The organism is Pandoraea sp. E26, assembly GCF_000681415.1.
GTDB classification, from domain to species: Bacteria; Pseudomonadota; Gammaproteobacteria; order Burkholderiales; family Burkholderiaceae; genus Pandoraea; species Pandoraea pnomenusa.
Map to the genome: position 1 here is coordinate 57672 of NZ_AYXJ01000007.1, position 115343 is coordinate 173014.

The 115343-nt window shown below is 65.0% G+C and carries 92 protein-coding genes, 1 tRNA gene and 1 pseudogene (2 of these 94 cut by a window edge); 58 read left to right on the forward strand and 36 right to left on the reverse strand.

Translation table 11 applies throughout. The features are described 5' to 3' along the window. The 4 genes from W930_RS0104245 to dapA all read left to right on the forward strand — a co-directional run. Positions 1–354: the 3' end of an ABC transporter substrate-binding protein gene (locus W930_RS0104245; protein WP_048806858.1), read on the forward strand. The gene continues 690 nt to the left of window position 1, outside the view; only the last 354 of its 1044 coding nucleotides appear in the window; its start codon lies off the left edge, out of view; its stop codon occupies positions 352–354. A 45-nt stretch (positions 355–399) separates the two neighbouring features. Then, positions 400–1512 (forward strand): ABC transporter ATP-binding protein, encoded by a 1113-nt coding sequence (locus tag W930_RS0104250; protein ID WP_023597092.1) that lies wholly within the window; start codon positions 400–402, stop codon positions 1510–1512. Between the two features lie 84 nt (positions 1513–1596). After that, positions 1597–3318: an ABC transporter permease subunit gene (locus tag W930_RS0104255; RefSeq protein WP_051399243.1), complete on the forward strand. Its 1722-nt coding sequence runs from the start codon at positions 1597–1599 to the stop codon at positions 3316–3318. Between the two features lie 64 nt (positions 3319–3382). Further along, complete coding sequence (gene dapA, locus W930_RS0104260; RefSeq protein WP_023597090.1) at positions 3383–4294, forward strand: 4-hydroxy-tetrahydrodipicolinate synthase; 912 nt, start codon at positions 3383–3385, stop codon at positions 4292–4294. Positions 4295–4337: 43 nt separating this feature from the next. Here dapA and W930_RS0104265 read toward each other — a convergent pair whose 3' ends face one another. Further along, the gene (locus tag W930_RS0104265; protein WP_024788567.1) at positions 4338–5222 is read right to left on the reverse strand and encodes an IclR family transcriptional regulator; all 885 of its coding nucleotides are present in this window, start codon (positions 5220–5222) and stop codon (positions 4338–4340) included. Positions 5223–5372: 150 nt separating this feature from the next. Between W930_RS0104265 and W930_RS26005 the strand changes: the two genes are divergently transcribed. The 5 genes from W930_RS26005 to W930_RS0104290 all read left to right on the forward strand — a co-directional run bounded on the left by W930_RS26005 (position 5373) and on the right by W930_RS0104290 (position 11395). Beyond that, positions 5373–6557: an alpha-hydroxy acid oxidase gene (locus W930_RS26005; RefSeq protein ID WP_023597088.1), complete on the forward strand. Its 1185-nt coding sequence runs from the start codon at positions 5373–5375 to the stop codon at positions 6555–6557. A 103-nt stretch (positions 6558–6660) separates the two neighbouring features. Continuing rightward, a complete protein-coding gene (ppa, locus tag W930_RS0104275) occupies positions 6661–7188 on the forward strand; it encodes an inorganic diphosphatase (RefSeq protein WP_023597087.1) in 528 nt (175 codons plus the stop codon). A 208-nt stretch (positions 7189–7396) separates the two neighbouring features. Further along, positions 7397–8533, forward strand: a complete 1137-nt coding sequence (locus W930_RS0104280) for a GNAT family N-acetyltransferase (protein ID WP_023597086.1) — start codon at positions 7397–7399, stop codon at positions 8531–8533. A gap of 308 nt (positions 8534–8841) precedes the next feature. Further along, positions 8842–10938: an NAD(+) synthase gene (locus tag W930_RS0104285; RefSeq protein ID WP_023873487.1), complete on the forward strand. Its 2097-nt coding sequence runs from the start codon at positions 8842–8844 to the stop codon at positions 10936–10938. 118 nt (positions 10939–11056) lie between these two features. Next, positions 11057–11395: a P-II family nitrogen regulator gene (locus W930_RS0104290; protein WP_010805431.1), complete on the forward strand. Its 339-nt coding sequence runs from the start codon at positions 11057–11059 to the stop codon at positions 11393–11395. A gap of 197 nt (positions 11396–11592) precedes the next feature. Here the strand turns inward: W930_RS0104290 and W930_RS0104295 are convergent, their stop codons facing one another. The 3 genes from W930_RS0104295 to trxB form a co-directional block, all read right to left on the reverse strand. Further along, complete coding sequence (locus W930_RS0104295) at positions 11593–12213, reverse strand: trimeric intracellular cation channel family protein (protein WP_023873488.1); 621 nt, start codon at positions 12211–12213, stop codon at positions 11593–11595. A gap of 60 nt (positions 12214–12273) precedes the next feature. Continuing rightward, complete coding sequence (locus W930_RS0104300) at positions 12274–12951, reverse strand: Smr/MutS family protein (protein WP_023597083.1); 678 nt, start codon at positions 12949–12951, stop codon at positions 12274–12276. Between the two features lie 198 nt (positions 12952–13149). Then, positions 13150–14106: a thioredoxin-disulfide reductase gene (gene trxB / locus W930_RS0104305; RefSeq protein WP_023873490.1), complete on the reverse strand. Its 957-nt coding sequence runs from the start codon at positions 14104–14106 to the stop codon at positions 13150–13152. Between the two features lie 287 nt (positions 14107–14393). On the opposite strand from trxB, the gene W930_RS0104310 reads away from it, so the two are divergent. The 6 genes from W930_RS0104310 (at position 14394) to W930_RS29465 (ending at position 21393) form a co-directional block, all read left to right on the forward strand. After that, complete coding sequence (locus W930_RS0104310) at positions 14394–16715, forward strand: DNA translocase FtsK (protein ID WP_023873491.1); 2322 nt, start codon at positions 14394–14396, stop codon at positions 16713–16715. Between the two features lie 5 nt (positions 16716–16720). Further along, positions 16721–17371, forward strand: coding sequence for an outer membrane lipoprotein chaperone LolA (gene lolA, locus W930_RS0104315; RefSeq protein ID WP_023597080.1), 651 nt, complete (start codon positions 16721–16723; stop codon positions 17369–17371). A gap of 233 nt (positions 17372–17604) precedes the next feature. After that, a complete protein-coding gene (locus W930_RS26010; protein ID WP_023597079.1) occupies positions 17605–19011 on the forward strand; it encodes a replication-associated recombination protein A in 1407 nt (468 codons plus the stop codon). A 210-nt stretch (positions 19012–19221) separates the two neighbouring features. Beyond that, a complete protein-coding gene (serS, locus tag W930_RS0104325; protein ID WP_023597078.1) occupies positions 19222–20526 on the forward strand; it encodes a serine--tRNA ligase in 1305 nt (434 codons plus the stop codon). A gap of 103 nt (positions 20527–20629) precedes the next feature. Continuing rightward, a tRNA-Ser gene (locus tag W930_RS0104330) sits at positions 20630–20720 on the forward strand. 337 nt (positions 20721–21057) lie between these two features. Further along, entirely contained in the window at positions 21058–21393 is a 336-nt protein-coding gene (locus tag W930_RS29465; protein ID WP_255343974.1) for a lysozyme inhibitor LprI family protein, read from the forward strand. A 187-nt stretch (positions 21394–21580) separates the two neighbouring features. Here W930_RS29465 and W930_RS0104335 read toward each other — a convergent pair whose 3' ends face one another. Then, the gene (locus W930_RS0104335) at positions 21581–22231 is read right to left on the reverse strand and encodes a MarR family winged helix-turn-helix transcriptional regulator (RefSeq protein WP_235195497.1); all 651 of its coding nucleotides are present in this window, start codon (positions 22229–22231) and stop codon (positions 21581–21583) included. A gap of 9 nt (positions 22232–22240) precedes the next feature. On the opposite strand from W930_RS0104335, the gene W930_RS0104340 reads away from it, so the two are divergent. The 6 genes from W930_RS0104340 to W930_RS0104365 all read left to right on the forward strand — a co-directional run bounded on the left by W930_RS0104340 (position 22241) and on the right by W930_RS0104365 (position 28661). After that, complete coding sequence (locus W930_RS0104340; protein ID WP_023597076.1) at positions 22241–22795, forward strand: flavin reductase family protein; 555 nt, start codon at positions 22241–22243, stop codon at positions 22793–22795. Positions 22796–22888: 93 nt separating this feature from the next. Further along, positions 22889–24130, forward strand: coding sequence for an acyl-CoA dehydrogenase family protein (locus tag W930_RS26015; protein ID WP_023597075.1), 1242 nt, complete (start codon positions 22889–22891; stop codon positions 24128–24130). A gap of 18 nt (positions 24131–24148) precedes the next feature. Continuing rightward, on the forward strand, positions 24149–25141 hold the full coding sequence (locus W930_RS0104350) for an amidohydrolase family protein (protein ID WP_023597074.1): 993 nt from the start codon (positions 24149–24151) through the stop codon (positions 25139–25141). 114 nt (positions 25142–25255) lie between these two features. Next, the gene (locus W930_RS26020) at positions 25256–26641 is read left to right on the forward strand and encodes an MFS transporter (RefSeq protein ID WP_023597073.1); all 1386 of its coding nucleotides are present in this window, start codon (positions 25256–25258) and stop codon (positions 26639–26641) included. Positions 26642–26643: 2 nt separating this feature from the next. Further along, positions 26644–27759: a maleylacetate reductase gene (locus tag W930_RS0104360; RefSeq protein WP_051399244.1), complete on the forward strand. Its 1116-nt coding sequence runs from the start codon at positions 26644–26646 to the stop codon at positions 27757–27759. A gap of 11 nt (positions 27760–27770) precedes the next feature. Beyond that, on the forward strand, positions 27771–28661 hold the full coding sequence (locus W930_RS0104365) for an intradiol ring-cleavage dioxygenase (RefSeq protein ID WP_023873497.1): 891 nt from the start codon (positions 27771–27773) through the stop codon (positions 28659–28661). A gap of 82 nt (positions 28662–28743) precedes the next feature. Here the strand turns inward: W930_RS0104365 and W930_RS26025 are convergent, their stop codons facing one another. Then, positions 28744–30090, reverse strand: a complete 1347-nt coding sequence (locus W930_RS26025; protein ID WP_023873498.1) for a bifunctional diguanylate cyclase/phosphodiesterase — start codon at positions 30088–30090, stop codon at positions 28744–28746. A 514-nt stretch (positions 30091–30604) separates the two neighbouring features. On the opposite strand from W930_RS26025, the gene W930_RS0104375 reads away from it, so the two are divergent. Beyond that, a complete protein-coding gene (locus W930_RS0104375; protein ID WP_023873499.1) occupies positions 30605–32272 on the forward strand; it encodes an MFS transporter in 1668 nt (555 codons plus the stop codon). Positions 32273–32397: 125 nt separating this feature from the next. Next, positions 32398–33102: a haloacid dehalogenase type II gene (locus W930_RS0104380; protein WP_023873500.1), complete on the forward strand. Its 705-nt coding sequence runs from the start codon at positions 32398–32400 to the stop codon at positions 33100–33102. Between the two features lie 396 nt (positions 33103–33498). On the opposite strand, the gene W930_RS0104385 is transcribed toward W930_RS0104380, so the two are convergent. Both W930_RS0104385 and W930_RS0104390 read right to left on the reverse strand, forming a co-directional pair. Next, entirely contained in the window at positions 33499–33927 is a 429-nt protein-coding gene (locus W930_RS0104385; RefSeq protein ID WP_235195499.1) for a PaaI family thioesterase, read from the reverse strand. A 2-nt stretch (positions 33928–33929) separates the two neighbouring features. After that, complete coding sequence (locus W930_RS0104390) at positions 33930–35240, reverse strand: CaiB/BaiF CoA-transferase family protein (RefSeq protein ID WP_023873502.1); 1311 nt, start codon at positions 35238–35240, stop codon at positions 33930–33932. A gap of 129 nt (positions 35241–35369) precedes the next feature. Here W930_RS0104390 and W930_RS0104395 point away from each other — a divergent pair, with 129 nt between their 5' ends. Next, positions 35370–36272, forward strand: a complete 903-nt coding sequence (locus tag W930_RS0104395; protein WP_023597066.1) for a LysR family transcriptional regulator — start codon at positions 35370–35372, stop codon at positions 36270–36272. A gap of 127 nt (positions 36273–36399) precedes the next feature. On the opposite strand, the pseudogene W930_RS26030 reads toward W930_RS0104395, so the two are convergent. Further along, a pseudogene (locus tag W930_RS26030) lies at positions 36400–37553 on the reverse strand (enolase C-terminal domain-like protein). 178 nt (positions 37554–37731) lie between these two features. Beyond that, positions 37732–38607, reverse strand: coding sequence for a LysR substrate-binding domain-containing protein (locus W930_RS0104405; protein ID WP_023597064.1), 876 nt, complete (start codon positions 38605–38607; stop codon positions 37732–37734). A gap of 171 nt (positions 38608–38778) precedes the next feature. Here W930_RS0104405 and W930_RS0104410 point away from each other — a divergent pair, with 171 nt between their 5' ends. The 4 genes from W930_RS0104410 (at position 38779) to W930_RS26040 (ending at position 42569) form a co-directional block, all read left to right on the forward strand. Beyond that, on the forward strand, positions 38779–39294 hold the full coding sequence (locus W930_RS0104410; protein ID WP_023873503.1) for a lipocalin-like domain-containing protein: 516 nt from the start codon (positions 38779–38781) through the stop codon (positions 39292–39294). Positions 39295–39401: 107 nt separating this feature from the next. Continuing rightward, positions 39402–40355 (forward strand): transcriptional regulator GcvA, encoded by a 954-nt coding sequence (gene gcvA, locus W930_RS26035; protein WP_023873504.1) that lies wholly within the window; start codon positions 39402–39404, stop codon positions 40353–40355. Between the two features lie 256 nt (positions 40356–40611). Beyond that, a complete protein-coding gene (locus W930_RS0104420; RefSeq protein WP_023873505.1) occupies positions 40612–41808 on the forward strand; it encodes an MFS transporter in 1197 nt (398 codons plus the stop codon). A gap of 74 nt (positions 41809–41882) precedes the next feature. Continuing rightward, positions 41883–42569 carry a cupin domain-containing protein gene (locus W930_RS26040; RefSeq protein ID WP_023873506.1) on the forward strand — a complete coding sequence of 229 codons (687 nt, stop codon included), beginning with the start codon at positions 41883–41885 and terminating at the stop codon, positions 42567–42569. Between the two features lie 147 nt (positions 42570–42716). On the opposite strand, the gene W930_RS0104430 is transcribed toward W930_RS26040, so the two are convergent. From W930_RS0104430 to W930_RS30385, 3 genes are all read right to left on the reverse strand, one after another. After that, positions 42717–46373: an autotransporter outer membrane beta-barrel domain-containing protein gene (locus W930_RS0104430; protein ID WP_028730810.1), complete on the reverse strand. Its 3657-nt coding sequence runs from the start codon at positions 46371–46373 to the stop codon at positions 42717–42719. Between the two features lie 301 nt (positions 46374–46674). Beyond that, complete coding sequence (locus W930_RS0104435; RefSeq protein WP_024788564.1) at positions 46675–49380, reverse strand: autotransporter domain-containing protein; 2706 nt, start codon at positions 49378–49380, stop codon at positions 46675–46677. A gap of 218 nt (positions 49381–49598) precedes the next feature. Further along, the gene (locus W930_RS30385) at positions 49599–50084 is read right to left on the reverse strand and encodes a hypothetical protein (RefSeq protein WP_158516327.1); all 486 of its coding nucleotides are present in this window, start codon (positions 50082–50084) and stop codon (positions 49599–49601) included. A gap of 153 nt (positions 50085–50237) precedes the next feature. Here W930_RS30385 and W930_RS30390 point away from each other — a divergent pair, with 153 nt between their 5' ends. From W930_RS30390 to W930_RS0104460, 5 genes are all read left to right on the forward strand, one after another. Next, a complete protein-coding gene (locus tag W930_RS30390) occupies positions 50238–50984 on the forward strand; it encodes a glycosyltransferase (RefSeq protein ID WP_158516328.1) in 747 nt (248 codons plus the stop codon). A 145-nt stretch (positions 50985–51129) separates the two neighbouring features. Continuing rightward, on the forward strand, positions 51130–52071 hold the full coding sequence (locus W930_RS0104445; protein ID WP_023597056.1) for a LysR family transcriptional regulator: 942 nt from the start codon (positions 51130–51132) through the stop codon (positions 52069–52071). Positions 52072–52145: 74 nt separating this feature from the next. Next, entirely contained in the window at positions 52146–53555 is a 1410-nt protein-coding gene (gene tcuA, locus W930_RS0104450) for an FAD-dependent tricarballylate dehydrogenase TcuA (RefSeq protein WP_023873510.1), read from the forward strand. Beyond that, entirely contained in the window at positions 53542–54759 is a 1218-nt protein-coding gene (tcuB, locus tag W930_RS0104455) for a tricarballylate utilization 4Fe-4S protein TcuB (RefSeq protein ID WP_023873511.1), read from the forward strand. Before tcuA ends, tcuB begins: the two co-directional genes overlap by 14 nt. A gap of 55 nt (positions 54760–54814) precedes the next feature. Further along, a complete protein-coding gene (locus tag W930_RS0104460; RefSeq protein WP_023597053.1) occupies positions 54815–56146 on the forward strand; it encodes an MFS transporter in 1332 nt (443 codons plus the stop codon). A 142-nt stretch (positions 56147–56288) separates the two neighbouring features. On the opposite strand, the gene W930_RS0104465 is transcribed toward W930_RS0104460, so the two are convergent. Then, entirely contained in the window at positions 56289–57215 is a 927-nt protein-coding gene (locus W930_RS0104465; RefSeq protein WP_080685153.1) for a CHAD domain-containing protein, read from the reverse strand. Positions 57216–57676: 461 nt separating this feature from the next. Between W930_RS0104465 and W930_RS0104475 the strand changes: the two genes are divergently transcribed. After that, entirely contained in the window at positions 57677–57880 is a 204-nt protein-coding gene (locus W930_RS0104475; protein WP_023597050.1) for a dodecin family protein, read from the forward strand. A 148-nt stretch (positions 57881–58028) separates the two neighbouring features. Here W930_RS0104475 and W930_RS0104480 read toward each other — a convergent pair whose 3' ends face one another. Continuing rightward, the gene (locus tag W930_RS0104480; protein ID WP_023597049.1) at positions 58029–58277 is read right to left on the reverse strand and encodes a hypothetical protein; all 249 of its coding nucleotides are present in this window, start codon (positions 58275–58277) and stop codon (positions 58029–58031) included. A gap of 165 nt (positions 58278–58442) precedes the next feature. Next, the gene (locus W930_RS0104485) at positions 58443–59960 is read right to left on the reverse strand and encodes a sigma-54-dependent Fis family transcriptional regulator (protein WP_024788563.1); all 1518 of its coding nucleotides are present in this window, start codon (positions 59958–59960) and stop codon (positions 58443–58445) included. A 343-nt stretch (positions 59961–60303) separates the two neighbouring features. Between W930_RS0104485 and W930_RS0104490 the strand changes: the two genes are divergently transcribed. The 3 genes from W930_RS0104490 to W930_RS0104500 are packed head-to-tail and all read left to right on the forward strand — an operon-like array spanning position 60304 to position 62997. Beyond that, a complete protein-coding gene (locus W930_RS0104490; protein WP_023873516.1) occupies positions 60304–61704 on the forward strand; it encodes a GntP family permease in 1401 nt (466 codons plus the stop codon). 44 nt (positions 61705–61748) lie between these two features. Beyond that, the gene (locus W930_RS0104495; protein WP_028730811.1) at positions 61749–62534 is read left to right on the forward strand and encodes a 3-hydroxybutyrate dehydrogenase; all 786 of its coding nucleotides are present in this window, start codon (positions 61749–61751) and stop codon (positions 62532–62534) included. A 46-nt stretch (positions 62535–62580) separates the two neighbouring features. After that, entirely contained in the window at positions 62581–62997 is a 417-nt protein-coding gene (locus W930_RS0104500; RefSeq protein ID WP_174554929.1) for a cupin domain-containing protein, read from the forward strand. 34 nt (positions 62998–63031) lie between these two features. Here W930_RS0104500 and W930_RS0104505 read toward each other — a convergent pair whose 3' ends face one another. Then, positions 63032–63757: an ABC transporter substrate-binding protein gene (locus W930_RS0104505; protein ID WP_023597044.1), complete on the reverse strand. Its 726-nt coding sequence runs from the start codon at positions 63755–63757 to the stop codon at positions 63032–63034. An 82-nt stretch (positions 63758–63839) separates the two neighbouring features. Continuing rightward, positions 63840–64604 carry a DeoR/GlpR family DNA-binding transcription regulator gene (locus tag W930_RS0104510; RefSeq protein ID WP_023873518.1) on the reverse strand — a complete coding sequence of 255 codons (765 nt, stop codon included), beginning with the start codon at positions 64602–64604 and terminating at the stop codon, positions 63840–63842. 365 nt (positions 64605–64969) lie between these two features. Here W930_RS0104510 and W930_RS0104515 point away from each other — a divergent pair, with 365 nt between their 5' ends. The 4 genes from W930_RS0104515 (at position 64970) to W930_RS0104530 (ending at position 68935) form a co-directional block, all read left to right on the forward strand. Further along, positions 64970–65959, forward strand: coding sequence for a 2-keto-3-deoxygluconate permease (locus W930_RS0104515; RefSeq protein ID WP_023597042.1), 990 nt, complete (start codon positions 64970–64972; stop codon positions 65957–65959). Continuing rightward, positions 65956–67236 carry a four-carbon acid sugar kinase family protein gene (locus tag W930_RS0104520; protein WP_023873519.1) on the forward strand — a complete coding sequence of 427 codons (1281 nt, stop codon included), beginning with the start codon at positions 65956–65958 and terminating at the stop codon, positions 67234–67236. Before W930_RS0104515 ends, W930_RS0104520 begins: the two co-directional genes overlap by 4 nt. A gap of 132 nt (positions 67237–67368) precedes the next feature. After that, complete coding sequence (gene pdxA / locus W930_RS0104525; RefSeq protein WP_023597040.1) at positions 67369–68370, forward strand: 4-hydroxythreonine-4-phosphate dehydrogenase PdxA; 1002 nt, start codon at positions 67369–67371, stop codon at positions 68368–68370. Between the two features lie 124 nt (positions 68371–68494). Then, positions 68495–68935: a hypothetical protein gene (locus W930_RS0104530; RefSeq protein ID WP_063599076.1), complete on the forward strand. Its 441-nt coding sequence runs from the start codon at positions 68495–68497 to the stop codon at positions 68933–68935. A gap of 8 nt (positions 68936–68943) precedes the next feature. On the opposite strand, the gene W930_RS0104535 is transcribed toward W930_RS0104530, so the two are convergent. The 3 genes from W930_RS0104535 to W930_RS0104545 form a co-directional block, all read right to left on the reverse strand. After that, positions 68944–69651 carry a class II aldolase/adducin family protein gene (locus tag W930_RS0104535; RefSeq protein WP_062802177.1) on the reverse strand — a complete coding sequence of 236 codons (708 nt, stop codon included), beginning with the start codon at positions 69649–69651 and terminating at the stop codon, positions 68944–68946. A gap of 117 nt (positions 69652–69768) precedes the next feature. Next, complete coding sequence (locus W930_RS0104540; protein WP_023597037.1) at positions 69769–70758, reverse strand: 4,5-dihydroxyphthalate decarboxylase; 990 nt, start codon at positions 70756–70758, stop codon at positions 69769–69771. Between the two features lie 108 nt (positions 70759–70866). Then, positions 70867–72231, reverse strand: a complete 1365-nt coding sequence (locus W930_RS0104545) for an MFS transporter (RefSeq protein ID WP_024788562.1) — start codon at positions 72229–72231, stop codon at positions 70867–70869. Positions 72232–72481: 250 nt separating this feature from the next. Here W930_RS0104545 and W930_RS26045 point away from each other — a divergent pair, with 250 nt between their 5' ends. Then, complete coding sequence (locus W930_RS26045) at positions 72482–73798, forward strand: citrate synthase (RefSeq protein WP_023873522.1); 1317 nt, start codon at positions 72482–72484, stop codon at positions 73796–73798. A gap of 28 nt (positions 73799–73826) precedes the next feature. On the opposite strand, the gene W930_RS0104555 is transcribed toward W930_RS26045, so the two are convergent. After that, complete coding sequence (locus W930_RS0104555; RefSeq protein ID WP_023597034.1) at positions 73827–74462, reverse strand: trimeric intracellular cation channel family protein; 636 nt, start codon at positions 74460–74462, stop codon at positions 73827–73829. A gap of 120 nt (positions 74463–74582) precedes the next feature. On the opposite strand from W930_RS0104555, the gene W930_RS30725 reads away from it, so the two are divergent. The 4 genes from W930_RS30725 to W930_RS0104575 all read left to right on the forward strand — a co-directional run bounded on the left by W930_RS30725 (position 74583) and on the right by W930_RS0104575 (position 79803). Next, complete coding sequence (locus W930_RS30725) at positions 74583–74723, forward strand: hypothetical protein (RefSeq protein WP_023597033.1); 141 nt, start codon at positions 74583–74585, stop codon at positions 74721–74723. 251 nt (positions 74724–74974) lie between these two features. Beyond that, positions 74975–76168 carry a macrolide transporter subunit MacA gene (macA, locus tag W930_RS0104565; protein ID WP_023597032.1) on the forward strand — a complete coding sequence of 398 codons (1194 nt, stop codon included), beginning with the start codon at positions 74975–74977 and terminating at the stop codon, positions 76166–76168. A gap of 66 nt (positions 76169–76234) precedes the next feature. Further along, positions 76235–78262: a MacB family efflux pump subunit gene (locus W930_RS0104570; protein ID WP_023873523.1), complete on the forward strand. Its 2028-nt coding sequence runs from the start codon at positions 76235–76237 to the stop codon at positions 78260–78262. A gap of 11 nt (positions 78263–78273) precedes the next feature. Then, the gene (locus W930_RS0104575) at positions 78274–79803 is read left to right on the forward strand and encodes an efflux transporter outer membrane subunit (RefSeq protein WP_023873524.1); all 1530 of its coding nucleotides are present in this window, start codon (positions 78274–78276) and stop codon (positions 79801–79803) included. Positions 79804–79910: 107 nt separating this feature from the next. On the opposite strand, the gene W930_RS0104580 is transcribed toward W930_RS0104575, so the two are convergent. Together W930_RS0104580 and W930_RS0104585 are read right to left on the reverse strand one after the other, a co-directional pair. Beyond that, positions 79911–81512, reverse strand: a complete 1602-nt coding sequence (locus W930_RS0104580) for an ATP-binding protein (protein WP_080685152.1) — start codon at positions 81510–81512, stop codon at positions 79911–79913. Positions 81513–81542: 30 nt separating this feature from the next. After that, entirely contained in the window at positions 81543–82145 is a 603-nt protein-coding gene (locus tag W930_RS0104585) for a response regulator transcription factor (protein ID WP_023597028.1), read from the reverse strand. A 732-nt stretch (positions 82146–82877) separates the two neighbouring features. Here W930_RS0104585 and W930_RS0104595 point away from each other — a divergent pair. From W930_RS0104595 to W930_RS0104625, 7 genes are all read left to right on the forward strand, one after another. Continuing rightward, positions 82878–86264, forward strand: a complete 3387-nt coding sequence (locus W930_RS0104595; RefSeq protein WP_051443731.1) for an autotransporter domain-containing protein — start codon at positions 82878–82880, stop codon at positions 86262–86264. A gap of 251 nt (positions 86265–86515) precedes the next feature. After that, complete coding sequence (gene cyoA / locus W930_RS26050; RefSeq protein ID WP_023873526.1) at positions 86516–87568, forward strand: ubiquinol oxidase subunit II; 1053 nt, start codon at positions 86516–86518, stop codon at positions 87566–87568. Positions 87569–87571: 3 nt separating this feature from the next. Further along, on the forward strand, positions 87572–89578 hold the full coding sequence (gene cyoB / locus W930_RS26055; RefSeq protein WP_023873527.1) for a cytochrome o ubiquinol oxidase subunit I: 2007 nt from the start codon (positions 87572–87574) through the stop codon (positions 89576–89578). Further along, a complete protein-coding gene (gene cyoC / locus W930_RS0104610; protein ID WP_023597023.1) occupies positions 89578–90216 on the forward strand; it encodes a cytochrome o ubiquinol oxidase subunit III in 639 nt (212 codons plus the stop codon). Before cyoB ends, cyoC begins: the two co-directional genes overlap by 1 nt. Further along, entirely contained in the window at positions 90213–90584 is a 372-nt protein-coding gene (gene cyoD / locus W930_RS0104615; RefSeq protein ID WP_023597022.1) for a cytochrome o ubiquinol oxidase subunit IV, read from the forward strand. Before cyoC ends, cyoD begins: the two co-directional genes overlap by 4 nt. Positions 90585–90586: 2 nt before the next feature. After that, positions 90587–91564, forward strand: a complete 978-nt coding sequence (locus tag W930_RS26060; protein WP_023873528.1) for a LysR family transcriptional regulator — start codon at positions 90587–90589, stop codon at positions 91562–91564. Between the two features lie 139 nt (positions 91565–91703). After that, positions 91704–92387 (forward strand): hypothetical protein, encoded by a 684-nt coding sequence (locus tag W930_RS0104625; RefSeq protein ID WP_023873529.1) that lies wholly within the window; start codon positions 91704–91706, stop codon positions 92385–92387. A gap of 28 nt (positions 92388–92415) precedes the next feature. Here W930_RS0104625 and W930_RS0104630 read toward each other — a convergent pair whose 3' ends face one another. The 3 genes from W930_RS0104630 to hpnC all read right to left on the reverse strand — a co-directional run bounded on the left by W930_RS0104630 (position 92416) and on the right by hpnC (position 95664). Continuing rightward, positions 92416–93591, reverse strand: coding sequence for a nitronate monooxygenase family protein (locus tag W930_RS0104630; RefSeq protein ID WP_023873530.1), 1176 nt, complete (start codon positions 93589–93591; stop codon positions 92416–92418). Positions 93592–93705: 114 nt separating this feature from the next. After that, on the reverse strand, positions 93706–94668 hold the full coding sequence (locus W930_RS0104635; RefSeq protein ID WP_023873531.1) for a DMT family transporter: 963 nt from the start codon (positions 94666–94668) through the stop codon (positions 93706–93708). 132 nt (positions 94669–94800) lie between these two features. Then, positions 94801–95664, reverse strand: coding sequence for a squalene synthase HpnC (hpnC, locus tag W930_RS0104640; RefSeq protein WP_023597017.1), 864 nt, complete (start codon positions 95662–95664; stop codon positions 94801–94803). A gap of 234 nt (positions 95665–95898) precedes the next feature. On the opposite strand from hpnC, the gene hpnD reads away from it, so the two are divergent. From hpnD to W930_RS26070, 4 genes are all read left to right on the forward strand, one after another. Next, the gene (hpnD, locus tag W930_RS0104645) at positions 95899–96747 is read left to right on the forward strand and encodes a presqualene diphosphate synthase HpnD (protein WP_024788929.1); all 849 of its coding nucleotides are present in this window, start codon (positions 95899–95901) and stop codon (positions 96745–96747) included. Continuing rightward, positions 96747–98000 carry a hydroxysqualene dehydroxylase HpnE gene (gene hpnE, locus W930_RS0104650; protein ID WP_023597015.1) on the forward strand — a complete coding sequence of 418 codons (1254 nt, stop codon included), beginning with the start codon at positions 96747–96749 and terminating at the stop codon, positions 97998–98000. Before hpnD ends, hpnE begins: the two co-directional genes overlap by 1 nt. Before the next feature lie 280 nt (positions 98001–98280). Then, entirely contained in the window at positions 98281–100245 is a 1965-nt protein-coding gene (gene shc, locus W930_RS26065) for a squalene--hopene cyclase (protein WP_051399335.1), read from the forward strand. A 23-nt stretch (positions 100246–100268) separates the two neighbouring features. Then, positions 100269–100967, forward strand: coding sequence for a phosphorylase (locus tag W930_RS26070; protein WP_224785325.1), 699 nt, complete (start codon positions 100269–100271; stop codon positions 100965–100967). A gap of 155 nt (positions 100968–101122) precedes the next feature. Here W930_RS26070 and W930_RS0104665 read toward each other — a convergent pair whose 3' ends face one another. The 5 genes from W930_RS0104665 to W930_RS0104685 all read right to left on the reverse strand — a co-directional run bounded on the left by W930_RS0104665 (position 101123) and on the right by W930_RS0104685 (position 106458). Continuing rightward, on the reverse strand, positions 101123–102325 hold the full coding sequence (locus tag W930_RS0104665) for a glycosyltransferase (protein ID WP_023873535.1): 1203 nt from the start codon (positions 102323–102325) through the stop codon (positions 101123–101125). Next, entirely contained in the window at positions 102322–103317 is a 996-nt protein-coding gene (gene hpnA, locus W930_RS0104670) for a hopanoid-associated sugar epimerase (RefSeq protein WP_023597011.1), read from the reverse strand. The genes W930_RS0104665 and hpnA overlap by 4 nt, the downstream gene beginning before the upstream one ends. Then, entirely contained in the window at positions 103318–104439 is a 1122-nt protein-coding gene (gene hpnH, locus W930_RS0104675) for an adenosyl-hopene transferase HpnH (protein ID WP_023597010.1), read from the reverse strand. A gap of 23 nt (positions 104440–104462) precedes the next feature. After that, positions 104463–105422: a 4-hydroxy-3-methylbut-2-enyl diphosphate reductase gene (ispH, locus tag W930_RS0104680; RefSeq protein ID WP_023873536.1), complete on the reverse strand. Its 960-nt coding sequence runs from the start codon at positions 105420–105422 to the stop codon at positions 104463–104465. A 391-nt stretch (positions 105423–105813) separates the two neighbouring features. Next, the gene (locus W930_RS0104685) at positions 105814–106458 is read right to left on the reverse strand and encodes a phospholipid-binding protein MlaC (protein WP_023597008.1); all 645 of its coding nucleotides are present in this window, start codon (positions 106456–106458) and stop codon (positions 105814–105816) included. A gap of 223 nt (positions 106459–106681) precedes the next feature. Here W930_RS0104685 and W930_RS0104690 point away from each other — a divergent pair, with 223 nt between their 5' ends. Next, complete coding sequence (locus W930_RS0104690) at positions 106682–109345, forward strand: MMPL family transporter (RefSeq protein ID WP_023597007.1); 2664 nt, start codon at positions 106682–106684, stop codon at positions 109343–109345. A 126-nt stretch (positions 109346–109471) separates the two neighbouring features. Here W930_RS0104690 and dxs read toward each other — a convergent pair whose 3' ends face one another. The 4 genes in view from dxs to aepX are tightly spaced (at most 40 nt apart) and all read right to left on the reverse strand, a layout consistent with a single transcriptional unit that may run on beyond the window. Continuing rightward, the gene (dxs, locus tag W930_RS26075) at positions 109472–111418 is read right to left on the reverse strand and encodes a 1-deoxy-D-xylulose-5-phosphate synthase (protein WP_023873537.1); all 1947 of its coding nucleotides are present in this window, start codon (positions 111416–111418) and stop codon (positions 109472–109474) included. Between the two features lie 22 nt (positions 111419–111440). Continuing rightward, positions 111441–112514 carry a 2-aminoethylphosphonate aminotransferase gene (locus tag W930_RS0104700; RefSeq protein WP_023597005.1) on the reverse strand — a complete coding sequence of 358 codons (1074 nt, stop codon included), beginning with the start codon at positions 112512–112514 and terminating at the stop codon, positions 111441–111443. A 40-nt stretch (positions 112515–112554) separates the two neighbouring features. Beyond that, positions 112555–113742, reverse strand: coding sequence for a phosphonopyruvate decarboxylase (aepY, locus tag W930_RS0104705; RefSeq protein WP_023597004.1), 1188 nt, complete (start codon positions 113740–113742; stop codon positions 112555–112557). Next, a protein-coding gene (gene aepX, locus W930_RS0104710; RefSeq protein WP_023597003.1) for a phosphoenolpyruvate mutase crosses the window boundary here: on the reverse strand, positions 113735–115343 show its 3' portion. The gene runs 101 nt beyond the window's last position; the window shows 1609 of its 1710 coding nt (coding positions 102–1710); the start codon falls outside the window, past its right edge — the gene reads right to left on this strand; the stop codon is at positions 113735–113737. The genes aepY and aepX overlap by 8 nt, the downstream gene beginning before the upstream one ends.

A 115343-nucleotide genomic window follows, 5' to 3' on the forward strand; every position in this document is an offset into this window, starting at 1 on the left:
TGGGCCTCGCGTGCGCAATCGGCGCAGGCCAACGGCGCGCCGGTCGAGATCGTGTGGAACCAGAACATCTGGGGCTGCGACAACTGGTCGATCCTCAAGGGCACGCCGAACGCGCCCGCCTGCCGCGAGTTCATCAAATTCGCGAGCGACCCGAAACGTCAGGCCGAACTGGTGAAATTCTTCCCGGCCGGCCTCACGCAACCGGAAGCGTTCAACTACGTGAAGCCGGAAATCGCGAAAAACTGCCCCACGTTCCCCGAGAACATGAAGAGCGGCGTGCACATCAACGCGCAGTTCTGGCAGCAGAACCAGAGTGCCGCGCTCGAACGCTTCAACCGCTGGATCCTGACCTGATCCTCACCTGCCGTTTCGTTTCATGTTTTATGGGGTGCTGATCTCATGACCATTGCCAATCTCCAGGTGTCGGGCCTGTCCAAGCGCTACGGCGATTTCGTCGCGCTCGCACCGACCGACCTCGATGTCGCCCAGGGCGAATTCCTGACCTTGCTCGGGCCCAGCGGCTCGGGCAAGACCACCTTGCTCTCGCTCATCGCGGGTCTGTCGCAGCCCGACGCCGGGGCCATCCGCATCAACGGGACCGATGTCACGTATGGCGCGCCGTACGAACGCGACATCGGCATGGTGTTCCAGAACTACGCGCTGTTTCCGCACATGACCGTGGCGGAGAACATCGCCTTCCCGTTGCAGATGCGTCGCACCGACGCACAGGCCGCGCGCAAGAGGGTCATGGACGCGCTGGAAATGGTGCATCTGCCGCACGTGGCGGAGCGCTATCCGCGCGAGCTCTCGGGTGGGCAGCAACAACGTATCGCGCTCGCGCGATGCATGGTGTACCGGCCGTCCATCATCCTGATGGACGAGCCGCTCGGTGCGCTCGACAAGAAGCTGCGCGATCACATGCAGCTCGAGATCAAGCGCATTCACCGCGAGCTCGGCACCACCATCGTGTATGTCACGCACGATCAGGAAGAGGCGATGACGATGTCGGACCGCATTTGCCTGATGAACGCGGGCGAAATTGCCCAACTCGGCACGCCGGACGATCTGTACTTCCGTCCGAAGAGCGTGTTCGTGGCCGACTTCCTCGGCGAGTCCAACCTGCTCGACGCCACCGTGCTCGAGCGCGCGGGCGATCAGGTGCGCGTGGCCATGCCCGGCGTGCAGGGCTCGCTCGGCGCCGGCGCCATGGTCTACGACCCGCAGGTCGAGCGCGGCCGTCCGGTCAAGCTGATGCTGCGTCCGCAGAACCTGCACATCCACGACGGGCAGCCTGCGGCCGACGGCATGGCCACGATCTCGGCCAGGCTCACCGACATCATGGTCACTGGCGGCATGACCAAGCTCTACCTGCAATCGGCGCTCACCGACGGCGACGCCGGCAAGTCGCTGGTGGCGGCGTTTCCCACGCATCGTCAGGGCAACCGCTTCGAGATCGGCCAGACGCTCGGTCTCGCGTGGCGTGCCGACGACGCCGTGGCGATCGCGGGGTAAGCCATGAGTGCCTCCGCCGTGGTTCGTCCCTCGTCCTCCCAGCCCGTCCACCCCGCGCCGCGCCGCTCGCCGTGGCGAGCACGCATGCGCCCGCTGCTCATGGCCGCGCCGATCGTCATTCTGCTGGCGGTCATGCTGATTTACCCGGTCGGTCAGCTGTTGCTGCTCAGCATTCGTGGCGAAGGCGGCTTCACCCTGGTCGAGTACCAGCGCCTGTTCGCCTCGTCGGTGTACGTGGAAGTATTGCTCATCACGCTGAAGGTCTCGCTCTACACGACCTTCTTCTCGGTGCTCACGGGCTACCCGATCGCCTACCGTCTTTCCACGCTCAACGGTGCGCGCAAGCAGCGCCTGCTGTTCTGGCTGCTGCTGTCGTTCTGGACCAGCTTCCTCGTGCGCACCTTCGCATGGGTGGTGCTGCTCGGGCGCAATGGCGTGATCAACCGCACGTTGCTCGACCTGGGCGTGATCGACGCGCCGCTCTCGCTGCTCTACAGCTTTCCGGCCGTGGTGCTCGGCATGGTGCACGCGCTGATGCCGCTGGCCGTGCTCACGATGCTCTCGGTCATGGAGAACATCGACCGTCGTCTGCCGAGTGCGGCGTCGACGCTGGGCGCACGCCCGGGGACGGTGTTCTGGCGGGTTTACTTCCCGTTGTCGCTGCCGGGCGTGGCCGCCGGCGCGTTGATGGTGTTCGTGACCTCCATCGGCTTCTTCATCACGCCGACGCTGCTTGGCGGTCGTCATGAAACGATGATCACCCAGCTCATCATCGACCAGGTGATGCAGGCGTTGAACTGGGGCTTCGCCGGGGCGATCTCGGTGCTGCTGCTGGCCGTGGTGCTCGCGGTGTTCTTCATCTACGACCGCATGGTGGGCCTCTCGACGATGGCCGGCGGCGCGGGCGACGTGAAGGCCGGCAAGCGACGCGGCGGCTGGACCCGCGTGCTCGGCGAAACGGTGCTCACGGCGCTGGGTCACGCGACCGATCTGCTGCTGCGCGCGCTGCCCCGCAGCCAGCGGGAGCAGGGCGATGGATTCGTGTTGCGCGTCGTCGTGTTCCTGCTGGTGGTGTTTCTCGCCGCTCCCGCGCTGCTGATGATTCCGATGTCGTTCGACTCGGCCTCCGGGCTCGCCTGGCCGCCGAAGGGTTTCTCGCTCCAGTGGTACCAGCAGATATGGGATTCCCCGCTGTGGATGCAGGCGGTGACCCGTTCGATGCTGGTGGGCATCGGCGCCGGACTGCTGTCGATGCTGATCGGCACGCCCGCCGCCTTCCTGCTGGTGCGTGGCGGCATGCGCGGCAAGTCGGCCATGCTCGCCTTCGTGCTCGCGCCGATCGTGGTGCCCCGCATGATTCTTGCCGTGGGCGTGTTCTATTTCTTCGCCAAGGTCGGCCTGGTCGGCTCCAGCGTGGGGTTGACGCTAGCGCATACGGTCGTGGCGGTGCCTTACGTCGTCATCACGATGATGGCCGTGCTGCGCAACTACGACACGCGTCTCGATCTGGCGGCCTACAGCCTGGGCGCGCGCCCATGGGCCACGCTGCGTCGCGTGACGTTCCCGATTCTCGGCGCGGGGCTGCTGTCGTCGTTCCTGTTCGCGTTCGCCACGTCGTTCGACGAGCTCACGATCGCGCTGTTCACGTCCGGCGGGCTGTCGACCACGCTACCCAAGCAGTTCTGGGACGAGATCACGATGCAGATCTCGCCGGTCATCGCGGCCGTCTCCACGTGTCTGTTCCTTTTCATTGCCGCACTCATCTGGGTGGCCGAGCGTCTGCGCCGGCGCAGTCTCGCGACCTGATCGCGGGGCGCCGCGCGCGCCGCCCGGACTTTTCCCGTACTCACGAACCACGGACGTTTAACTCATGCTTCGCTCCGAACAACTCAAGGGCATTCTGCCGGCCATTCCCACGCCGGTGAACGCCGACGACACGATTCATTCCGACGCCGCGCGCGCATTGCTGCGCTATCTGCTCAAGCAAGGCATCGACGGCGTGGTGCCGCTCGGCGGCACCGGCGAATACGGGGCGCTCTCGCGCGCAGAGCGCGTGCGCATGGCGGAAATCACCGTGCAGGAAGTCAAGGCCCACGGCCGCGACGTGCCGGTGATCGCCGGCGTGCTCGACCCGGGCTATCACGACGCCATCGGCGCCGGACGCGATTTCGCGGCCGCGGGCGCCGACGGATTGCTCGTGCTCACGCCTTACTACACGAATCCCACGCAAGCCGGCATTCGCGACTACTTCCTGCGATACGCCGACGAATCGCCGCTGCCGATCCTCATCTATGAGATTCCTTATCGCACGCGCATCGCGATTGCGCCGGAAGTGCTGCACGAGCTCTCGCGCCACGAAAACATCGTGGGCATGAAGGCCTGCAACACCGACATGTGGCATTTCCTGCGCACGGTGGCGGGCGTGGACGAGTCGTTTGCGGTGCTCAGCGGCGAAGACACGCTGTTCCCGCTGCACGTGGCGGCGGGGGCGCGTGGCGGTATTGTGGTCACCGCGTCGCTGCTGCCCACGGCATGGCAGCGGATCTTCGCACTCGCGGCCGAGGGCAAGACGGCCGAGGCCCTGGCGGTGCATCGCTCGCTCATTCCGCTCATGAACCTGGCGTTCGCCGAAACGAACCCGGGGCCGATGAAGTCGGTGATGGATCTGATCGGGGTGAATGCGCCGGCGATGCTTGCGCCGCTCGTGCCCCCCGCCGCGGCGCTCTCGAGCGAGCTGCGTGCCGAACTCACGCGTCAATTGGCGATTTTCGAAGGCCGGTGAGGCTTGGCCGGTGTCCGGGTACGCCCGGACGCCGGACGGCGGCTTACCGGCGGAATGTCGACAGGCGCGATTTGGAGATGGACGTCGCCGCCACCTGAACGTGGGGCGCGAGTTCGGCTTCCACCCGTTCGCGGGTCCAGCGCGAGGTGGGCACCGAGATGTTGATGGCCGCAACGGCCTGTCCGTCGTGATCGGTAATCGGCGCGGCGACCGAAATGTCGCCCATCACGGTTTCGCTCTCGACGATGGCATAGCCCCGGCGAGCGGCAGTCTGGATTCGCTCGAGAAGTTTCTTCTCGTCGATGACCGTGTACGGCGTCATCGGTTCGAGCGGCGTGTTCGCCAGGATTTCCCGCACGCGCGCCTCGGGCAGTCGCGAGAGCATCGCAATGCCCGACGCCGTGAACATGGCCGGCAGCCGTGCGCCGACCACGATACCGATGTTCACGAGGTGCTGGCCCGGAAAACGTGCGATGTACACGATCTCGTGGCCGTCGAGCTCCTGGAGGTTGGTGGTCTCGCCGACGCGCCGGAAGATGTCGAGCAGATACGGCGCGGCCTTCTCCACCAGATCGTTCGCGCGGATGTAGTTGAACGAGAACTGGAGCACTTTCGTGGTCAGCCCGTAAGTGCGGGTCTCCGGCACGCGAAAGAGATAGCCGAGCACTTCGAGCGTATGCACGAGCCGCTGCGTGGCGCTGCGATCGAGCCCGGCGGCTTTGGCGATGTCGCCCAGCGTCATGTAGCGCGCCGGGCCGTCGAAGGCGTGCAGCACCTGAAAGGTTTTTTCCGTCGATCCCACGAAAAGGGACGAACGCGACGTCGATTTGCCGCTACCCGCCGTCCCGGTGGGCGGGGTCGAGGAGGCAGCGGAGGTGTCTTCGGTGCGGCGGGGTGACCGGGTGGACCGGGCGGTCGTGCGCGGCATGGCAGGTACCGGTATGTTCGGATAGTAACGATAGTGATTGTAATGCAATTGTTTGTGAGCGACTAACGATTTGTCCCGTACCGGCAGTGCACTGCCATGCACGATGCACCGCTGCGAGACACCAGGGCGACAAGGAATTTGGGGGAAGCGATGCGGGCATTTTCCTGCGTGGAGGATTACCGGCGGGCGGCGCGGCGGCGGTTGACGAAGCTGGCGTTCGATTATCTGGAGGGCGGTGCCGAAGACGGCGACGCCTTGCGACGCAATCGGGATGCGTTCGGGCAGTGGGGGTTTTTGCCGCGCGTCATGACGGATACGTCGCAATGTTCGGCGGCGACCACGTTCTGGGGCCGCGCGGCCAGTGCGCCGATGGCGGTGGGGCCGACCGGCCTGAACGGTCTGTTCTGGCCGCGCGCGGACGAGTTGCTTGCCCGGGCGGCGGCCGATGCCGGATTGCCGTTCGTGTTGTCGACCGCGTCGACCTCGTTGCTCGAAGACGTGCGCGCGGCGGCTCCCGACGCGCAACTGTGGCTTCAGTTGTACGTCCAGCAGGATCGGCGCATCGCCGAGAGCATGATGCGCCGCGCGCGCGAGGCGGGTTTTCGCACGCTGCTGCTCACCGTGGATACGCCGGTGCACGGCAAGCGCGATCACGACGTGCGCAACGGTTTCAAGCTACCGCTACGCGTTACGCCGCGGCTGGTGGCAGATTGCCTGCGGCATCCGCACTGGAGCTGGCAGATGCTGGCCCACGGGGCGCCGCAACTGCGCAATATCGCGAAGAGTGTGGGCGAGCGGGCCGACCTGGCGCGCCATGCGGCCATGCTGAGCCGTCAGATGGACCTGTCGCTCGGTTGGGACGACCTGGCCTGGGTGCGGCGCCATTGGCCGGGCGAAGTGCTCGTCAAGGGCATTCAGACGGTGGACGACGCCCGTCAGGCGCAAGCGCATGGCGCCGACGGCATCGTGGTCTCGAACCATGGCGGCCGGCAACTGGGCAGCACGCTGGCGCCGCTCGAGGCGCTGGAGCCGATCGTGGCGGCGGTGAGCGAGCGAGGCCCGGGCATGGCGGTATTCGTCGACGGCGGCGTGCGGCGCGGGGCCGACGTGGCCAAGGCCGTGGCGCTCGGCGCCAAGGGCGTGCTGCTCGGCCGTGCGCCGTTGTATGGTGTCGCCGCGTGCGGTGCGGCGGGGGCCGCCGGGGTGCTGGCGCTGCTGCTCGACGAATTGCGCACGACGATGCAATTGCTGGGCTGTGCCGGGGTGGACGACCTGACGCCGGCACGGCTGGCCAGGCTGCCGGCGCTACAGGGAGGGCGGGCAAACCCGCTATAATGTTCCGCGCCCGATTGCCGTCGGGCGGCGCGACACCCGGCCGGTCGGCGGGGGGGATGCGCCGCGCGGCGGCACGCCCATTTTCATACACAGGAATGCCATCATGAGCTTCAACCACGTGCCTGCCGGCAAGGACATCCCCAACGATTTCAACGTCATCATCGAAATCCCGGCGCAAAGCGACCCGGTAAAGTACGAAGCCGACAAGGATCTGGGCCTGCTGGTCGTTGACCGCTTCATCGGCACGGGCATGCGCTACCCGGCCAATTACGGCTTCATTCCGCAAACGCTCGCGGGCGACGGCGACCCCGTCGACGCGCTGGTCGTCACGCCGTTCCCGCTGCTGGCCGGCTCCATCGTGCGTTGCCGCGCGCTGGGCATGCTCAACATGACCGACGAATCGGGCGTGGACGCCAAGCTGGTCGTCGTGCCGGTCGACAAGATCTGCCCGATGACGGCGCACATGAAGTCGATCGACGACGTGCCGGGCTACCTCAAGGACCAGATCAAGCACTTCTTCGAGAACTACAAGGCGCTCGAGAAGGGCAAGTGGGTCAAGGTCGAAGGCTGGGAAGGCATCGAGGCCGCTCACAAGGAAATCGTCGACGGCGTGGCCAACGCCAAGAAGTGAGCGTCATGGCTCGCGGGCGGCGCTCGACGCCGCCTTCCGGCATCCGAAAAACCCGGCATCATGCCGGGTTTTTTGTTGCCTGTCTGAAAGCGGCGCCGAGTTCGGCGACAATGGCTGGCGATTCGGTGTCGGCGCGCGATTGGCGCGGGCCGGGCCGGCACAGGGGGTGTCGCGGTCGACACACAGGCAGGCAGACGAGGGGGAAGCGGTGAGCAGCGACGTGGTCATTCGTGTGGTGCATTCGATCGAAGACGTATCGGCCGACGCGTGGAACGCGCTCGCCGGCGGCAATCCATTCGTGCAGCACGCTTTCCTGAACGCCATGCACACGAGCGGCTGCGCGGCCAAGCGCACCGGCTGGCAGCCCGCCTATCTGCTCATGCATGCGGGCGAGCGCCTTGTCGGGGCGATGCCGCTGTATGTCAAATCGCACTCGCGCGGCGAGTACGTTTTCGATCACGCCTGGGCCGACGCGTTTGCCCGCCACGGCCTGGACTACTACCCGAAACTGCTGTGCGCGGTGCCGTTCTCGCCAGTCACCGGACCGCGCCTGCTCGCGCGCACGCATGCCGAACGCGTGGCGCTCGCACGCGGTGCGATCGCTTTCGCCAAGCAGGTCGAGTTGTCATCGATCCACGTGCTGTTCGCGCACGACGACGATCTGGCGGCGCTGACCGAAGCGGGCTACATGCTTCGCGAAGGCGTGCAGTTCCATTGGGAGAACCCGGGGTTCGCCACGTTCGACGATTTCCTCGCGCAGATGAACCAGGAAAAGCGCAAGAAGCTCCGGCAGGATCGACGCCGCGTGCGCGACGCGGGCGTGACGTATCGATGGCTGCGCGGCGCCGACATCGACGACGCGGCGCTCGATTTCTTCTACCGGTGCTATGAGAACACCTATCGCGAGCACTGGAACGCACCGTACCTGAGCCGTGGGTTCTTCGGTGACGTGCATGCCGCGATGCCCGACGCGCTGATGCTCGTGATGGCCGAGCGCGACGGCCGACCGCTCGCCTGCGCGCTGAACGTGATCGGCGGGGACACGATGTACGGCCGCTACTGGGGCGCCACGGACTTCGTCTCCGGCATGCATTTCGAGACGTGCTACGCGCAGGGCATCGAATATTGCATTGCGCATGGACTGCGCAGTTTCGAGGGCGGCGCGCAGGGGGTGCACAAGATGGCGCGCGGGTTGCTTCCCACGCCCACCTGGTCGGCGCACTGGATTGCGGACACACGTTTTGCCGATGCCATCGCCGAATTTCTCGACGCGGAGACGACGGCGATGGATGAGCACATCGGCGAGCTCGAGGCGCATACGCCGTTCAAGCGGCATACGCCGTGACGCATGCCGCCCATGACGACGCCACCGTGGGCGACGACATGTGTGTGGCGGTGTTGCGTCCGCGTGCAAGCGGGACAGCGGGATAGCCGGATAGCGGGATAGCGGGATAGCGTGCCGACGATGCATGGCCGGACCGCGGGCGCAGGGCGAACGAGGGCGCTGAAGCGGCGTGCGGCCCGGCAAATCGGGGCCTCGCGTAATATACTGGCGATTCTCACGTCCGCCACTCGCGTCGGGCGGGCGCGCCACGCATGGCCGCTCCGCTTGCCGACGGGCTGGCACACGGGCGATGCCTGGTAGCCGCCGACATGACCAACCGATTCCTCAATCTCTACAATCACGATTTCGCACGCGTGGCCGTTGGCGTGCCGCAATGCCGCGTTGCCGACCCCGCCTACAACGCCGCGCAGACCATTGCGCTCGCCAGGCAGGCCGACGCCGCCGGCGCGGTGCTCGTGGCATTCCCCGAACTGGGGATTCCCGCATACAGCTGCGAAGACCTGTTCCAGCAGCGCGCGTTGCTCGATGCCTGCGACGCCGCGCTCGCGGAGATCGTTTCGGCGAGTCGCGAGCTTGGGGCGGCGCTCATTGTCGGCATGCCGGTGCGCGTGCAGCAGCGCCTGTTCAATTGCGCCGTGGTCGTGGCGCGCGGCCGGATTCACGGGGTCGTTCCGAAGACGTATCTGCCGAACTACAGCGAGTTCTACGAGGCGCGCCAGTTCAACGCGGCGGACGACGCCGGCGTCGACACGGTCATGCTGCTCGGGACAGCCGTGCCGTTCGGATCGCTCATCTTCGAAGCCGCGGACCAGCCGTTGCTGCGCTTTCACTGCGAGATATGCGAGGACGTGTGGGTGCCGGTGCCGCCGTCGTCGTTCGCCGCGCTCGCGGGCGCCACGGTGCTCGTCAACCTGTCGGCATCGAATGTCGTCGTGGGCAAGTCGGCCTATCGCCATCAACTGGTGGGGCAGCAATCGGCGCGGTGTCTCGCGGCGTATCTCTACACCTCGGCCGGACAGGGGGAGTCGAGCACCGATCTGGCCTGGGATGGCCAGGCGTTGATTTACGAGAATGGCGACATGCTCGCGGAATCGGACCGCTTCGCGAGCGAGTCGCATCTGATTTTCGCGGACGTCGATCTGGAGCGGCTCGCGCGCGAACGGATGCACCAGACGACGTTCGGTGTGTCGGTGCGTCGTCATGCCGACGAAGTGGCGCGGTTTCGCACTGTCGAGGTGGATCTCGCGATCCCGCGCGACGCCGAACTGCCGCTCGCGCGGGCGGTCGCGCGCTTCCCGTACGTGCCGTCCGATGCGCAGCGTCGTGACGAGCGCTGCCACGAGGTCTACAACATTCAGGTCCAGGCGCTGATGCAGCGTCTGGCGTCGTCGAAAATTCAGAAGGTCGTCATCGGAGTGTCCGGCGGGCTCGACTCGACACACGCCTTGCTTGTGTGCGCGAAGGTCATGGACCGTCTTGGCCTGCCGCGCACGAACATCCTGGCGTACACCATGCCAGGCTTCGCCACGAGCGAGCGCACGCTGCGTCAGGCGCGCGAGCTGATGGAGGCGGTCGGGTGCACGGCGCGCGAGATCGATATTCGCCCGAGCTGCATGCAGATGCTCAAGGACCTCGACCATCCGTTCGCCCGCGGCGAAGCAGTCTACGATGTGACCTTCGAGAACGTGCAGGCGGGCGAGCGCACCAATCACCTGTTCCGGTTGGCAAACCATCAGGGCGCCATCGTGATCGGCACCGGTGACCTGAGTGAGCTGGCGTTGGGCTGGTGCACCTATGGCGTAGGCGACCACATGTCGCACTACAACGTGAATGCCAGCGTGCCGAAGACCCTCATCATGCATCTCGTGCGATGGGTCGCGGAAACGGGGCAATTGGGCGGCGCCGCGTCGGCTTCGCAGGCGAAGTCGCCGAAGGGCGCACCGCAGCGCAACGTGCTCATCGACATTCTCGAGACCGAAATCAGTCCGGAACTGGTGCCCGGCAAGGCCAACGGGGCGCCCGAGCAGCGCACCGAGCACTTCATCGGGCCGTACGAGCTGCAGGACTTCAATCTGTACTACACGCTGCGCTTCGGCTATGCCCCGCGCAAGGTGGCGTTCCTGTCGTGGAGCGCATGGCACGACGCTGCACTCGGACGCTGGCCGGACGAGGGACACGTCGCGCGACACGCCTACGACCTGGTCGCGATCAAGCGCAACCTGCGCATCTTCCTCGACCGGTTCTTCCGCACCAGCCAGTTCAAGCGGTCGTGCATCCCCAACGCTCCGAAGGTCGGCACCGGCGGCTCGCTCTCGCCGCGCGGCGACTGGCGAGCGCCGAGCGACTCGGAGTCGATGGTGTGGCTCGCGGATCTCGACACGGTGCCGGACGATCCGCATGCCTGACACCGCGACCGTGGGTGCGCCGTCATCGGCACGCCCTCCCGGCCCGGTACAATAGCCCGGTGAAGGCTCAGAACCCTCCAACCAAGACAACCAAGACAACCAGGATATCGAGGCGACAATGAAACGCGTAACTGCCATCATCAAACCCTTCAAGCTCGACGAAGTTCGCGAGGCGCTGGCCGAAGTCGGCGTGACCGGCCTGACCGTCACGGAAGTGAAGGGCTTCGGCCGTCAGAAGGGCCACACCGAGCTGTATCGTGGCGCCGAGTATGTCGTCGACTTCCTGCCGAAGATCAAGATCGAGGTCGTGGTGAGCGCCGCGCAGGCGGAGCAGGTCATCGACGCCGTGCTGGGCGCTGCGCGCACCGGCAAGATCGGCGACGGCAAGATTTTCGTGACCGACGTGGAGCGCGTGATCCGCATCCGCACGGGCGAAGAGGGCGAGCAAGCCGTCTGAGGCGCGCGGCGCGACACGCGCCGCTACGCTCGGATCGGTCACGGTGCGCTGGCGGGCATCGGAAATCGGAAGGGCGACGACCGCGTTGGCGGCGTCGCCCTTCGACGTTCGATGCCGTCGATTCGGTTTGTATCGCGTTGGAAGCGCGCTAGCGGCGCGTTGGATGTGTGATGGAGGCGGGATCGAAACCGGTGCGTTCAGGATTTGAGCCGGACATCGAACGCGACGGTGATCAGGCGTACGAAGATCACCGACAGCGCGCTGATCGACAAGGTGTAGAGCGGGTCGAGATCGACGTACGTGAGCGCGATGTAGATCCAGCCGCCGACGAAGGCGCATATCGCGTAAGGGCGCGTGTCGCGCAAAACCAGCGGCACCTCGTTGCAGAGGATGTCGCGAATCACGCCGCCGCCCACGCCGGTAATGACCCCCATCATCACGGACATCAGTGCCGACATGTCGGTCTGCAGCGCGAGCGACGTGCCGGATGCGCTGAAGAAGCCAAGGCCGATGGCGTCGGTAATGAGCAGCACGCGCTCGGTCGCCACGCGCGAGACGAGCTTCATGACGCCGGATGTCGAGAGCGAGAGCACCAGAATGATGACCGTGTACCACTGGTGCTGCACCCAGTAGAACGGACGATGGTCGAGCAGCACGTCGCGCAGCGTGCCGCCGCCGAATGCCGTGGCGAAGGCCAGCACGAAGGCGCCGACCGGATCGAGGTGCTGCTTGCGGGCTTCGGCGAACCCCGAGATGGCGCACGAGAATACGGCTATGGCCTCCATCACGGCCAGAATCGTATGCAGCTGGGCGCTCATCTCTTGAATCATCGGCGAATCCCGAGAGTGATACGTCGTGATCGGCGGGGGCGCGTTCGCTTACCCGCGGGGCGCCCTCGTCTGCGCAGCCTGGAGCAATACTACCAGCGCACCGCCGCCGCCGTCGCGTCCTTGCGCCTGCGCCCACGCGAGCACTTCGTTCTTCTGTGCGAGCCAGCCTCGCACCTTGTCCTTGAGCACCGGTTCGCGATTGACCGACCCCAGCCCCTTGCCGTGGATCACGCGCACGCAGCGCAGGCCGCGCTTGACGGCGTCGTGCAGAAACGCGGACAGCGCCTCGCGCGCCTCGTCGCGGCGCATGCCATGCAGGTCGATCTGCGCTTGCACGACCCATTCGCCGCGCTGGAGCTTGAGTACGGCGTCCTGGCTGATGCCGGGGCGGCGGTAAGACAGCCGGTCGTCGGTGTCGAGAAGCGCTTCGGGATCGAACTCGTCGGAAAGCGATTCGAAAAGCACCGCCGCTTCGTCTTCCTGCGTCTGGCGGGCGACGGGCTCGGGCGGGCGACGCGGGTGCTCGACGCGATCGACGGCACCCCTGGCGGCGAGCGGCGCGATGTCGCCGATGCTGTCGCGGAACACATTGGCGTCGCGCCGGGCCTGGGCGGCGCGCTGGGCGGCGGCCAGACGTTCGGCCTCACGCGCGGCCGTCTCCTTCGCGAGCGTATCGCGCAGGGCGGCGAGGTCGCCGAGGCTGAGTTTCGGTGGCTTCTTGCTCATGGGCGTGCGAACAAGGACGAGGGAGGATCAAGCTGGGCGAACGGATCGGTTGGATCCGGTCGCGCCAAAGGTGCCGAGGGTGCCGAGGGTGCCAAATATGTCAACGGCACCACAGGCAGCGGCGCCAAGACCGAATGGCGCCACGGACCAAGCCGCGAGCGCCGGACGGCGAGGGCGCCGAAACATGGCGCGAATGCCTTACTGGTCGAGATTTTCGAGGTAGCGTTGGGCGTCGAGCGCGGCCATGCAACCCGTGCCGGCGCTGGTGATGGCTTGACGGTAGACGTGGTCCTGCACGTCGCCGGCGGCGAACACGCCCGGCACGCTGGTCGCCGTCGCGTTGCCGTTCAGGCCGCTGTGCGTGACGATGTACCCGTTCTTCATCTCGAGCTGACCCTCGAAGATATCGGTATTCGGCTTGTGGCCGATGGCGATGAACACGCCGTGCAGCGCGATGTCCTCGTGCGCGCCGGTCTTCACGTTCTTGATGCGCACGCCGGTGACGCCGGAGTCATCGCCGGTCACTTCGTCGAGCACGTGGTCGTATTTCAGTTCGACCACGCCCTGCTTGGCTTTCTCCAGCAGACGGTCGATCAGAATCGGTTCGGCGCGGAATTTGTCGCGACGGTGAATCACGGTCACCTTGCTGGCGATGTTCGCCAGATACAGCGCCTCTTCCACGGCCGTGTTGCCGCCACCGACGACGCAAACTTCCTTGCCTTTGTAGAAGAAACCGTCGCACGTGGCGCAGGCGGACACGCCGCGACCCGAGAATGCCTCTTCGGACGGCAGGCCCAGGTACTGGGCCGAGGCGCCGGTGGCGATGATCAGGGCGTCGGCGGTGTATTCGCCGGCGTCGCCGATCAGGCGCAGCGGGCGCTCGTTCAGGTGCACCGTGTGGATGTGATCGAAGATTATCTCGGTGTTGAAGTGCTCGGCGTGGGCCTGCATGCGGGCCATGAGTTCGGGGCCTTGCACGCCGGTCGGGTCGCCGGGCCAGTTCTCGACGTCCGTGGTGGTCATCAACTGGCCGCCCTGGGCGATCCCGGTGATCAGCACGGGGTTGAGGTTGGCGCGCGCGGCATAGACGGCGGCGCTGTAGCCGGCGGGGCCGGAACCGAGAATCAGGACTTTTGCGTGCTTGGCGACGGACATGGACGGACTCACCGGAAAGGGGGTAGGGGCTGGCGCCGGAACGGATCCGGCGCAAACCCACATTATAAAGGGCCGACGTCGTTTCGTTGATGGAGCCTTGCAATCGACGCGATAGCGAAGGACCGGATCGGGGCCTACGCGAGCGCCGGAAGCCGGGCGGCGCGTTGCGGGAAGTCCCGGCGTTACTGCTTGTCACCTTTTCCTGCATTAACGAATGTAATAGTTGTTTACAATGGAGCCTTGCCGCGCGGCAGGCCGCCCGTCTGCCCGCCCAACCCCATGGCTTGATGACGACGAAATCTTCTTACTCTGCTGGTGCCGGATCGTCGTTGCCCAATCGGGTGACGCACCTTTTCCATGAAATCCGCTGGATGGCGCAGGTCGCGCTGATGGTGTTCCTGTTGATGGCGTTGTTCTCGTACAGCCGTCTGGACCCCAGCTGGACACATGCGGCGCACGTGGAGCGCATCGCCAACTGGGCGGGGCGCGTGGGCGCGTGGGTGGCCGACATGCTGCTGCTCACCCTCGGCCTGTCCGCCTACTGGCTGGTCGTGTTCATTGCCCGGCGCGTTGTCGCCGGCTACCGGCGAATTTCCGCCCGGCGCGAGGCGCCGCCGCTGCGAGAGCGGCTGGCAAGCGGCGGTTGGGTAGAAATCGTCTCTTCCCTGATGGTGCTGCTCTCCAGCGCCGGCATCGAATCGCTGCGCCTGTACCGCCTCAAGGCCCAATTGCCGCGCGCATCGGGCGGTGTGATCGGCGAGACTGTCGGCGGCTTCTTCCAGCACGCGCTCGGCTTCACGGGCGGCACGCTGGCACTCCTGCTCATCTTCGCCTTCGGGCTGTCGTTGCTGTTCCATTTCTCGTGGCTGTCCGCCGCCGAGAAACTCGGCGCGCTGATTCTCGATACGGGTACGGTGATTCGTCGTCGTCGCGAAGCGCGCCAGGATCGCCGTCTGGGCGAGGAGGCGGCAATGGCGCGCGAAGGCGCCGTCGTGCAGAACCGCGTGCGCGCCGAAGTGCACGAGCCGGTGCAGATCGTGCCGCCGGTCAAGGTCGTGCCCAAGAGCGAGCGCGTGGAGAAGGAGAAGCAGGCGCCGTTGTTTGCCGATCTGCCCGATTCGATCCTGCCGCCGCTCGCGCTGCTCGATGCCGCACCGGCCGCGCAGGAGACGGTGTCCGCCGAGACCCTGGAGTTCACCTCGCGCCTGATCGAGAAGAAGCTCAAGGACTTCGGCGTGGAGGTGAGCGTTGTGGCGGCCTATCCGGGGCCGGTCATCACGCGCTACGAAATCGAGCCGGCCACGGGGGTGAAGGGCAGTCAGATCGTGAACCTCGCGAAGGATCTGGCGCGCTCGCTCTCGTTGGTGTCGATCCGCGTGGTGGAGACCATTCCGGGCAAGAATTTCATGGGGCTGGAGCTGCCGAATCCACGCCGCCAGACCGTGCGTCTGACGGAGATTCTGGGTTCCGAGATCTACAACGACTCATCGTCGCTGCTGACGCTGGCGCTCGGCAAGGACATCGGCGGCAAGCCGGTCGTGGCCGATCTGGCCAAGATGCCTCACCTGCTCGTGGCCGGCACCACTGGTTCCGGCAAGTCGGTGGGGATCAACGCCATGATCCTGTCGCTGCTCTACAAGGCGACGGCCGAGCAGGTGCGCCTGATCCTGATCGATCCGAAGATGCTCGAAATGAGCATGTACGAAGGCATCCAGCATCTGTTGTGTCCGGTGGTCACCGACATGCGCCAGGCTGGCCATGCGCTGAACTGGGTCGTCGCGGAAATGGAGCGTCGCTACAAGCTCATGAGTAAGCTCGGCGTGCGCAACCTGGCCGGGTACAACAACAAGATCGACGACGCCACCAAGCGCGAAGAACATATTCCCAATCCCTTCTCGCTCACGCCGGAGGCGCCGGAGCCGTTGCAGCGTCTGCCGTATATCGTCGTGGTGATCGACGAGCTGGCGGACCTGATGATGGTTGTCGGCAAGAAGGTCGAAGAGTTGATCGCGCGTATCGCGCAAAAGGCGCGGGCGGCGGGCATTCACCTGATTCTGGCCACGCAGCGACCCTCGGTCGACGTGATCACCGGGTTGATCAAGGCGAACGTGCCGACGCGCGTGGCGTTCCAGGTGTCCTCCAAGATCGACTCGCGCACCATTCTCGACCAGCAGGGGGCCGAAACGCTGCTGGGCATGGGCGACATGCTCTACATGCCGCCCGGTACCGGCTTGCCGCTGCGCGTGCATGGCGCGTTCGTGGCCGACGACGAGGTGCATCGCGTGGTCGAACGGCTCAGGGAGCAGGGCGAGGCGAACTACGTCGAAGGCATTCTGGACGGCGCCGCGGAAGGTGAGGACGGTGGCGTGGACGGGGCGGGCGGCGGAACCGGCGAGGGGGGCGGCGAGTCCGATCCCCTGTACGACCAGGCCGTGGCCGTGGTGCTCAAGCAGCGCCGGGCATCGATCTCGCTGGTGCAGCGGCATCTGCGTATCGGCTACAACCGCGCGGCGCGCCTGCTCGAACAGATGGAACAGTCCGGCGTCGTGTCGGCGATGGCGAGCAACGGCAACCGGGAGATCCTGGTGCCGAATCGCGAAGGAGAATGACAAACATGCTGGGATTCAAACGAGGCCTGCCGATCGTGGTCGGTGCCGTGGGCGTGACATTGGCGGCGTGGGTTGCTCCCGCTTTTGCGAGCGGCACGGCGCAACTCAAGGCGTTTGCCGCGCAGGTGAAGTCGGCGCGAGGCGAGTTCGAGCAGAAGCAGGTCAAGGGGCAGCAGGACGGCACGATGAAAGTGACGAATGCGGCATCGGGCACCTTCGAATTCTCTCGCCCGGGGCGCTTCGTCTGGCGTTACGTGAAGCCGTATGAGCAGCTGCTTCAGGCAGACGGCGAGACGCTTTACATCTACGACAAGGACCTGAACCAGGTGACCGAGCGCAAGCTGGGCGCGTCGCTGGGGGCTAGTCCGGCCGCCATTCTGTTCGGCAGCAACGACATCGAGAAAAGCTTTTCGCTCAAGGATGCCGGCGTGAAGAATGGCATCGACTGGGTCGAGCTCAAGCCCAAGGCCCAGGACACGCAGTTCCAGCGCGTTGGCATCGGGTTTCGCGATGGCAATCTGGCCGCGATGGAACTGTACGATGCGTTCGGCAACGTGACCCTGCTGACCTTCGACAAGATTCAGAAAAATCCGCCGATGCCTGCGGACCACTTCAAGTTCACCATGCCCAAGGGTGCCGACCTGATCAAGGGTTGAGCCGGTGCCGGGCGCGGCTGCGTCCACACGGCGCGTGTCCGGGCACGCCTAAGCCTGTCCATGAGTTGCCGCGGATGTCTGGGCGAGGCGGGCGGATCGGCGCCGGCCGGTGACCCTTCGTCGGCCGGCATATCGCGGGGCTTGCCGGCGGCGCGCTGGCCGGGCTGGCATAATGGGCACATCCGATTATCCGAATGCGGCCGGGGACATCCCCGGCCGCGCCGCTTGAGAACATGCCACACGACGCCCCGCTGTCGGCCTCGGTACCTCTGGCCGAGCGCCTGCGCCCCCATACCATCGACGACGTGATTGGCCAGCGCCACCTGCTGGGCAAGGGCAAGCCGTTGCGCGTGGCATTCGAGGCGGGGCGTCCTCACTCGATGATCCTGTGGGGGCCGCCGGGCGTCGGCAAGACCACGCTCGCGCGCCTGATGGCCGACGCCTTCAAGGCCTACTTCATTTCGCTATCGGCGGTGCTCTCGGGGGTGAAGGATATTCGCGACGCCGTCGAGGCGGCGCAGATCCAGCGGGCGCAGGGCAAGCAGACGGTCGTGTTCGTCGACGAGGTGCACCGCTTCAACAAGGCACAGCAGGACGCATTCCTGCCACACGTGGAATCGGGGTTGTTCATCTTTGTAGGCGCCACCACGGAGAATCCGTCGTTCGAAGTGAACGGTGCATTGCTCTCGCGGGCGGCCGTGTATGTGCTCAAGAGTCTGAACGACGAAGAGCTCGGCGAGATGGTCACGCGCGCGGCGCGCGAGCTGGGCGACATCGGCTTTACCGACGAGGCGCGTCAGGGCCTGATCGACTCGGCCGATGGCGACGGCCGCAAGTTGCTCAACAATGTGGAGATCGTCGCGCAGGCGGCAATGTCGCAGGGTCTGGAGACGATCGACGAGACGTTGCTGGCCAGCGTGCTTGCCGAGAATCTGCGTCGTTTCGACAAGGGGGGCGATGCGTTCTACGACCAGATCAGCGCCTTGCACAAGTCGGTGCGCGGCAGCTCGCCGGACGGCGCGCTGTACTGGTTCTGCCGCATGCTCGACGGCGGCGCCGACCCGCGCTATCTGGCGCGGCGTATCGTGCGCATGGCGTGGGAGGACATTGGCCTGGCCGATCCGCGCGCGGCGCGCATCGCGCTCGACGCGGCAGAGACATACGAGCGCCTTGGGACGCCCGAAGGGGAGCTTGCGCTCGCGCAGGCCATTCTCTATCTCGCGGCCGCGCCGAAGTCCAACGCCGGTTACAACGCCTACAATCAGGCGCGGGCGTTCGTCGGCAAGGACAAGTCGCGCGCGGTGCCGATCCATCTGCGCAACGCGCCGACCAGGCTGATGAAGGAACTCGGCTATGGCCACGAGTACCGTTACGCGCACGACGAGCCCGATGGTTACGCTGCCGGAGAGACTTATTTTCCCGACGATATGCGCGCGCAACAGTGGTATCGTCCGGTGCCGCGCGGACTCGAGGGCAAGATCGGCGAGAAGCTCAATTGGCTGAAGTCGCTCGATGCCGAATGGCGGCGCACGCATGCCAGGGGGAAGACGTCCGGCGTGCCGGCGAAGGCGTCCGCGCCGGACAATGCGACTTCCGGCAAGACGCCGCCTGCCGAGGCGTCCGACGACGAGTCCGCCTGAGGTCGCACGGCGACCGGTAGCCTGTGCGGCGCGGCGACATCCTTCAGATCGAAGCACATCACAGCGAATCCGCCAAATGGCGTCATCGCGGTGTGCGTTTGGTAAAATCTCGGCTTTGCTGCCACCGCCGGTGCCGGGAAGGTGCCGGGGTGGCCACCACGAATTTCATGGCCCACAAGTGTGTGGGCCGCTAACGACAGACGACCCACCATGCTCGACATTCAACTTCTTCGCAAGGATCTCGACGGCGTAGCCGCGCGACTCAAGGCGCGCGGCTATACGCTGGACGTGGCGGCGTTCGCTGCGCTCGAGGCAGAGCGCAAGCAGATTCAGACGCAAACCGAGGAACTGCAGGCTCGCCGCAATGCGCTCTCGAAGCAGGTCGGCATGAAGAAGGGCAAGGGCGAGGACGCGTCGGCCGAGATCGCCGAAGTTGGTGGCATTGCCGACAAGCTCAAGGCGTCGTCGGAGCGGCTGGAAGAGATCCAGGCGCGTCTGTCGGAACTGTTGCTGGGCGTGCCGAACTTGCCGCACGAGAGCGTGCCTGTCGGTTCGGACGAGTCGCAGAACGTGGAAGTGCGTCGCTGGGGCACGCCGCGTCAATTCGACTTCACGCCGCGCGATCACGTTGACCTCGGTGCTGCGCTCGGGTTGGATTTCGATGCGGCGGCGAAGCTCGCCGGTGCGCGATTCTCGGTGATGAAGGGGGGCATTGCCCGTCTGCACCGGGCGCTCGCACAGTTCATGATCGACACGCACACCTCGGAGCACGGGTATACGGAAACGTATGTGCCGTACATCGTGAATGCGGCGTCGATGCGTGGCACGGGGCAATTGCCGAAGTTCGAGGATGACCTGTTCAAGGTGCCGCGCAAGGTAGGTGGCGACGAGGGCGAGCGCATCGAGAACTTCTATTTGATTCCGACGGCGGAAGTGTCGCTGACGAATCTGGTGCGCGACGAACTGCTGGCCAACGATGCGCTGCCGATGCGCATGGTGGCGCACACGCCGTGCTTCCGTTCGGAAGCGGGCAGCTACGGGAAGGACACGCGCGGCATGATTCGCCAGCATCAGTTCGACAAGGTCGAGCTGGTGCATGTGGTGCGTCCGGAGGAGTCGTACGACACCTTGGAGATGCTGGTTGGGCATGCCGAGGCGATTCTGAAGAAGTTGGAGCTGCCGTTCCGTACGATCGTGCTGTGCACGGGCGACATGGGCTTCGGTTCGGCGAAGACGTACGACATGGAAGTATGGATTCCGGCACAGAACACGTACCGCGAGATCTCGTCGTGTTCGAACATGGAGAGCTTCCAGGCGCGCCGGATGCAGGCGCGGTTCCGCAATGCGCAGGGCAAGCCGGAGTTGGTGCACACGCTGAACGGTTCGGGCCTGGCGGTGGGGCGCGCGCTCGTCGCGGTGCTGGAGAACTACCAGAATGCCGATGGTTCGATCACGGTGCCGGACGTGCTGCGCCCATACATGGGCGGCATCGAACGCCTCGTGCCGGCGAAGTAAAAAAATCCGCAAAAAGGGGTTGGCAGAAAAAGAAATTCGGCTATAATCTCTTTCTCGCTGCTTGAGGCCACTCAGGCAGCGAACCAAAGCAGGAAGAATGCTTGGAGAGGTGGCAGAGTGGTCGAATGCGCCGGACTCGAAATCCGGTATACGGTTATACCGTATCGTGGGTTCGAATCCCACCCTCTCCGCCAAGCACACAATCAGGCCCTTGAATCTCAAGGGCCTTTTTGTTTTGTGCGTCAGCGACTTACAAAATGACTACCCAGGTGCTGACCGCGCTATCTCACTGAATTCGTGCCTTCCACGATCATTTGTTAGTGCGGATCATCTTCAGAGCTTGGGACAGGATGTGATCCTTGTCTTCGTCCCGAACCCGATGATAGCAGCGCGATTGCTTCCCGGATCACTGAGGCGTCTACCCAGCCGGCCGACACAACGCTAATCCATTCAACAAACAACAAACTGGCCTCTAACGAGCGAATCGTCACTTCGCAGCTTTCGTCGCCCGCGGAGCCGCCGCAAGCGCGCTTGGAACGGCAAGGCGTAGTCAGGCCGACACGAACATTTATTACGAGCTTTGATTGCACGCGTGCCGCTTCCGATGATGAGACGGCGGTCTGTTCGGACCCCGGGCTGGCAGCCATGGACGTTGAGCTTGGGCGGCTTTATGGCGATGCACAAATGTCGGCGAGAGATCCCGCGTCACTCCGGCAATCTCAATTGGAATGGCTTGCGTCTCGCCGCGCATGCGGTGGCGAGCTTATCTGTTTGCGACGCAAATACGGTGAACGAATTGGTCAGTTCAATGGATCCATGGGTGTTGCGCCGCTAGTATCCACTGCCCCGGTGATTGAGAAGCCGTAATCGGAGTAATACCAAAGCAACATCCTTGTCAAACGACTGACTTCTTGATCCGCTCTGGATTCCTGTACCAAACCCAGAGCGAGTTTTTCGGCGTATCGGGTCAGGTCGGCCCGGGTAAAAGCACCAATTGTCGGACGAATTCAGCCGGCGCCAGCTTCATGAGAGCTGAGTAAGCGACCCCCTCCGATCACTTCCTGCGAGATGTCTTGCCAGGCTTCTCGCGCGCCGTGGGCTCCGGTAATTCGTCCTCGATGATGTCGAGCACGTTGTAAATATCCGTCAGCGTTTTCTTCAGGGCTTCGATCGCCGATCGGGAGAGCTGACTGGTGGCTACATCTTCATAGTGCTTCGCAATCGGCATCAGTGATTCCAGCAGCGTCGCCCCTTCATTCGTCAGGTGGATCGCCACCGTGCGCGCATTGCCTTCCAACCGGCTACGCGACACGAGATTCATCTTCTCCATCGTGCCGATCAGGCGCGAGAGCGTGGAGAGTTCCACGGTCGTCATCACGCACAAATCTCCGAGACGTTGCCCCGGCACCTCCGACAGCGCTGCCATGACTCGGTACATGGGAAGGGTAACGCCATACGGCTCGATGCGACGTGAGAACAGTTCCCCCATCCGTACACCGACCCGGTTCAGCAGGTAAGGGAACGAGTTGGTCAGCTTGTGCATGTTCGACGGCTCATCTTTTTGATTGACGAATTCTATCAGCGCAACAATTTCGTTTGCATTATTTGTTGTTGCAACATTTGCAAATGAAAGTATAGTCACCCCAAGAGAGCGCGTACGACGCTCGCCTGCCGCCTGAAATCGCTCGGGCCAGAATGGAGACACGAGATGGCAATGTCCGCATTACCTGATCCCACCGATCCCACCGATCCCACTGTTGCCGCGGCCTTTCGGGCGACGCTGCGCCGCATGGCCTCCACCGTGACCATCGTCACCGCCAGCGATGGCGAGCGCAGGCATGGCATGACCATGACCGCCGTCACGTCGCTTTCGCTCGATCCTCCCTCGCTGCTGATCTGCGTGAATCGCTCGACACTGCTGCACGAGATCCTGATGGGCGCGCGGCACTTCTGCGTCAACGTGCTGCGGCACGATCAGGCCGACGTGTCGACCGCCTTCAGCGGCGCCGCGTCGCCGGAAACGCGATTCTTCGTCGGACGTTGGGGAACGCATCCGCTTGGCGTCGACTACCTCGACACGGCGCAATCCAACGTCTTTTGCCGCAGATCCGCGGCATTGCCCTACGGCACTCACACGATTTTCATCGGCGCTGTCGAGGACGTTCGCGCAGGCGAGCTTCGTGACGTCTCGTCGGCTCGCGACGATGGCAGCCATCGCGAACAGGGCGACGATCGACCGCTGCTGTATTGCAATGCGGCGTACTGCTGACCGTCGCGCCATTCACGAACGCAACGTGTTCGTCGGCACACGCACTCCCGGCGGGCGCGCTTCATCCAACAGGTAAAGAGGAGGTCAATCATCATGGTGGAAGCACAAGACATCGAGGTGGCATGCGTCGCCGGGGCAGTCGACGATTCGAATGCAGGAACGGCGGCAATGCGGGCGAACCTTTATGCCCTGGGGGGCGAAATTCGCGCGCGCGCCGCGCAAGTCGAGACCGAGCGCCGCGTGCCGATGTCGTCGATCGAGGCGCTTCGGGGCATCGGCTATTTCGATATCGTCAAACCGAAGGCGTTCGGCGGCAGCGAGCAGGATTTCGCCACGTTGGTCGATCTCAATATCGATCTGGCGAAGTGGTGTGCATCGACGGCGTGGGTGGCCGGCTTGCTGGCCGCGCACCAATGGCTGGTCGGATCCTTCCCGGAGCAGGCGCAACGTGACGTCTGGGGGCAAACCCCGGATGCGCTCGTGTGCGGCTCCTACGCGCCGGCATGCCATGCCGAAGCCGTCGATGGCGGCTATCGCCTCAGTGGGCGATGGAGTTTCGCGAGCGGTTGCGATTGCGCCCAGTGGTCGCTGTGCGCCGCGATCCTGCCGCCCCAGGGCACGCGCGAAATGCCGGCGCCGGCCTTCCTGCTCGTGCCCGAGTCCGACTATGTCATCGACGATACCTGGCATGTCGTCGGCCTCGCGGGCACAGGCAGCAAGACATTGGTACTGGATAACGTTTTCGTACCGGCGCATCGTGTGCTGTTCTTCTCCGAGACCACTTCGGGGCTGACGCCGGGCGCGAAACTGTACCCGCACAAGCGCGATTACGCGCTGCCGATGCTCTCGATGATCCCGTCGTGTCTCGCCTCGGTATCGGTGGGGGCCGCCCTGGGCGCCCTGGAAGACTATCTGGAGCGCACCAGCCGACGCGTGACGCGCGGTGCGGTGGCGGGTGGGCATAACCGCATGGCCGAGTTCGCGACGATTCAGCTGCGGGTGGCTGAAGCCTCCGCCAGCGCCGATGCCGCAAGGATGATCCTCTTGTCCGACCTGCGAGAACGCCAGAACACCGTGCGCAGCGGCGAGAGCATATCGGTGGAGGAGCGCATCCACAGTCGACGCGGGCAAGCCTTCGCGGTGTCGCTGGCGATTCGTGCCACCGAGGCACTCAACGCGTCGACGGGCGGTCAGGGACTCGACCTGTCGCACCCGGTGCAACGTGCGTGGCGCGACGCCAACGCGGTCGGCCGGCACATCAGCATGAACTGGGACACCGTGGGCACGATGTACGGACAAATGGCGCTTGGGCTCGATCCCAAGGGGCAGTACTGATTACCGAAGGAGCACGACATGACATTCAAGGCAACGCGCAAGATCGCACTCGAAGAACATTTCGCGATAGAGGAGACCGTGCAGGATTCGGCGGGCTTCGTGCCGCAATCCTACTGGCCCGAACTCAAGCATCGTCTGCTCGACATCCAGCAGCGACGCATCGACGAGATGGATCGAAATGCCATCGACCTGATGATCCTCTCCCTGAACGCACCGACGGTTCAGGCCATCCCGAACGCGAAGGCGGCATACGAACTGACGCGTCGGGCGAACGATTTCCTGGCGGAGCAAGTGGCGCGGCGACCGGATCGCTTTCGCGGCTTTGCCGCGCTCCCGATGCAAGACCCCGACCTGGCAGCGCGTGAGTTGGAGCGTTGCGTCAATGAACTCGGATTCGTCGGCGCGCTGGTGAACGGGTTCACTCAGGTCGAAGGGGGCAACGGCCTGCTCTATTACGACCTGCCTCAGTTTCGCCCGTTCTGGGGCACCGTGCAGGCGCTCGACGTGCCGTTCTATCTGCACCCACGAAATCCGCTGCCTTCGCAGGCACCGATCTACGACGGGCACCCCTGGTTGCTCGGTCCGACCTGGGCGTTCGGTCAGGAAACGGCCGTGCACGCGCTGCGTCTGATGGGGTCGGGGCTATTCGACGAGTACCCCGACCTGAAGATCATCCTGGGGCATCTGGGCGAGGGACTCCCGTACAGCATGTGGCGTGTCGACAATCGCAACGCGTGGGTGACCACGCCGCCGAACTATCCGGCGAAAAAGCGCATCGCGGAATATTTTCACGCTAACTTCTGGCTCACCACGTCGGGCAACTTCCGCACGCAGACGCTCGTCGACGCGATGCTGGAAATCGGTTCCGACCGCATTCTGTTCTCTGCCGACTGGCCGTTCGAGAACATCGACCATGCGGCAAACTGGCTCGAAGCCGCATCGATCAGCGACAACGACCGGATAAAGATCGGCCGCGGCAATGCCGCGAAGTTGTTCAGGCTCGATAACTGAATCCGTGAAATGCCGGCACGCTGCCACGGCGCCGCCGGCGTCGTGCGGCGGGCCATCGCGACGGGGCAAATCCAATCATAAGCCGCCGCGCACATCCACGATGGAGTGAGACACATGCACGCACGATTCATCGATGTACACGCCGAGCTGTCCGACGCACCTGTCGGGCGCACTCACGTCAGGCTAGGAATACTCCTTGCGCTTCTGACGCTCTTCGACGGCTATGACACATTCAATCCCGCCTACGTCATTCATTATGTGCAAGGCCCCTGGAACCTGTCGCTCGAACAGGTGGGCATGCTGATTTCGAGTGGACTGGTCGGCTTTCTGATCGGGGCAGCCGTGCACGGTGCCATTGCCGACCGGATCGGCAGGCGCACCACGCTGATCGCCGGATTGTGGATCACAACGATCTTTTCCATACTCACCGCGGCGGCCGCCGATTCATTCGCATCGTTCTGCACGCTGCGTGTGCTGACCGGCCTGGGGCTGGGCGTGCTGCTGCCGCTGTCGACGACCTACATCAACGAGCTGGCGCCGATACGCGTGGCCAACAAGTTTGCGCTCTGGGGCGTGGCGCTGGGCTGGGCCGCGGGCGGCGCGGCTGCCGGGCTTGTCGGTGTATTCGTCACGCCGCATACCGGATGGCAGGGGCTTTACTGGATCGGATCGTGCTCGCTGTTCCTGCTGCCATTCCTGCATCGCTACCTGCCCGAATCGCCCAAATTCGCGCTGTTGCGCGGCCGTCACGACGAGGTCAAGGCGATTCTGACGAAACTGCGCCCCGAGCGCGCCGACGTGTACCGCGATCGGCAGATCCTGCCGCCCCCGCCCGTGCCGACGACCTCCGTGCTTGCGCTGCTGACAAGACCCTATCGGCAACTGTCCATTGCGATCTGGGCGACGAGCTTCCTCAGCCTGTTCTGCATCTTCGGACTCTCGGGCTGGATTCCCACGCTCATGCAGGCGCGCGGCGAGAGCTTCGGCGCGAGCTTTGGCTTCGGTGCCTTGATGCAAATCATGTCGTTCATCGGCGGGCTGGTTTGCGGCCATCTGGTCGATCTGACGGGGCGCGCACGCGGGTGGCTTTGCGCCTGGTCGCTCGGTGGCGCCATCGCGGTCCTCTCGCTGGTATTCTTCCACCAGCATTGGATCAATCTGGTCTGCAGCGCGATGGCCGGCTTTTGCATCATCGGCGGCCAGTTCGTGCTCAATAATTTCACGGCGGCATCGTACGAGACCGAGATGCGCGCCACGGCCGTGGGCATGGAGCTGGCGGTCGGCCGTCTTGGCGCCATTCTCGGGCCGTTCATTGGCGGCACGCTCCAGCAGGTATTCGGCGGGCACGAGATCATGCTCGTGGCCATCGCGTTGGCAGCGACCGGCGCGGCGGTGTGCGTGTTGTTCGCCCGTCGCACGACATCCGGACAGTCGGGGGTCTATGCGGGCAGGACAGACGATCCCACGACGGTAGCTACCGGCGTAACTCCGGGAGGATGACCATGACGTATCAAGCCGGACCAGGTGGTTTTTCGACGATCTCGCCATTCACCTACGAGGCATTGCCGACACGGGTGCTATTCGGCTCGGGCACCCGCGCCCAGGTTGCCGCCGAAGCCGCGCGCCTCGATCTGTCGCGCGTGCTGGTTCTGCATGGACCGCCGCATGCTGGCGTCGCGCGGCAATGCGAGTCCGAGCTTGGCGCGCGGTATGCCGGCACGTTCGACGGCGCCCGGATGCACACGCCAGTCGAAGTGACGGAGATCGCGCTCGAACAGGTGGCGAAGCAGAGGATCGACGGCATACTTGCGATCGGTGGTGGCTCCACGACGGGGCTCGCCAAGGCAATCGCGTTGCGCACGGATTTGCCGCAGATCGTGCTACCCACGACCTACGCGGGCTCCGAGATGACGCCGATCCTTGGTGAGACCCGCGACGGCCTGAAGACGACGCTGCGCAGCCTGAAAGTGCTGCCCGAGACCGTGATCTACGACATCGACCTGACGATGGACTTGCCGGCAGCGCTCTCCGGTGTGAGCGGCATGAACGCCATGGCGCATGCGGTCGAGGCGCTCTACGCGCGCGATGCGAATCCGATCGTCCAGGCGCTGGCGTTGCAAAGCGTGCGGGCGCTCGCCAGAGCGCTGCCCGTCATCAGCGAGCAGCCGTTGCATCGGGAAGCACGCGGCGATGCCCTCTATGGTGCGTGGCTCGCGGGCATCTGTCTGGGGACTGTCGGCATGGCGCTGCATCACAAGCTCTGTCACACGCTCGGAGGCACGTTCGGCCTGCCGCACGCCGAAACCCACGCGGTGATCCTGCCGCATGCGCTGGCGTACAACGCGCCGGCGATACCCGAGGTCATGCGGCAGCTATGCGAGGCCTTGGACGTGACGCATGACGCACCGGCTGCGTTGCACGCGATCAACCGGAAAATCGGGGCGCCGGCGGGATTGTCGGCGCTCGGCATGGCCTCCGACGGCATCTCGAGGGCGGTCGAACTCGCGCTCGCCAATCCCTATTGGAATCCACGCGCACTGGCGCGCGATGAACTCATGCAACTTATTACCGATGCCTGGCGAGGCGATGCTCCGCGAAGCTACCCTGGCACCGATTGAAGGAGATGACGATGGCGAATCCGAATCACACACGCTTCCCGCTGTTCAGCGAAGCCCGATCCGCCGAGACGGTAAACGCCCGTATCGGGGCCGATGTCGATGCCCGAACGCGCGAGATTGCCGAGGCCGTGGTTCGGCATCTGCATGCGGCCGTCAAGGAAATCGAGCCGACGCATGAGGAATGGCTCGCCGCGATCCGGTTTCTGACCGAGACGGGGCAAATGTGCACCGACTGGCGGCAGGAATTCATCCTGCTCTCCGACATTCTCGGCGTCTCGATGCTGGTCGATGCGATCAATCACAGGCGCCCCGGCCGAGCCACGGAGAACACGATTCTCGGCCCGTTCTTCGTCGACGGCGTGCCGGCATTGGCCAACGGCGCGGATATCTGTCTCGATGGCAAGGGGGAGCCGCTCGTTGTCATGGCCCGCGTCGTCGACATCGACGGCACGCCGATCGGGGGGGCCACGGTCGATGTCTGGCAGACCAATGACGATGGCTTCTACGATGTCCAGCAAAAAGGCATACAGCCCGAGGGGAATCTGCGCGGCAAGTTCATCAGCGGCGCAGACGGCCACTTCTGGTTCCGCACGGTCAAGCCGCGTTTTTATCCGATTCCGGACGACGGTCCCGTCGGCAAGTTGCTGGCCACGCTGGGACGTCACCCGAACCGCGCCGCGCATATCCACTTCATCGTTCAGGCGCCGGGCTACGACGACGTCATCACGCACCTCTTCTCGCCCGATTGCCAGTATCTGGATCAGGACACGGTCTTCGGCGTGAAGGAAAGTCTCGTCGCAAACTTCGAACGCATCGACGACGAAGCGGCCGCCAAGGCATTCGGCGTCGCCAATCCGTTCTGGCGGGTCGATCAGGATTTCGTGATGGCGGCCAGGCCGTAACGCCGGATACGGGACACGCCCGATGCGTTAGCACCGACTCGGAAGCGTCCGCCAGCGCGAACGTGAATGCCACGGCCGCTTCTCAGGCGAAGTTCGCCTCGAACTGTTCGAGCGTCTGTGGCCGACCAAACAGGTAGCCCTGGAATTGCGCGCAGCCCATCTCGATGAGCATGGTCTTCTGGGACTCGTCCTCAACCCCTTCGGCCAGCGCCGTCATCCGCATCACGCGGGCTATCTCCAGGATCTTTGCCAGGAGCTGCCTTCCCGACTCGCTCCTGGTGGCATCGTGGACGAAATGCTTGTCGATCTTGATCTTGGCGAGTGTGAGCGAGCGCAAGACCGACAGGGACGAGAAGCCGGTTCCGAAATCATCCAGGGCCCATTCGACCCCGAGGTAGCGAATGTTCTCCATGGTCGACCGAACCGCGCCAAGGTCGCTTGCCAGTGCGGATTCCGTCAGTTCCAGCATCAGACGTCGCGGGCGGGCGCCTGTCTGCGCCAGGATATCGGCAACCACGGTGCTGAAATCTCCGCTGGAAAGCTGAATGGAGCTGACATTCACCGAGAGCCTGACTTGGGACAATTGCGGATCACTTTCCCACTTCTTGAGCTGTCGGCACGATTCCGCCAGCACCCAGTTTCCCAGCTCGCCGATGAGTCCGCTTTCCTCTGCCAGGGGAATGAACTTCTCGGGCGTCAGCAGGCCCCGTTCGGGGTGTTGCCAGCGCACCAGCGCCTCTGCGCCAAATATCCGTCCTTGTGCATCCACCTGGGGTTGGTAATGGACCCGGAGCTGGTTTCTGGAAATTGCGATCCCCAGGTCCCGGACCAGAGGAATCCTGGAGATCAGATCCTTGCGGTAGATGTCCAGGATGATCCCGAGCAGCACAATGGAAGTCACCACGTTTATGGCGCCCCCAATCTCCCGGACGGAGGGCGGCGGGCTCAATGCTGCATCGACCCCGCTGGGGCCCGTGAACGCGAACCATCCGAATGCCATCAGGCACAGCACCGGGAAGCCGTTGCCCATGTAGCGGCGGCCCGCCTCGAACACGAACGAGGACCCGACGGCCAGTGGCAGGAAGAAAAGATGCACTGTCCTTGGGACATCCGCGGTCGGAGAGTCGATCAGCGCGATCAGTGCCACGATCATGAACAGCCCGTGGGCGATCACCGGCGCAGGCCGGAGATTTGTCCGCCTGACCATTTGCAAGCAAGCGATGCCTATGGCTGACAAGCTGGCAAACAACATGGCGAGATCGAATCTCCCCATGAAGGCGTAATAGATGCACCAGGCGCAACCCAGCAAGAAGCAGTTGAAGCCGCTGACCAGAACGATCCGGAAGACCTTCGCCGCCTTGTCACTCCCAGGAAACTTGCGTATCAGCCACCCATCCCGCCTTGGCGGAGTCGCTTTGTCATATTTCATTTTCCCGGTATCCACGACGATACAGACAGAGTCAGAATGCCCGTCCGGGCATCCAGTAGTTGTTCATCCACGCTCGCGCTTCCAACACTGATCCAGGCCGCGATCCGGTTCCATCAAGGTCAACAACGGTAGCGACATTTTTTCGAGGTCCATGGATCGCCGGGGCACGTCGCTAGCCTGTGCGCAGAGCAAAGTCGATCTGGCGAACGTACCATAACGCGGTGCTTCCTCGCGCCCCAATGCGCGCAGGGCCTCGCAAGCCGCGGCGTTGGCCCGCGTGCAAAGTTCCGTCTTCAGTCACCGTACCTCCACGCGCTGACCCCGTTGCGCCCGCCGCGCGACGTCACACATTCACATCGCAAATACATCGATACATATTATCGATTTTAAAAATAAATTCGCGAGACATATCGTTGGCATACCGGCGTCAGGGTGCGCGTCGACGCGTCGGCGCCGGTAAAGCGCCGGTAAAGCGCCGACACCCTCGTCGGCGTCACGAGGAGATGGATGAGACATGACGCAAAACAATATAGCTTCGTCGCCACTGGGCGCGATCGATGCCGACGAGAGAAAAATCATATTCGCCGCCTCTCTGGGGGCGGTGTTCGAGTGGTACGACTTCTTTCTGTACGGCGCACTTGCCGCCATCATTGCGGCGCAGTACTTCAGTAGCCTGAATCACACGGCGGCATTCGTATTTGCGTTGCTCACCTTCGCGGCGGGCTTCATCGTGCGGCCGATCGGGGCGCTGATCTTTGGGCGGCTGGGCGATCTCGTGGGGCGCAAGCACACATTCCTGCTCACGATCCTGATCATGGGGGTCTCCACGCTGCTGGTTGGCGTGCTCCCCGGGTATCAGACGTTGGGCGTGGCGGCGCCTGTCATTCTGGTACTGCTGCGCATGCTGCAGGGCCTGGCACTCGGCGGCGAGTACGGCGCCGCGGCGACTTACGTGGCGGAGCATGCGCCCAATGACAAGCGCGGCGGTTGGACCGCGTGGATTCAGACGACCTCGACAATCGGGTTGCTGTTGTCGCTCGTGGTCATCATCGCCGTGCGGGCGCTGTGCGGCAAGTCGTTTGACGTATGGGGCTGGCGTATTCCGTTCCTGTTCTCCGGCGTGCTGTTGGCCATATCCGTTTACGTGCGCGTTTCGATGCGCGAGTCGCCTGCGTTCCAGAAGATCAAGGCAGAGGGACGCACGTCCCGCGCGCCGCTGACCGAAGCCTTCGGGCAGTGGAGGAACCTCAAGCTGGTACTGCAGGCCCTGTTTGGCCTTCTCGCCGGACAAGCCGTGGTTTGGTTCACCGCGCTGTTCTATTCGATGTTCTTTCTCACGCAGACGCTTAAGCTCGACACCGGCACGACCCATCTGCTGGTGGGCATCGCGCTGGTGATCAGCTCGCCGCTTTACATCTTCTTCGGCCGATTGTCGGACCGCATCGGCCGCAAGCCGGTCATTCTCTGTGGGCTTTTCCTCGCGGCCGCGACGCTGTTTCCGATTTTCCACGGGCTTACGCACTTCGCTAACCCCGCACTGGCTCGTGCGCAGCAGACGTCGCCCGTCGTGATCGTAAGCGACCCGGCCGACTGTTCGTTCCAGTTCAACCCGACGGGCACCGCGACCTTCGACAACGCGTGCGACGTGGCAAGGCGGGTGCTGGCGACCCACGCCGCGAGCTACGCGACGATCCCGGCACCTGCCGGATCGAAGACCCTCATCAGAGTCGGGACCACCGAGATCCCGGCGCCGTCGTTGCACGGGCTGCCGTCGGCGCAGGCTAAAGCGACCGAACAGGCGTTCCGCGTGGCGACCGGAAAGGCGCTGTCGATCGCGGGCTATCCGGCGAGCGCCGACCCCGAAGACGTCAACCAGCCCATGATCCTGATCCTGCTGATCGTGCTGATGGCCTATGGCGCCATGACGCTGGGGCCGATTGCCGCGATCCTCGTCGAAATGTTCCCGACACGCATTCGCTACTCGGCGATGTCGCTGCCCTATCACATCGGCAACGGCTACTTTGGCGGCCTCTTGCCCACGGTTTGCTTTGCGCTGGTCGCGCAACGCGGCGATATTTACTTCGGCCTGTGGTACCCCGTGGTCGTGGCCGGCGTATCCGGCGTCATTGGACTGCTGTTCATCAAGGAACCGACTCGCGACCAGATGTACGGAAATGATTAATTATTGAATTCATGAATAATGAAATGATAACAATCCATTTCATAAATAAATAAGCGCCGTTTAAATTGCCTGGGTGGCGGGTTCACGGTGAATTCGCAACACTCAATTCAAGAGGAGGCCATGAAATGGCAGACGTGGAGCAGCTGAAGAAGGAAATCAAGGTCGTGATGTTTGATCAGTACGGCACGGTCGTGGATATGCAGGGTGGTCTGACGCAGGTTGCGACGCCGTTCCTGCGCGACAAGGGCTGGAACGGCAACCCGAGTTCGTTCGTGACCTGGTGGCGCCGCACGCACTTCGAGAACTCGATGATCGACGCGCTGCTGCACAAGTCACACACGCCGTATCGGGAGATCGGTCATCGTGCGGTGTCGTACACGCTCGAGCGGGCGGGGATTTCGTTCACGCGTGAAGAAGTCGAGTACCTGGTGTCCTGCATCGAGCGGTTAAGGCCGTTCCCGGACGTGCCCGAAGCGCTGGCACGCCTGCAAACGAAGTACAAGATCGTCGTGCTTTCCAACGGCGACCGCGACATGCTGGAGACTGCGAAACAGTACCACCAGATCCCGTTCGACAACGTGATCTCGGTGGCAGAGGCCAATTCGTTCAAGCCGCATGTGGCGACGTACACGAAAGCCGCGGAGATCATGGGCGTTCGCATGGATGAGGTGCTTTTCGTCGCCAACCATGCGTTCGACTGCCTGGGTGCGAAGTCGGCTGGCATGCGCAGCGCATTCATCGATCGCCGCAAGCGCCCGTTCGGCGGTACGCCGCATCAACCCGACATCTGGGTTGACGACATGAAGTCGCTCGCCGACGTGATGGTATGACGCCCGACGGCGTAATGAGGTGCTGGTAGTCGTCGGCTTGTGGTTGATCGGTGGCTGTCAGACGTTCGTTGTCTGGCATCCACCCGGTGCGGCAACTTGCACGGGGGCATGGCGTGTATGCGCCATGCCTTTTTTGCAGGATGTGACGCACGTTATGTCTGCCCGTGGGAGGGCTCGAAGATCGTCTGTCGCGGGGACTGATGCGCGGCCAGCGCGGCGCTAAATGGCGTCAGCCCTGTCCGCGACCGGGCGATCGACCATACGGCCGTCGATCATCGTGCCACGTGCGATTTGCAGTTGTATCGAATGCTGGGGAGGCGTACCAACTCCGCAGCGGGCTGGTGCGCCAAGGGACCCCAAAGCATCTCAAAGCCTCCCGACGCGCCTTAAAGCACCTTAAAGCACCTTCCAGGTCGATGTCGCGCTGGCCAGCAGCTTGCCGTCGGCACCGCGCAGTTCTGACTGAAGGAAGCATATCTGGCGTCCCTTGCTGGTGAAGCGGCTCGTGGCGATCACCTGACCTTCGCGGATCGCCCGGGTGTACTGAATGTTCATTGCAAGCGTGGCGCCCGCGCCGACCTCGTGTCTCAGCAGATGCCCCATGGAGATATCGAGCAACGTGGCGCTCACGCCGCCGTGCAGGGAGCCCTGCGGATTGAACATGAAGTCCCGCACTATCATGCTGACGGCGCATGCCTGATCAGCGTAAGTGACGCTCATTCCGTACAGCTTCAACAGGAAAAACGTGTCGAAATCCTGTCGATAGCTGTGCAGCGCGGCCTCAAAGGCGCTTCGCGCCTGGGCTTCGTCGATTCGCTTGTCCATGCCTAGTCCTGTGCGGCGTGTGTCGCGAGGTCGCGCACCGTGCCGCTCGCGCTCAGCGAATCGATGGCGTCCTCCGACAGTCCGAGCACCGAGCGAAGAATCTCGCGCGTGTGTTGACCCAGCAGGGGCGGCGCCAGGGATGGGCGAAGCGCTTCGCCATCGAGCCGTACCGGTGTCGTGATGTTCTTCACCTCGCCCGCCACGGGATGCTGCATGGAGACGATCATGCCGCGCTGCGTCAGCTGTGGCGCTTCGCACACTTCGCCCACCGTGCGGATCAGACCGCATGGCACGCCTGCCGCGCCCAGCGTGTCTACCCAATGGCGTCGCGTGTTGCGCCGCAGAATGTCGGTCACCAACGGCTTGAGGGCCTGACGATGCTGCACGCGCAACGGTGCCGTGACGAAGCGTTCGTCGTCGAACAGCGCCTTTGCTCCGGTGACATCGCAGAACAGACGCCAGAACTTGTCGTTGGCGACCCCGAGATTGAGCCAGCCGTCCGAGGCTTCGAAGGTCTCGTAGGGACTGATGGTCGGATGTTCGTTCCCCCGGCGGCTCGGGGATTGCCCCGTCGCGAAGTAGATGCCGGCGTTGAACGTCAGCAGCGAGGCGAGGGCATCGAGCATGGAGACTTCCACGTGGCGCGCCACGCCGGTCTGCGTGCGCTCGTAAAGCGCGGAAAGAATACCCTGAGCGGCGAACAGTCCGGCGATCATGTCAGCAATGGAGGTGCCGACCTTGGTGGGTTGGCCGTCCGGCTCGCCGGTGATGTCCATCACCCCTGCCTCGCCCTGAACGATCAGGTCATAGCCGGGGCGCTGGGCGTCCGGCCCCTGGGATCCGAAGCCGGAAATCGAGCAGTAGATGAGCTGCGGGTTGTGTTGGCGCAGCGTCTGCGGGTCGAGGCCAAGCCGTTGCATCGTGCCGGGCCGGAAGTTCTCGATCACGACATCGGCGCTTTTCACCAGACTGAGCAGCAGCGCGCGACCGGCCTCGTGCTTCAGGTCGATGGCGCAACTGCGTTTATTGCGGTTGACGCAGAGGAAGTACGCACTCTCGCCTTCGACGAACGGCGGCCCGAACGCGCGGCTGTCGTCACCACGCGTCGGCTCCTCGATCTTGATGACTTCGGCGCCAAGGTCGCCCAGGTGCATGGTCGCGAACGGGCCCGACACCACGCGCGTCAGATCGAGGACGCGAATGCCATCGAGCGGACGCGCCGGCGCATGTCCTGCGCTGTCGTCATCCGCACGAGAGGCTTGAGAGGCACGAGCGGCATGAGCGGCGATCGGGTCGGCAAGGCGTTGATCCATGGTTCGTCTCCATTTTTCGCGAATCTCACGGCAGTCTAGCGAGGCCCAAATTATTTGATAAATGGATTTTTGGTATGAAAACATTCATGTAGGATATCGAGCGCGGCCCTCTAGGGAAAAGGATTCGAAATGAATTTGCGCTCTGTCGATTTGAACCTGCTCGTCATCTTCGATGCGCTCATGCGTGAGCGGCACGTCACGCGTGCGGCGTTGCGCATTCCGATGAGTCAGCCTGCCATGAGCAATGCGCTGGCGCGGCTGCGCCATGTATTCCGGGACGAGCTGTTCATCCGCTCCGGCGGCACGATGGAACCTACGCCGCGCGCCATCGAGCTGGGAGATTCGGTCCGACAGATTCTTCGTCAGACGGAACGGCTGATGTCGAGCGACGTGAACTTCGAACCGGCGACGGCGCAGCGCGAGTTCACGGCGCGCATGTCGGATCTGGTGGGCTGTCTGGTGTTGCCGCAGATACTCTCGGCCATCGCCGAATCGGCGCCGGGCATCACGCTCGACATCCTGCACATGTCGCCGGAGCGCACGATCAAGGCCTTGGAAAGCGACGAACTGGACTTCGGCCTGAGCATGCAGCTTCAGCACGCCTCCACGATTCGCCGGCAGCCGCTGTTCATGGACCGGATGGTGTGCGTGATGCGCGCGGATCATCCGCTGGCCGGCGGCAAGCTCACGATGAAGCGCTTTCTCGATGCCGAGCATCTGCGCGTGGCGATGAGTCCCACCGACATTCGCTTCGTTGACAACGTACTCGCCGATCAGGGGTTCGCACGCAAGGTCGTCGCGAAAGTCCCGCACTGGCTTCTCATTCCGCCGATCCTCCAGGAAAGCCATCTGATCGCGGTCATCTCCGGTAAGCTGGCGGCGCGCTTTTCGTCGGAGTCGATTGCCGTGCGGCCGCTGCCGTTTCCGTCGGAACCCTTTTCGTGGGACATCTACTGGCATCGACGTAACGACAACAGCACCTCGCACAAATGGATGCGCGAACTGGTCGTCGAGGTCTGTTCCGCCATCTGATCGCGCGACAGCGCCGCTACGCATCAGGGGCGATCATGCGCAAGGCGAGCGATTGAAACTGTTGCGTTGTCCGTGGGGGGCTGAGTGGGTAAGCTCTGACGCCGACCGGCTCGTGCCGGGCAGGCCGTCAGTCCAGCAGGCGACGAAAGGCCTGGCGTGTCGCGTCGTGCAGTTCGAACCCGATGCCTGGGGCCTGAGGCAGATCGATGCGGCCGTCCGTGATCGTCAGGGCGGAAGGCATCGCCTGGAACGGCGCAAAGGCAAGCGGATTGATTTCCGCGCCGCCGAGATGCAGTCCTGCCACCACATGCAGCCCGAACAAGTGACCACCGTGGGGCCAGAACGCCTCGCGCGGCCAGCCACGTTCGGTCATCTCCGCCACGATCTCGCAGTAATGCGTGAGCCCGTAGCAATGGGTCGGGTCGAACAGCAGGATGTCGCGGTGCCTGCGCAAACCGCCATGCGCGTCGAGCAACCGCGCCTCTGCGCGGGAGAAGAGCGCTTCGCCAGCAGCGATAGGGGGGGCATAACTTGTCGCGACGCACGAGAGCGTTTCGAAGTCCAGCGGATCGCAGATGTCCTCGAACCATAACAATCCCAGCGGGGCGAGCGCGTGCGCGGCTTCGCGTGCGGCGTCCGGGCCGTAGCGGTTCATCGCATCGACGGCGAGGCATGACGGGCCTGAGAGTCGTGCCAAAGCGGTGTCGATGCGCACCAGATCCTGGTCGAGATCGTCGCCGATCTTGATCTTCGCAAGTGTGAATCCGAGATCGACGAAGTGGCGGATCTCGTCGGACAGGCGCCGGATATCGTCCTGCGGATAGCGATACCCGCCCCCCGCATAGACGCGCACGCGTGACAGCGGCGTGCGTGTACCCCGGTGTTCGGAAAGATGCCGGTACAAAGGCCGATCCGCGATTTTCGCCGCCGCGTCCCAGACCGCCATGTCGAGCGCGCCGACGGCTACGCAACGCTCGCCGTGCCCGCCGGGTTTCTCGCCGTGCATCATCGCCGTCCAGGCACGCTGCGGATCGAGCGTGTCACCCGTATCGCCGGCGAGTGTGTCGGCGGCGATGAGCCTGGGGCGAAACGCTCCCGGATCAGACCGCCTTGCCCGAAGCGTCCGATGGACGCGAAGCCAAATCCGACGACCGGCTTCCCGGAGCGGATGACGTCGGTGACGACGGCGACCAGACTGGTGGTCAATCCCCCCGACGCGATGGCGCTGTCGGCATAACGGGAAATCGGGATCGTGAGCTCCCGGACATCGACAATCCGCAAGATATTCTCCTGATCGTCCGGCGGTGGTGTGATTGACGGGGCGGAAACCGCGAAGTCGACTATAGGCCAATCCCATGCCCTGCAACATCGAAAATACTCAAGTCACACTTTACGAAAACCGATGAATCCGTGAAGAGACGATTCGATGGCAAGGCACGCCAGATCGTTTCCCGCGAAATTACAACGATAAGTGCTCGTTCACGCACGCCGTCACGACGCGCTTGAGTTGTACCAGCGCGGGTGACGTGTCCTGATGACGTCCATGCAGGCACAGCTTCACGGACGGCAAAGGCGGAAGTCCCTGCTGCGCACCTAGCCGTCTGAGCGACGATGGCATGCCTGCCCCCGTTCGCAACGTAATGCCCAGTCCCGCCGCGACTCCCGACCAAAGACTTTGGAGGCTGGCTGTCGTGTAGGCCAGCCGCCATGAAATATTGGCGCTGTCCAGCGCTTCGATTCCTGCACGCCGGAAGAAGCAGGGCGGGTGGAAAAGGGCGAGATCCAGGGCGCGACCGGAATGCAAGACTTCGTCGGCGTCTGCCGATCCGATCCACGTCATGGGCAGTGTCGCCAGAAGTTCGGCATCCGGACGGTGTTCGTTGGCCATCACCAGCGCGAGATCGAGTTCGTCGCGATCCAATCTTTCGAGCAATACGCCGTTTCGTTCGACGGCAACTTCGACGCGGACCCCCGGGTGCGCTTTCTTGAACCGTCCGAGTGCTGCCGGGAGCCAGGCTTCGGCGAAATCGCCCGGGAGGCCGAAACGGACCACGCCGTCGATGGAGGCGCCGCGCACCGCCAGCACCGCTTCATCGTTGAGATCGAGAATGCGATGCGCATAGGAGAGGATCATGTCGCCGGCATCCGTCAATACCAGCCCGCGCCCTTGTCTGCGGAACAGCGGGTGACCGACCTGCTCTTCGAGCTTGCGCATCTGCTGGCTCACCGCCGATTGCGACCGGCCGATACGCTCGGCTGCCCGGTTCAGGCTGCCCAGCTGTTGGGTCGCGACGAACGTCCGGAGCGCGTCCATATCCAGGTTGGGAAACGGCATCGTTCGGTTTTTATGAATTCACTATGCCGAATTATCGCATTCATTGCATGGTTTGTTTGGCTACCATTTTCTCGGAAGAACGATCCGGCGGGACGCGTCGCATGCAGGTGCTTCCCGCGATAGGGCCGTTCCCAACACCCAGATGAATGCTTCCGAGGAGAGGTTTACGGTATGGACTTGCAAACGATATTCAAACGCAGCGTGCTCGTGACAGCCATTTCGGCATGCACGCTCTCGGCCGCCGCGCGTGCCGATGCAGCGGCCATCGATCCGGCTTTCGTGGGTACGTGGACGCTGGTCGCCGCCGATGTTCAACACCGGGACGGGTCGCGCGGCCGGGATTACGGGGCGGCGCCCAGGGGATTCATGATGATCGACGCGCAGGGGCATTATTTGGTGCAGATCTACAAGGCGGAGCGACCGAAGTTCGTCTCGGGAGACAAGGCCAGGGGAACGCCGGAGGAATACAAGGCGGCGGTAATGGGGTCGAGCACGCATACCGGTACGATCAGCGTCGATCAGGCAAAGGGCGCGCTGACGTTCCACATTCAGAACGCCTCCTTTCCGAATTGGGAGGGGGAGTCACAGAAGCGCAGCTTCGAACTCAAGGGCGACGAACTGAGCTATCGCGTGGTCCCACGCCCGAACGGCGATGTACCGATTTCCATCTGGAGACGGCTGAACTGAACGGTAACTTACCGCGTTGATGCCGGCGACGCAAACGCGCAGGCGCAGGTCAGGCAGGCAGTGAATGAGGTACTCTGCTCGCACCTGATAGAAAATGTTGTTCGAACATGAAAACCCCCATTTTTCTCAACGCGTTGCGGGCGTTCGAAGCCAGTGCGCGCCACCAGAGCTTCTCGGCAGCCGCGGAAGAACTCAGCGTGACGCCGGCGGCCGTGGGACAACTGGTACGCGGTCTCGAGGGATGGTTGGGAGCCCCGGTATTTACTCGTGGCACCGGGAAGGCCCGTCTGGTGCCAACCGAGGCGGCGCTGCGCGCCTTGCCCGATATTCGCGCCGGCTTCGACCGGCTGGGTCTCGGGCTTTCGAAGCTCAGGGAGGGCGCCGCGACGGGCGTGCTCACCGTCACGGTGAGTCCTGCATTTGCGGCCAAGTGGCTGCTGCCGCGAATCCATGGGTTCCAGGCGGCGTGGCCGGATACGGAAGTGCGACTCGACACGAACCTCAAACTCGTCGATTTCGCCGCGCAGGGTATCGACATCGGCGTGCGCTACGGCGCTGGCAACTGGCCCGATCTGTCGGCCGAAATGCTTCTGGAAGAAGAGGTTTTCCCAGTGTGCTCGCCGGACTATCTGCGTCGACATCCGGAACTCGATTCTCCCTTCGCCTTGCGTGACGCCACCCTCATACATGATCTTTCGGTGGACAGTCGCGCAGGGTTCGTGACGTGGACCACGTGGCTCGAAGCGGTGACGGGCGACGATGCCCCCCCACAACGCACCGGACTGACCATCAACAATTCGGCGGCCGTCCTGCAAGCGGCCATCGACGGGCACGGCGTCGCGCTGGCACGCAGTGTGCTCGCGAGGGACGACGTGGCATCGGGGCGTCTGATTCATCTGTTTCCCGATATTTCATATCCTTCGAATCTGGCGTATTACGTCGTGTATCGCCCCGAGTGCCAAGCGCTGCCGCGGCTGGCAGCGTTCCGCGAGTGGCTTCTCGAGGAGGCGGGCGCCATGGTGTCAATTGACGTGCGTCGGGAGCCGACAGGCGACGTGTGACCGGGACGGCAAGCACGCCGGCTTTGAAAGAAATTGTTTGCGATCGACGCAGATAATGTTGTTTGTCGGGACAGCGTTTTTTCTCCACACTTCCCTGCTGTCGAGGGACATCCGAGTCCGTAGTCGCAGCCGTGCCGGGTGGCGCTGCCGCCGATGCCCGTCATGTCACGCGCTTCGGACGCGCGGGCTCTGATGTCGGTGCCGATGAGACGACGATGCGCGATGGTCGCGTTTTCAACCCAACAAATCAGTCAGGATGCTTGCCCTTACCAACAATCGCAATGTGCTCCGGCTCTCGGTGGCGCAGGCCCTCGCGGGAGCGAACTCCACAGTGGCCTATGCCACGGCGGCGATCATCGGGAACATGCTCTCGCCCGACCCCGCATACGCGACATTGCCCATCTCGATATTTGTCCTTGGCATGGCGCTGTCCACGCTGCCGGTGGGCTCGCTCACGAGGCGCCATGGGCGAGCCACGGCATTTCTGGTCGGCAATGCGTGCGGCGTGCTCATGGGCGGACTTGCCGCAACCGCTCTGGTCATCCAGTCGTTCGCGCTTTTCAATCTCGCCATGATCTTCGGCGGTGCTTACAACGCGGTTGTGCTGACCTTCCGGTTTGCCGCTGCCGAATGCGTCGCTCAGCATGAACGGCCCAATGCGCTATCGACCGTCCTGGCCGGAGGGGTAGCGGCAGGCATTCTGGGGCCGCAGCTAGTTACGAGCACGATGAACGTCTGGCCGCCATACGCCTACGCCGCCACTTATCTCGCGGCGGCTGTCGTCGCCGTCGTCTCCGCCGCAGTACTGAGGGGCGGAACGTTCGGTGCGCCGACGCTCGGCACGGCGGCGTCCGAACGGGACGGGCGGTCGGCTTCGCAGTTTCTGCGCGATCCCCGACTTTTGGTCGCGATGCTGTGCGGCGTCGTCAGCTACATGTTGATGAATTTCATGATGACGTCGGCGCCGCTGGCGATGGACCTGTGCAGGATCCCGCGTGTTCACGCCAACTCGGGCATTGAATTCCACGTCGTTGCCATGTACGCCCCCAGCTTCTTCACCGGCCGCCTGATATCCCGATTCGGCGCGCACCGGGTGGTATTGACCGGACTGGGACTTACGGGTTGTGCGGCGCTGGTCGGCATGAGTGGCATGACGGTGGGGCACTTCTGGCTGGCGCTGGTCCTGCTCGGTGTCGGCTGGAACTTCGGCTTCCTTGGCGCATCGGCGATGGTATTGTCGTGTCACTCGGTCGCTGAGGCGCCTCGCGTGCAAGCGGTCAACGACTTCGTCGTTTTCGGCGCGATGGTCATCGGATCCTTCGCGTCGGGGAGCCTCCTGACGTCGCTGGGCTGGACCACGGTGAGTGCTTTGATGCTTCCTGCCGTTGCCTTGGGCATGATAGGCGTAGTGTGGCTACAACGGGCACGCGCCAGAGCCGGCGTGCCGACGTGAGGTTGACTTGTTTTCGTGGTGGCGGTCTGGTCATGGCCACCGTCGGCGATTTCGCCAGTCCTTGTTGATCCGACATGTTAGTTAACGCTGATTTTTCTCGCCGGGTGATCGTGACGCCGGCGCAGCACCAATGGACTCGTTCGCCGCAACCAGGTGTCGAGCGCGTGATGCTCGATCGCGTGGGCGCCGAGAAGGCCCGTGCCACCAGTCTCGTGCGATATGCGCCGGATTCGGTGTTTCCCGCGCACAGCCATCCCGCCGGTGAAGAAATACTCGTGCTTGCCGGTACCTTCTCAGAAGGAGACGAGCATTACCCGGCGGGCTGGTACATGCGCAATCCGCCCGGGTCGGCTCACCAGCCCTCCAGTGCGCCGGGGGCCACGATCTTCGTGAAGCTCCGGCAGATGACATCCGGCAGCGGGCCGAAAGTCCGCATCGACACGAACGACAACCGACGGTGGCAGACGTCATCGGAGCTGGCCGTTTGTCACCTGTTTGAAGACGGCACCGAGCATGCACGGCTCATGCGCGTGGATGCGTGCGCGGCCATCCCGCTGCTCAGACCCGATCCTCGAGGCTGGCTGGTCGAGATGCTGGTCTTGCGCGGCGAACTTCACGTGGATGACGAATGCTGCGCGGCCGAAAGCTGGATTCGACTGCCTTGCGGCGACATGGCGAGCGTCGTTGCCGGAGAACGGGGATGTACCGTGTACCTGAAGGCGTATTTGCCGCCGGCAGCGCGTTACAGAGGCACACCGTAAATTCGGCAAAAGTCGCGAATGCGTTCAGGGCAGGCCCAGTCCCGGATGGTGGTGGTGTCAGTAGACTGACGCTCGACGAAGCCGTCGGGGGCGGGCGGTCCAACGTCTCGCCCATCGGCGTCCGCCAGCGCGAAACACGTGAGCATCTCACCAGTTGAATCGAACGCCGACAATGCCTTGGACGGCCGATTGCCGCGAGCGGCTGTCGTCCAGCGACACGCGGTAACTCGCCTGACCATAAAAGCTCGTGTTGGCGTTGACGCGCGCCGTCACGCCAGCGCCGATCTCCAGCGCCGTGTCGCCGAAGCGGCTCGTAATGGGCGCGTTCGTTCCGAAGGTCGCCTGGTCGCTGCCGGCGAAGGCGTGCCACAGGTTCAACCGTGCGTAGGGTTGCCAGAGCGTGCCACGCATGTCCCGGGCCGTGCGTTGCAGGCGAACGCCCAGCCGTCCCGTCACGGCGTTCCCCGAATCCCAGTCCACGCTGGAATAGGGGTCGCGCGCCTGATTCACCGACACACCCTGCCAGATGAGCTGCGCCTGCGGCTCCCACTGCCATTGCCCTTCGTCGCCAAATCGCATCGGATACCCGGTCTCGAGCGAGGCGGCGAACCCGGTGGCATGCGGCGATACTTCGGCGCCGTAATTCGACCGGGCCTTGATGTCGTACCAGCTCGTCTGAAGGACGGCGTCGGTATACCAGCCGCTCGGGCCGAAATGTGTCCAGTACGCGCCGAGCGATGGCCCGCTCATCGAGAGCTTCCCGACGGCCAGATCCTGCGTGCCGAGCGCGAAGCCTTGCACCGATGTGGCGCTGTAGTCGGTATAGGCGACGTACACGCCGACATGGTCGCGGTGCCCGCTGTCCGTGGTGCGCCGGAACAGGTCGACGCCGGCCTGCACCCCGGTCTGATTGCCGGCCGCCTTGGCATCGACGTCGCCCGTCCACCGGTTGCTCACGCGCGCGCCGAACACGCGCGCCCAGCCAAGGTTGCCGTAGTCGCGGCCTTGCGAAGTGCCGCGCAGATCCTCTTCGTCGCCCACCCGTTCATGCAGGGTGCCGAGCGTGGCGAGTCCCATTTGCCGCGCGAGCGCCGGCACCGGCACGTAAAGCGCAACCTCGGGACGATAGAGCGGAACTTCCGTGGTGGGCGCCGACGGCGTGCTCGGCGCTTCGATGAGATTCGAGCGCAGGAACCAGTCGTTCGCGCCAGTACTGCCACCGCGAAAGAGCTGGTACTCGTACGCCCCGGCGGCAACGCGTTGGCCGAGCGTAAAGGCATTCGTTGCTGAGGCGCCACCGCCGGTCACCTGCACCAGTCGGATGCCGTCCGCCGTCGTTTGGGCGCCGGGGCCCCCGGCGTTATTCACCAGCAGTGTGCTGGTGCCGCTGGCCTGTCCGCCGTTGACCACGAGAAGATTGGTCGGCGAATTGTCGGCACCGAGATACGTGTTGACGCCGATGCGGCTACCGGCGCCGCCGGCGTAGCTGCCGACCGTCAGGGTGCTGTACGATCCCGTCCGGGCCACGAACTGGATCAGTCCCGCGTTGGTCACGGTGCCAATCGCGTTGGAATCTCCCGTGACATTCCATACGCTGGCGCCATCGATCACGACGTTGGTGGCGTTGCGCGCCAGGCCCGTCCAGAGACTGTTCTGCAGCGAAACGTTCGCTGTGTTGCCCGCGTCGGCCAGCAGGTTTCCGGTCCACTGGGATGTGGAAAAGCTCGCACTGGCCGTATTGCCCGGGCCGCTCAGCACCAGATCGCCAACCCAGCGGCTGTTGCCGAGGCGATAGGTGAGGGTGGAGGGATCGACAACGATATCGCCGGAGACGGAGGGCGTATCGACGATGTCGAGCGTCAGGTTCGATGGGGCGCCGCTGGTGCCTTCGGTCACCATCGCCAGCAGTTGTCGGCCGTTGACGGTCGCCGGGACAATTGAAGTCACGCCGCTGAGGGAGACGCTTCCGGTGCCGCCCTGGGCGAGGACGATGGCGCCGCCGGTCGCACTCAGGCTGCCGCCGCTGATCGAAATCGCGCTCGGGGCGCCGCCGGCGAGATAGATCGCCGCCGATCCGTTGCCGCTCACGGCAACGCTCGTTGCCGTGGCCGACAATGTGCCGCCGTCGATGGCGGCGAGTCCATGCGCTGCCCCTCCGGTGGTCGCGACCGAACTACCCGTCAATTGCACTCGGCCTGCATTGCCGGCCTGGATGGCATTGGCCGCCTCGCCCGCCGTGGTAATGGTGGTACGGTCGAGCGTGACGACGCTGCCCGCATCCTGTGCCTGGGCACCGAAGGCGCTTTGCCCCTGCGTGGCCACGGCAGCGCCGGTGGCGGCGATGCTTCCTCCGGCCGATGCGTGCAGGCCGACGGCCTTGACGTTCGTGGTGCTGATCCGGGTACCGGTCAGGTCGACGAGGCTGCCGCTGTCGGTGGCGCGAACGGCGTCGGCGCCGCCGAGCGCGCTGGTATCGGCGCCGTGAGTCGTGATGGTGCCACCGGTCACGCGCGCCACACCTCCCTGGCCGCTCCAGACGCCAACGGCGCCGTCGCCGTTTGTGGTCACGGCGTTGTTTTCTCCCAGCCACTGACTGCCTTGACCCAGGACATCCACCCCATGCGCTTGCAGGCCGATCTGTGCGTCGGGGAACTGGAGGACCGGTGGTGCGCTGCCGCCGACGCGATATCCGGTGGTGATCTCTGTGCCCGTCGCGAGCACCGTGGCGCCGTCGCGAACCAGCAAGCCCGCGCTCGAAGGCCCCGACGTACGGACGATGGTGTTCGTCAGCGTGATGGCACCGCCGCTGCTGGCCTGCGCGCCCGGCGAGTCGGGTTGGTAGGTGAAAACGCCATAGCCCGAGAAGTCGATCTTCCCTCCGGCATCGGCCCATATGCCCGGGCTGTTCGCGCCATACGTGGCGGAACTCGCGCCATTGGTGGCGACGATGCTGCTGCCCGTGCCCCGGGCGAGCATGCCCGGGGAGTTGGCGATGACTGTGCCGCCGTAATAGTCCCCGGACGCAATGGCGCCGCCGCTCATGGCGATCGCGCCGCCAGCGGTGGCGAAGAGTCCCGCGCTGCCATTGCCGAGGACATTGATATAGGTGCCGTTCAGGCCGAGATGGCTGCCGGCGCCCGACGCGGCTGCGCCCGGGGTGTTGTCGCCATAGCTGAACGTGTTCAGGCTGTTGAGCGTGATCGCGCCACCGGCATCCGTGAAGACTGCCGAGGCGCCCGCGCCTGACGTCGTGATGTTGGTGCGCGTGAAGATGACGGACCCGCCATTTGCCGCATACGCGCCGTACGCGCTGTCGCCGCTCGTGTTCACGGCACTGTCGGTGAGCGTGATCTCGCTGCCCGCACCGACGGCACCGACGCCGTTGGCGCCGGCCCCGTTCGTGTAGACGGACGTATAGCTTCCGCTGATCCGGCCGCCGCCGTCGGCAAGGAGGCCATGCGCGCTGGCGCCCTGCGTTTCGATCGTGGAACCGTCGACCACAGTGCCGTCGAGGGTGACCGTTCCACTGCCGGTCGCGTGTACGCCCAAGCCTGTGCCGGTGGCCGTCAGACTGACGGACGTGCCGCTATAGACGCCTGTGCCGGAGACGTCCACGACCGGGGCGGCGCCCGCGCTTTCTCGCGCGGTGAACGCCGTATCGGTGCAACTCCCGGACGACAAGCTGACGGACGCCGGCGCCGGGGCGCATTGCGCCAGCGCCTGGGCGGAAGGCAGCATCGCGGCCACGACCGCGGTCACCATCTGCCGCTTGCCGCCGGCGGCGCGCACTTGGGCTGATTTCATTTTGGCTGACACCGTCTTCCTCCCCCAATCGCCGGGCGATTTCCATCTTGTCGAGACTAGATAGTCAGCATTATTAAATATTTATCAGAGTCAGGTGAGATAAATAAAGTCTCGTTTTCCGATGGTTGGACATTGCCATGAGGCAGTCATTTGATTCGGCATCCGCGATAGTCGATCTGTGAGTATCCTGTTGCCGGCAATGACCTCGACGCTTGTTTTTGTCGATGAAAACGATGCGGGCGCGAAAGCGTGCCGAATTCGAAGGTCTGCTCGGCGCTCGAGTACACCGTCACGGCTGCCGTCAAAACATCTTTCTCACACGCAGACTGCCGGCCTGAGACAGGAAACCCGCAGCGGCCTGCAGGTCATAGCGCAACGTCAGCGTCAGGTCGTTCCGGCGCAGAAGCGAGATGCCGGCAGTGAGGAGGGCGGAGTTGGTGGTCGGGCGTGGACCTGACGTGGTAAATGCCGTTTCCCCGATGGGGTCCGCGGCGAAGCTCGACGTTGTTAGCCCCTGTGCGTTGTCGTACTGATGGCGCCAGCCGATCTGAAGCTCTGGTACGAGTATGCCCTGCGCTGCCTCGAATCTTCGAGAGAACTTCACCGCCAGATCCGTCGTCACCGACGTCGTGTGCGTGGAACCCACCGCAAGTGCCGAGCCGTCTCCGCCGTCTTCCGTATAACTGTTCTGATTCAGATAGCCATACGTCAGTGCCACAATCGGCGTCACGGTGAACGGGCCGCTCGCCAATGGATAGCCGAACTCGGCACGGGCCACCAATTGCGTGCCACCGAAGCCGGCGCGAGCCGTTCCCGTAAAACCGGGGAAATTCATGATGCGCGCGGTGCTGTATCGATGTTGCACGGCGCCACCGGATAGATTGGCGTACCAACGGTCAGCGGTGTAGCTGCCGTAGCCAATGAGCCCGAACCCGTCCACTCGCGTCTTGCTGCCCGAGGTGAAGCCCGTGTTGGAGATCTCGGTGTTGCTGTAACTGATCACACCACCCACGCGCCAGCGCTCATTGACAGCACAATCGAGGCCGGCCAATACCCCGCCGAAGTTGGCGCTGTAACCGTCGATGGAACCTTCATCCGCCTGACTGGCGTGTCCACCCAGCGCCTGGCCCCACATGCCGCGCAGCGGTTCACTGTCGCACGTGGAAGGGGACGTGGCGAACTCTCTGAGTGAATTGACGCGCGCCGAAATGATGTTCAGGGCGTCCATCGTCGGAGCCGCGGCGGCCCGGCTGGCGGTGACCTGCATGAGCGGTCCGAGCTGACGCGCGGCCTGCTTGTGGTCAGCCGGCTCCAGCGCCTTGGTGGCATTGAAAAGATTGAGAAGTCCCGGATCGTCGACGCCCGTGTAGTTGTTGATGCCCGGAATTGCCGGCGGTGCGGAGGGCTGAGGAGGGGGCGACGTGAGGATCGTCGGAGCGTGCAGGGACAGCACCAGATAGTTCCGCTCGGTTGTGGTCACCGATGCACCGGTGACTTTAAGACCCGAGCCACTTGCGGCATACCGCAATGCCGCTTCGTTGTACTGCGTCCCGGTCAATGAGGCGTCGACAACAACAAAGCGTTGGCCGGATGCGAAGGCGTAGGCGCCAAGCGGCTGAAGCGTGACAGACGAGCCCGCCGCAAGCACGGCGCTTCCCGAGACGATCAGTCGGCCGTAACCACTGTCGTCCACGGGGTTTCCCCGGGCGGTCGCGGTATCCGACACCCCTATTTGCAACGTTCCCGTGCTTGCCTGATGGAAGTTGCCCGTGATTCGAACCGCATTGTTGATCTGAAGCCTGGCTGCGGTGTTGGTCACAACCGCCGAGCCAACGTCGATGTGGTCGTTCAGAACGAGATTGCCATTCGTGAATTCGACATCCTGATCGCTGAGTATCTGGCCCATTGCGCCACCGAGACCGGTGAGGGTGCCGTATACAGTCCCGGCGCCGCCTCCGATGCGAAGGCCCGGGCCGCGACCGCCTCTGGTATAGATGTCTCCCGCAATGGTCCCCGAATTCGTGATGCCGTTCACCTCCCAACCGTCACGGAAATTCAATGCGTAGGTACTGCCCGTGATGATCCCATTATTGGTCAGCGACCCGATGCTGCCGTTTTGTGCGTAGATGCCCACGCCGCTCGCGTTTGGCGTGCCTTCAACCGTGCCCGAAATGGTGCCGCTGTTGATCAGCGATCCGATCGTGCCGCCGTACGAAATCGCCATACCCATCGAGCTGAAATTATCGTTCCCCCGAAGATTTCCGGCGTTCACCAGTGATGTGATGGTCCCGTTGACCTCGACGGCGGTCTGGCCGTTGATGTCGGCGTGATTTTGCAGTTGCTCAATACGTCCGCTGTTATCGACGCCGACACGATTCCCTTGAATGACGCCGGTATTCGTCAGGGTTCCGATGGTGCCGTCGGCGTAGTTGTCGATGCCCGCGTTGGCGCCGATGATGTTGCCGGCATTCACGATCTGCATGATCGTCCCATCGTTGAGCACCGCCGAGAAGCTCCCGGTGATGAGGCCATTCGCGCCATTGGCGATCAGACCGATGCTCGCCAGTTTGTCGTTGGACACGCCGATTTCGCCATTCATCACGCCGTCGTTCGACACCCGTCCGATGTTTCCCTGGTTCCAGATGGCCCCGAAGAACATCGATGACTTGAAAACACCGGTGCGGCCGTTCTCGATGGCGGAAATTGAAGACCCCAGGCCGGCGTTGAGCGCTGAAACGTAGCCAGAAACGGTGCCGTCGTTAATCAGGGTGCCGAGTTCCGGGCCGGTCGCTTCGATACCGGACCCGTTGCTGGTATCGGCGTTGATGACGCTGCCGGTCGTCGTGATGCTCAACGTCCCGGACGCCCAGGTCTGCGGGCCGACCGGTGAGTTGATGGTGGTTTGTGCGGCCGATGGCTCGGAGAACAGAACGGCCATGGTTGCAAATGCGGCTGTCACGGCGGCGGACAATCGCGTCTGCTTCGGAAGCGATGGTGATTGGATCATGGTCTCTCGCGTAATGGGGATAACGCGGAGAGACTTCGCGCAACGGACGAGACGGCAAACACCTGATGAGCGCTCACCGCGAGGATTGCGCCGCATTCAGATGACCCCGTTCTCGCTATGAAAGTCGCGAGTTCACCACGTCTTTTCCGTGCCAATCGTTGTTGGCTTGCTCATGAGTGACAGATCTGCGGAAATGATTCCGTCGCGTTTGAATATTGTTACGATGGCGAAGCGTTATTCATCGTCGACAGGTTAATTGCCTGCGCTTGTTCTGCAGTTTTGCGAGTAAACCCGCGGTTGGACGAAGGGCGCGCGTTGGCCGACAAGTGCGCGGCATCCGGCGGGCGAATGTATAACGAGAGGGGAACATGAGCCGTATCGTCATCGCCTGGGAGCTTGGCGAGAATCTCGGGCATCTTTGGAACTTGCTGCCGGTCGCGCAGCGGTTGCGGTCGCTCGGTCACGACGTCTCGTTCGGAATACGAGACGTGGCGCAGGCGCATCGATACCTGGCACCGCTGGGGTTGCGGTGGTTCGCCGCGCCGGTCGCCCAAGGCGTCCCGCCACTGGGGCGCGATGTCGCTTCTCACACCGATATTCTTGCCGCGTGTGGCGCGGCTCACGCAACGCATCTCGCAGGAATGGTGGGCGCGTGGCGTCATCTCTTCGATGTACTCCAGCCCGACCTCGTGCTTGTCGAACATGCGCCGTTTGCATTGTTGGCGGCAAATCGCATTGGCGTTCCTACCGTGCACCTCGGCACCGGTTTCACGATTGCGCCGACGCTGGCGCCCGCGCCGAACTTTCGCCCGTGGGATTCTGCGATGAAGGATGAGGTCGTGCAAACGGGGCATCGAGTGGCGCTCGCGGTGCAGCAGGTGTTCGGAGGTCCATACCCGCTCGATGAATGCTTCAGGGCGAACGAAACTCGCCTGCTCAGTATCCCGGCGCTGGATCACTACGATGGGATGCGTTCGCCGGACGCGATGTTCATTGGCGCAATGCCTGCTCCGGAATCCCACGGTGAACCTGTCGAATGGAAGCGTGACGATGTGCCGCGCGTGTTTGTCTATCTGCGCGCCTCGCCGTACCTCGACGCTGTCTTGCGTTTGTTGGACGACGCCGGTGCCGAAGTCATCGCCACGTTGCCGGACGTTCGCCCGGAGCAGGCGGCGCGGTACCGAACCCTGCGCATTTACGATCAGCCGGTAAGGATCGACGCACTGCTCGGCCGCTGTGATCTGGCCATCACCCACGGTGGGCATGGCACGGCGTTGGCGTGCCTGCTCGCCGGTGTTCCGATGTTGGCGTTGCCAATGCATATCGAACAGCTTCGCGTGACCGAAAACGTCGCCAATGCCGGTGCCGGATTGGGCATTCTGCCGGCCCACGTGACCGAACACTTTGGACCCGTCCTGCGGACGATGTTGGCGACGCAGACGTTTCGCGAGGCCGCACGTGCAATTGCACTGCGCCACAGCGGGCTGGACCCGGCGCGGGCGCTCGATGGCGTTGTCGAACTGATCGAGCGCGCCATTGTGTCGCGCTCGCCGGGCGCCCGCACGGTTGCCGATGGGCGGGAATCGGGCCCCGCCCGCCATTGACCAGATGCGCTGGCGTTCAGGTTAGCCATCGCCGTTGGGCCGAAGGCCGTAGCGCGCACCAAACCGATCAGTGAATCGCGCCCGAAGGTAATATCTGCGGGATTTCAACCGAAAATCCCCGACGGGCAAAGTCCCCCATCGTGAAATGGAACTCAGACAACTGCGGTATTTCGTGAGCGTGGTCGAACACGGGAGCATGGGGCGAGCGGCTCTCGAACTTGGCGTCGTGACCTCTGCGCTGAGCCAGCAGATCAGCCGCCTCGAGAGCGAACTGTCGACCCGCCTGTTGCAGCGAACCTCCAACGGCGTTGTGCCCACCGACGCGGGACTGGCGTTCTGGCGCCAGGCACAGCTTGCCCTGCGTCATGCCGACGCCGCCGCATCCGCCGCGCGCTCCGCCCGTCTGTCGGGGCATGTGAGCGTTGGGTTGGCGCCGAGCACGGCGAGTGTGCTCGGCGTCGCCTTCGCACGGTCCATGCGCGAACGGTATCCCGACGTGCGCCTGCGCATCGTGGAGAGCCTTTCCGGCTATCTCTCGTCGATGCTCGGGGCCCGCCAGATCGATCTTGCCGTGATTTTTCATGAGGTCCCCGCGCAACGCTGGAGCGTGATGCCGCTGCTCGACGAGCCGTTGTTCCTCATTGGCGCCGTCGACCTCGACGGCATGCCGAGCGGCGCCTCCGTCAGGCTCAGGAACCTCGACAAGCTTCCGCTGATTCTGCCCAGCAGCACGCACGGCCTGCGCTCGCAGCTCGCCACGGCGTTCAAGCGGGCGCGCTTCGAGCCGAATGTGGTCGCCGAGGTCGACGGCCTGGCACTGCTCATGGACATGGTTTGCGCGGGCATGGGCGCGACGATTCAACCCGGGGCGGCGCTCGCGCGGCCAGCGCCGGTGCCGCTGGCCAGCGTGCCCGTCGCCGAGCACTACGCCACCCGGCCCAACATGATCGTCAGCGTGTCGGACGATGAACTGTCGCCCGCCGGTCTGGCCGCGCGCGTCGTGCTCGCCGACGTAGCACGTCAACTCGTGCGCGAAGGCCGGTGGCCCGGCGCGCGGCTGCGTACCCCGACCGTTCACGAAACGTGAAGGCCCCTTGACGCCTGACGTCTGGCGACCCGGATTTGACATCCCTATGATGCGTGCGAAAGGAGTCAAGTCAAATGGTCGACGTACTGGTAATCGGAGGAGGCAACGCCGCGCTTTGCGCCGCGCTCATGGCGCGCGAGGCGGGGGCGTCGGTTCAGCTCCTCGAGTCGGCGCCGCGTGAATGGCGCGGCGGGAACTCGCAGCACACGCGCAATCTGCGCTGCATGCACGATGCCCCGCAGGACGTTCTCGTCGATGCCTATCCCGAGGAGGAGTTCTGGCAGGACCTGCTGAAGGTCACCGGCGGGCTTACCGACGAACATCTCGCCAGGTTGACGATCCGCGCATCGTCGTCGTGCCGTCCGTGGATGCAGAAACACGGCGTGCGTTTCCAGCCGCCGCTGTCCGGCGCGCTGCACGTCGCGCGCACCAACGCCTTCTTCATGGGCGGTGGCAAGGCGCTCGTCAATGCCTACTACCGCAGTGCGGAAGCCCTCGGCGTGGACATCCGCTACGACACGCCGGTCGATTCGCTCGAGCTCGATGGCGACCGCTTCGTGGCGGCGCGCAGCGGCAACAAGCGGTTTGCCGCGCGCGCCTGCGTGCTGGCCGCCGGTGGATTCGAGTCGAATCGCGAGTGGCTGCGAGACGCCTGGGGCCAGAACGCGCGCGGCGAATGGCCTGCCGATAACTTTCTGATTCGTGGCACGCGTTTCAACAAGGGGGTGCTGCTCAAGCACCTGATGGATACCGGCGCCGACATGATCGGCGATCCGTCGCAGTCGCACTGCGTTGCGATCGATGCGCGCGCCCCGCTATACGACGGCGGCATTTGCACGCGCATCGATTGCGTGTCGCTGGGCGTCGTCGTGAATCGGGACGGTGATCGGTTCTACGACGAGGGCGAGGACTTCTGGCCCAAGCGCTATGCGATCTGGGGTCGGCTCGTCGCGCTCCAGCCGGGGCAGATCGGCTACTCCATCATCGACGCCAAGGCGATCGGACGCTTCATGCCGCCGGTCTTCCCGGGCGAGCGCGCCGACTCGCTCGAAGCGCTGGCGCGCAAGCTTCAGCTCCCCGAGGGGCCGTTCGTGGACACCATCGCACGCTACAACCAGGCCTGCCGGGGCGGTACATTCGATCACACCGCTCTCGACGACTGCCATACGGAAGGCCTCACGCCGCCCAAGACACACTGGGCGCGCCGGATCGATACGCCGCCGTTCTACGGCTACGCGTTGCGCCCCGGTATCACCTTTACCTACCTCGGCCTGAAGACCAACGACCGCGCGCAGGTGCATTTCGGCGGCGCGCCGAGCGACAACCTGTTCGTTGCCGGCGAAATGATGGCTGGCAACGTACTCGGCAAGGGCTATACGGCAGGCGTCGGCATGTCGATCGGAACGGCTTTCGGGCGAATCGCCGGAACGCAGGCCGCCCGCGCCGCCCTCAAGAACACGGAGTTTCGCAGTGCAGAAGTCTGACGCAATCCCCTCCGAGCAAGGCCCTTCGTTGGCGCCGCTCGTTTCGAAGCCCGCCGGCGCGGGCGCACGAGGCAAGGCCGCGCGCGTGATTCCCATCGTCGCGCTTAATCCAGGCGAGGCGGAAGTCGCGCGTCAGATGCAGATCTGCAACGCCTGCCGCTATTGCGAGGGATTTTGCGCCGTATTCCCGGCAATGACGCGCCGCCTCGAATTCGCCAAGGCAGATGTGCACTACCTCGCCAATCTCTGCCACAACTGCGGTGCCTGTTATCACGCGTGCCAGTACGCGCCGCCCCATGAGTTCGCCGTCAACGTGCCCAAGGCGATGGCTCAAGTGCGCCTCGAGACCTATTCCGAGTACGCGTTTCCCGCAGCGTTCGGCGCGTTGTACCGGCGCAATGGGGTGACCTTGTCCATCGCGCTGGCGGCCGGCATCTCGCTGTTCCTGCTGCTGGGCCTGGGACTGCGCGGCGGCCTTGCGCCGAGCGGCGCGCCTGCGGACTTCTATGCGATCTTTCCGCACAACCTGCTCGCCGTGATGTTCGGGGCGGTGTTCCTGTTCGCCGCGCTCGCATTGGGTATTGGCGTTCGGCGGTTCTGGCGCGACGTTGCGCCGGGGACGGCAAGCGTGCCCGCGGTGAGCGAGGCCGCCCGTCACGCGCTGACGCTCAAGTATCTCGACGGCGGCCACGGCGAGGGCTGCAACGAAGCGGACGACGCCTTCACGCTCGCGCGGCGCCGTTTCCATCACCTGACCTTTTACGGCTTCATGCTTTGCTTTGGCGCGACCGTCGTGGCAACGCTCTATCACTATGCATTTGGCCTCGAGGCCCCGTATCCGGTCCTGAGCGCTCCCGTGGTGCTGGGCGTGCTCGGTGGCGCCGGGCTCATCGTGGGGCCGACGGGGCTGCTGTGGCTGAACGTCCGGCGCGATCCCGCGCGCACCGACACACGCCAGCGCCCGATGGATCGCGGCTTCATCGCGCTCCTGCTGTTGACCAGCGCGTCGGGCCTCGGATTGCTCGCGTGCCGGACAACTGCCGCGATGCCGACGTTGCTCGCGCTTCACCTGGGCATCGTCATGGCGCTGTTCGCAACGCTGCCATACGGGAAGTTCGCCCACGGCATCTTTCGCAGTGCGGCATTGCTCAAGTCGTCCATCGAGAGGCGGCAGCGCAACACCCTGAGCCTGGGCTCGGAATAGCGATGGCCCGGCGCTCACGCAGCGCCGGTGCCCACACAATAACCTGGAGACAACCATGAACCCCACCGAATCCATTGCGGCGAGCGCCGGCGGTCGGCGCGCGAACCGGGCGGCCGCTGTGCTGCGCGTGACGAGCGGCAACTTCATCGAGCAGTTCGATTTCTTCCTGTTCGGCTTTTACGCCACGTCGATCTCGAAGATATTCTTTCCTGCGACCAGCGAATACGCATCGCTCATGCTCACCTTCGCCGTGTTCGGCGCGGGATTTCTCATGCGACCGCTGGGCGCCATCTTCCTCGGCGCCTATATCGACAAGGTGGGGCGACGCCAGGGCTTGATCGTGACGCTGTCGATCATGGCAAGCGGCACCATACTCATTGCATGCGTTCCCGGGTACGAGCGCATCGGTTTGCTGGCGCCGGCACTGGTGCTGTTGGGCCGGCTTTTGCAGGGCTTCTCGGCGGGGGCCGAACTCGGCGGCGTGTCCGTTTATCTCGCCGAGATGGCGACGCCGGGCCGCAAGGGGTTCTACACGAGCTGGCAGTCCGCGAGCCAGCAAGTCGCCATCGTGATGGCCGCGGCGATCGGCTACGGCTTGAATCAATGGCTTACCGGGCAACAGATCGCGGCGTGGGGCTGGCGGGTTCCGTTCTTCGTCGGATGCGCCATCGTGCCGCTGCTGTTTGTTCTGCGCCGCTCGCTGCAGGAGACGGCCGCCTTCGAGGCACGAGGCCATCGCCCCCCGTTGCGCGACATCGTGGCGATGCTTTTCGCGCATTGGCGCACCGTCCTGGGCGGCATGATGCTCACGGCGATGACGACCACGACGTTTTATCTCATCACCGTCTATACCCCGACGTTCGGCAAGTCCGTCCTCAAGCTCTCGACGTCTGACAGCCTGCTGGTGACCTTGCTCGCCGCGGCATCGAATTTCATGTGGCTGCCCATCGGCGGCGCGATCTCGGATCGGATCGGGCGCAAGCCTGTGCTGATCGGCATTTCCCTTCTGGCGATCTGTACCGCCTATCCGGCGCTCGACTGGCTGGCGCAGGCGCCGAGCTTTGTCCGCATGCTGAGCGTGCTGCTGTGGTTCTCGTTCTTCTTCGGGATGTATAACGGGGCGATGGTCGCTGCCCTCACGGAGGTGATGCCCGTGCAGGTGCGCGTGGCCGGATTCTCGCTCGCGTTCAGCCTGGCGACCGCGGTGTTCGGTGGCTTTACGCCCGCCATCTCCACGTACCTGATCCAGATCACGCACGACAAGGCGGCGCCGGGATACTGGATGAGTTTCGCGGCATTGTGTGGCCTGCTTGCCGCGCTGCGGCTTTACCGGCGCGGTCCGAAAGGCAACGTGATGAACAGCGAGCGAAGCGGCGTTCCGGTGTGACGCGACAGCACCGCTCGATCCGAGCGTGCGACGTCGGACGCGGCGCGGCACCGCGCCGCTCCGCCACACACTCGCCGCCACGTCCGTGCCGGGCGTCGAGGGAGACCGAGGGAGGTCACGCGATGGCCCTGGCCATCGTTGTCTATGCGCGAATCAACGCCATCGCGGCGCGAAGATGGCGCTTTCTCAGGGATCGCAATCGCTTGCGCAACTTTGCGGCATCCATCCGGCCGCCGAGCAGTCCGGGTCGACTGCGCAGCAGGGCTTCGCTGGCCACGACGTCATTAAGCTTGCCGAGCGATTCCTGCAACCGACCGAGTTGTTTGAGATGCCGTTTGTCGGCGGCGTTGCCATGTTCGAACAATTCGAGCAGATACCTCACGGTCTTCCCGCGCTTTCGAAGCTCATGGAGTTGCTCCAGTCGGCTGCGTCCTGGCGCGTGTCCCGCGCTTTTCGCCTCCCGTTTCATGTTTTTTCTTGCAACGGCGATGCGCAGCGAGACGAACGCGTCTTCGCTCTGCGCGCACTTTGGCAAGGGGCGCAGGGACTGCACCGCTTGCGCGCTGGTATTGGCCAGATCCCGCATGACTTCGCGTCGCGCCATCGTCGTTTTCGCGTGCGCCAATGCGAGCGCGCGCTCGCGGGCAATGTTTTCCGGCAGCGGTGCGTCGTGTGCGACGCACGCGAGCAATGAAGACAGGACGTCGTAGTTTCGCACCTGGCCGGCGATGTCCCCGAGGCCCTTGAACAGCGCGCGATGCCGCGCGTATTGCCGGCGATCCAGCAACGGACGATAGGTCCACCAAAGCGCGCGCAAGCGACGCATCGTCACGCGAAACTGGTGCAAGTCTTCCGCGGCGCCGGCCGCCACGATGCGTGTCGCCTGAACGCCGCCGCACCGTACCAACGTTGAGGCCAGCTCGGAGAACGTCGACGATCGACACGCGGACGCGGCCCGCGAGGCCGTCGCGAATGCCGGCGCTTCCGCTGGCGGCGCCTTGCGGGGCGGCGCGACGTCGCGTGTCACCGTGATCGGGGCCTTTTTTCCCTCTTTTGCTGCTTGCGGCATATGTCGGAGATGAGCCACCGTGCGACCGCCTCGGGCGTATTCATGTCGTACGACGCAAAAACGCACTCGTCCCCCACGTAGGCGATGACCGAGCCATTCACCACGCGGTAGTGCCCCACATAATGGTTGCCGTTGATCTCAACCTCGACGGGTGTTCGTTTTTCGGATATCCGGGCGGGCGTCATCGCGTTCGCTCCATGTCGGTCTGTCGAAATTTCAACTTAGCCGCAGGCACGCCATATCCGTCGTTCATGGCGAGTGCCTTTGATCTACGTCAGACCGCTCCCCCAACCGGATGAGGGGAGCGCCCGCGCCTACCCGCGTCAGCGCGATGCATCGTGAGCGCAACGGAATTCGTTTGACGTCGGTCAACGTCGACTGGCTGCGGCATGCCACGCTTGTCGAGGGCGGCCCGATTTCGCTCGGCGACGCCCGTCCGCGAATTCAGACAGGAGGCAACCATGTCCAAAGTCGTCAAGGTTATCGAAGTGCTCTCGGAATCGCCGAAAAGCTGGGAGGACGCCGCCGGGAATGCGGTCAAGGAGGCGCAGAAATCGCTTCGCGACGTCAAATCGATCTACATCAAGGATCTTTCGGCCGAAGTGGACAACGGAAAGATCGTCAATTTTCGGATCACCGCGAAGCTCAGCTTCAAGCTGGAGTGATCGGGGCGGGGCGCGCGTCGCCCCTCGCGCGCCAAGTGCCGAGCGCCGCTTGCACGGTTGGCGTGCCGGTCGCGCAACATCCACGGGGAACCGCCCGCTCAACCGGCCGGCACGAGTCTGGGCGCAGCGATGGTGTGGGTAGCGTTCGCTAGAAAATCAGTTGGCTCATCCAGCCGGGCGTTGGCCTGGCATTTTTGATTTCGTCGCCGACGCGTTTGATTTCGGAGAGGTAATCGTTGCGCATCAATACGATGCGCCTCGCAACGAGTGCCCGGAATCTCATTTCGCCCTCGCTGAAACCCACCCGGTCGCGGTAGCGTTTCCCGTCGGGCAGAGCCCCCCGAATTTCGTAATACGTGATCCCGTCCCTGACGTATTTCGTGATTACGGCTGCCATTTGCGTCGCAATTCGCTTGTTATAAGTTGTGCCCCGAACCAGCGCAGTTGCCCTGTGACTTCTGACAGGCAATGGTCGATTATGGCCGATCGCCCGGCTACGCGGCAACTGACGAGAAAAAATCGGGCAGTATTGCGTTTGCGCGGCCTGTCGATCCCATGCGCGTTACTCGCGCGCCGTGATGCCCAGTGCGGCCATCTTCTTGTAAAGGGTGGCACGTCCGATATCGAGCCGCGCGGCGGCGTCGGCAACCCGGCCCCCGGCGGCGCGCAGCGCTTGTGTCAGCAATTGACGCTCGAACGCCCGCATGGCGTCGTCATAGCGCTGGGCATTCGCGTCGTCGGCGGTTTTGTTATCGGACGGGACGGCGAAAGCGGCAGTGCCGGCGCCACCGGTCGGGTGGTTAGCCTCGCCGTCGCCCATGCCCTCGCCGATGAAGCGGGAAAGCGAGCGCGCGTCGATGCGCTCGCTTTCCGAGAGCAGGGCAACGCGCTCGAGCGTGTTGTGCAACTCCCGGACGTTGCCGGGCCAGCGGTAGGCGCGAAGGCAGTCGATGGCGCCTTCGTCCAGTTCCAGATGACCGGCGTCGCGGTAGGCGCTCAGCTTGTCGAGAATCGCGTACGCCATGGCCTCGATATCCGACGGCCGTTCGCGCAGTGGCGGCACGCGAATCGTCAGGACATTCAACCGGTAGTACAAGTCGGCGCGAAAGCGCCCTTGCGCCACGAGATTCGGAAGATCGGCGGAGGTGGCGGCGATGATGCGCACGTCCGTATGCACCATCCGGTTCGATCCGATCGGCTCGAACTCCCGTTCCTGAAGCACGCGCAACAGCTTGCCCTGCAGCGGTAGCGGCATGTCGCCGATTTCATCGAGAAAGAGCGTTCCCCCCTGGGCCAGCTCGAACTTGCCGGTGCGGCCTTTCCGGTCGGCGCCGGTATAGGCGCCCGCTGCCGCGCCGAAGAATTCGACTTCGAGCAAGGCGTCGGGAATGGCTGCCACGTTGACCGTGACAAGGGGTTTGTCGGCCCGCGCGGAAGCACCATGGATGGCGTGCGCGAGCAATTCCTTGCCCGTACCGGTCTCGCCGAGCAGCAGCACCGGCGAGTCGAGCTGCGCGGCACGGCGTCCGAGGCGCTTCGTCTCCAGGCTTGCCGCGCTGGTGCCCACGAAACTCCCAAAACTGTATTTGGCCCGCCTGGCTTGCGCGAGCGACTGGCGCGTTGCGAGCAGTTCCGTCTGCAAGCGCGAGTACTTGCTGAACATGGGCGTGAGCGCCTTGAGTTCGTCGAACAGCGCGAACCCCACGGCGCCGACCGTTTTGCCATGGGCGTCGCGGATGGGGAGCCGCGTGACCACCAGCGGCTCGTGTCCGGTCTCGAGAATGTCGAGCAGAATCGGCCGTCCGGTGGACACCACCTCGCGCATCAGACTGTTGGGGATGACGTCCTCGCAGTCGAGTCCGATCACGGCATCCGGATTGCTGAATCCGAACCGCGCCGCGTAGCCCCGGTTGATCCATACGATTCGCGCATCGCCGTCCACCACGACGGTGCCCTCGCTGGAATGATCCAGCGTTTCGAACAGCGATTGCATGGCCTGCTTGCGAACGAACTCGTAATCGGAGAGCAGGTCGTGCTGTCTATCGAGACCCGGCGCGTTGCGCGCATCGTCGTTCATCATGCTGAAATCCGGAAAGTCCACATTTGGAGACGATTATTCCACGAATGGAGACATTCGCTCGATTGGTGAAAACGCCTGAACCATCGGAATTCTTCTCGTTTCACCTCGATCGACTTGTTACCGCGTAGTGGGATGTCCCGGAAATGTCTCCAAATGGAGACGTCAAGGCGCCGCATGGCCCGTCAGCGGCCTTCGTTTTTTCATTTGGCGCTTCGATAGGGAGGTCGGTGTCCTTTGTAATCATGATGTTAACGCGATGCGGCATGCTTTTTGCGTAGCTGGCAGTCGAACGTAAGAACTTCAACCTGCACAACCCCGTGCAGGCAAACAAACTGGAGACAAGATGTCGTTTCTCATCGTGCTCGCCGCACTGGCGTTTCTGATGTTTGTCGCGTACCGCGGCTACAGCGTGATTCTGTTTGCCCCCATCGCAGCACTCGGGGCGGTTCTCCTGACCCAGCCGGAAGCGGTTGCCCCCGTGTTTTCCGGGATTTTCATGGACAAGCTGGTCGGCTTCGTCAAGCTTTATCTGCCCGTGTTCCTGCTTGGCGCCGTGTTTGGCAAGGTCATCGAGCTGTCCGGCTTCTCCGAGTCCATCGTGGCCGCCGCGATCAAGTACATCGGCCGCACGCGGGCCAATGCGGTCATCGTGGCCGTGTGTGCGCTACTCACCTACGGAGGGGTTTCTCTGTTCGTGGTCGTATTCGCCGTCTACCCGTTCGCGGCGGAGCTCTACCGGCAGAGCAACATTCCGAAGCGGTTGATGCCTGGCGCCATCGCGCTGGGCGCCTTCAGTTTCACGATGGATTCGCTGCCGGGCACTCCGCAGATTCAGAACATCATTCCGACGACGTTCTTCAAGACCACGGCCTGGGCCGCACCCGTGCTCGGTGTTGCCGGCGCGGTCTTCATCGTCGTGGTGGGGCTGACTTATCTCGAATGGCGCCGCCGCGCCGCCGCGGCCAACGGCGAGGGCTATGGTGCCTCGCTGCTCAATGAGCCCGAGCGAGTGAACTCGGACAATCTGCCGAACCCCGTGCTCGCCATCACGCCGCTGATCCTCGTCGGCGTGGTGAACTACGCCCTCACGAAGGCGATCCCGCATTGGTACGGCGGCCAATTCGATGTCACGCCCGATATCCTCCCGGGGCTTCATGCACCGGTGTCGATCTCGATCAACGGCGTGGTGGCGATCTGGGCGGTGGAGGGGGCATTGCTGACCGGCATCCTGCTCGTGCTTGTCACCGCGTTCGGCAAGGTGCGCGACCGTTTCGCCAACGGTACGAAGGTCGCTGTCTCCGGTGCATTGCTCGCGACGCTCAACACGGCGTCCGAGTATGGATTCGGCGGCGTCATCGCGGCGCTCCCCGGCTTCCTCGTGGTGGCCGACGCACTCAAGGGAATTCCCAACCCGCTCGTGAACGCCGCGGTCTCCGTCTCCACGCTCGCGGGCATCACGGGCTCCGCGTCGGGCGGGATGAGCATCGCGCTTGCGGCCATGTCCGACACGTTCATCAAGGCGGCGCAGGCGTCGCACATTCCGCTCGAGGTGCTGCACCGCGTGGTCGCCATGGCCAGCGGCGGCATGGACACACTGCCGCACAACGGCGCGGTCATCACGTTGCTCGCCGTGACCGGTCTCACGCACCGCGAATCGTATCGCGACATCTTCGCCGTGACGGTGATCAAGACGATGGCGGTGTTCTTCGTGATCACGCTCTATTACACGACGGGGCTGGTGTGAACATGACCGCCATTTCCTCCACTTCGGCTCGTACCGCACCTGAGATGGACGCTGCAATGCGCCTGAACGGCAAGACGGCACTGATTACCGGTTCGACGAGCGGCATCGGATTGGGCATCGCCCAGGCGCTCGCACGTGCCGGCGCGAATATCGTGCTCAACGGCTTTGGCGATGTCGAAGCGGCGCGCCGCGCGGTCGAATCGACCGGCGCGCATGCGATTCATCTCCCCGCGGACATGCGCCGCGCCGACGAGATCGAGCACATGTTCGACGTCGCACGCGAGCGCTTCGGCGGCGTGGACATCCTTGTCAATAATGCGGGCATCCAGCACGTGGCGCCCATCGAGTCGTTTCCGGCGCAGCAGTGGGACGACATTATCGCGATCAACCTGACGTCGGCGTTTCACACGACGCGGCATGCCCTTGCGGGTATGCGCGAGAGAAACTGGGGGCGGATCGTCAACATCGCGTCGGTGCACGGGCTGGTGGGCTCCGCCGGAAAGTCGGCCTATGTGGCCGCCAAGCACGGCCTGGTCGGACTCACGAAGGTCACCGCGCTGGAAACGGCGACGACCGGCGTGACGTGCAATGCCATCTGTCCGGGTTTCGTGCTCACGCCGCTGGTACAGAAACAGATCGACGATCTTGCCCTGCGCGAAGGACTCTCGGCGGACGACGCGCGCACGCGTTTGCTCGGGGAAAAACAGCCGTCCGGTCAATTCGTGACGCCGGAGATGCTCGGGAGCATCGCATTGATGCTCTGCTCGCCGATGGCGGCGGAGGTCCGCGGCGCGACGTGGGCCGCCGACGGCGGCTGGACGGCACAGTAGTCGCGGTTTCCCATCCCGTAGTTTTTATGGAGTCACAACCGACATCATGAACAGCACCCCAAACAAGTTCTCGCACGTCAAGCCAGGCGATACCGCTTTCGTCGGTGGGGGCCTGCGCGATTTCTTCGTGTATCGCGATCTCGGCATTGCCGATGCCACCGGTGGCAAGGTCATCGCCCATCTGGTACGTGCCAACAGCGCGCCGGAGGCTGGCACGGGATGGCATATCCACGGGGCCGATTTCCACATCGTGTACATGCTCAAGGGCTGGGCGAAGTTCATGTACGAAGACAAGGAAACGCTCGTGGAGGCGGGAGACTGCGTTCACCAGCGTCCCGGCATTCGCCATTTCCTCTTCGACTATTCGCCCGACATGGAGTATCTGGAGGTGGTGGGGCCGGCTGATTTCACCAGCGTCGGTGTCGACGGCCCGTGTGCGGTGCCGGCGCCGGCACCGTGGTGACGGTCGGTTCGCCCGGCGCTCGATCCCGCCTCGCTCAGGGCGCGACCGACACGCCGTCTATGCCGTGACGGCGCAGCGCTTCGGCCACGAAGCCTGACGTTTTCATCGCTTCGACGAACGCGGCGAGGAAGGCGTTGGCGGCCTCGCCGCGCCCGATCGGCAGCCCCATCGCCTGACGAATCACCATGAATCGCTCGCCCAGAAGGCGATAACCGGGCGTGCCGGCAATGTCTGCCTCGATTTGCTGCTTTACCCCCGCGGCGACGTCATACCCGCCGCTGAGAAAGGTCGTCACCACGGCCGGCGACGTCGGTGCGCGCACGATCTCCGCATGCTTCAGTTCGCGCGTGAGGAACAGGTCGTAAGCACTGCCTTTGCCGACGACCACGCGCGTGCCGGGACGGTCGACGTCCGCATTGACCCTCACCTCCGATGCGTCGGGCACGAGGTAATAGCCCTCGATCAACACGTATGGCGCGGTAAATGCAATGGCGGCCGCCCGCTTCGGATCGACCGCGAAGAAGCCGACGTCGGCCGCTTCGGAGGCCACCGCGTCAACCGATTTCCCTGCCGCGTCGACGGTTTGCAATGCGAGCGGCACGCCGAGGCGCTGCGCGAGCGCCGTCGCCAGATCCACCGAAATGCCACAGGGCCGCGACTGCGCGTCGAGGCCCGCGAGGATGGGATTGCCCAGGTTGATGCAGGCGCGCAGCACGCCAGTGGGGGCGAAGGCGGAAACGAGAGCGGCGTCGGTGGTCATGTCGATGGCGTGCTGTCCTGTATGGCGTCGTGGGAACCACCCGGCCCGGCGATCGAGGGCGCGGGTGGCGCTTGGCTTCGCATCAGCCCACCGATTCGATCGTGATCTCGGCGTGCTTTCGGAATTCTGTCAGCGCGTCGTTGTCCGCACCGGCGTCGGTCACCAGTGTCCAGGCGCGTTCGAGCGGTGTCCAGTGTTGCTGGCTTGCGCGGTCGAGCTTGTTGGCGGTCACCAGGACATACACGCTCGCCGACTGACGGATGATGCATTCCTTGAGCCACGCCTGTTCGGCGGACGCTTCGCACAGGCCACGTCCGGCGACGACGCCGTCGGCGCCGAGGAAGGCTTTGTCGACGGACACCCGAGAGAGCGCCAGCTGTGCGAGTGGCCCGAGCACGCTCATGCTCGACGGGCGCACGTCGCCGCCGATCAGGGTCACGGGTACCCTGTTGGTCGCCAGCGGGCCGACCGCGAGCAGATTGTTGGTCACCACATGCACGCCCTCGCGTCCGACCAGAAAACGCGCCATCGCCTCGGTCGTCGTGCCACCGTCGAGAAAGATGGTGTCGCCGTCGTCGACGTGCGCCACCGCGGCGCGGGCAATGGCGTCCTTCTGTTCGCGAAAGCTCTCCCGGCGCAATTCCAGTGACTCTTCGGGTTCGTGCATGCGCACCGGCGCAGCGGCGCCGCCGTAGGTGCGCACGATACGGCGCTCGTCGGCGAGTGCGCGCAGATCGCGGCGCACGGTCGCTTCCGACATGCCGAAATGCGCGCACAGTGCGGCGACGTCGGTCATCCCGGACAGAACGGCTTTGAAAATCGCCTCGCGGCGGTTCGCAACTTTCATGAATGGTTGACGGCTGAACGAAACGAATCGTGGAAGCACGCGAGCGAACGGAGCGCCCGGCGCATGGCGCGCATAGTGTAGCTTGCCGCGAGCGGGAGGCGGTCACCGGAGCGTGGCAATCCGTGGCGCAGGCGCGGTTCGTTCGGTATCTCAAAATTGATCGATTCGATCAATTGGAGTGCGTAATCGAGTCATTCCGCGTCAATCCACGTCAATCCGATGGCGCTCATTCCCAGTTTTTGCCGAGGATAAACCCTAAGTCGCAATGTTTGCACATTTTTCCGGCAGCGATTAGACTTCAGTCTGCTTGAATCGATCAAAATAATGATCGATCGGTCAAAATTAATATTCGTCGGGAGACAACAATGGCTCAAATACGTATCAAGCGGGCGATCGAGCGCGTGCCGGGCGGGATGATGATCGTTCCCCTGCTGATCGGTTCGTTGATTGCGACCTTCATGCCGGGCATGCCGAAGTTCTTCGGCTCGTTCACCAATGCGCTGTTCACGGGAGCGCTGCCGATTCTCGCCGTTTTTTACGTGTGCATGGGTGCGAGCATCGACGTGAAGGCCACGCCATACCTCGTGAAGAAGGGTGGGGCATTGTTTGCCGCGAAGGTCGGCGCGGCCATTGTGGTCGGGATCGTACTGGGTCATTTCCTCGGCGAGGCGCCGGTGAGTTCGGGCATGTTTGCCGGCATTTCCACGCTGGCCGTGGTTGCCGCGATGAACGACACCAACGGTGGCCTGTACATGGCGCTCATGGGGCAATATGGCCGCTCGGAGGACGTAGGCGCCTACACCATCATGTCGCTCGAATCGGGGCCGTTCCTCACGATGGTGACGCTCGGCGTTGCGGGGCTGTCCGCCTTCCCCTGGCCGACGCTGGTAGGGAGCATCCTGCCGCTGGCCGTGGGCATGATTCTGGGCAACCTCGATCGCGAGATGCGCGACTTCCTCGGTCGCGCGGTGCCGGTGATGATTCCGTTCTTCGCGCTGGCGCTCGGCGCGGGCCTCGATCTGCACAAGGTCTGGCAGGCCGGCCTGCTGGGCATTCTGCTCGGCTTCGCCGTGGTGGTCGTGACGGGCATTCCGCTGTACATCGTCGACCGTCTGACGGGCGGCACCGGCGTTGCCGGTACGGCCGCGGCGAACACGGCGGGCAACGCCGCTGCCGTGCCCGCGCTGATCGCGGCCGCGAACCCGGTGTACGAGGAAGCGGCCAAGAGCGCCACGCTGCTTGTGGCGGCGTGCGTGGTCGTCACGGCCATCGTCTCGCCGATCCTGACGGCTGCCGTTGCCAAGCGGGCGATGGCCCGCAGCGGGGGCACCGCCGCCAAGGGGGCCGTGCAGTGAGCATGCTGATTGTCGCCGACGATTTGTCGGGCGCCGCCGACTGTGCGATCGGCTTCACGAATGCCGGTCGCCGCAGTGTGGTGTCGCTCGACCTCGACGGCTTCGATGCCGCGGCGCAAGTCGTGGCCATCGACACGGACACACGGCGCCTCGCGCCGGCGGTAGCGGCCGCGCGCGCCGTGGCCGCATGGCAGCGGCTCGCGGCACCCGGGCGACGCTTGTACAAGAAAATCGATTCGACGTTGCGCGGCAACTGGGTCGCGGAAGTGGCCGCCCTGCAGCCGCTGGCCGGCATGGCCATCGTCGCCCCTGCCTTCCCGGCCACGGGGCGTGTCGTGCAGGGGGGCGAAGTTTTCGTGCGGGGCGTGCCGCTGGCCGAGACGGATACGTGGTGCCTGGAGCACCGCGGCCGGGAGGCCGGCATCGCACCGATGCTCGGCGCCGCGGGCATGGCGACGCGCACCGTTTCCGTCGAACTGTTGCGCGGCGATCCGGCGACGGTGGCGGCGGCGCTGGACGACACCATTGCGCAGGCGCGCGCTGCCGGCGTGACAGCGCTGATCGTCGATGCACAGACCGACGACGACCTGGCGCGCCTGGCGCGCGCCACGGCGTCGCGTACGGATATCTTCTGGGTCGGCTCGGGCGGTCTCGCCCGCGAGCTGGCCGAAATTCCCGAGTTGTTTGCGGTCCCCCCAGGGGTGCCGCGCACGCAAGACCTCGCGCCGCCGTCGGCGGCCGCGCCGGACACCGGGCGTGCCCGGGTACTGACGCTCGTGGGCAGCCTGTCGGCGGTGTCGGAACACCAATGCGCGCGGCTGAAAAGCGACAATGCCGTCGTCGAATGGATCGTGCCGCCTGTCGTACTGCGCGCCGGGGCGGCGCACCGCGAAGCCGCGGCCTGGGGCGCGCGCATTGGTCGGGCCATCGACGAAGGTACCGACCTGCTGGTGCGCATCGGCCGCGACGACGCGTTCGATCCCGCGGAGGGCGCGCAACTGTCGGCGGCCCTGGCCGAACTGATCGCGCCGCACTTCGCGCGCCTGTCCGGACTGGTCGTCACAGGAGGCGAGACCGCGCGCGCGATGTTGAGCGCGGCCGGCATCGGTGCGCTGGAATTGCTCTGCGAAGTCGAGCCGGGCGTCGCGGTGGGGCGTCCCGCCAATGGGGCGCCGACGCATATCGTCACGAAAGCGGGCGCCTTCGGCGGCGAAGCCGCGCTGCACAGCGCCTATCGGCACCTGCGCGCGCTCGCGGATGACGGCGCGCCCCGATGACCCCGGACGACGCGGACCGGCCCGGGATGATCCAGAATGATCCCGGCATCGCGCGTGCGTCATCGAACAGGACATCGACCCGGACCCGGTGCCGGGCCACACCCCCTTGAAATGGATACCAACGCAAACGCCATGAATCACTATCTGCCTGTCATCGGCATCACCATGGGCGACGCCGCCGGCGTCGGCCCCGAGATCATCGTCAAGAGTCTGTCGCACGAGCACGTTTATCAGCAGTGCCGTCCGGTGGTGATCGGCGACGCGCGCCGTCTGGAGCAGGCCGCCGCCATTGTCGGCAAGCCGATGACCGTGCGCCGGATCGCTTCGGTTGCCGAAGCGACCTTTTCGCCAGGCATGATCGAGTGCATCGACCTCGGCCTGATTCCCGAAGATCTGCCGTTCGGCCAGTTGTCCGCCATCGCGGGCGATGCGGCGTACCAATACATCGCGCGTGCCGCGACGCTGGCCGAGGCCGGCGAGATCGACGCCATCTGCACGGCGCCGTTGAACAAGGAAGCCTTGCACGCCGGCGGTCACAAGTTTCCGGGGCATACGGAGATGCTCGCGCATCTGACCGGCGTTGACGAAGTGTCGATGATGCTCGTGGCGCCGCAACTGCGCGTGATTCACGTGACGACCCACATCGGTATCATCGACGCGATTCGCAAGATCGAACCGGGTCTGGTGCAGCGAACGATCGAGCGGGGGCATGCCACGCTCGTCAAGGCGGGCATCGCCAATCCGCGCATTGCCGTGTGCGGTATCAATCCTCACGCCGGTGAGAACGGCCTGTTCGGCTACGGCGAAGAGGAGGAGAAGATCGTACCGGCGGTGCGGCACCTGCGCGAACGGGGTTGGGACATCGAAGGCCCGCTGCCGGCCGACACTCTGTTCTTTCGCGCCGGTCGTGGCGACTTCGACCTGGTGGTCGCGATGTATCACGATCAGGGCCACGGGCCGGTGAAGGTGCTGGGCCTCGAAGCCGGCGTGAATGTGACCGTGGGCCTGCAAGTGGTGCGTACGTCGGTCGATCACGGGACGGCTTTCGATATCGCGGGCAAGGGCATCGCCGACGAAGGCAGCCTGCTCGAAGCGTTGCGCCAGGGCACCGAACTCGCCACGCGTCGCGGCTGAGGCCGGCGTCGAATCACGCTACACTCTGTCGACATTCAATCAGACTTGCATCGCCGGAGACGAGACGGCGCCCCCGCCGGGGCGACGGTGCGCATCCGGCATGTCGTTCACGGGGATTCGACACATGTCAGCGAAACGCTTGCTGATCGCGTGCATGAGCGCGGTCGGCATTTCGACGGCGGGCGGCGCCTGGGCGCAGTCCTACTTGCAGAGCGGCGATCTCAACAGCATCCGTCAATCCAACCAGCCCGCGTCGGGCGGTTCGTCGGGCACATCCGTCGCACCGCCCGCGGCCCGGCAACCCGCCACGGGCGGCGTGAGCGCTCAGTTCAATCAAGGCATGGCCCAGGCAGAGCAGCAGGCGTTGCGCCAGCGCGAAGCCGCCGCCGCGGGCGACATGCAGATGCGCAGCCTGACCGACCCGCAACGTGCGCCTCAGGGGCGCTACCCGGGCGCGCCGACGAACTCGCAGGGCTCGATCTACCTCGACGCACAGGGTCAGACCGCCTGTCGCAAGGACCCGGTCTCGGGGCAGGTGCAATGCGGGGCGAGCCTGGGGCGATGACGGCGCAATCACTCGCCGCGCAACGCCGCGACCTGCCGCTTCCACAGTGTCCAGGGACGCTCGATGACGCCCAGATTCGTCGCATTCGAACGCTTGCCTTCCTCCTCATCCAGATAAGTGACTTCGCCGCCGAGCGCGATGGCTTTCGACTGCATGCCGGCATTGAGTTCGGTGTAGATGGCGCGGTACACCGCGGCGGGCAACGAGGGCGCCGTGGCGACGAAACCGTGCCCGCGCATGAGCGCCACGTCGGCGTCGCCGAGCGACGCCGCCAGCGCCTTGCCCTGTTCGCCGTTGCGCACGAGCATGTCGGTGCAGCCGAAGCAGTGCCGGATGTCGAACACCGGCGCGCCGCTGCCCAGAAAGCCGGCCATGTGGTACACCGGGCGCAACCGCACCGACGACGCGGCAAACGGAATCACCGACGGTGAGTGGCTGTGCACGATCGCCATGACGTCCGGGCGTGCGCGATAGATTTCGCTGTGAATCCACGTTTCCAGGTAACGCTTGCGGGTGTCGCCGTCGACCGGCTGACAATCGAAGTCGAGCGTGAGGATGTCGTCGGGCGACACCAACTCGGGTGCCATCGATTGCGCGATGAGAAAGTGCGAGGCATTGCGTGGATCGCGAACGCTCACGTGGCCGAAGCCGTCGAGCACCTCGTGGTGGGCGAGGATATGATTCGCGGCGGCCAGATCGACGCGCAGTTGCGACATCGAACCCGCGTCATGTTCCGTGACGGCCGGCTGATAGGGGGGGCGAGCTTGCGACATGGTGTTGGCGATTGAAGTGGAAATGCGATGAAACGAGCGGAGGCTCGACGTTGGCGCACGTCAAATCCTGACGTCGGCGCCGAGCTCCGGCGGAAACAGTTCGTCGGCCTGCATCGGCCGATGGCACACCCCCTGCTCGTGGGCGAAGCGCAGGAAGGCGTCCAGCGTCACCTGGTTGGGCGCTATGCCGTACGGCCATGGATCGCCGCCGAACATGGCACGCGCCTGGGCCGCGCGCTGGGGCATCCAGGGCAGCGGGAAATGCGAGCACGTGATGTCCTCGAGACGGGCGATGCTGGCGTCCTTCGCCTGCGTGAACGCCCGAAGGAGATTGCCCGCGATCCACGGATGCGCGGCGAAGCGCTCGCGCCGCATCACGATCAGATGCATGATCGGAAAGATGCCCGAGCGTGCGAAATAGTCGCGCTCGGCGGACTCGACGTCGGAAAACAACCGCACGATCTCGGTTTCGCGACCGGGCGGCGGCGCGGGCGGCCGGGCGCTGAGGATGGCGTCGATCTCGCCGTCGAGCAGCATTCCGGTAAGCGATTTGCCGGGCGCGGGCCGGTAGCGCACGTGGTCCGGCACACGAACGGCGACTTTCTCGCGCCGCCCCGCCTGGTTCACGCCGGCCTGCACCCACTCGATGTCGGCCAGCGCCACGCCCTGATCGTGCGAGAGCCAGCCGCGCGAATAGACCGACGCCGTTTGCGCCCATTCGGGCACGCCGATGCGACGCCCGCGAAGATCGGCGGGCGACGCGATATCGCCACGATCGCGCACATAGAGCGACGACAACCGGAACACGCGCGACGGAAATACCGGCAGGCCGATCAGGCGATCGTCGCCCTGGGAGCGCAGCGAGGCGTACTTCGCGAGCGACATCTCCGAGAGATCCCACTCCTGATAATGCGTGGTGCGATAGAAGATCTCCTCGACCGGCAGCACCGAGGCAATGAGGTCGATGCCTTCGGCCGCGATCCGGCCGGCGAGCAGGTCGCGCACGTGGTCGTAGTCGTTGATGGCGAGCGAGAGGGGCAGCGTGGACATGATGCGATCCCTTGCGCGGGCGTCGGCGCCTTGTCGCGGCGACGCCCGATGTCGTTGGATGCGGCGCGTGGAACGCCGAGCTTGCCGGAGGGAGGCTGGGGGCAGCCCTCAGTGACCGAAGGCGGGGGCCTTGGGCAGGCGCTCGGGGCGCGCCACGAGAAACACCAGCACCGCGGCCGTGACGAGCGCGGCGCCGAGCACGAAGAACATCGTGCCGGCCCCGCCGGTGAGTTGTTGCAGCACGCCCGCGATGGCCGGGCCACACATGGCGCCCACGCGGGCGATACCGAGGTAGAGCCCGACCGCGGTGCTGCGAATCTCCGTGGGATAGCTCACGGCAACCAGGTTGTTGAGCACGGTCTGCGTGCCGATGACGAACATGCCGGCCACGACGATACCCACGAACGTCACCGAGCCGCCGGAGGCGAGCGCGAGCAAGGCAATGGCGGCCGCACCGCACAGCCACGCGAGCGACATTGCCAGTCGGCGGTTGCCGATGCGGTCGGCGAGCACGCCGCAGATCAGACTACCGAACGCCGAGGCGAAGACCAGCAGCGAACCATAGGCGAAGCTCGTCGACAGATTCTCGCCACGCTTGAGCATGATCGTCGGCAGCCAGCCGGACAGTCCGTAGGACGAGAACAACGATAACGCCCCCATGGCCCAGAAGCAGATCGTCTGACGGCGGAAGCCGGCCGAGAACAGCGCGGCCACGGAGCCCGCCTTGATGCCGGCGTCCGGCGAGGTGAACGTCGCCTTTTCGAATTCCGGCGCGCGCGCGGGCCACAGACGCGCGAGTTGCGCGCGTACGGCGTCCTGACGCCCGCGACTGGCGAGAAAAGAGACCGACTCGGGCAACACGAACTGCAAAACGAGCGCGAGCACGACCGACAGGCCGCCGACGAAGTACATGCTTTGCCAGCCGTATTGCGGGATCAGCCAGGCGGCGATGAAGCCCGAGGCCGTGGCACCGCCGATCCATCCACAGGTGAAGAACACGATCGTGAAGACGTTCGCGCTGCGCTTGGGTGCGATCTCGTTGATGTACGTGACGGCCACCGGCATCAACAGCCCCAGCGAAATACCCATCGCGAAACGCAGGCCGATGAACGACATCAGGTCGTGCGCGAAGACGGCGATCGCCAGACTCATCAGGCCCGAGAGCCAGATGCCGGCGAGCAGCACCCGGCGTCGCCCGATCCGGTCGCTGAACGGCCCCGAGACAGCCGAGCCCGCGGCGAAGCCGGCCAGCCCGCACGACAGCAGTACGCCGATCTGACTTGGCGAGAGGTGCCAGAGCGAGGTGACGTCATGCACGATGTAGGCGGCGTTGTAGAGATCGAAGCCGTCGAACAGGAGGATCAGCGCAAGCAGCGTGCCTAGCCGATAGTGAAACGCGCCCAGTGGCGCGGATTGCAGCGTCTCGCGAACGTCGATGCGTTCCGACGGCGTCTGCGCGATGTCATGGGCCATGCCTTGTCTCCGAAGGGGCGACCTGTCGGAGGCCGGCATCGTGGCTCCGCAGTGTCTTTGTCGTGAAATCCGGAGTCGACTTTACTGGGCGGTTTTTTGTTTATCAATATTGATTATTAAAGTCAATATACCTATGGCATCATGTGTCGCGAATTCCACCGAAAGGCGCAGGATCCGCACGAATCGCCGCCCGCTGCAACGCCTGGGCTGCGAGGGGCAGATGAGACAGACGAGACCGACGAGACAGACGATGACGCAACCGACCGACCTGATGACGCGCGAGGAAGTCCTGAGCATGCTCGCCATCAAGCCCGCCACGCTTTACGCCTACGTGAGCCGGGGCTTGATCCGCGCGAGGCCGCATGAAGACGGGCGCAAGAGCCTGTACCTGCGGCGCGACGTGGAGCGCCTGGCCACGCGCAAACGCGGGCGGGCGCCGACCGGTGCGGTGGCGGAATCGACGATGCGTTTCGGCGACCCGGTGTTGCATTCCGCGATCACGCAGATCACGCCGCATGGCCCCCGCTATCGCAACCGTCTGGCGATCGACCTGGCGGCAGGCGGTGCGTCGTTCGAGTCGGTGGTGCATCTGCTCATGACCGGCATCTGGCAGGACAGCATTGCCGAGTGGCCAATGCAGGACACACCCCCCGACGTTCTGCGCTTTCTCGCGACGTACAACGACGAAGTCGCGAGCGCGGATATCGGCAATCTGCTGGGCATGGTGCCGTTCGCGCTCGCGATGCACGAGCGCGGCGCACGCGAGCTTGCCGACGGCTCCGCCGTTCAGGCCGCGCGCATGATGCTGCATTGCATGGCCGGCTGCGTCGGCTTTCTCGGACCCGGGCGCTGCTTCGTGGCGCGCGGCAAAGGGGAGAACATCGCCACGCACATGCTGCGCGCGGCCGGCATCGCGCTCACGCCGATGCGGCTGCGTGCGATGAATGCCGCGCTGGTCGTGCTGGCCGATAACGAACTGGCCCCGGCGACGTTCTCGGCGCGTGTGGCGGCGTCGACCAACGCCGATCTGTTCGGTTGCGTGGCGGCGGCCATCGGCTCGCATATCGGCTTCACGACGGGCACCAGCACCGAGAAGATCGAAACGCTGCTGTTGTGCGAGCCTTACGACGCACTCGACTCGCGGGTCGATCGCGTACGCGAATACGGCGCGAGCCTGTTCGGATTCAACCATCCGCTGTATCCGGGCGGCGACGCACGCGCCGATCTCATGATGCAGTGCGCGGCGGATCTCATGGCGGCAACGGGAAAAGGCGCGATGGACGCCGCATCGCGCGAGAACACCCGCCGGACGCTGGCGTTTCTCGAGCGTATGCGCATCGAGTTGAACGCACATCCCGGCCTGGCGACGGGGCTGGTCACGCTCGCGCGCGCGCTGCAATTGCCCGACGGCGTGTCCACCGCGATGTGGATCGTCGGCCGTTCGGCGGGCTGGGTGGCCCATGTCACGGAGCAGCGCACGCAGGCGTTCATGCTGCGACCGCGAGCGAAGTACGGGTTTGGAGGGCCGGTGTCGGCCGAGGCGTTCGAGACACCGGCGTCGCGCTAGCGCGATGCCGGCCCCGGGCGCCCGGCGGCTAGTGCATCGGTTCGGTCGGCGTTTCGTTCTCGAAGGTCCGGAAACGCCAGCCGAACCAGACCGCCAGCATTCGGATCACGAAGCCTGCCAGGCAGCCGATGGTCGTCGCCACGCCGTTCGGTACCCCCCAGTGCAGCATCGCCACGTACAGCGCACCGGCAATGCACGCCACGCTCGCGTACATCTCGCGGCGCAGCACCAGCGGCACCTGTCCGCAAAGCAGATCGCGCAGCATCCCCCCGCCGATACCCGTGAGCACGCCGGCCATCACGACGATGACCGGACTCGTGCTCACCGTCATGCCGATATCGCAACCGAGAATGGTGAACGCGGCCAGTCCGATGGCGTCCACGGTGATGAACGTCATGCGCAGCCGGTGAATGTGACGTGCCACGATGGACGCCAGCGTGGCGGCCCCCAGCGTGAGCAGCAAATACTCCGGATGGGCGATCCAGACGAGCGGATGGCGGCCGAACAGGACGTCGCGGATGGTGCCACCGCCGAGCGCCGTCACCATGCCCACGAAGGCGAGGCCGAAGCGGTCCATGCCGCGCTGCATCCCCATGATCGCGCCCGACATCGCCTCGGTCACGATGGCGATCAGGTACAACGCGTAGAAGATTTCCGTTTTCATAATGTCCCTTCGAATGCCGGGGAAATATATCACCTGCACGATCCGGCCGCGATCGGGCCGCGCCCGCACTGTGATTTGTACAAGTTTCCCGGAGGTGGGGCCGATGAGACACTGCTTGCAATGAAACGACACAGGCACGGGCCATCGGGCTCGCCGTGTCACCACAACGTCAAGGAGTCCACCATGCGCTACGTTCCCGGCTTGTTCCCCAAAGCGATCGCGGGCCTGATCGCCGGTTTCCTGCGCATCAGGCCGCTGTAATGCGTACGCTCTTCCAGCTTCACAGCGGCTTCGTCATCGTCGTCGGCGGGCTTTCTTTGCTGCGGTCGTGCCGCCGGATGGTCTGTAGAGGCGTCAAACGGCTTAAACTCTCATCTTTTTGTGCTCCGAACGGTGCCGGGCGGCGGTGATCGGGCGGGTTCGCCACACCGGCGGATCGGCAGGCCGGTCAGCGGCAGCGCAATGGTGCAGCGTTTTTTTCGACGGGCCTTTTTGATCGTTTATTTCGCTCCATGATCCAGTTCATTCGCCGCCGACGCTACCTCGTCGCCAGCCTCGTTGCCCTCGTCGTGCTCGTGGTGCTGGGGCTGCGCAGTCTCGCGACCCCGAAGCCGCCGCAGTACATCAGTGCCAGGGTCGAGCGCAGCGACCTCGAAAATACCGTGCTGGCAACGGGCACACTGGGCGCCGTGCAGCAGGTCGACGTGGGTGCGCAGGTCACCGGTCAGTTGAAGTCGCTCAAGGTCAAGCTCGGCGACAAGGTCAAGAAGGGACAATGGCTCGCGCAGATCGATCCGGTGCTCGCACAGAACGGCCTGCGTTCGGCCGAGGCGGACGAGCAGAATCTTCAGGCGCAAAAGCGCACCGCGCAGGCGCAGCTTCGCCAGGCCGAGCTCGCCTTCGCACGCCAGCGCCAGATGCTGCCCGATGAGGCGACGTCGCGTCAGGACTACGAAGCGGCCCAGGCCGCGCTCGACACCCAGCGCGCCACGCTGCTCGGGCTCGACGCGCAGATCCGCAAGGCCCGTGTGCAGATCGAATCGGCGCGGGCCAGTGTCGGCTACACGCGCATCGAGGCCCCCATGGACGGCGAGGTTGTCGCCATCGTTACCCAGGAAGGCCAGACCGTGGTCGCCCAGCAGCAGGCGCCGGTGATCCTGAAACTCGCCGACGTGAGCACCATCACCGTCAAGGCGCAGGTCTCGGAAGCCGACGTGATCCGCATCCAGCCGGGACAAACGGCGTACTTCACGATTCTTGGCGACCCCGACAAGCGCTATTACGGCAAGCTGCGCGCCATCGAGCCCGCACCGCAGAATTACCTCGACACGCAGAGCACGCTGGGCGGCGGCGCCACGCGCAACAATACGGCCGTGTTCTACAACGCGCTGTTCGACGTGCCTAACGACGACCATCGCCTGCGCATCTCCATGACCGCACAGGTCAACGTGCTGCTCGGCACGGCCAGGCAGGCGCTGAACGTGCCGGTGGCGGCGCTCGGCAAACGCGTCGGGCCGAATCGCTACGAAGTGCGCGTGCTCGGCGACGACGGCAAGGCCGTCACGCGCCAGATCGTGACCGGCCTGAACAACAACGTCCGGGTCGAAGTGCGCGAAGGCCTCTCGGCCGGCGAGCGCGTCGTGATCGGCGAGGCGGGCGAGTCCGCGCCTGTCGATACGTCATCCAACGCCGGCCAGGCACAGTAAAGGGAAGGGACGCCGAGCATGTCGAGCACTTCCGCCCCGCCCACCGTCGATTCCGGGTCGGTCCCGATGCTGTCGCTCTCGGGCATTACCCGCCGGTTTCCGGCGGGGGAGCGCGATGTCGTGGTGCTGCACGATGTCAACCTCGCCATCGAGGCCGGCGAGATCGTCGCCATCATGGGGGCGTCCGGTTCGGGCAAGTCCACGCTGATGAACATCCTCGGCTGCCTCGATCATCCGAGCGAGGGCAGCTACCGGGTGGCCGGGCGCGAGACCCGCGATCTCGACGCCAACGCGCTCGCGCAGTTGCGCCGGGAGCATTTCGGATTCATCTTCCAGCGCTATCACCTGCTGCCCCATCTGGACGCCGCGTCGAACGTGGAAATGCCGGCCGTCTACACCGGCGCCGCGCATGCGTCGCGTCGCGTGCGCTCGGAGATGCTGCTCGCCCGCCTTGGACTCGCCGACCGCATGCATCATCGTCCGAGCCAGCTCTCGGGCGGTCAGCAGCAGCGCGTGAGTATCGCGCGCGCGTTGATGAACGGCGGTGAAGTCATTCTCGCCGACGAACCGACAGGCGCGCTCGATTCGCGCAGCGGCAGGGAAGTCATCCGCATTCTGAAGGAGCTCAATGCGCTGGGGCACACGGTCATCATCGTGACCCACGACGAAAACGTCGCCGCGCACGCCCGTCGCATCATCGAGATTCGCGACGGCGAGATCGTGGCCGACCGGGCGAACACGCCCGTGGTCGAGCCACCCGAGGAGATGCCGGGCGACGACGTCGAGCCAGCGCCGGACGATCCGGGCGCGGCGCGCCGGCCCGACCCGGCGGCGCCGCAGGCCGGTCACCCAGGCGTCCCGGACCCGGTGGCCGCGCCGCGTCGCTGGGCCGGCGGCATCGACCGGTTCGCCGAGGCGTTCCGCATGGCGTGGATCGCGCTGGTCTCGCATCGTCTGCGCACGTTCCTGACGATGCTGGGGATCATCATCGGCATTACGTCGGTGGTCTCGATCGTGGCCATCGGCGAGGGGGCCAAACGCTACATGCTGGCCGAGATCGGGAGCATCGGCACGAACACGATCAACATCTATCCCGGCAAGGACTGGGGAGACAACCGCGCCACGACGATCCAGACGCTGGTGCCCGAGGACGTGCTGGCCCTGTCCGAGCAGGTCTATGTCGACAGCGCCACACCGGAGACGGCGCGCAGCCTGCTGCTGCGCTATCGCAACATCGACGCGAGCGCGATGGTGACCGGCGTGGGCGAGCACTACTTCCAGGTGCGCGGGCTGAACATCGCACAGGGCATTGCGTTCGGTGCGGACGAAGTGCGGCGTCAGGCGCAGGTCGCCGTGATCGATCAGAACACGCGTCGCAAGCTCTTCGGCGCGAATCCGAATCCGCTGGGCGAAGTGATCTTCGTGGGCAACCTGCCTTGCGTGGTGATCGGCGTGACCGCCGAGAAGAAGAGCGCGTTCGGGGACATGAAGAGCCTGAACATCTGGGTGCCGTACACCACCGCCGCGGGGCGCCTGTTTGGCCAGCGCAACGTCGACAGCATTACCGTGCGGGTACGTGACGGCCAGCCGAGCAAGGCGGCCGAAAAGAGCCTCGAGACACTCATGACGCAGCGCCACGGGCGCAAGGATTTCTTCACCTACAACATGGACAGCATCGTGAAGACGGTCGAGAAGACGAGCCAGTCGCTCACGCTGCTGCTCTCGCTGATCGCCGTGATTTCACTGGTGGTGGGCGGGATCGGTGTGATGAACATCATGATCGTGTCGGTGACCGAACGCACGCGGGAAATCGGCATTCGCATGGCCGTCGGCGCGCGTCAGAGCGACATCATGCAGCAGTTCCTGGTCGAGGCGGTGATGGTATGCCTGATGGGCGGTGCGATCGGCATTGCCCTGTCGTTCGGCGCGAGCTTCGTCTTCGCGCTGTTCGTCGCGAAATGGAAGATGGTGTTCTCGATGGGCTCGATCGTCACGGCGTTTCTGTGCTCGACGCTCATCGGGGTGGTATTCGGTTTCATGCCGGCGCGCAATGCCGCACGGCTGGACCCGGTGGAAGCGCTGGCACGCGATTGAGGTACGGCCAAATGATCCGAACGACTCCCAAGAATGCCGCAAGGCGCCTCGAGAAGCCGGCGCGCACGTGGCTCGCGCTCGCCAGCGCCGCGGTGCTGCTTGCCGGCTGCGCCGGCGTGCGCCACGATCCGCTGCCGGCAGTGCCGGTGCCCGCGCAGTGGGCCGGGGCGCCCGTTGCCTCGACGAACCCGCCGGCCATGCCCGGGCCGAACGCCGGCGTGGCCGCCTCGCGCGTGTCGATGGCATCGACCGCATCGAACCCGGTGGACCCCGTGGACCCGTTGGCTGCCGCGATCGCGCCCGAATTCTGGCGCGCGTTCGGCGACCCCGTACTCGACCGCCTGATCGCCGAGGTGCTGGCCGTCAACACCGATCTCGCAGCGGCCGGCATTCGCGCGTACCGAGCGCAGTTGCAGTCGGGGCTGGCCGACACGAATCTCACGCCGTCGGTCAGCGTGAACGGCAAGGGCGGGGTGTCGCGCACGCTCGACACCCAAACCATGGCGCGAAGCAGCAGCCTGAACGCCACGGCGCAGTACGAGGTCGACCTGTGGGGCAAGCTCGCCGCCCAGCGCGACGCCGCCCGCTGGGAATACGAGGCCACACAGGCCGATCGCGAAGCGGCGCGCCTGTCCATCATCAGCCAGACGGCCCAGTACTACTGGACCCTCGGCTATTTGAACCAGATCATCGCGTACTCGCAGAGCAACATTGCCTATGCCGAGCGCGTGGTGGCACTGGCGCGTTCGCGATACGCCGCCGGCGCGGTCTCGGCGCTCGACGTGGCACAGGCCGAACAGTCGCTGGCCGACCAGCGGGCGACGCTCACGCAGCAATTGCAGCAGCGCACCGAGAACCGCAATGCGCTGGCGATCCTGTTCGACCGCGCGCCCGAGCAGATGGCGGCCGAGCCGTCGACGCTGCCGACGCAGGCGTTGCCTGACGTGCCGGCCGGTCTGCCTGCCGAACTGCTCGGACGGCGCCCCGACCTGCGCGCGGCGGAGTGGCGTCTGCGCGAATCGCTGGCCAATGTCGACGTCACGCGCACCGGCTTTTACCCGACGTTCTCCCTCACGGGCTCGCTCGGCACCACGAGCAGCACGCTCGAGCGCGTGCTGAGCAACCCGATCGCGGCCCTGGGTGCAGGACTGACCCTGCCGTTCATTCAGTGGAACACCATGCAGTTGCAGATCAAGGTGTCGCAAACGCAATACGAGGAAAACGTGGTGAACTTCCGCAAGAGCCTGTACACGGCGCTGAGCGAGGTCGAGAATGCGCTCTCCGCGCGCGACCAGCTGACCAGGGAAAGCGAGCAGCGTGTCCTGTCGCTGGCGCAGGCACAGCGCGCCGAGTCGCTACTGCGCTCGCGCTACCTCGCTGGTGCGATCGACATACAGCCTTGGCTGCAGCAGCAAAAGTCGCTGCGCGATTCGCAGGCGGCCGAAGCCCAGGTCCGCCTGAATCGTCTCAACAACCGAATGGCGCTTTACAAGGCGCTCGGCGGCGCGGGCAATTCGGTCGACGCCAACTCACCGGCGTGACCCGATGGCGAAAAACGGCGAAAAGATGCGAAATGACGCGAAACGACGCGAAATGCGAAAAGGCCGGCGATGCCGGCCTTTTTCGTTGGTGATGTCCAGCGCGAATCTCAGGCCGCGGCTTCGTCGGATCCGGACGTCTGCGAGCCTTGCGGCGACTTGGGCAGCGTCACGGTGAACGTGGTGCCCACGCCGACCTGGCTGGCGACGTCGATGGTGCCCTTGTGGAATTCGATGGCCGCATAGACCACGGCGAGCCCCACGCCCGAGCCGTCTTCGAGCACCGCGTTGCTGCGTGAGCGGAACGACATCTGGAAGATTTCCTTGAGTTCGTCTTCCGGAATGCCGGTGCCGTTGTCGCGCAGCACCACACGCAATGCCTCGCCCGCATCGCTCACCCCGATGTCGATGGCCGGCGGCGCCATCGTGTACTTCGTGGCGTTGCTCACCAGATTGATGAACGCATGGAACAGCACGTTGCTGTCGCCGATCATGCGGCTGTCCAGCTCCGGCGCGGCCTGCACCGTGATGCTGGCGTTCGGGAACATGTCGGTGCCAACGCCGCGCACGTCCTCGAGCAGGGCCACGAGCGAGAGCTCCGCGCGCTTGCCGAACTTCGGGTCTTCGAGCGAGGCGCTTTGCGCGGCGTCGAGCCAGTTCTGGATCAGATGGTTGAGCTTGGCGACGGCCTCGCGAATCTTCGTGTAGCGCGGCCGCGAATCGGTCTCTTCGTTGCGCGGATTCAACAGCCGCTGCGCGTGTCCGTCGATCACGCTGAGCAACGTGCGGAATTCGTGCGTGGCCATGGACCGGAACGTTTTCTGGAAGTTGTTGAGCCGTTCCTCGTTGGCCAGGGCGCGCTGCAGGATGGTGTTCTTCGCCGTGGCGAGCTTCTGGTTGCGAACGAGCGACGACGTGCTTTCCTGGAATTTGGCCAGCGAGCGCGACAGCGTGCCGATTTCGTCCCCACGTTGCAACCACGGCAGACGCAACCTGGCCTTGCCGGTCACGGCGTTGCCCGACATGCGGATCAGGCGGGTAAGCGGCCTGAGAATGACGGCGTCGACGTAGATCAGGCACAGCAGCGTGACGACGATCATGGCGGCGATCAGCGCGTCGATTTGCAGCAGGCGATGGCGGGCGGCCGCGTTCTTCGCCTCGACGTCCTTGATCAGCGCTTCCGTGCTGCGAAACACCAGCGCGCCGAACGTGCTGTTCGCCTGCGTGTATTTATTGTTCGACTCGCCGCGATAGAGCTTTGCGGCGTCCACCAGCTTGCCGGCCTGCGCCAACTGGAAGACCTGGTTCGACGCGCGGCGGTACTGTGCCCACTGTGACTGAAACTTGCCGAAGGCGAGGCGGAACTCGTCGTGCACGAGCACCTTCTGGTAGCGCTGCGACGCGGCCTGGATCTTGACGTCGAACTCGTTGGCGGCGGCCCGGATGTCGGCGAGCGCCTTGGGCGGCATCGGGGCGAGCGCTTCGGATTCGACGGTGCGGAAGTCGGAGATGTAGTCGTTGAGTTCCTCGAGCACGCTCAGATGCTCGATCTGCGTGCGCTCGGCGGCAATCGCGCGCTGCTGCGCGGCGTCGACTTCTCGATGCACGATCACGCCCACGGCGATCATGGCCGCGAGGCACAGGGCGAGCAGGAGGTACATGCGCCCCCGGATCGGGAGCGGCTTGCGGGGGGAAGACGAGGCTTTAGCCATGCGAAAACGTTCCGGCGCGATGGCGCGCGATCAAAGCTGAATGATATTGAGCAGGGCGGCCCGCACCACGGCTTCGGTGCGCGTGGCGACGTTGAGCTTTTCGCGGGCGTTGTCGATGTGGAAATCCACCGTGCGCTTGCCGAGATCCAGAATGATGGAGATCTCGGCCGAGGTCTTGCCGCGCGCCGACCATTGCAGCACCTCGACTTCGCGTTTGGTCAGGCCGAACGGCAGGGGCGCGCCGTCTTCCGGCTCGTCGTGGTCCGTGTATTTGCGGATGACGGTGTCGAGCACGTCGAAATCGACCGGCTTGAGCATGTACTCGTCAGCGCCGGTGCTGTGCCCGCGCATGATCGACGCCTTGTCGGCGTTGCCCGTGAGGAAGATGAACGGAATCTTGCGCTCGCCCTGGATGATGCCGCGCGCGCTTTCCAGGAACTCGAAGCCGGTCATGCCCGGCACGTTCACATCGCACAGGATCACGTCGGGCATGAACGACGCGAGCGTTGCCAGGGCGCTCGAGAAGTCGTGCGCCACCTTGACGGTATAGCCCCGATCGGTCAGATCTTCCCGGATCAGGTCGGCTGAGTCGTGGTCGTCTTCAATACAGAAAACTTTGGTGGGAGATGACATCCCGCTGGCCCCGGTTTTTTATGTGGAATGGTGAAATCGTACTAAAAAATCACCGGACGGCGAAATTTCCGTCGTCCGTGCCCGCGAGGCCGGCACGACAGGCGGTGCCGCGAAGGGGGCGGCACAAGGAAAAAAGGACCGCGCAGGCGGTCCCTTCCGAAGGCTTTTCGCCGTCCACCGGCGATGCGCCGTCGCCGACGTTCCGGCAAGCGCGTCAGAAGCCGAAGACGTGCCCAACGTGGACGGCGCATTGCATCCCGGCTTCCACGCACACGTCGTTGCCGAGCAGGCTGTCGATGAGGTCGATGAGATGGGTCATGGAGGTTCTCCGTGGGTCGTTGGGCTGGGGGGCAGGGGTCAGCCGAAGATCGGGGCGATAACGCCGACGAGGCCGAGGACCGAGGCGAAGCCGTAAGCGATGAGTGCGGGCATGGTGTTTCTCCTTGTGTCGATGCGTCGTGGTTTCGGTTTCCGGCTGCCGCGGTGTCGTGCCAGCCGTTGAGTGAAGTATCGTCGTCGCCCCCGAGTGGCGAAACTGTGATTAATACAAGACGGGACGAAAGTGCCCGGATCGAGACCTCCGGCGAAGAATAAGTCCTTATTCCACGGTGGGTTACGGGCGATTTTCGAAAAACCCCGTATTAATCGCAGTGACGTCCGAGGGACCGCTCCGTACCATTCGCTTCGCATTACAAAGCCTTACGGAAGCCATAAATGGATACGGAGTACTGAATGAGCACCATTCGTATGACGAGCGTTGCGTTCGCGGCGCTCTGCACGATGATGTCGTCAGCGATGGCGGTAACGTCGATCGACATCAACGACCGATACGGCACGCCGTTCATACAGGCGCGGCTGTTCTCGCCGACGGACGACCCCTACACCTTCGGCAACGACGGCGTGACGCCCGTGAGATCGACGGGCACGCTTTCGCCGCTGCAGACCGACCAGGTGCGAGCCGCGCTGGACTATTGGGCGGAGATCATCAGGGTGGCGCCTGGGCGCTCGCCGGCGATCATCAATGTCGGCATGAGCACCGACGGGGGAGCGCACGCGCAAAGTCCGTATGTGTACGAAGCGACGGATCCGCGCGCGGTCGGCAACCAGAACCCGACGCTCGTGCAGGCGGCGTTGCAGAACAGCAATCTGGGCGGCCCGACCTACTTCGGGGCACATGGCGAGATTACGCTGGGCAAGATGGACTTCTCGACGGCACCGTACGCCGCTTCGCAAATTCCATTGACCGAGAAGGCCGACATGACGGCCGTCATGGCACACGAAGTCGCCCACGCGCTGGGTGTCGGGACCAACATGTTCGTCGGGACTTACACGGCGAACGGCTTGCCTTACGCCCAGTTCGCCACCGTGCTCGACGACTGGTCTGCGCATCTGTACGACGACAATGGGAATCCTGCCCGGCCAGGCCAGGTGATCATCTCGCCGGCAAACGCGAGCATGTACGACCCGTCCGTGTTCGACATTCGCAAGGACAACGGCTATTTCACCGGCGACCATGTGCAGGAGGTCCTCGCGGGGGCCATGAACGGACATATCCCGGTGAAGGCGATGTTCGAGCAGACCACCTACGACTCGCCGATTCTCTCGCATATCGAGCTCAAGAACAGCCTGATGAGCCACCAGACGTACCGCAATTACACGGGGTTCATGGAGGCGGAGCTGGCGATGCTGCAAGACATCGGCTACAACATCGACCGGCGCAATTTCTTCGGGCGATCGATCTACAACGATGGCCTGAGCGTTGTGAACGACAACCCGTTCTTCGGCCGCAACGCGGACGGCACGGACTACATACCGAACACGTACAACACCGCGACGCAAGGCCTGGGGCTGCACATCTACGGCAGCGGCAATACCGTGTCGCAACGCGCCGACCTGCTCACGATCGGCGCGGGCGGCGCGGGCATTCGCGTGGACGGCGTGGGCAACAACGTGACCGTGCTCCCCGGTACGCGCATCTACGCGGACGGCAGCAATGGCCGTGGCGTGATGTTCACGTATGGCAAGAATCATACCTTCGTGCAGCGCGGCGACGTTCAGGCGCTGGGCGCGAACGGTATCGCCGCGAGCTTCGATTTCGGACACAACGCGCTCGGCGATTACGGCGACGATGGCTACAGCGGCGACTATCGCGGCTCGTACATCTTCGTGAAGTACGACTCGCAACGACAACCTCTGGCGCTGCTCGACGAGCTCGACGGCCCCCTTGTCGCGCGCGCCGATATTACCGGCCGCCTCGCGGGGAGCTATGCGTCGCTGTATATGTCGGAGAACGGCTATGTCGGGCAGATCAACATCATGCGCGGCGCAGCGCTCTACGGCGACATCATCTCGAAGTACGCCCAGCGTGACGCCAGTGGCGCGTTGCGCCTGACGCGACTGAGCTTCGGTCTGACCCCCGATGCGAACGGTGTCGCAACGGCACAGGCCGACCCCACGTTCAACCTGCGCTACGACGGCAATATCGTCGGCGGCAACCTGTCGCTCGCCCTGATCGGCGGCACGACGCAGATCAATGGCGATCATACGGTGCACGACGTTGCCGTCGCCAGCGGCGCCACGTTGACCGGTAACAGCCGTTACACGCTCGATCCCACGGCCGGCTTCGTCAACGCGGGTACCGTCGCGCCGCTGCTCACGGGCGGCTTCATCAGCATCGCGGGCGACTACACGCAAACGAGCACCGGCCGCCTCGTGTCTTCGCTGTCGGGAGACGGCACGTTCAGCAAGCTGATCGTGTCAGGCTCTGCGACGCTGGACGGCACGCTCGCGATTGCGCCGCAGCGCAGCTGGTACGCGAACGGTTTCACCGTCACCTCGAACCAGTGGCTGGGCGCGTCGAGCGTCAACGGCGCTTTCGCCAGCGTCACCACGCTGCTGTCGTCGCCGACGCTGCTTGCCACCGCGTCGTCGCTGGGCAACAACACCTACCGTGTCCAGCTCGCGCGGGCCGCGAATGCCTACTCCCAATATGGCGCGGACGGCAACAGCCGTCGGGTAGGCGCGGCACTGGACCAGATCGCGGGCAGCGTGGGGGCCGACTTGCAACCGCTCGTCACGGCGCTCGACTTCTCGGCGGCGAATGGCAGCGATATCGCCAGGGCATTGCCGCAACTCACACCGGCGGCCTACGGTGCGATGTTCACCGGCGCATTGCTGCGCGAGCGCCAGATCACCGACATGGTGGCTGCCGCTGTCGGCGCGGACGGTGCCAAGGGCGCAGGCGAGGGCGCGCTCACGGGCAACTGGCGTGGATTCGCCATGCCGTTCGGCAGCGGCTACTGGCGCGGTCGCGACGGCGACATGGCCGGGGCCAGCGGCAATACCTACGGCGTGGTGTTCGGCGCCGAACGGGTGGCGGGCGAGGGGCGCGACTGGACGTTTGGCGTGCACGGCGCGATCAGCGGCCAGTCGACCCGGCTGGACGGCCAGACGCCCGGCTCGGGCAAGACCACGGCGTTCGATGTCGGTGTGCAAGCGCGCTTCGCGCCGGACCCGAACGCGGGCCCGCATGCGTTCGCGTTGGCACGCGTGGGGGTCGAGGACGGCCGTATGGATCGCTCCATCGCGGTGAACGGTTATAGCGCGTCGCCGCGCGGCACGTGGACCGGTGCCACCGCGTCGGCGACGGTCGGCGGCGGATGGCGCTGGCAGCTTGGCAGCACGGTGAGTGCCGGTCCCCTGGCGGCGCTCGATTACACCGCGCTGTATCGCCCGAGCCTGACCGAAGACAATGCCGACGGCGCGCGCCTGCATCTCGACGGCAAGACGTTCAACTCGCTGCGCACTCGTCTGGGCGGTGAATTGCGCTTCGATCTGCCGATGATCTCCGGCAATGCGCTCACGGCCAACCTGCAAGCGACCTGGAACCACGAACTGACGGGAGGCGCTGTAACGCAAAGTGCCAGCTTTGCCGGTTATCCGGGGGCATCGTTCACGACGCGCAGCGAAGTCGTCGGTCGTGACAGCCTCGGCTTGCAGGCCGGTGTGTCGTATCGCATGGCCAAGCGCATCGTGTTCGGCGCCGCGGTGTCGAGCAACTTCTACAAGGCCGGCAACGCGGATGTTGCCGGATCGGTGTCGGCGACCTGGCGCTTCTGATGTCGGCAGGCCACAGGCGAGCGCACGCCTGACCGGTCATTGCGTGTAAAACGCCCGAGGGACGAGATACCTCGGGCGTTTTTTTGTTTCCGTCGCCGCCGTGCAGACGATGAGAAGCGCGGGAAGCACCGGTTCGCGAGTGCGTCATTATGTCGCGATGTATGGAATATGTGTATGCGTAGCATTCGAAACGCAAATTCCTTATACATACATCGAGGCTGTAAATGTCCATGCATAACGTCTCCCCGCCGATGCGGCGCAGGGCGGACACATCGCGCGGCACGCGTTGGCACACGTTGTGCGTCCGCGCCGCGGCGCTGATGGCAACAGTGCCCATGAGCGGTTGCACGCTCGAACTGCTCGACCCGAAGGGCAGCGTTGGCGAGCAGGAGAAGCATCTGATCCTGATTGCAATGGGCGTCATGCTGCTCGTGGTGATCCCGGTGATCGTGCTCACGCTGGTGTTTTTCTGGCGATACCGCGAGACGAACACGGCTGCCACGTATTCGCCGCGCTGGGCGCATTCGACAAAGATCGAAGTGGTCGTATGGACCATTCCCGTGATCATCGTCGTGTCGCTCGCCGTCATGATCTGGGAGACGACCCACAAGCTCGACCCGTATCGTCCCATCGAGCCGGTGGCCTCGGGCACGCCACCGGTGCGCGTCGAAGTCGTGGCGCTGAACTGGAAGTGGCTGTTCATCTACCCGGACTATCGCGTGGCCACCGTCAACAGGCTGGTGCTGCCGGTCGATACGCCCGTCGAATTCAAGCTCACGGCCGAGTCGCTGATGAACGCATTCTTCATTCCGCAACTGGGCAGCATGGTCTATGCGATGTCGGGCATGCAGACGAAGCTGCACCTGATCGCCAACGAGACCGGCACCTATGCAGGCATGTCCTCGGCATACAGCGGGCCGGGGTTCTCCGACATGCACTTCAAGGCGCATGTGACGTCGCGCGCCGATTTCGATCGCTGGGTGAAGGCGGCGCAGGCCGTGCCCGACACACTCGACGCACCGGCCTACGTGACGCTCGAACAACCGGGCACCGGCGCGCCGGTGGCTGTCTATGCCAACGTCATGCCGGGCTTGTTCGACGCGATCGTGGGCAAGTACATGGGACCGATGGAAGGGGGCTCGCAGGGCATGCGGGTGTCGGGTAATGCCATCGACGACATCATCGCCGCCGCGAATTGCCGCGCGGACGGCCAACTGGACCGCCGCGCCTTGCTCGCGCAGCGTGCCGAGCGCGCGGCAGGCACCCCGTCGGTGCCTGCCGAACCGCGTGCGCTCACGGAGTAATTCATGTTCGGAAAACTCGATCTCGACGCCATCCCGCTGCACGAACCCATCATCATGGGCACGCTCGCCGTGGTGCTGCTGGGCGGCGCGGCGCTGCTCGGCGCCATTACGTATTATCGGAAGTGGGGGTATCTCTGGACGGAGTGGATCACGTCCGTCGACCACAAGCGCATCGGCGTGATGTACATCGTGCTCGCGCTCGTGATGCTGCTGCGGGGCTTTGCCGACGCGATCATGATGCGCGCGCAGCAGGCCATCGCCGCGGGCGGCGAGGCGGGCTACCTGCCGCCGCATCACTACGACCAGATCTTCACCGCTCACGGCGTGATCATGATCTTCTTCGTGGCCACACCGCTGGTGCTCGGCCTGATGAACGTGATCGTGCCGTTGCAGATCGGCGCGCGCGACGTGGCATTTCCGTTCGTGAACTCGCTCTCGTTCTGGCTTTCGGCGATGGGCGCCGTGCTGGTGATGATGTCGATGTTCGTGGGCGATTTCGCCGCCACCGGCTGGGTCGCCTATCCGCCGCTGTCCGAACTCGGGTACAGCCCGACCGTCGGGGTGGATTACTACATCTGGTCGCTGCAGATATCGGGGCTCGGCACCACGCTCACGGGTATCAACTTCATCGTGACCATCCTGCGCATGCGCGCACCCGGCATGAATCTCATGAAGATGCCGGTGTTCACGTGGACCGCGCTGATCACCAACATCCTGATCGTTGCCGTATTCCCCGTGCTGACCGCCACGCTCGCGCTGCTCACCGCCGATCGCTATCTGGGCATGCACTTCTTCACGAACGAACTGGGCGGTAACGCCATGATGTACGTGAATCTGATCTGGATCTGGGGGCACCCGGAGGTCTACATCCTGATCCTGCCCGCGTTCGGCGCGTTCTCCGAGATCATCGCCACGTTCTCGCGCAAGCCGCTGTTCGGCTACAAATCGATGGTCTACGCCACCTCGTCGATCGGTATCCTGTCGTTCTTCGTGTGGTTGCACCATTTCTTCACGATGGGCTCGGGGGCGAACGTCAACGCCTTTTTCGGCATCATGACCACGATCATTTCGATTCCGACCGGCGTGAAGCTGTTCAACTGGCTGTTCACGATGTACCAGGGGCGTATCCGCTATCACTCCGCCACCCTCTGGACCATCGGCTTCATGGTGACGTTCGCCATCGGCGGCATGACGGGCGTGCTGCTCGCCGTGCCGGGCGCCGACTTCGTGCTGCACAACTCGCTGTTCCTCGTGGCGCACTTCCACAACGTGATCATTGGCGGCGTGGTGTTCGGGTGCCTGGCAGGCATCACGTTCTGGTTCCCCAAGGTCTTCGGCTTCACGCTCAACGAGCGCTGGGGCAAGATCTCGTTCGCGTGCTGGCTGGTCGGCTTCTACCTGGCCTTCATGCCGCTCTACGTGCTCGGTTTCAAGGGCATGACGCGCCGCATGAACCACTACGTGCAACCCGACTGGCAGCCGTATCTCGTCGTCGCGATGATCGGCGCGGCGCTCATCGGGCTCGGCATTCTGGCGTTCGGCGTGCAATTGGTCGTGAGTATTCGCGATCGCAACGCCAATCGCGACCTGACCGGCGATCCGTGGGACGCGCGCAGCCTCGAATGGGCCACGTCGTCGCCCGCGCCGTTCTACAACTTTGCTCACGTGCCGCACATCGACTCGCTCGAGCAGCATTGGGACGACAAGGCGCGGGGCCTGGCATGGCGCGAGCCGGCGCGGTACGACGACATCCACATGCCGCGCAACACCGGAACGGGATTCCTCGTGTCAGTCGCCAGCGGCGTGATGTGCTTCGCGCTCGTGTGGCACATCTGGTGGCTGGCGGGCGCAAGCCTCGTCGCCTCGATCGCCATTTTCCTATGGCGCGCCTACGACCGTGACGTCGATTACTACGTGCCGGCGGCGGAAGTGGAGCGTATCGAAAGCGCCCGCTTCGCCGGCCTGCGTGCTGCGCTTCCCGCGCGTCAATCCCTGCAAAAGGCGGCCTGATGTCCTCGGCAACCCTTCACTCCAATTCCGGTCGCGGCGCGAAGGCGCCGGCCAACGACCACGCCGATCACGCGCACCACGACAGCGGCGCCACCACGACGCTCGGCTTCTGGATCTACCTGATGAGCGACTGTCTCATCTTCTGCGTGCTGTTCGCCACGTTCGGCGTGCTGGCGCAGAGCACCGCCGGCGGGCCAACCGGGCGCGAGCTCTTCGAGCTGCCGTTCGTGCTCGGGGAAACCGTGCTGCTGCTGCTCTCGAGTTTCACGTTCGGGCTGGCCTCGTTGTCGATGCGCCCGGGCAACGAGGCGGTCGTGCAGCGCTGGTTGTGGATCACGTTCGCGCTGGGCGCGGCGTTCGTCTCGATGGAAGTCCACGAGTTCACGGCATTGCTCCACGAAGGCGCGGGCCCCGGGCGCAGTGCGTTCCTTTCGGCATTCTTCACCCTGGTGGGCACGCACGGTCTGCATGTGACTTGCGGCCTGCTTTGGCTGGTGGTGATGATTCATCAGATCGGCCGCTTCGGCTTCGATCCGGTGGTGCGACGCCGCCTGCAATGTCTGAGCCTGTTCTGGCACTTCCTGGACCTGGTCTGGATCTGTGTCTTCACCTTTGTCTACCTGCGGGAGTTCGTATGACGAGCGCTCAAGTCCATGACCACGGCGCCTATGCCTCGCAAAGTCACCTGCGCGACTACGTGGTGGGGTTCTTCCTGTCGTTACTGCTTACGTTCGCGTCATTCGGCGTGGTCATGCTGGGCGTGGTGCCCGCCGGCATGGGCCTGACGTCGATCGTCCTGCTGTGCGTGGCGCAGCTGGTCGTGCAACTGGTGTACTTCCTGCATATCGGTGCGAAGCGCAGCCAGCGGCAGAATTCGGCCATCTTCCTGTGTACCGCCGGGCTGATCGCGATCATCGTGGCGGGCTCGCTCTGGGTGATGCATAACGCCAACACGAACATGATGCCCACGCACATGTCCATCGAGCGTGCCAAACTGCGCGACTGACCATGGATCGCTTCAAATGCATGGAAGTGTTCGTGCAGGTCGTGCGTGCCGGCAGCCTCTCGGCGGGCGCGGCGGCGTGCGGCATGACGACGGTCACGGCCGCGCGTCACGTGCAGGCGCTCGAAGCTCGGCTCGGACAGCCATTGTTGCGGCGCGTCGGACGGCGTCACGCGCCGTCGGCGCTGGGTGAGCGCTATTTCGTCGAATGCACCGAGGTGCTCGCACGCGTGGCCGACGCCGAGGCGCTCGCAGACACGGGCGCAGTTGGGGGGCGCCCCGCGTCGGTGTCGGGCGCGTTGTCGCGTCACGTCGGGCAGATTCGCGTGAGCGCGCCCACCACCGTGGGCGCGCATCTGCTCATGCCGATCTTCGCGGAATATTTGCAGACACATCCGGACGTGGCGCTCGATCTCGCGCTCAAGGATCGCGCGGTCGATCTCGAGGAGGAGGGCATTCACGCGGCCTTCCAGGCGGGGGGGAATGCCGAACCGGGACTGGTTGCGCATGCGCTGCGCGGTGTAACGCACGTGGCGTGCGCATCGCCGGATTATCTCGCGCGGCGCGGCGTGCCGCGTCAGCCGGCCGATCTTGCGGGGCATGACTGTCTGGGCTTCCGATACGACGATGTCCTGGGGCGGTGGCATGTCGCCGAGGCCGGGCGCGACGCCCGGCTCATTGCTCACAACCCGCTGGCGCAGTTGCAGGCGGCCGTGTGCGGCATGGGCATTGCCCTCCTGCCAGAGTACCTGCTCGCGCCGGAGGTCGATGCCGGGCGGCTCGTGCGCGTGCTCGAAGCGGATGCGCGACTGAGCGAGCCGATGCAGCTCGTGCATCTGGCCGGGCGCTACGTGTCGTCGAAACTGGAGCATTTCGTGCGCTATATGGTGGCCAGGCTCGGGCCTGAGGCCACCATGGCGCCGGCGGGCGCGTCGGCCGCCGTGCCCGCCGGGGCGAGCGTGCTCGCGCTGTCGCCTGCCTGAGGGCGGGAGCGGCCGGGGCGACACCGCGATGCGGCCCACTGCGCGGCGACATCGGATAAGATGCACGCATCGACGTCGTGGCCGATGCGATATCTCCGAGAGCGAGGCCGTTCGAGCCCGCCATTGCGATGATCCGGCAATGAAACTACGTGGCAAGATTTTGCGACGCCTGCCGGCCTGCGCATTCGCAGGCGCGGCGTGCCTCTGGATGGTGCTCGACACGACGGCCGCGCTGGCCCAGCCGCCGCAGTACAAGAACGACGCGGAGCTGATGGGCGCCGCGATCGCGTCGCCCGAGGGCGTGGGCGAAGTGTTGGCGCGACTGGTGCAGAAGTGCGGGTTGTATGGCGCTTCGACACGTGACCATGGCAATTCGGCCCTGCGCGCATGGCAGGCGCGGCATCGCGACTATCTGGCCGAAGGTCGACGCGTACGCGCCGAATTGCAGGCAACCTACACGGATTCCCAGGCGCGCGAGCGCTTCGACGAGTTGCTGCGCACGCAGTTGCCGATGCTCGTGGAGCGCCAGTTCGTGGTGTACTCGCGCAGCATCGACGATCAGCCGACCGAGTCCGCGAAGGCGGACCTTTGCGACGGCTATTTCTCCGCGGTCGATGATCTTCAGTTCGATCTCAAGGTGAACGACCCGGCGCTTGCCGCGTTTTTCGACCGGCGAATCTCGGCGCATGGTGCGGCGCGTGGTGCGGCGCGTGGTGCGGCGCGCGGGGCGGACGACGGCGGCTCGGGCACCGCCAATGCCGTGAGCGCGGCCGGCGACGCGGCGGGCCCGCCCGCTGCGACGAGTGCGCCGGTGGCGAGATGAGCGCCCGGGGAGACGGTACCGGAAAGCGTCAGACCAACGCCGCCGCGCGCGCGGCGTCGATATCGTCCGGCCGCTCGCCGGTGAGCAGATAGCGCATGAGCTCGGCCACGGGGCGAATGCGTTCACCGAACGGCAGGGGGTCGCGGCCGCGGAAAAACAGGCCGCGCGCCACGTCGCCCCGCACGGCCTGCGCCAGCTTCAGATCGATGCAGAACTGCCCGATGCGCGCCACGCCGTCACGAAGGCCGCATGCCTGAAGGCAATCGAATCCCTCGAGGCACTGGCGCACTTTCGCCTTGGCCTGCAACGCGGTTTCGCGCGACAGGTATTTCCTGAGCCATGGCGTGAGTACGGCGCGCGCAGGGAGTCCGGCCACGCTGGTGAATTCTGCAATGTCCTGCGGCTGCGCGCTCGCGAGCACCGCCTTGAATGCCGGATGCGCGTCCGACTCCTCGGTCACGGCGAATGCCGTGCCCAACTGCACCCCGGCCGCGCCTTGGGCGAGCCAGTGCCGAACCTGTTCATGACGGTGGATGCCGCCGGCAACGATCAGCGGCACGCGATGCCACTCGATGCCGAGCGTGGCGTAGATCTCGCGGCACTCGCCGAGCACGCGCTCGAACGAGAACCGGGCGTCGCCGAGATCCTCGATGCGCGACGCTCCGAGGTGGCCGCCCGCATGTGCGGGATGCTCGATCACGATGGCGTCGGGCAGGCGTCCTTTCTTCATCCATTTGCGCAGCACGAGGCTCACGCCGCGCGAATCGGACAGAATCGGGATGAGCGCGACGTGGGGGTGCGACGCCGTGAGTTCGGGCAGGTCGAGCGGCAGGCCCGCGCCCATGACGATGGCGTCGGCACCGCTCTCGCACGCTTGCCGCACGAGCGCGGCGTGCGCGCTCACCGCTTTCATGACATTGACCGCCACGAGTCCGTGGCCGTCGGCAATGGCCTTGGCCGCACGGATTTCCCGATCGAGCGCGATCAGGTTGACGGCTTCTATCGCCGCTTTATCGCGTATGCCTTCGACGCGGGCGAGCAGGTCCGGATGATGATGGCGCAGATCGATGCTCGCGATCGTGCCCATGGCGTTATGCCGCGCCACCGTGCCCGCCAGCCGGTGCGCCGAGATACCGATTCCCATGCCGCCTTGCACCACCGGCACCAGCCGGCGGCCGGCCAGCGTCAACCATTGCTCGTTCATGTCAGTTCCGTTCGTCGAGGATTGCGCGCGCGGTGCGAGGGTCCGCACCCGCGAGATGGCAGTCTGTCATCGGCGCGGCGAACGAATGTTGCGATGGGTCAAGCGTGACGCGGCTCAGGGCGCGCGGTCGGTGCGGCATGGCGTCGCAGCGGTTGGCTGCCCGCCCGGGACGGTGCCGAGCGCAATGCCGCCAACGATCAGTGCGAGGGCGAGCCAGACATCCCATCCCAGCGGTTCGCGCAGGATGAGCGCGGATGCGAGCGTGCCCACGACCGGCACGCCGAGCAAGCCAAGCGAGGTGACGCCGGCCGGCAGGCGCCGTGTGACCACGCCTGCGAGCCAATAGGCAATGCCGCCGCCCACGACACCGCCGTACGCCATCAACCCCGTAAAGGCCGCCCATCCGCTCACGTGCGGCGCACCGTCGGCAATGCAGGCGATCGCCGTCATTACGACAGTCGCGAGCAGTAACTGCCAGGGACTGAGCTCGAACGGGCCATTGACCCAACGATGGGCACGCATGTGGACAATGGCCACGGCCCACACGAAGGCCGCCACCAGCACCAGGCCGTTGCCGAGGATCGCCAGGTGATCGTGCCAGTCGAAGGAGAGCGGATTGAACATCACGCCCAATCCGATCAGGCCGCAACCGAGTCCCGACAGTCGCCGCGGCGTGAGCACCTCGCCGAGCCAGAGGCGCGCCGCGGGCATGACCCAGAGCGGGGTGGTGTAGGCAAGCACGGCGGAGCGCCCAGCGCTGACGTATTGGAGGCTGAGCGCGACGAGCAGGGAGAACACCGCCATGTGCAACAACCCCACGCTCAGGATCACCGGCAGATCACCCCGTCGCGGCAGCACGAGACGCCGCGTGAGCGCGCAAATCACGAAGAGGGTGGTCATGCCGACGGCTGAGCGCAACGCCGCGCTCCACCACGGTGACACATGGGCCAGCAAGGCCTTGCTGACCGGCCAGTTCACGCCCCAGGCCACGATCACGATGGCGAAGAGCGCGCCGGCATGCGAGCGCAACGGGGCGCGCTTCGATGCAAGGCGTTGCAGGCTGGCAGGCAGATTCACGCGCGGACTCCCTCGGGTGGCGGCCAGGGCGTTCGGGCGGAACGCGCCTTGCCATCACGGTAAGGGAATCGTGGATTGCCGAGAAGCGCCAAAGGCGACGCAATCGGTGGTGCCACGCCGGTGGGTGGGTCGTTACGCCGCGCGATCCCGGGGCGGCCTGCCGCGCATCTTCATGCACAGGCCGCGCAGGAACACTCGCAAGCCGTCGGCCTTGCCCAATTGCGGACGGTGACGGAAGACGTCGTAATCGGCCGCCTCGATCATGTCGAGGATGCGCAGGCCGCCATGCACCACGCAGCACAACTCGAGGCCGAAGCGGCCCGGCACGCGGTTGGCGAGCGGGGCGCCGCGCAACATCATGCGACGCGCGAAATCGACCTCGTAGCGCATGAGTGCGCGCCAACGGTCGTCGAAGGTCCGCGCCCCGATGTCGGCATCGCTCACGCCAAAGCGGGCCATGTCCTCCTGCGGCAGGTAGACACGCGCCTTGCGCCAGTCGACTTCCACGTCCTGCCAGAAATTGATGAGTTGCAGCGCGGAGCAGATGTCGTCGGAACAGGCGATGTTCTCGGGCGTGTCGAGCTTGAACAGCGCGAGCATGATGCGCCCGACCGGATCGGCCGAGCGCCGCGTGTAGTCGCGCAGGTCGGAGAACGTGGCGTAGCGTTTGGTCTCGATGTCCTGGTCGAACGCGCTGAGCAGGTCCGAGAAGGGCTGGACGCTGAGCCGGTGTTGCGCGATCACGCGCGCGAGCGCCGCGAACAGCGGCTTGTCGGGCGACGTGGGCAGACCTGCGGCGATCTTGTCGAGTTCTGCCTGATAGGCGGCGAGGCCGGCGTGACGCTCGGCATTGGTGGCGTCGCCTTCGTCGGCGATGTCGTCGGCCGTGCGGGCGAAGTTGTAGATCACGCCCACCGGCGCGCGCATTTCGGGCGGCAACAGGAGGCTGGCGACCGGGAAGTTCTCGTAGTGCTCGATCTTGGCGTCGGAAGTCATCGACTGGGGGCGGCAAAAGGGGCATTGCCGTTCGCCGGCCGGGCGGTGCGCCCGGTGCGGGAAGGGCTGCGATAGCAGAAACCGGGACAATCCGGAACCCCCGAGATTCTATGCTATCGTTCCGAATTCTGGCGGGAAAGTCACGCCAATCCCCGGTATACTTCCTTCCTTGCAAGAATCCCCCAGAGTTTTTTTCGTGGTGTCACCCTGTTCCCCTGCACGACGAGGAGCCTCGTGAGCGTCGCCGAACCGATCGAAATTTCGCCTGAGCAGAGCAACGCCCGCGTGGCCTCCGGCAGCAGCTTTTACGCCGCCATGCGCATCCTGCCGCCCGCGCAGCGCGAAGGCATGTTCGAGATCTACGCGTTTTGCCGCGCCGTGGACGACATTGCCGACGATGGCGACGATTCCCCGGCGAGCCGCATGGCGCGCCTGGCAAGCTGGCGACGCGATCTGGCCGATCTTTACGACGGACGCCCGACGCCGTCGCTCGCCAACCTTGCCCGTGTGGTCAAGCAGTTCGGCCTGAAGCACGACGACTTTCTCGCGGTCATCGACGGCATGGAAATGGACGCGTGCGGACCGATCGTCGCGCCTGATCTGCCCACGCTCGATCTGTATTGCGATCGCGTGGCAAGTGCCGTGGGCCGGCTGTCCGTCAAGGTCTTCGGCATGCCCGAGCAGGACGGTATCGAGTTGTCGCACCACCTCGGCCGGGCGCTCCAGTTGACGAACATTCTGCGCGACATCGACGAAGATGCCGGCATCGGTCGCGTCTATCTGCCGCGTGAAACGCTGGCGGACGCCGGGGTCGTCGACCCGACGCCGGCGTCGGTGGTCGCCGCCAACCTCGATCGCGCCTGTGCGCCGCTGGTGGCCGAGGCCCATGCGCATTACGCCAAGGCGCGCGCGATCATGGCGCGTCACCCGCGCCGCGTGGTCGTCGCGCCCGCCGTCATGGCCAAGGCATACGGCGCCATCCTCGATAAATTGATTGCGCGCGGCTTCGCCGTGCCCCGCGAGCGCGTGCGTGTACCGCGCTGGCGTCTGATCCTGATGCTGCTGCGGCAGATGATCCTCTGATGGTGGGCACGGTTCACGTCATCGGCGCCGGCCTTGCGGGCCTGGCTGCCGCGGTCAGGCTTGCCGCCCGCGGCGAGTCGGTCGTGCTGCACGAAGCGGCGCCACAGGCGGGCGGGCGTTGCCGTTCGTATTTCGACCGTCAACTGAACGCCGTGATCGACAACGGAAATCACCTGGTGCTCTCCGGCAACGGCACGATGCGTGAGTTCACGCGCACGATCGGCTCGGCGCACACGCTGACCGGCCCGGATCGCGCGGAGTTCGCCTTCGTGGATCTCGACAGCGATGAGCGCTGGACAGTGCGACTCTCGGAAGGACGCCTGCCATGGTGGATTTTCGACAAGCAAGCGCGCGTGCCCGGCACGAAATGGTCGGACTATCTGTCGCTGGCGCCGTTGCTCCGCGCCGGACCCGACGCGACGATGACCGACGCCATGCGTTGCCCGCCAGCGCTGTACAAGCGACTGATTCACCCGCTGTTTCTTGCTGTACTCAATGCCGACCCCGCCGAGGGCTCGGCACGGATGGCGGCCGCCGTCATTCGCGAGACGCTCGCCGCGGGCGGCAAGGCGTGCCATCCGCTCATTGCCGGTGAAGGACTCGATGTGTCGTTCGTCACACCGGCGCTCGCGTTTCTGGAAGCGAACGGCGCCCGTGTGATGATGCAGCACCGTGTGCGTGCACTGGGTTTTGCCGGGGACGACAGCCGCGTCGACGCGATCGATTTCGGCGATGGGCCGCAAGCGCTCGCCGTGGACGATGCCGTCGTGCTGGCCGTCCCGCCGAATGTCGCGGCCTCGCTGGTGCCGGGTCTGACGACGCCCGACGAATATCGCGCCATCGTCAATGCGCACTATCAGATTGCGCCGCCGCCGGGATGCCCGCCGATGATCGGCGTGGTGAACGGCGTGAGCGACTGGATCTTCGCTTTCGACGGTCGTCTGTCGGTCACGATCAGCGGGGCGGACCATCTGCTCGACGAATCGCGCGAGTCGCTCGCGCTTCGTATCTGGGAAGAGGTGGCGCGTGCCTGCAAGGTGCAGTCGACCCCGATGCCGGTGTGGCAACTGGTGCGCGAGAAGCGCGCCACGTTCGCGGCAACGCCGGCGCAGGACAAGCGCCGGCCCGGCGCGCGCACGCGCTGGCGCAATCTCGCGCTGGCCGGAGACTGGACGGCCACCGGGCTGCCCGCCACCATCGAAGGGGCGCTGCGCAGCGGCAACCGCGCCGCCGATCTGCTCCGGCCTGCGTGAGCCAGGGATCAACGCGGCGCAAATGAAGCGCAAATGCAGCACGAGCGAAGCGCAAACGTCGGTAACGTTTCTCGCCCGAGCCGGTCGCAGAGCCGGCTGCCAACGCAAGTGTGAATGTTTAACCGGTGCGCCCGGCGCGCCGTCGATACGCCTTTGAACAGGCAAGAACGCCATGGATACGATACGCGATGCTTCCGAGAAGGAAGCGCGACGCACGGCCACCGCCACGGCGGTGGACCTCAAGCTGCACACCGAGCTCGCCCAGAAGGTGAGCACGGCAATGGCCACGCAGACGCTGGAGTCGGGCATCGAGCGCTCGGTCGCCGCGCTACTCGACCTGCAACAGGACGACGGCCACTGGCTCTTCGAACTGGAGGCCGACTCGACGATCCCGGCCGAATACGTGCTGCTGCGCCATCATCTGGGCGAGAAGGTCGATGCTGAACTCGAAGGCAAGATCGCCGCCTATCTGCGTCGCATCCAGGGCGAACATGGCGGCTGGCCGCTGTTCCAAGACGGCAAGTTCGACATGAGCGCGAGCGTGAAGGCGTACTTCGCGCTGAAGATGATCGGCGAGCCGATCGACGCGCCGCACATGGTGCGCGCCCGCGAGGCGATTCTGTCGCGCGGGGGCGCTCAGAATTCGAACGTCTTCACGCGCATCCTGCTCGCGTTGTACGGCGTGCTCGATTGGAAGGCGGTGCCGATGATGCCGGTCGAAATCATGCTGCTGCCGAAGTGGTTCCCGTTCCACCTGTCGAAGGTGTCGTACTGGGCGCGCACGGTGATCGTGCCGCTGCTGGTGCTGCAGGCCCGGCGTCCGCTTGCGCGCAACCCGAAAGGCGTGCAGATCGACGAGCTGTTCATCGGCAACCCGAAGGACGTGGGCCCGCCCAAGCGGGCCCCGCATCAGAGCCGCTTCTGGTTCACGTTCTTCTCGGGCGTCGATCACGTGCTGCGCGCGCTCGACCCGTGCTTTCCGAAGCGGCTGCGCCAGAAGTCGATCGATCGCGCGGTGGCGTTCGTGGAGGAGCGGCTCAACGGCGAGGACGGGCTCGGTGCGATTTATCCGGCCATGGCCAATGCGGTCATGATGTACGACGTGCTCGGCTACCCGGAGGATCATCCGAGCCGCGCCATTGCCCGCAAGTCGGTCGAAAAGCTGGTCACGCCGGCCGACCACGAAACGTATGTGCAGCCCTGCCTGTCGCCCGTGTGGGATACCGCGCTGTCGGCGCACGCATTGCTCGAGACGGGAGACAAGCGCGCCATCGAAATGGCGGGCAAGGGGCTGGAGTGGCTCATCCCGTTGCAGATTCTGGACGTGCGCGGCGACTGGATCTCGCGTCGTCCGAACGTGCGCCCCGGCGGCTGGGCATTCCAGTTCGCCAATCCACATTACCCGGATGTGGACGATACCGCCGTGGTGGCGATGGCGATGGACCGCTATGAGAAGCTTGCCGGCAAGTTCGAGAACGACAAGGTCGACGCCAGCACTCGGCCGATGCGCCATGCCATCGACCGGGGTACCGAATGGGTCATCGGCATGCAAAGCAGTAACGGCGGATGGGGCGCATTCGAGCCGGAAAACACGCATCTTTACCTGAACAACATTCCGTTCTCGGATCACGGGGCGCTGCTCGATCCGCCCACCGTCGACGTCTCGGCCCGTTGCCTGTCGATGCTCGCCCAGTTGCCGTCGTCGCCCGAGCGTCGCGCCTCGGCTGAACTGGCACTGAAATATATTCTCGACGATCAGGAAGCCGACGGCAGCTGGTACGGCCGCTGGGGCATGAATTACGTGTACGGCACATGGTCCGCCATGTGCGGCTTGCAGGCCGCGGGATTGACGCCGGAGCACCCGGCGCTCGCGCGCGCGGCCCAATGGCTGATCTCGATCCAGAACGCCGATGGCGGCTGGGGCGAGGACGGTGACAGCTACAAGCTCGAGTACAAGGGCTACGAATCGGCGCCGAGCACGTCGTCGCAGACCGCCTGGGCATTGCTCGGTCTGATGGCGGCGGGCAAGGCCAATGACCCGGCGGTCAAGCGCGGCATCGACTATCTCCTCGACACGCAGAACGATGAGGGGCTGTGGGACGAAGCCCTCTACACGGCCACGGGGTTCCCGCGTGTGTTCTACCTGCGCTACCACGGCTATCGCAAGTTCTTCCCGCTGTGGGCACTCGCCCGCTACCGGAACCTGACGGTTCGCAACGACTGCCCGGTCCCTTGCGGCATGTAATGACCAAGCGCGCGCAAACACTCATGCGTCCCTCCGTCATCGTGGTGACCGGCATGCCGTTCGAGGCGCGCATTGCGCGCGGCGACGGCGTACGGGTGGTGTGCGCGCAAAATGCCACGCTTGCCGCCGATCTGGAGGGAGCGATCGCCTCCTCGGGCGGCGCGCGCGGGTTGGTGAGCTTCGGCACGGCCGGTGGGCTGATTCCCGGTCTGACGCCCGGGCAGTGGGTCATCGCGCACAAGGTACTCGACATGCCGCGACAGGCGCACGAGTATGTCACGTCCATCGCCTGGGCCGACGCGTTGCATCGCGCGATGCCCGGCGCCCTGCGTGCCGACATGGCGGGCGTGACGGCGCCGGTGGTCAGCGTGGGCGACAAGGCAGCCCTGTTCCGCGAGAGCGGGGCGGCGGCGGCCGACATGGAGTCGCACATCGTCGCGCGTGTCGCTCACGCGCACGGCCTGCCGTTCGTGGTGGCGCGGGTAGTGATCGATCCGGCCGAGCGGACGTTGCCGCCGGCGGCGCTGGCGGGCATGCGCAGCGACGGTTCCACCGATATCCTCGGCGTGCTGCGCTCGCTCGCCGCCAATCCGAGGCAACTGCCCGCGCTACTGCGCGTCGGACAGGACGCCGGCCGCGCCAGGCAGGCGCTGCGCCATGGCCGCCAGATCGTCGCGCTCAAGTTGGGCGAAGGCTTCGGTGCGGACGCGGCGGGTATCTGACGCGATTCGTGCGCGCCGCCCGGTATCGGCAGGCACCGGATAGACGGTCGGAAGGTTGCTGGCGCCGCGTGTCTAAAAAAATGCCAGCGTGTCTTTGAACACGCTGGCATTTTTTTCTCGGAGGCAATGGCGCCGACGTTCGTGATGGCGTCGGATCATGCGTCCGAGGATTGCTGCCCGCGGGCCTGTGCGCGTCCCTTCCACATGCCGCCGCGACCGCGCCAATGCTGCAGCGCCGAGTCGAAGGTGAAGACGGTGTAAAGCGCAGCCACCAGCGGCAGCATGGGACCGAAGCTCGACGGCTGGCGGTAGAAGCGCAGTATCGGCAGATATGCCAGCGTCATGGCCAGCCAGGCGAACAACCCCAGCCACTGGGCGATTCCCGTGGCGAAGATCGTCATGACCGGTGGCGCGATGAATGTGAGCAGCAGCGACACTAGCGTGCCCGCGAGCAGCACCGGCGAATACTTCAACTGCGCGTACGCGGTGCGCGACACCATCTTGCGAATTTCGCCGAGGTTGTCGTACGGACGCACGCTCACGGCGCGCTGCGTGAGTCCCAGCCAGATCGATCCCTGCTTCTTGAGCAGACGGCCCATGGCGCAGTCGTCGATGATCTCGTCGCGAATGGCTTCGATTCCCCCGCCCGCTTCAAGCGAGGCGCGATGAATCAGCATGCACCCGCCGGCCGCGGCCGCCATGCGCCTGTTGGGATCGTTGACCCACGCGAACGGGTAGAGCATCTGGAAGAACAGCACGAACGCCGGGATTAGCGTGCGCTCGAACCAGGCCGTGCAGCGCAGCCTCGCCATGAGCGAGACGAGCACGCGATCGTCGCCCGTGGCACGCGTGACCAGACGGCGTACGTTATCTGGCGAGTGCGCGATGTCGGCGTCGGTATGCAGCAGGTAGTCCGGCGGCACGCCGTCGTCGTTCGTGGCGGGGTCGCTTGCAAACGCCACGCCCTGACGCACGGCCCACATCTTGCCCGTCCATCCCCCCGGCAGGGGCTGGCCGCCGAGCACGTCCACGCGGCGCGTGAACCCTTCGGCGGCGGCACGCGCGGCGGCGTCGCGAGCCAGATCGGCGGTGCCGTCGCTGCTCTGATCGTCGACCACCACGATGCGCAGGCGCCCCGCGTAATCCTGACGACACAGCGATTCCACCACCTGGCCGATCGACTCGGCTTCGTTGCGCGCGGGAATGATGACGGCGACCGCCGGCCACGTCGCGGGAACGGGCAGGGTGTCGTCGTCGAGATCGTCGCGCTCACGGGCGCGCCAGAAGCCGCCTTGCGAGCTGAGCAGATAGATCCAGATGGCCAGCGAGAGCGCGGCGATCCAGGCCAGAACAGTCATGAGAGATATCCAGCGGAACCAAACCAGGCAAGCGCATCGCGCAGGCCGTCGGCGTAGGGGCGGGCAGTGTAGCCGAGATCGCGCCTGGCCTTCTCCGACGAGAAGAACATGTGATAGCGCGACATCTTCAGGCCGTCGACCGTCACGAAGGGCTCCTTGCCCGTGAAGCGCGCCACGCCTTGTGCGGCCATCGCCAGCGGGTAGAGCGGCCAGCGCGGCAGGGCGATCGTGGGCGCCTTGCGGCCGACCATGTCGGCAATGCCGGCGAGCATGTCGCGCAGCAGCACATCGTCGCCGCCGAGAATGTAGCGCTCGCCGATGCGGCCGCGCTCCAGCGCCAGCAAGTGCCCTTCGGCGCAGTCGTCGACATGCACGAGATTCAGGCCGGTGTCGACGAACGCCGGAATCTTGCCCTGCGCCGCTTCTACGATGATGCGTCCGGTCGGCGTAGGCTTGATGTCGCGCGGGCCGATCGGGGTGGACGGATTGACGATGACGGCCGGCAGGCCGTCGTTGGCGATCATGCGCTCAACCAGTCGCTCGGCCGCGACCTTGCTGCGCTTGTAGACGCCGATGGTCGTGGCTTCGTCGTTCGGGCGGGTTTCGTCGACCGGGCCGACGGCATCGTGCACGCGCAGCGTGGCTACGCTGCTCGTATACACCACGCGCTGGACGCCGGCGCGCAGCGCGGCGTCCATCACCGTGCGCGTACCGTCGATATTGGCCCGCATGATGTCGTTGGGATCTTTTGCCCAGAGTCGATAATCGGCGGCGACGTGGAGCAGGGCGTCGCATCCGGCGAGCGCGCGTTGCATCGAGGCAGCGTCGCGCATGTCGCCTTCCACGACCTCGACAGGCAGATCGGCGAGATTCGCGCGGGGGCTGGAGCCACGCACCAGCAGGCGAACCTCGTGACCGCGTGCAAGCGCCGTGCGAGCCACCGCGGAACCGACGAACCCGGAGGCGCCGGTGACCAGCACTCGCGACGGCATTTACGCCTTGGCCCGGCGCAGTTCGTCGAGCTTGATCTCGACGTGCTTCGAGAACACGTACTCGGCCGGCCGCTGCTTGGCGAACGAGATGTCGTCGGCCATCGGACCGTCGGTGCGCACGCCCTTGAGCGCCACGCCCAGCGCGCGCAGCGGGTGCGACATCGTCTCGTTCACGGCAGTGGCTTCGAAGCCGCTGTGGACCATGCAGTCCGCGCACTTCTCGTAGTTGCCCACGCCGTACTTGTCCCAGTCGGTGGTTTCCATCAGTTCCGTGTACGTCTTCGCGTAGCCTTCGCCAAGCAGGTAGCACGGGCGCTGCCAGCCGAACACGGTGCGCGTCGGGTTGCCCCACGGCGTGCAGTGATACGAGCGGTTGCCGGCGAGGAAGTCGAGGAACAGGCTCGACTGGCTGAACGTCCACTTCTTGCCACCGTCACCGCGCTTGAGAATGTCGCGGAACAACTGCTTGGTCTTCGAGCGATTCAGGAAGTGTTGCTGATCCGGGGCGCGCTCGTAGGCATAGCCCGGCGAGACGGTAATGCCGTCGAGACCCAGGTCCTTGGTCGAATCGAAGAACCTGGCGACTTTCTCGGGATCGGCGTTGTTGAACAGCGTGCAGTTGATGTTCACGCGGAAGCCGCGCGACTTGGCCAGCTTGATGGCGGCCACGGCACGGTCGTACACACCTTCCTGGGACACGGCCGCGTCGTGCATTTCACGGTCGCCGTCGAGGTGGATCGACCAAACGAAGAACGGGCTCGGCTCGTAATCGTCGATCTTTTTCTCGAGCAGCAGTGCGTTCGTGCAGAGATACACGAACTTCTTGCGTTCGATGATGCCCTTGACGATCTGCGGCATTTCCTTGTGCAGCAGCGGCTCGCCACCGGCAATGGAGACAACCGGGGCGCCGCACTCGTCGACCGCGTCGAGCGATTCCTTGAGCGAGACGCGCTGATTCAGGATGGGGTCCGGATAGTCGATCTTGCCGCAGCCCGAGCAGGCGAGGTTGCAACGGAACAACGGTTCGAGCATGAGCACCAGCGGGTAGCGCTTGTTGCCCTTGAAGCGTTGCTTCATCAGGTAGGCGCCAACGTACGCCTGTTGGAGGAAGGGGATGGCCAAGTTCGGCTCCTGTTCGTGTTGCGTTAGCCGGCGACCGCGTGGCGCGCGGCAACCGGCTCGTCTTTGGTCAATTCCGACGGCAGGCGAAACTGAATGGTTTCTTCGATGCCGTCCATGAGAGTCACTTCGACCGTGTCGATGCGACGCAGCGCGTCGATCACGTCTTCGACCATGCGCTCGGGCGCGGACGCCCCCGCGGTAATGCCGATGCGGGCCTGACCGCGTACCCATTCCGGATTTACCTCGGAGCCATCGGCCACAAGGTAGCTCGGCAGCCCCATTTCGGAGCCGATTTCGCGCAGGCGGTTCGAATTCGAGCTGTTCGTCGCGCCGACCACGAGCAGCACGTCCACACGCTCGCACAACTCGCGCACGGCGGTCTGGCGGTTCTGCGTGGCATAGCAGATGTCCTTGGTGTTCGGGCCGACGATGTCGGTAAAACGACGTTGCAGCGCAGCAATGATACCGCGAGTCTCGTCGACCGACAGCGTGGTCTGCGTCACGTACGACACCGGGGTGTCGATGGCGAGCGCGAGCGCATCCACATCGTCCTCGGTCTGCACCAGGTGCACGGGGCCGTCGATCTGCCCCATGGTCCCTTCGACTTCCGGGTGGCCGGCGTGACCGATCAGAATGACTTCGCGGCCCGCGGACACGTAATTCTTGCCCTGGATGTGCACCTTCGTCACGAGCGGGCAGGTCGCATTGAGCACCTTCAGGCCGCGGACTTCCGCTTCCTGTTCGACGACGCGCGCGACGCCGTGCGCGCTGAAGATGGTGACAGCGCCCGCGGGGGCTTCGGACAACTCGTCGATGAAGCGCGCGCCCTTGGCCTTGAGCGAGTCGACCACGTGCTTGTTGTGGACGATCTCATGACGCACGTAGACGGGGGCGCCGTATTTTTCCAGGGCGCGCTCGACGATATCGATCGCACGTATGACACCCGCACAAAACCCGCGGGGTTGGGCAAGTATGACTTGCATTCAGCTCTCCGGCTCAGGTCGGCCGGGATGGCGGTTGCTATCGGGTTCCCATGTCGTGCATGTGGGCGCATGGAACGCGCGAGGCCAGTTTTGATGGCAAATCGCGTGTACCCGTCGAGGGGACCGCCGTCCGGTCGTTTGACAAGCGACGATTGTAACCGCCGCGGCCAATTATTGCTGATGACCCCCGGTTGACGGGCGTCGCGGTGTGTTGCGAAAACGTCGATCCATCACGCCTTGTTCCGCCCCTATCCGTCCCCCGATCCGGAGCTTGTCCTGCCCCTGTCCGGCGCCCGTCTCCCGCCAACGCCGCGCACAGACGAGTCCGGCGCCGGGATTGGCGCGCCCGGAGGACCGCGCCGGCCCTGAAAATCAATGTCAAGTCCTTGTTTTATTTGCCAAATCTTGCGTTCTTCTCGCGCAGGTAGCCAATCAGGCTGTCGATGCCACCCTGCTCGATGCGCGCCTTGAACTGAGGTTGATACAACTGGATGAGCCAGGCATTGGCCACGTTCTCGCCCATCATGTTGATGTCGTAGATCTTCCAGCCCTTGTCGGTTTTTGCCAATCGGTAGGCCACCGACAGATTGTCGCCGGTGCCGCTGACCGTGGCGCCGACCACGACGTCGTTGCTGGCCGCGGTGAGTTTGGCCGGGGCGAACTTGAACGAAATCTGTGTGCCGCGCACCTGCGAGAGTTGCAGGGCGAAGGTATTGACCAGCAGTTGCTGGAACTGTTCGAAGACTTGCTGCTGCTGCGCCGGCGTGGCGCTGTCGAAGGCCTTCGGGCCGACCGCGTAGCGCGTGGTGCGAAGGAAATCGGTGTAGGGCAGAAAGTCGCGCGCCACCACGCGGGCCGTGGCCGCCACGTCGCCGTCGCGCGCGGCAGGGTCGGCCTTGGCGGCCTTGACGACCGTCTCGACGGCCGTTTTCACCATGTCGTTCGGATTGGACGTGCCGGCCTGCGCCCAGGCGCTCGACATGCCGATGCCGCTGAAGGCGACAGCGCTGAATGCTGTCACGAGGAATTTGTTCATACCTGAGATCGTCGGTTTAAATCGGGTAGGCGGTAGTGTAGTGCACGCGGCCTTGTATACTGCTGCGATTTCGTCAATACACCGTTTCCCCGCGTTTCAATGGCTGATCGACGGACAACGTCCGCGATTGGTTCCCCGCCAGGCCCTCCGGCTAACGTTTCGTTACGTGTTTGGGGGCTGCGAGCGCGGCGGAGACACCGTCTTTACCTTCCGGAACCGCTACATGCTGACTTCGCTCGTGGTACGCATCGTCCGATTTTCGGCGAAGCACGCGTACCCGGTCATCTTCGCTTCGCTGCTGCTCGTGATGGCGAGTTGTGTGTACGTCGCCAAACATTTTGCGATCAACACCGACATTTCGAGCCTGATCGACTCGAACACGCCGGCCGCCGAGCGTGGCCGCGAGATCGATCGTGCCTTCCCGCAGAAAACCGACATGACGCTGGCCGTCGTGGACGCGCCCGCCGTGGAGTTCGCGGACAAGGCGGCCGCCGAGCTGGCCGCCCGACTCGCGACCGAGACCGACGTGTTTCGTGCGGTGAGCCGGCCGGGAGCGGGCGAATTCTTCGCGCACAATGCGTTGCTCTTCGCGACGCTGGACGACGTGAAGTCGCTCACAGGGAAGCTCGAAGACGCCAAGCCCCTGCTCAATCGTCTGGCGCAGGACCCGAGCCTGACCGGCCTGTCGAACCTGCTGTCGGTCACGCTGCAAACGCCGCTGCTCACCGGGCAGGTGAAGCTTGCGGATATGCGCGACCTTCTGGGACACGCGGCCGATACGACCGAGGCCGTGCTGGCCGGTCGTGCGGCGGCGATGTCCTGGCGCGGGCTCGTCACGCCCGACACCGTGGCGCGCAGTTATGTGCAGGTGCAGCCGGTGGTCGACTACGCGTCGCTCGAAGCCGGGGCGAACGCGGCCACGCGCATTCGCGAGGCCGCGGCCGAGCTCAAGCTTGCCGAGCGCTACGGCGCCCGGGTGCGCCTGACCGGGTCGCGGCCGCTGTCCGACGAGGAGTTTGCCTCGGTGCGCGAGGACGCCGGTCCGAACGCCGTCATCACGCTGCTTGCCGTGCTGGTCGTGCTCTGGCTGGCGGTGCGCTCGGGCAAGATGATTCTGGCGGTGTTCATTACGCTGCTCGCCGGACTGGCCGTCACATTTGCGCTGGGCCTGATGATGGTCGGCGCGCTCAACATGATCTCGGTCGCGTTCGCGGTGCTGTTCGTTGGCATCGGCGTGGACTTCGGTATCCAGTTCGGTGTGCGATACCGCGAGGAGCGCCATCGGTGGGACGCCCGTGGCGAGGCTGGTGAGCGCGGCGGCAAGGCGGGGCACGAGGGCGAAGCAGCGTTGCGCGGCGCGCTCGTTGCCGCGGGCCGCGCGATTGCGATGCCGTTGTCGCTGGCCGCCGCCGCCACGGCCGCGAGCTTCTTCTCGTTTCTGCCGACCGACTATCGCGGTGTGTCCGAACTCGGGTTGATCGCCGGTGTGGGGATTCTGTGCGTGGCCTTCCCGTCGGCCATCACCTTGCTGCCTGCGCTCATCAGCGTGCTCAAGCCCAGGGGCGAGGCCAGCCCGCCGGGCTTTCGCAGCCTCGGCCGGGTGGACGATTTCACCGAAAGGTACCGCAATCCGCTGCTGTACGGCACGCTGGCGCTGGTGGTGGCCGGTCTGCCGCTGCTCGCGCATCTGCACTTCGACTTCAATCCGCTTCACCTGAAGGACCCGAAGACCGAGTCGATGGCCACGCTCAACGACCTGGCCAACTCGCCGGAGGCCGGCGTAAACGACGTGCAACTGCTCGCACCGAATCTCGCCGCCGCCGACGCCGATGCCGCAAGGCTTCGCGCGGTGCCCGAGGTGGGCCGCGTGGTCACGCTCACGACGTTCATGCCGGCCGATCAGCCGGCCAAGCTCGCGCAAATTGCCACGGCCTCCGCGTCGCTCATGCCGGTGCTCACGCAAACGCCGCTCGCGCCGGGGGCGGACGCCGCCCGCGTGTCGTCGCTCAGGACGGCAGCGGGGCAGTTGGAAGATGCCGCGCTCGATCATCCGGGCGAAGGAGCCAGGGAGGCCCAGCGCCTTGCCGCTGCGCTGCGCAAACTGGCGGCGGCCGACGCCGCCACGCGCGACCGTGCGGATCGCGCGATTGCCGACCCGCTCAAGCTGGCGCTCGGCCAACTGCGCGATGCGTTGCAGCCGCACGAGGTCACGCGCGAGACGCTGCCTCGCGACATCGTCTCGCAATGGGTGGCGGCTGACGGCCGTGCGCTCGTGAATATCTCGCCGCGCGTTGAGAAGGGCGCCGATCCGAGCGACGACGCCATGCTGCGCAAGTTCAGCGCAGCCGTGCTGGCGACGACCCCGGACGCCGTCGGCGGGCCGATCTCGATTCTTCGCTCGGCCGACACCATCATCCGCTCGTTCATCGAGGCGGGCGCCTGGGCGCTGCTTTCGATCACCGTGTTGCTCTGGCTGGCACTGCGCAAGTTTGGCGACGTGCTGCGCACGCTCGTGCCGCTGCTGGTCTCGGCGGCGGTCACGCTGGAGATTTCCGTGCTGATCGGGCTGCCGCTGAACTTCGCGAACATCATCGCGCTGCCGTTGCTGCTTGGCGTGGGCGTGGCTTTCAAGATCTACTACGTGATTGCCTGGCGCGAAGGCAAGACGCGGTTGCTGGCGTCGAGCCTCACGCAGGCGATCGTACTGTCCGCCGCCACCACCGGCATCGCCTTCGGCAGCCTGTGGCTCTCGCACCACCCGGGCACGTCGAGCATGGGCAAGCTGCTGGCGTTGTCGCTGGTGTGCACGCTCATCGGCGCCGTGTTCTTCCAGCCCGTGCTCATGGGCAAGCCGCGCGAGCCTCACGTGCCGCCACCGAAATCCTGACGGCACGGACGCGCCTGCGAATCGGTCGACGGATTTGCCTGGGCAAGAAAAACGGCACCGCGAGGTGCCGTTTTTCTTTCGGGACCGGCCCCCTGGGCGTCCGAGGGGCCGTGATGCACTTCGCGCTTACGGGTGCGGCGAGTGGAGCGCCTCGCCCGCGACGCCTGTCCCGACGGCCTCGACCTTGCCGCCGAGGCGCGCGGCCAGCGCGCGACGGATCGACGCCGCGATGCCCGTGGCGTCCAGGCCGACCGACGCGAGCTGCTGCGCGGGCGTGCCCTGATCGATGTAAATATCGGGCAGTCCCAGTTGCAGCACCGGCACCTGCACGCCGTGGGCATTGAGCGCTTCGACACACGCCGTGCCCGCGCCACCCATGATCGCCCCTTCCTCCAGCGTGACAACGAGATCGTGCGTGCGCGCGACCTCCAGCACCGCCGCTTCGTCCAGCGGCTTGACGAAGCGCATGTTAAGCACGCTCGCGTCGAACTCGCCGGCCACCTGCTCCGCCGGGGCCACCATCGAACCAAAGGCCAGGATGGCCACACGACGGCCCGCCGGGGCGGCGCTGCGTCGGCGTGTCTGCGCCCGTCCCAAGGGCAACGTCGACAGCTGCGCTTCGGTCTTGACGCCGGGACCCGTGCCGCGCGGATAGCGCACGGCGCTGGGGCCCCCGATGCCGAGCGCCGTCTGCAACATCTGGCGGCATTCGCTTTCGTCGGCCGGCGCCATGACGACCATGTTCGGAATGCATCTCAGATAGGCCATGTCGTACGCACCCGCATGCGTGGCGCCATCGGCGCCGACCAGGCCGCCGCGGTCGATCGCGAAGACGACTGGCAGATTCTGCAAGGCGACGTCGTGAATCAACTGGTCGTAGCCGCGTTGCAGGAACGTCGAGTAGATGGCGACCACAGGCCGCAGCCCCTCGGTCGCGAGCCCGCCCGCAAACGTGACTGCGTGCTGTTCGGCAATGCCGACGTCGTAATACCGCTCGGGAAAACGCTTCTCGAATTCGACGAGCCCGGAGCCTTCGCGCATGGCGGGGGTGATGCCCACCACGCGCTTGTCCGCCGCCGCGGCGTCGCACAACCACTCGCCGAAGACCTGCGTGTACGTCCTGGCCGCCGCGGTGCCCGGTGCGGCGGGGCGAATGCCTTCGCTCGGGTTGAACTTGCCCGGGCCGTGGTACAGCACGGGGTCGGCCTCGGCGAGCTTGTATCCGCGCCCCTTGCGCGTGACGACATGCAGAAACTGCGGGCCCCTGAGCGCCTTGATGTTTTCCAGCGCGGGGATGAGGGCGTCGAGATCGTGGCCGTCGATGGGACCAAGATAGTTGAAGCCGAACTCTTCGAACATCGTGCCCGTGGGCGAGACGATGGCTTTCGCATGCTCTTCGAGCCGGTGGGCCAGCTCGCGCATGGGCGCGGGGGCATTGCGCAACAGATTGCGCACACTTTCCTTGCCCGCCGAATAGAACTGGCCGGACATCAGGCGCGTGAGATATTGATTGAGCGCGCCCACCGGCGGCGAGATCGACATGTCGTTGTCGTTGAGCACGACAAGGAACGGCAGGTCGTCGTACACGCCGGCGTTGTTGAGCGCCTCGAACGCTTCGCCCGCCGTCATGGCGCCGTCGCCGATCACGGCGATCGAATGTCGCTTCTCGCCCTTGACCTTGCTCGCCAGCGCCATGCCCAGCGCGGCGGAAATCGACGTGCTCGAATGCGCCGTGCCGAACGTGTCGTATGGCGATTCGTCACGCTTGGGAAAGCCCGACAAGCCTTGCCACTGACGCAGGGAGGGCATGGCCTCGCGGCGTCCCGTGAGGATCTTGTGCGGGTACGTCTGGTGTCCCACATCCCAGACGATGCGATCGTTGGGGGTATCGAAGACGTAGTGCAGGGCGATCGTCAACTCGACAGTGCCGAGGTTCGACGAGAGATGCCCGCCGGTGCGCGAGACGTTTTCGAGCACGCAGGCGCGCAGCTCGTCGGCCAGGCGCCGCAGGTCGGCGCGCGACAGTGCGCGCAGATCGGTCGGGGAGTGGATGCTGGCTAGCAAATCGGTCATGGCTGAACGTCCGTCCCCGCGCTCACTTCACCAGGCGGGCGAACGAAGCGAGCAGGCGGTCGATGTCGGCGGACGTGAGGTTGCCCATCGTCGAGATGCGGAACAGTTCGCTGGACAGGCCGCCCTGGCCTGCATAGATCACGAAGCCGTCGGCCTTGAGCCAGTCATGCAGGCGCGGATAGTCCACCCCCGCGGGCAGCTTGTACGCGCGCAGCACGACCGACGACTCGTTGGGCGGGAGCACGCTGTCGATGCCCAGTGCGGCCAGACCGGCGCGCGCCTGCTCGGCCAGCGAGGCGTAGTGAGCATGGCGCGCTTGCCAGCCGCCGGCGTCTTCGAGTTCGCGCAGCGCTTCGACCAGCGCGTAGTACGCATGCACGGAAGGCGTGAACGGCGTGTTGCGCTCGGCCTGCAGCTTGGCCAGGCGCGCGATGTCGAGGTAATACGTGCGACTGAAGGCCTTGGCCAGCGCCGTCTTGCGCACCATCACGAACGACACCCCCGGCACGCCGTGCACGCATTTGTTCGCGGTGGCGGCCACGGCGGCAATCGCCGTATCGTCGAAGTCGATGGCTTCGGCCGCGAAGCTGCTCACGCCGTCGACGAGCAGGTCGATGCCACGCGCGCGGCACGCGGCTGCCACACCCGCGAGCGCATTCAGGCGGCCCGTGGTGGTTTCGTGGTGGATGATCGCGACATTCGTGTACGGACGATCCCCGGCCGAGTCGAGCTTGGCCTCGATCTGCGCGAGATCGGGCGCCTGCATCCACTCGAAATGGAGAATGTCGTGATCGATGCGGTACTGCCTGGCGATCTGTGAGATCCGTTCGCCGTAAACGCCATTCTCGACGATCAGCAAACGCCCGCCTTCCGGCACGAGTCCGGCGGTCATGCTCTCCACGGCGGCCGTGCCCGAGCCGGTCATCAGCACCGGCGTCCAAACTGCGGGGTCGAGGCCGTACACGGCGTTCAGGCGCGTGCGGGCTTCTTCCTGCAAATCGAAGAATTCCGGCTCGCGGTGGCACAGGTCGGGTTGCAGCAAGCTCTTGCGGACGCGCTCGGTCAGCGTAACGGGGCCCGGATTCAGTAACAGCATGGCGAAGCTTCCTCGTCGGATATCGTGAATGATCGGTCGCTCAGGCCGAAGCCGGGGCGCGTTGTGCAATATGGTCCATCAGTCGCGCCCTGACCGTCTCGGGCGTGACCTTCGGCCGCGGCAGCCCGTCTGGCGTACCCGGGCGAGTGCTCAGGCACGCGAAACGCGGGCCTTCGCTCAGGCTGGCCGTGCGGGCGTCGAACAGTGCCTCGACCACGTCGAGCGTGTCGCCCTCGAGCGCGAGCGCATAGCCGCTGGCGGCGGCCACGCCCGCGAAGGAAACGCTCGGCGAGACGGTGGCCTGGGCGCCGGTAGAGTCGTGCGAGGCGTTGTCGAGCAGCAGATGGACGAGGTTGGACGGACCATAGGCGCCCAGGGTCGCGAACGCGCCCATGCGCATGAGCGCGGCCCCGTCGCCGTCGAGCGCGACCACGCGCAGGTCCGGACGTGCGAGCGCCAGGCCCAGCGCCAGCGTGGTGACGCATCCCATCGAGCCGACCATGTACAGCTGGTTGGCGCGATCACCGAGTGCGTAGAGCTCGCGTCCACAAAAGCCCGTGGACGCCAGCACCACCGTGCCTTCGAGCGGCGTGTGAGCGATCACGCGTTCGAGCGCGTCGCGGCGGGTCGGCAGCCCGGACGGCGCGACGCCGCGCATCATCGACACGGGCGCCGGCTGCGCCGCACGCGCCGGACGCTCGGCCGGTTGCAGCGGGTAAGGCGCCACACTGCCTTTTTGCATCACGAGCGCGTAGGGGCGTCCGGTCTCGTCCATGTGGCGAACGGCGCGCGCCAGCGCGGGCGCGATCGCCTCGGGTTCGGTCGGGAACAGCTCCCAGGGCACTTCCATCAGATCGAGCATGGCCGGCGTGATGGGGCCCATGAGGGCGTGCTGGGGTTCGTCGGTGATGCCGGGCTGGCCGCGCCACGTTACGATCAGCAACTGCGGCAGGCGGAACGTCCATGTGAGCGACGTGAGCGGACTCACGGCGTTGCCCAGCCCCGAGTTCTGCATCATCGTGACCGAACGGGCGCCACGGCCCTCGCCGAGGGTCGCGCCGGCCGCAATGGCGACCGCGTCACCTTCGTTGGCCGCCGACAGATAGTGCAGCGTGGGGTCTTGCAGCACGTAGTTGATGAACGGCGTGAGGAACGAGCAGGGCACGCCGGTGTACCAAGTGAAGCCATGCTTGCGTGCGGCTTCGACGAATTGTCCCGCCTCAATCACCTTGTGCCTCCGACGCTGCGCCGCTGAAGGGCGTCTGACCGTGGGCGAAGTCGCCCGCGCGGCGGAATTCCTCCATGTCGTTCACCCCTCGCCAGTGGCCGTGCACGTATTGCACCGCGATGGCGGCGCCGTCGGCCGCGAGCGCGTTGATGAGCTCCGGCATGCCGAGCCGGTCGAAATCCGGGCGCGTCTGCAACGCCGCGAAGACACGCTGGAGTCGCGCGCGGCCGTCGTCGCCGCGTACGCCCAGCAGGCCGATCCAGCGGCCGTTCGGTGTGCGCCCGGCGTCGGATGCGTCGCCGCTGATCTTCTCGAGCCGCGCTTGCTGGCCGAAAAGCCCGCGATCGTCGCCTGACGAGCAATAGGCGAAGTCGCGCACGCTGGCGTTCGCGGCGTTGGCCGTGGTCGCGGCGCTCGAGTCGACCACGACGGTAAAGTCAGCCTCGCTCTCGACCAGATCGCGCACGATGTAGCTGCGGAACAGCAGGTCGCCGTAGGAGATCACGGTGTCGTGCGCAAACGCGTTGGCCACCTGCGCGAGCGAGGCCAGTTCGCCGGTTTCGGCGTGGCGTTCGTTCACGGCCAGCGTGATGCCGGCCGTGTCGATGGCGTCGGCACGGTAGCCGCCCACGACCGTGATGTCGTTCACGCCCTGCTTCTTGAAGCCATCGACCAGCCAGCGCAGCAGCGGCTTGCCGGCCACAGGCAGCATCACCTTCGGGCGATCGGTCGTCACGCTTTCCAGATTCTTGCCACGGCTCGCCGCCAGCACGATGGCCGAGCGCGGCGCATTCGCGGCCGACAGGTAACGATCTTCGGCCCGGGCGTATTCCTCGGCGTCCTGCAGGCGGAAAATCTCGTCGACGGTCGCGATGCGGTCCTCGACGTTGACCAGCGTTTCGCTGCGATGGATCTCCGCGGCGACCGCCTGCATGGCGGAGGTGGCCGCGCGGATCAGGTGGTTCGCCCAGATCACCACGCTGATGCCGGCGTCCCGGAAAACGTCGGTCGGGGTGCTGTAGTACTTGGTCGGCACGATCACCAGCGGGCAGCGGTTATCCCATTCGCGGGCGAACTGCACGATCTCGTCGGCACGCTTGAGCTTGCTGTGGATCAGGATGGCGTCGGCGCCGGCCAGACGGTACGCCTCGGCGCGGCGCAGGGCTTCTTCCATGCCCCAGCCTGCGATCAGGGCCTCGACGCGTGCGACGATCGAGAAGTCGTCGTCGCCCTGCGAGTCCTTGCCTGCCTTGATCTTGCCGCAGAATTCGTCGACGTCGGCCAGCGGCTGGCGCTCGCCACCGATGAAGCTGTTGGTCTTCGGGAAGACCTTGTCTTCGATGCAGACGCCGGCAACGCCGCGTTGCTCGAGCTTGCGCACGAGGCGCCGCATGTTGTTGAAGTTGCCGTAGCCGGTGTCGCCGTCGAGCAGGATCGGCAGATCGCTCGCGTCGGCCATGAACTCGAGGTTGTCGACGACTTGCGTCCAGCTCGCTTCGTTGTTGTCGCGTACGCCGAACTGCGCCGAGATAGCCAGACCGGATGCCCAGATGCCCTTGAAGCCCGCCTCGCGCACAATGCGCGCGGACAGGCCGTTGTGG

Coding starts and splice junctions, on each gene's coding strand:
- W930_RS26070 (WP_224785325.1), top strand. CDS start 100,269: ATGCGTCCCTCCGTCATCGTGGTGACCGGCATGCCGTTCGAGGCGCGC.
- W930_RS0104490 (WP_023873516.1), top strand. CDS start 60,304: ATGTCGTTTCTCATCGTGCTCGCCGCACTGGCGTTTCTGATGTTTGTC.
- W930_RS26025 (WP_023873498.1), bottom strand. CDS start 30,090: ATGAAATATGACAAAGCGACTCCGCCAAGGCGGGATGGGTGGCTGATA.
- W930_RS26045 (WP_023873522.1), top strand. CDS start 72,482: ATGACGCAACCGACCGACCTGATGACGCGCGAGGAAGTCCTGAGCATG.
- W930_RS0104515 (WP_023597042.1), top strand. CDS start 64,970: ATGGCTCAAATACGTATCAAGCGGGCGATCGAGCGCGTGCCGGGCGGG.
- W930_RS0104485 (WP_024788563.1), bottom strand. CDS start 59,960: ATGATGAACGACGATGCGCGCAACGCGCCGGGTCTCGATAGACAGCAC.
- W930_RS0104380 (WP_023873500.1), top strand. CDS start 32,398: ATGGCAGACGTGGAGCAGCTGAAGAAGGAAATCAAGGTCGTGATGTTT.
- lolA (WP_023597080.1), top strand. CDS start 16,721: ATGCTGGGATTCAAACGAGGCCTGCCGATCGTGGTCGGTGCCGTGGGC.
- gcvA (WP_023873504.1), top strand. CDS start 39,402: ATGAAAACCCCCATTTTTCTCAACGCGTTGCGGGCGTTCGAAGCCAGT.
- W930_RS0104500 (WP_174554929.1), top strand. CDS start 62,581: ATGAACAGCACCCCAAACAAGTTCTCGCACGTCAAGCCAGGCGATACC.
- ispH (WP_023873536.1), bottom strand. CDS start 105,422: ATGCAAGTCATACTTGCCCAACCCCGCGGGTTTTGTGCGGGTGTCATA.
- W930_RS26015 (WP_023597075.1), top strand. CDS start 22,889: ATGGTGGAAGCACAAGACATCGAGGTGGCATGCGTCGCCGGGGCAGTC.
- hpnC (WP_023597017.1), bottom strand. CDS start 95,664: ATGACTTCCGACGCCAAGATCGAGCACTACGAGAACTTCCCGGTCGCC.
- W930_RS0104255 (WP_051399243.1), top strand. CDS start 1,597: ATGCGCCCGCTGCTCATGGCCGCGCCGATCGTCATTCTGCTGGCGGTC.
- dapA (WP_023597090.1), top strand. CDS start 3,383: ATGCTTCGCTCCGAACAACTCAAGGGCATTCTGCCGGCCATTCCCACG.
- serS (WP_023597078.1), top strand. CDS start 19,222: ATGCTCGACATTCAACTTCTTCGCAAGGATCTCGACGGCGTAGCCGCG.
- W930_RS0104390 (WP_023873502.1), bottom strand. CDS start 35,240: ATGGATCAACGCCTTGCCGACCCGATCGCCGCTCATGCCGCTCGTGCC.
- W930_RS0104555 (WP_023597034.1), bottom strand. CDS start 74,462: ATGAAAACGGAAATCTTCTACGCGTTGTACCTGATCGCCATCGTGACC.
- W930_RS0104700 (WP_023597005.1), bottom strand. CDS start 112,514: ATGCTGTTACTGAATCCGGGCCCCGTTACGCTGACCGAGCGCGTCCGC.
- W930_RS0104480 (WP_023597049.1), bottom strand. CDS start 58,277: ATGGCAGCCGTAATCACGAAATACGTCAGGGACGGGATCACGTATTAC.
- W930_RS0104295 (WP_023873488.1), bottom strand. CDS start 12,213: ATGAGCGCCCAGCTGCATACGATTCTGGCCGTGATGGAGGCCATAGCC.
- ppa (WP_023597087.1), top strand. CDS start 6,661: ATGAGCTTCAACCACGTGCCTGCCGGCAAGGACATCCCCAACGATTTC.
- hpnA (WP_023597011.1), bottom strand. CDS start 103,317: ATGCCGTCGCGAGTGCTGGTCACCGGCGCCTCCGGGTTCGTCGGTTCC.
- trxB (WP_023873490.1), bottom strand. CDS start 14,106: ATGTCCGTCGCCAAGCACGCAAAAGTCCTGATTCTCGGTTCCGGCCCC.
- W930_RS0104430 (WP_028730810.1), bottom strand. CDS start 46,373: ATGAAATCAGCCCAAGTGCGCGCCGCCGGCGGCAAGCGGCAGATGGTG.
- macA (WP_023597032.1), top strand. CDS start 74,975: ATGATCCAGTTCATTCGCCGCCGACGCTACCTCGTCGCCAGCCTCGTT.
- W930_RS0104510 (WP_023873518.1), bottom strand. CDS start 64,604: ATGAAAGTTGCGAACCGCCGCGAGGCGATTTTCAAAGCCGTTCTGTCC.
- tcuA (WP_023873510.1), top strand. CDS start 52,146: ATGGTCGACGTACTGGTAATCGGAGGAGGCAACGCCGCGCTTTGCGCC.
- W930_RS0104585 (WP_023597028.1), bottom strand. CDS start 82,145: ATGTCATCTCCCACCAAAGTTTTCTGTATTGAAGACGACCACGACTCA.
- cyoD (WP_023597022.1), top strand. CDS start 90,213: ATGACGAGCGCTCAAGTCCATGACCACGGCGCCTATGCCTCGCAAAGT.
- W930_RS0104595 (WP_051443731.1), top strand. CDS start 82,878: ATGAGCACCATTCGTATGACGAGCGTTGCGTTCGCGGCGCTCTGCACG.
- cyoB (WP_023873527.1), top strand. CDS start 87,572: ATGTTCGGAAAACTCGATCTCGACGCCATCCCGCTGCACGAACCCATC.
- W930_RS26010 (WP_023597079.1), top strand. CDS start 17,605: ATGCCACACGACGCCCCGCTGTCGGCCTCGGTACCTCTGGCCGAGCGC.
- W930_RS0104570 (WP_023873523.1), top strand. CDS start 76,235: ATGCTGTCGCTCTCGGGCATTACCCGCCGGTTTCCGGCGGGGGAGCGC.
- W930_RS0104360 (WP_051399244.1), top strand. CDS start 26,644: ATGACGTATCAAGCCGGACCAGGTGGTTTTTCGACGATCTCGCCATTC.
- dxs (WP_023873537.1), bottom strand. CDS start 111,418: ATGACCGATTTGCTAGCCAGCATCCACTCCCCGACCGATCTGCGCGCA.
- W930_RS0104580 (WP_080685152.1), bottom strand. CDS start 81,512: ATGGCTAAAGCCTCGTCTTCCCCCCGCAAGCCGCTCCCGATCCGGGGG.
- W930_RS0104530 (WP_063599076.1), top strand. CDS start 68,495: ATGTCAGCGAAACGCTTGCTGATCGCGTGCATGAGCGCGGTCGGCATT.
- W930_RS26060 (WP_023873528.1), top strand. CDS start 90,587: ATGGATCGCTTCAAATGCATGGAAGTGTTCGTGCAGGTCGTGCGTGCC.
- W930_RS0104685 (WP_023597008.1), bottom strand. CDS start 106,458: ATGAACAAATTCCTCGTGACAGCATTCAGCGCTGTCGCCTTCAGCGGC.
- W930_RS0104465 (WP_080685153.1), bottom strand. CDS start 57,215: ATGCCGCAAGCAGCAAAAGAGGGAAAAAAGGCCCCGATCACGGTGACA.
- pdxA (WP_023597040.1), top strand. CDS start 67,369: ATGAATCACTATCTGCCTGTCATCGGCATCACCATGGGCGACGCCGCC.
- W930_RS0104395 (WP_023597066.1), top strand. CDS start 35,370: ATGAATTTGCGCTCTGTCGATTTGAACCTGCTCGTCATCTTCGATGCG.
- W930_RS26040 (WP_023873506.1), top strand. CDS start 41,883: ATGTTAGTTAACGCTGATTTTTCTCGCCGGGTGATCGTGACGCCGGCG.
- W930_RS0104310 (WP_023873491.1), top strand. CDS start 14,394: ATGACGACGAAATCTTCTTACTCTGCTGGTGCCGGATCGTCGTTGCCC.
- hpnE (WP_023597015.1), top strand. CDS start 96,747: ATGGTGGGCACGGTTCACGTCATCGGCGCCGGCCTTGCGGGCCTGGCT.
- W930_RS0104540 (WP_023597037.1), bottom strand. CDS start 70,758: ATGTCCACGCTGCCCCTCTCGCTCGCCATCAACGACTACGACCACGTG.
- W930_RS0104375 (WP_023873499.1), top strand. CDS start 30,605: ATGACGCAAAACAATATAGCTTCGTCGCCACTGGGCGCGATCGATGCC.
- W930_RS0104545 (WP_024788562.1), bottom strand. CDS start 72,231: ATGGCCCATGACATCGCGCAGACGCCGTCGGAACGCATCGACGTTCGC.
- cyoC (WP_023597023.1), top strand. CDS start 89,578: ATGTCCTCGGCAACCCTTCACTCCAATTCCGGTCGCGGCGCGAAGGCG.
- W930_RS0104250 (WP_023597092.1), top strand. CDS start 400: ATGACCATTGCCAATCTCCAGGTGTCGGGCCTGTCCAAGCGCTACGGC.
- W930_RS0104445 (WP_023597056.1), top strand. CDS start 51,130: ATGGAACTCAGACAACTGCGGTATTTCGTGAGCGTGGTCGAACACGGG.
- W930_RS30385 (WP_158516327.1), bottom strand. CDS start 50,084: ATGTTCGACAAGCACGAGGTCGGGCTGGAGTACATCGAAGAGATGACG.
- W930_RS30725 (WP_023597033.1), top strand. CDS start 74,583: ATGAAACGACACAGGCACGGGCCATCGGGCTCGCCGTGTCACCACAAC.
- W930_RS0104420 (WP_023873505.1), top strand. CDS start 40,612: ATGCTTGCCCTTACCAACAATCGCAATGTGCTCCGGCTCTCGGTGGCG.
- W930_RS0104665 (WP_023873535.1), bottom strand. CDS start 102,325: ATGACTGTTCTGGCCTGGATCGCCGCGCTCTCGCTGGCCATCTGGATC.
- W930_RS0104340 (WP_023597076.1), top strand. CDS start 22,241: ATGTCCGCATTACCTGATCCCACCGATCCCACCGATCCCACTGTTGCC.
- W930_RS0104630 (WP_023873530.1), bottom strand. CDS start 93,591: ATGAACGAGCAATGGTTGACGCTGGCCGGCCGCCGGCTGGTGCCGGTG.
- W930_RS0104265 (WP_024788567.1), bottom strand. CDS start 5,222: ATGCCGCGCACGACCGCCCGGTCCACCCGGTCACCCCGCCGCACCGAA.
- W930_RS0104410 (WP_023873503.1), top strand. CDS start 38,779: ATGGACTTGCAAACGATATTCAAACGCAGCGTGCTCGTGACAGCCATT.
- W930_RS0104495 (WP_028730811.1), top strand. CDS start 61,749: ATGGACGCTGCAATGCGCCTGAACGGCAAGACGGCACTGATTACCGGT.
- W930_RS0104285 (WP_023873487.1), top strand. CDS start 8,842: ATGACCAACCGATTCCTCAATCTCTACAATCACGATTTCGCACGCGTG.
- W930_RS0104385 (WP_235195499.1), bottom strand. CDS start 33,927: ATGGACAAGCGAATCGACGAAGCCCAGGCGCGAAGCGCCTTTGAGGCC.
- W930_RS0104365 (WP_023873497.1), top strand. CDS start 27,771: ATGGCGAATCCGAATCACACACGCTTCCCGCTGTTCAGCGAAGCCCGA.
- W930_RS0104535 (WP_062802177.1), bottom strand. CDS start 69,651: ATGTCGCAACTGCGCGTCGATCTGGCCGCCGCGAATCATATCCTCGCC.
- W930_RS0104290 (WP_010805431.1), top strand. CDS start 11,057: ATGAAACGCGTAACTGCCATCATCAAACCCTTCAAGCTCGACGAAGTT.
- W930_RS0104405 (WP_023597064.1), bottom strand. CDS start 38,607: ATGCCGTTTCCCAACCTGGATATGGACGCGCTCCGGACGTTCGTCGCG.
- W930_RS0104505 (WP_023597044.1), bottom strand. CDS start 63,757: ATGACCACCGACGCCGCTCTCGTTTCCGCCTTCGCCCCCACTGGCGTG.
- W930_RS26005 (WP_023597088.1), top strand. CDS start 5,373: ATGCGGGCATTTTCCTGCGTGGAGGATTACCGGCGGGCGGCGCGGCGG.
- W930_RS0104300 (WP_023597083.1), bottom strand. CDS start 12,951: ATGAGCAAGAAGCCACCGAAACTCAGCCTCGGCGACCTCGCCGCCCTG.
- W930_RS0104350 (WP_023597074.1), top strand. CDS start 24,149: ATGACATTCAAGGCAACGCGCAAGATCGCACTCGAAGAACATTTCGCG.
- W930_RS0104460 (WP_023597053.1), top strand. CDS start 54,815: ATGAACCCCACCGAATCCATTGCGGCGAGCGCCGGCGGTCGGCGCGCG.
- W930_RS0104625 (WP_023873529.1), top strand. CDS start 91,704: ATGAAACTACGTGGCAAGATTTTGCGACGCCTGCCGGCCTGCGCATTC.
- cyoA (WP_023873526.1), top strand. CDS start 86,516: ATGCGGCGCAGGGCGGACACATCGCGCGGCACGCGTTGGCACACGTTG.
- W930_RS26020 (WP_023597073.1), top strand. CDS start 25,256: ATGCACGCACGATTCATCGATGTACACGCCGAGCTGTCCGACGCACCT.
- shc (WP_051399335.1), top strand. CDS start 98,281: ATGGCCACGCAGACGCTGGAGTCGGGCATCGAGCGCTCGGTCGCCGCG.
- W930_RS0104690 (WP_023597007.1), top strand. CDS start 106,682: ATGCTGACTTCGCTCGTGGTACGCATCGTCCGATTTTCGGCGAAGCAC.
- W930_RS0104435 (WP_024788564.1), bottom strand. CDS start 49,380: ATGATCCAATCACCATCGCTTCCGAAGCAGACGCGATTGTCCGCCGCC.
- W930_RS0104575 (WP_023873524.1), top strand. CDS start 78,274: ATGATCCGAACGACTCCCAAGAATGCCGCAAGGCGCCTCGAGAAGCCG.
- W930_RS0104475 (WP_023597050.1), top strand. CDS start 57,677: ATGTCCAAAGTCGTCAAGGTTATCGAAGTGCTCTCGGAATCGCCGAAA.